The sequence below is a fragment of the Pseudomonas sp. ADAK21 genome, assembly GCF_012935735.1.
GTDB lineage: Bacteria > Pseudomonadota > Gammaproteobacteria > Pseudomonadales > Pseudomonadaceae > Aquipseudomonas > Aquipseudomonas proteolytica.
The window spans coordinates 1,933,862-2,047,058 of the sequence record NZ_CP052857.1 but is presented as its reverse complement, the minus strand read 5'-3'; the positions used below and the strand labels follow the sequence as shown (position 1 = coordinate 2,047,058).

The following is a 113,197-nucleotide window of genomic DNA, read 5'->3' as shown; positions in this document are numbered from 1 at the left end:
CGCCTGGTCGAGCGTGCTGGCGTCGAAGTAGATATGGGCGTGATAACCCTTGATACGTTGCATGACTGGCTCCGGACTCGTTGATCGGCCGATCCTAGACCGCAATCGACGGCAGGCCAAGCCTGGGAGGCTCAGCGATGAGGCAACGCTGTGGCAAGGGGACAAGCCCCCTCAATCGGGCGGCATCAGGCTGCTGGCCTGTTCGGCCGCCAGCCAGTCGACAAACCGCTCGATCAACTGCCCACGCCGTTTGCGCTGGGGCAATACCACGTAATACCCAAAGCGCGAGATCACCGTGTCGCTAATCGGCCGGCACAGCCAGTTCTGCTCGAGCAGGTTATCCACCAGGTGGCGCCAGCCAATGGCCACGCCCTGGCCGGCAATCGCCGCCTGGATCAGCAGCGTGTAATTGTCGAAACGTAGCGGGCCCGGGGTCGGTGCGGCGCTGATCCCCAGTTCGCGAAAGACCCCGTTCCAGTCGAACCATTGGTTATTGTTTTCCTGGCGCAGGTGCAGCAACGGCAATTGCTGCAGGCTCTGCAGCGACAGCGACGTGGTACGGCCCTTGAGCAGTTGCGGGCTGCACACCGGGAACACTTCTTCGCTGAACAACCACTGGCTGTGCCCCTGGCGAAAACGCCCATCGCCAAACAACACGGCTACGTCGATATCGCTGCGCAAGGTCGCGTGATTGCGCTCGCTGGTGACCAGGCTCACATCCACCTGCGGGTTGGCCTCATGAAAGCGATGCAGGCGCGGCATCAGCCAGTAGGCGGCGAAGGCGAAGTCGGTCGCCACTTGCAACACTTCGTGCTGGTCCTGCTGGGTGATCAACCCCAGGCCCGCATCCATGCTCTGCAACCCAGCCTGCACGTGCTCGAACAACAGCCTGCCCGCATCCGTCAATTCGATGCCCCGGTAGATACGGTCAAACAGCCGCACCGCCAGTTGTTCTTCCAGGCGCTTGATTTGCTGGCTGACTGCCGGCTGGGTGGTGCCCAGCTCCATCGCCGCCGCCGTGAAGCTGCGGTGACGGGCGGCGGTTTCGAAGGCCCGCAGCAGGTCCAGCGACAGGTTACCCAGGGCTTTATACATAAGCGGTATTTATCCTAGACATTGCTCTGTATGGGCTTTACCACGTATTCCATGGCCCCCATGCTCAATCGCATAAATATTGACTATGGAATGCCGCGAAACCATGAAGCGCAAGAACATTCTTTTCATCATGGCCGATCAAATGGCCGCGCCGTTGCTTCCGTTCTACGGTCCTTCGCCAATCAAACTGCCCAACCTCAGCCGCCTGGCCGCCCAAGGCGTGGTGTTCGACGCCGCGTACTGCAACAGCCCGCTGTGTGCGCCGTCGCGTTTTACCCTGGTCAGCGGCCAGTTGCCGAGCAAGATAGGCGCCTACGACAACGCGGCGGATTTCCCCGCCGATGTACCGACCTACGCCCACTACCTGCGTCGCCTCGGCTATCGCACGGCGCTGTCGGGCAAGATGCATTTCTGCGGGCCGGACCAGTTGCACGGCTACGAAGAGCGCCTCACCAGCGATATCTACCCCGCCGACTACGGTTGGGCGGTGAACTGGGATGAGCCCGACGTGCGCCCCACCTGGTATCACAATATGTCGTCGGTGCTGCAAGCCGGCCCATGTGTGCGCACCAACCAACTGGATTTCGACGAAGAGGTGGTGTTCAAGGCCCAGCAATACCTGTTCGACCATATTCGCGAGGACGGCGACCAGCCGTTCTGCCTGACGGTCTCCATGACCCACCCCCACGACCCGTACACCATTCCCAAGCCGTTCTGGGATATGTACGACGATAACGACATCCCGATGCCTACAACGCCGGCCCAGGCCGACCAGGATCCGCACTCCCAGCGTCTGCTCAAGGTCTACGACCTGTGGGACAAGCCGCTGCCAGTGGATAAGATCCGCGATGCACGGCGGGCTTACTTCGGCGCGTGCAGCTACATCGACAGCAATGTCGGCAAACTCCTGCAAACCTTGCAAGACACTGGCCTGGCCGAAGACACGATCATCGTGTTCTCCGGCGACCACGGCGACATGCTCGGCGAGCGTGGGCTCTGGTACAAAATGCACTGGTTTGAAATGGCCGCCCGCGTGCCGCTGCTGGTCAGTGCGCCAGGGCAATTCCAGGCCGGGCGGGTGAGCACGGCGGTGTCCACCGCCGACCTGTTACCGACCCTGGTGGAGTTGGCCGGCGGTGAACTGGAGGCCGACCTGCCTCTGGACGGCCGCTCACTGGTCCCGCACTTGCAAGGGCAGGGCGGGCATGACGAAGTGTTCGGCGAGTACATGGCCGAAGGCACCATCGGCCCGCTGATGATGATTCGCCGCGGCGCCTACAAATTCATCTATAGCGAGGACGATCCCTGCTTGTTGTTCGATGTTCACCGCGACCCTCGTGAGCAGGAAGAACTCAGTCAGTCGCCAGCCCATCGCCCGCTGTTCGAAGCCTTCCTGGCCGAGGCGCGGGCCAAATGGGACATGCCCGCAATCCACCAGCAAGTGCTCGCCAGCCAGCGCCGCCGGCGTCTGGTATGCGAAGCCTTGGCGGTGGGCAAACTCAAGAGCTGGGATCACCAGCCGCTGGTCGACGCCAGCCAGCAGTACATGCGCAACCATATCGACCTCGACGATCTGGAGCGCAAGGCTCGTTATCCACAACCCTGCCAAAACCAATAAATCCAGTAAGGGGAAGGCCATGCAAAAGTTATCCACAGTCGTCAGTACCGCATTGTTGCTCAGTGCCACCCACGTGTATGCCGACGCCCGTTGCGAGACGGTGAAGATGGCCGACCCCGGCTGGAGCGACATTGCCGCCACCAACGCCATCGCCGGCTTTTTACTCAGCGGCATGGGTTACAAGGCCAAGGTCGATACCCTGGCGGTGCCGATCACTTACGGCGGGCTCAAGGACGGCCAGGTGGATGTGTTTTTGGGCAACTGGATGCCAGCGCATCAGGGCTTCTACGACAAGTTCGTGGCCAACGGCGATGTGGTGCAACTGGCCAAGAACCTTGAAGGTACGGAGTTCACCCTCGCGGTGCCGGACTATGTGTGGGAGGCCGGCGTGCATGACTTTGCCGATCTGAATAAATTTGCCGACAAGTTCGACAAGAAGATCTATGGCATCGGGTCCGGCGCGCCGGCCAATCTTTCGCTGAAGGAAATCATCCAGAAGAACGACTTCGACCTCGGCCAATGGAAGCTGATCGAGTCCAGCGAGCAGGCGATGCTGGCCGAAGTGTCCAGGGCGGTGAAGCGCGAGCGTTTCGTCACCTTTCTCGGCTGGACACCGCACCCGATGAACGTGCAGTTGAAGATGCGCTACCTCAAGGGCGGGGAAAAATACTTCGGCGACACCGGCAGCGTGTACACCCTGACGCGCAAAGGTTATGCACAGGCCTGCCCGAATGTGGCCAAGCTGCTGACCAACCTTAAGTTCACCCAGGACATGGAGAACAGCATCATGGCCGAGGTGGTGAACAACAAGGTCAGCAATAGCGAAGCGGCCAAGGCGTGGATCAAGGCCAACCCGGCGGTTTTGGACAAGTGGCTGGAGGGGGTTGAAACCCTCGATGGCCAGGAGGCATTGGCCGCGGTCAAAGCCAAACTCTAAATATTGCCCTGGTTCCTACAGGTCTTCCTATCACCCTGTAGGAGCCGGCTTGCCGGCGAAGAATTCGAAAACGCCGCGTTTTTTCAGGCAACCCGCGTTATCGTTATCCATCTTCGCGAGCAAGCTCGCTCCTACAGTATTTCGAGCGATCCATGTCCCGGCCCCACACTCTGCTCCCATTCCTGCGCTGGCTACCGCGCCAGACCCGCGCCAGCGTTGGCCGGGATGCGATTGTCGGCCTCAGCGGCGCAGTGCTGGCCTTGCCGCAATCGATCGCCTATGCCCTGATCGCCGGCCTGCCTCCCGAATACGGCCTGTATGCGGCGATCGTCCCGGTGCTGATTGCCTGCCTGTGGGGCTCTTCGTGGCACTTGATCTGCGGCCCGACGGCGGCGATTTCCATTGTGCTCTACGCCAGCATCAGCCCGCTGGCGGTGCCCGGCTCGCAGGACTACATCACCTTGACCCTGTTGCTGACCTTGCTCGCCGGTGTATTCCAATGGCTGTTGGGCATGTTGCGCTTTGGCGCGCTGGTCAATTTCGTCTCCCATTCCGTAGTCCTCGGCTTCACCCTTGGCGCGGCAGCTGTCATTGCCCTGGGCCAATTGCCCAACCTGCTGGGGCTCGACCTGCCCAGCCAGGGCACGGCGTTCAACAGCCTGCTGGCACTGATCGACCACAGCGGCGAATGGGATCGCCCGTCCCTGGCCCTCGGGCTCGGCACCTTGCTGGTGGGCGTGCTGCTCAAATATTGCGTGCCGCGCTGGCCGAGCCTGTTGATTGCCCTGGTCCTCGGCAGCCTGGTGGCGTGGGCGTGGCCGGCGATGTTCGGGCATGTGGCGCGGGTCAGCTCATTTGTCGGCCAATTGCCGCCGTTCAGCCCGTTGCCGCTGGACTTGGATATGATCCTGCGCCTGCTGCCCAGCGCCGTGGCGGTCGGCATGTTGGGGCTGGTGACCAGCCTGTCGATTGCCCGCTCGCTGTCGGCGCGTTCGCAGCAGTTGCTCGACGCCAATCAGGAGGTCCGCGCCCAGGGTTTATCCAATATCGTCGGCGGATTTTTCTCCGGCTACCTGTCGGCCGGATCCTTCACCCGCTCGGGCCTGAGCTACGAGGCGGGCGCCTGCTCGCCACTGGCGGGGGTGTTCTCTGCGTTGTGGGTCGCGCTGTTTGCGCTGTTCGGTGCGGTACTGATCGCGCACATCCCGATCCCGAGCATGGCCGCCAGCATCCTGCTGATCTGCTGGGGCCTGGTGGATCATCGGGGCATTCGCGCACTGTGGCGGGTCAGCCGTGCGGAGTTTGTGGTGATGGGCCTGACATGCCTGGCCACCTTGCTGCTAGAGCTGCAAACGGCGATTTATGCAGGCGTGCTGGCGTCGCTGTTCTTCTACCTCAAGCGCACCTCGCAACCACGGGTGCAACAGTGGCGCGACGGTGACGATGATGTGCTGCGGGTCGGCGGCTCGATCTTCTTTGGCGCCAGCCACTACCTGCAAGTGCGCTTGCAGCGCCTGCAAGGCCAACGGGTGGTGATCGAGGCGCAACAGATCAACTTTATCGACTATTCAGGGGTGGAGATGCTGCACCAGGAGGCCCGCCGTTTGCGCGGGTTGGGGCGCAGCCTGACGTTGCGCCGGGCGCGGCCGCAGGTGGTCGAAGAGTTGAAGAAACTGGAAGGGGCCGACAAGTGCCCCATCCATTTCGAAGACTGAATACCGCTTTTCTGTAGGAGCCGGCTTGCCGGCGATGGCGGCCTTGAAATCGCCATCGCCGGCAAGCCGGCTCCTACAGAGGCGCGATTACAGGGCCAACTGGCGCCGCAGCTCGGCCAGCACCGGCGCCGAATCCGGGCGCACGCCGCGCCACAGGTAGAAGGCTTCCGCGGCCTGCTCCACCAACATGCCCAGGCCATCCATCGCCACTGCCGCGCCGTGTTCAGTGGCCCAGCGGCAGAATGCCGTCGGTTCCTTGGCATACATCATGTCGTAGCAAAAGGTCTTGCCCGGATCGATCAGGCTGCTGGCAATCGGCGGTACATCGCCTGACAGGCTTGCGGAGGTGGCGTTGATGATCAAGTCCACCGGCTCACTCAGCCAATCGAAGCCACTGGCAGACACCGGCCCCAGGTCATCGAACAGTTCGGCCAGCAACTCGGCTTTTTCCACGGTGCGGTTGGCGATGATCAGCGAGGCTGGCTGTTGCGCCAGCAGCGGCTCCAAGGCCCCACGCACCGCGCCACCGGCACCGAGCAGCAGGATGCGCTTGCCCGCCAGGCTCAAGCCCGCGTTGACGGTCAGGTCGCGCACCAGACCAGCACCATCGGTGTTATCACCCAACAGGCTGCCGTCGGCCAGCTTGCTCAGGGTGTTCACCGCGCCTGCGCGTTGCGCGCGCTCGGTCAGGGCGCTGGCCAGGCGATAGGCCTCTTCCTTGAACGGCACGGTGACGTTGGCGCCGCGCCCATGCAGGAAAAACTCCCGGGCACAGCCGGTGAAATCCTCAAGCGGCGCCAGCAACGTGCTGTAGTCCAGCGCCTCGCCCGTCTGCTCGGCAAACAAGCGATGGATCAACGGCGACTTGCTGTGGCCGATGGGGTTGCCGAACACCACATAACGATCCATCAGCTGGCCACCTGGGGCGCAGCAAGGCCGAGCCAGTCACGGTCTTGCAGGAAATAATCGGTCAAACGTGCTTCTTCGCTGCCGGCGGTAGCCTTCCAGTCATAGCTCCAGCGCACTTGCGGTGGCAACGACATCAGGATCGACTCGGTGCGCCCGCCCGATTGCAGGCCAAACAGCGTGCCACGGTCGTACACCAGGTTGAACTCCACGTAGCGCCCACGGCGCAACTCCTGGAACTGGCGTTGCTGCTCGGTATAGGCCAGCGCCTGGCGACGCTGGACGATGGGCAGGTAGGCGTCGATGTAGGCATCGCCAATGGCGCGCATAAAGGCGAAGCAGGTGTCGAAGTCCCACTCGTTCAAGTCATCGAAGAACAGGCCGCCGATCCCGCGGGGCTCGTTGCGATGCTTGATGTGGAAGTAGCTGTCGCACCAGGCCTTGTAGCGCGGGTAAACGTCTGCGCCAAACGGCGCGCAGGCCTGCTCGGCCACACGGTGCCAGTGGATGCAGTCTTCTTCGTTGCCGTAGTAGGGCGTCAGGTCGAAGCCGCCACCGAACCACCAGACAGCCTCTTCGCCTTCTTTCTCGGCGATGAAAAATCGCACATTGGCGTGGGAAGTCGGCACATGGGGGTTATGCGGGTGGATCACCAGTGACACGCCAAGGGCTTCAAAACCACGACCGGCGAGTTCCGGACGGTGGGCACTGGCGGACGGTGGCAGGCCGCTGCCGAAAACATGGGAAAAGTTGACGCCGCCTTTCTCGATCACTGCCCCGTTCTCAATCACCCGCGTGCGGCCACCGCCACCGGCTGGGCGGGTCCAGGCATCTTCGATAAAGCGCGTATCCGCCTCGAAGGTTTCCAGGGCACTGCAAATGCGGTCTTGCAGGTCGAGCAGGTAGGCTTTTACAGCCTCGGTGCGAGTAGTCATGGCATCACCTTGAATCGGGCAAAGCTACGCGAGGCCATTGGGCGTCGGCGGCAAAGGGGCGCACAGGATACCACCGCGCCGGGCGCTGCCACAGTTGACGAAGATCAAGCATAGGAGTCCGATAGGAGCCTTTCGCGAAACAGACTTGAGGACAGAGCAGATGGCCAAACGTATCCAGTTCAGCGCCCATGGCGGCCCCGAAGTACTTGAGTATGTGGACTACACGCCGGTAGAGCCGGGCCCGCAACAGGTACGTGTGCGTAACCAGGCCATTGGCCTGAATTTTATCGATACCTATTACCGCAGTGGCCTGTATGCACCGCCGGCCTTGCCCTCGGGCCTGGGCGCGGAAGGCGCTGGGGTGGTGGATGCGGTGGGCAGCGAAGTCAGCCAGTTCAAGGTCGGCGACCGCGTGGCCTACGGCAGCGGCCCGCTGGGTGCCTACAGCGAACTGCACGTGCTGCCGGCCGCCAACCTGGTGCATCTGCCGGATGGGATCAGCTTCGAACAGGCTGCTGGGGCCATGCTCAAAGGCCTGACCGTGCAGTACCTGTTGCGCCAGACCTATGAATTGAAAGGCGGTGAAACCATCCTGTTCCACGCCGCTGCCGGTGGCGTCGGCTCCCTGGCCTGCCAATGGGCCAAAGCCCTGGGTGTGAAGTTGATCGGTACGGTCAGTTCGCCGGAAAAAGCCGCCCTGGCCAAATCCCTCGGCGCCTGGGAAACCATCGACTACAGCAAGGAAAACGTCCCACAGCGCGTACTGGAACTGACCGACGGCAAGAAATGCCCGGTGGTGTACGACGGCGTCGGCAAGGACACCTGGCTCGCCTCGCTGGACAGCGTCGCGCCCCGGGGCCTGCTGGTGAGTTTCGGTAATGCGTCAGGTGCGGTGGACGGGGTGAACCTGGGGATTCTGGCGGCGAAAGGTTCGCTGTACGTGACCCGGCCGACACTGGCGACCTACGCCAACAATCCGCAGAACCTGCAGGCCATGGCCGACGATCTGTTTGCCATGATCGAAAGCGGCAAGGTGCGGATTGATATCAACCAGCGTTACTCGTTGGCGGAAGCGGCGAAGGCGCAGGAGGAGTTGTCGGGGCGGCGGACCACTGGGTCGACCATTTTGCTGCCGTAACATTTCGGCTGCTTGGAATGCTGCCATCGCGGGCAAGCCCGCGATGGCAGTACCACGGTCTCAAGACGGGCGCCGAACCTCACCCGTGGCCAGATCCCGAATCAAGCTCGGGTTCTTGCGCCCACCCAGGCTGCCACCCAGCACCCGGTCCACCTGACCACGGAAATACTGCTCCACCCGGATCCGCGAACGCGCGGCCGGCCGGCCTTGTGGGTTGGCAGAGGTGGAGATCAATGGCCCCACCAGTGAACACAAATCGCGCACCAGCGGATGATCGCTGACCCGCAATGCCACGGTGTCGTGCTTACCAGTAACCCATTCAGGCAGCAGGTCCTGATGGGGCACCAGCCAGGTATTGGGCCCCGGCCAGGTACTGGCCATGCGGTCGATCCAGGTGTCGGGGAAGTCTTCGAACAGAAAGTCGAATTGCCGGATATTGTCGGCGACCAGGATCAGCCCCTTATCCACCGACCGGCCCTTGATCGCCAGCAAGCGATCCACCGCTTCCTCGTTCCACGGGTCGCAGCCCAGGCCCCAGACGGCCTCGGTCGGATAGGCAATCACCGCGCCTGCGCGAATTTCTCGTGCGGCTTCTTGCACACGCCACCTGTTGACCATTACTCACTCTCCGGACTAAAGCTCTGCGCAGTTTACCGATGTTCGTTACAAAACCTAACTGCGTGCAAACCAGCGACCACTTTCACAGATCACCCGACCCTCCAGCTCCAGTTCGGTGAGGCTCGCCAGCACCTGGCACAGGCTCTGCCCGCTGGCGATGGCCAAGCCTTCACTGGTCTGGGGCGCCGCATGCAACAGCGCCACCAGTGGGTGGGTTACCGCCACCGGCGCGGGCCGCGATAACGCCTGCCAACCGCGCAACCCTTCAAGGATGTGTTCGATGGTTTCCACCAGCACCGCCCCGTCACGGATCAGTTGGTGACAGCCCCTGGCGCCAGGATGATGAATGGACCCCGGTATTGCATACACCTCGCGCCCCTGTTCGGCGGCCAGCCGCGCGGTGATCAGCGAGCCGCTGGCGACGCTGGCCTCCACCACCAGGACCCCCAGGGACAGGCCACTGATAATGCGGTTGCGCCGAGGGAAGTTGCCGGCCTGGGGACCGGCGTCCAGCGGGAACTCGGAAACCACCGCGCTGCCTTGGGCAATCATCGCCTCGGCGAGCTGGCGGTGGCGCTGTGGATAAAAATTTTCCAGGCCGGTGCCCAGCACGCCGATAGTCTGACCCCCGACATCTAATGCTGCCTGGTGGGCCGCCCCGTCGATACCCAGGGCCAAGCCGCTGGTAATGACAAAACCGGCGCTTGCCAGGCTGCGGGAAAAGGCCGCCGCCGTATCCATTCCGGGCCGGGAAGCGCGGCGACTACCGACCATGGCCAACTGCGGTTTTTCCAGGATAGCGGGGCTGCCGGCCACGAATAACAACGGTGGTGCATCATCCAGCTCGGCCAGCAAGGCTGGGTAATCGGGTTGGTCCCACATCAGCAAATGCTGGGCCGGACGCTCTAGCCAGGCCAATGCGACGCTGGCGCCATCGCGCACTTGCACGCTGCGCCGGGCTTCGGCACAGGCCGCCGGCAACCCCAGCGAACGCCAGGCACTGGCCGGGGCGCCGAGGGCTTTCGAGGCGCAGCCAAAGGCCTCGATCAATGTCTTGAAACGCCTGGGACCGAGCTCCGGCATGCGATGCAAACGCAGGCGGGCTTCCAGCTCGGCGGGGGAAATATCCGGGGTATGGATTACTGACATATGATCATCCTTGATCAGGAACAAGCTGTGGATAACTCTGTTGGTAACTTCTGTAGCAGGCTAATTATTGCAGCGGGTCATCGCCGCCCAACCGGCCACTGCATTTTGAAGACGAGTAGCGATTTCCTCATGGGCGCAATCTCCTTTATTATGTCGGTTCGCGTGAAATGCCTTGGCCTTCGCGGCCTGCGAGCGTTTCACACCGGTCGTGCGGGTTGTCCCGAGGCCGACTTGCCTTTACCTCACATGTGCAGCAATTACGCTTATGGCTATTTTGAACATCCTCGAATTCCCGGACTCGCGCCTGCGCACTATCGCCAAACCGGTGGCCGTAGTGGACGACAAGGTTCGTCAGTTGGTCGATGACATGTTTGAAACAATGTATGAAGCCCCGGGCATCGGCCTCGCCGCGACCCAGGTCAATGTGCACCTGCGCGTGGTGGTCATGGACCTGTCCGAAGACCGCAGCGAACCGATGGTGTACATCAACCCCGAGTTCGAGCCGCTGACCGACGAGATGGGCGAGTATCAGGAAGGCTGCCTGTCGGTGCCGGAGTTCTACGAGAATGTCGAGCGCCCGCTACGCGTCAAGATCAAGGCCCTGGACCGTGACGGCAAGCCCTTCGAGCTGATTGCCGAAGGCCTGCTGGCCGTGTGTATCCAGCACGAGTGCGACCACCTCAACGGCAAGCTGTTCGTCGATTACCTGTCCACGCTCAAACGCGACCGGATCAAGAAGAAACTGGAAAAGAAGCATCGCCAGCAAGCTTGATTCCCTTCTTCCAAAGGCTTGCTCCGGCAAGCCTTTTTCTTTTGTGAGACGTTTCCCATGACCGAGCCACTGCGCATCGTTTTTGCCGGCACCCCCGAATTTGCCGCCGAACACCTCAAGGCCCTGCTTGCCAGCCCTTATGAAATCGTCGCGGTGTACACCCAGCCGGATCGCCCGGCCGGCCGTGGGCAAAAACTGATGCCCAGCCCGGTCAAGCAACTGGCCCTGGAGCACGGCACCGTCGTGCTGCAACCGCCCACCCTGCGCAACGCCGAAGCCCAGGCTGAACTGGCCGCGCTGAAGCCGGACCTATTAGTGGTGGTGGCCTACGGCCTGATCCTCCCGCAAGCCGTGCTGGATATCCCGCGCCTGGGTTGCATCAACAGCCACGCCTCGCTGCTGCCACGCTGGCGCGGTGCCGCGCCGATCCAGCGCGCGGTGCAAGCCGGTGACGCCGAAAGCGGCGTGACGGTGATGCGCATGGAGGCCGGCCTCGACACCGGGCCGATGCTGCTCAAGGTCACCACGCCCATCACCGCGCAAGACACCGGCGGCAGCCTGCACGACCGCCTGGCCGAACTGGGCCCGCCTGCGGTGATCCAGGCCATTGCCGGCCTCGCGGCTGGCACCTTGGAAGGCGAAGTGCAGGACGACAGCCTCGCCACCTACGCCCACAAGCTGAACAAGGACGAAGCGCGCATCGACTGGAGCCGCCCGGCCGTGGAGCTGGAACGCCTGGTACGCGCGTTCAACCCATGGCCGATCTGCCACAGCACCCTCAATGGCGAAGCCTTGAAAGTCCTCGCCGCCAACCTGGCCGAAGGCAACGGTGCCCCCGGTGAAATCATCGGTGCCAGCAAGGAAGGTCTGTTGGTTGCGTGCGGGGAGCAGGCCTTGTGTCTGACCCGTCTGCAATTACCCGGTGGCAAGGCGCTGAACTTCAGCGATTTGTTCAATAGCCGTCGTGAGAAATTTGCCCCCGGCATCACCCTCGGAGTGGACGCTTGATGAACCCGCGTTTGGCCGCCGCCAAGGCCCTGGCCGCAGTGCTCAATGGCAAGGCTTCCCTGAACAGCTCGTTGCCGGTGCAACTGGATAAGGTCGAAGACCGTGATCGCGGCTTCACCCAGGACCTGGCATTTGGTACCGCGCGCTGGCAGCCGCGTCTATCGGCGCTGGCGGCCAAGTTGCTGCAAAAGCCGTTCAAGGCAGCCGATGCCGACGTCGAGGCGCTGCTGCTGGTGGGGCTTTACCAGTTGCTCTACAGCCGCGTGCCGGCCCACGCCGCCATCGGCGAAACCGTGGGCTGCGCCGACAAGCTGAAAAAACCCTGGGCCAAGGCCTTGCTCAACGCAGTGCTGCGCCGCGCCCAGCGCGAAAGCGAGGCATTGCTGGCCGAGCTGGAACACGACCCGGTAGTGCGCACCGCACACCCGCGCTGGCTGCAAAAATCCCTCAAGGCGTTCTGGCCCCAGCAGTGGGAAGCCATCTGCGCCGCCAACAATGCGCACCCGCCGATGATTCTGCGGGTCAATCGCCGCCACAACAGCCGCGATGCCTATCTCACGCTGCTGGCAGATGCCGGCATCAACGCCAGCGCCTGTGTGTACAGCCAGGACGGTATCGTCCTCGAAACGGCTGGCGATGTACGCAGCCTGCCAGGCTTTGCCGAAGGCTGGATCAGCGTGCAGGACGAAGCCGCGCAACTGGCCGCCGACCTGCTCGACCTGGCGCCCGGCCAACGGGTGCTGGACGCCTGCTGCGCGCCTGGTGGCAAGACCTGCCACATCATGGAAGTCCAGCCCAACCTGGCCGGCGTGGTGGCCGTGGATCTGGAAGCCAAGCGCCTGGTGCGGGTGCGCGAAAACCTCGCACGCCTGGGCCTGGAAGCTGAGTTGATTGCCGCCGACGGTCGCGACACCGCCATCTGGTGGGATGGCAAACCGTTCCAGCGCATCCTGCTCGACGCACCGTGCTCTGCCACCGGGGTGATCCGCCGCCACCCGGATATCAAACTGACCCGCCAACCCGACGACATCGCCGCCCTGGCTGTGCTGCAAGGCGAGCTATTGGACGCGCTGTGGCCGACACTGGAAGTCGGTGGCATCCTGCTCTACGCCACCTGCTCGACATTGCCCACCGAGAATACCGAAGTGATCCAAGCCTTCCTCGCCCGCACCAGCGGCGCGCGGGAGTTGGACATTGCCACCACGGCCGGCATCAAGCAGCCCCATGGCCGCCAGCTACTGGCGCAGGAAGGCGGGCACGACGGCTTCTATTACGCCAAGCTGATCAAGATTGCCGCTGCACGCGGTTGAATGGTTTTTAAGGGAGTGACCGGATGAAGATCATCATCCTTGGCGCAGGGCAGGTCGGCGGTACGCTGGCCGAGCATTTGGCCAGTGAAGCCAACGACATTACCGTGGTCGACACCGACGCCGAACGCCTGCGTGGCCTGGGGGATCGCCTGGATATCCGGACGGTCCAGGGCCGTGCCTCGTTCCCCACCGTGCTGCGCCAGGCCGGCGCCGACGACGCCGATATGCTGGTGGCGGTGACCAATAGCGACGAGACCAATATGGTCGCCTGCCAGGTCGCCCACACCCTGTTCCACACCCCGACCAAGATCGCCCGAGTGCGTGAAGCGGCCTACCTGACCCGCGCCGGGCTGTTCGACAACGACGCGATTCCGGTGGACGTGCTGATCAGCCCGGAGCAGGTGGTCACCCACTACATCAAGCGCCTGATCGAAATCCCCGGTGCACTGCAGGTGATCGACTTCGCCGAAGGCAAGGCGCAACTGGTGGCGGTCAAGGCCTACTACGGCGGGCCTCTGGTGGGCCAGCAACTGCGTCAGCTGCGCGAACACATGCCGAATGTGGAAACCCGCGTGGCCGCGATTTTCCGCCGCGACCGGCCGATCCTGCCCCAGGGCGACACAGTGATCGAAGCCGACGACGAAGTGTTCTTCATCGCCGCCAAGGCCAACATTCGTGCAGTGATGAGCGAAATGCGCCGGCTCGATGAGAGCTACAAACGCATCGTCATCGCCGGCGGCGGGCAGATCGGCGAGCGCCTGGCCGAGGCTATCGAAAGCCGCTACCAGGTGAAGATCATCGAGATGAGCCCGGCACGCTGCCGGCATTTGTCCGACACCCTCGACAGCACCGTGGTACTGCAAGGCAGCGCTTCGGATCGTGACCTGCTGATGGAAGAGAACATCGCCGACGCCGATATCTTCCTGGCCCTGACCAACGACGACGAGGCCAATATCATGTCGTCGCTGCTGGCCAAGCGGCTGGGGGCGAAGAAGGTCATGACGATCATCAATAACCCGGCCTATGTGGACCTGATCCAGGGCGGCGACATCGATATCGCCATCAGCCCGCAATTGGCGACCATCGGCACGTTGCTGGCCCACGTGCGGCGCGGCGATATCGTCAGCGTGCACTCACTGCGCCGGGGCGCGGCGGAAGCCATCGAGGCGATTGCCCACGGTGACTCCAAGTCGAGCAAGGTGATCGGCCGGGCGATCCGCGATATTGGCTTGCCACCGGGCACTACCATTGGCGCGATCATTCGGGATGAAGAAGTGATCATCGCCCACGACGACACGGTGATCGCCACGGGGGACCATGTGATTCTGTTCCTGGTGGATAAAAAACATATCCGCGATGTGGAGAAACTGTTCCACGTGGGGTTGAGCTTTTTTTGATGTGGATTGTGTTGTCAGTGATGACGCCATCGCCGGCAAGCCGGCTCCTACAAGGATCTTCGTATGCTTGAGTCGCTGGAAAAGATGCTCGCCAAGGGTGTGGATAACTCGCTGCTGCGCTTTGGTTTGGGCAAGGGTTATCTGGACTTGAAAGACAACGCCAAGGCGGCGGCGCATTTGCAAAAATGCGTCGAGTTCGATCCTAAGTATTCAGCGGCGTGGAAGCTGTTGGGCAAGGCGCATGCTGCGCTGGGCGATAAAGACGCGGCACGGCAGGCGTGGGAGCAGGGGATTGCAGCGGCCCAGGCCCATGGCGACAAGCAGGCCGAAAAAGAGATGACGGTGTTCCTGAAAAAACTCGACCGTCTGGCTTGAGGTGACCCCTGTGGGAGCTGGCTTGCCTGCGATGCAGGCAACTCGGTCTTCCAGTCAAACCGAGGTGATGCCATCGCAGGCAAGCCAGCTCCCACATGTGATCTTCATGAGGGGGGGTATCAGTACCACCGCGCCTCGCCCGGCGGGCGTTTCTTGAAGCGCTTCATGCTCCACATGTACTGGCTAGGGTAAGCGCCCACATAACGCTCCACCACCTTGCTCATCGCCGCGCAGGACGTGGCCGTGTCGGTGCTGTACATATCTTCCGGCGCCGCTTCCAAAATCACTTTGTAGCCCGAGCCATCCGGCAGCCGCAGGGCATGCAGGAATACCCCGACCGCCTTGTGACCGGCGAGCATGTTCGGCACGAACTTGCTGGTCAGCGCCTGGGTGGCGAAGAACGGCACGAAGATCCCGGCCGACTCTGCCGGCTCCGGGTCAGCGGGAATCCCCACCTGGCCGCCCTTGCGCACTTCCTTGATGACACTGAGGATGCCTTCTTTGGTGGAGGCCGCCACCCGGTTGCCCAACTGCACGCGTTGCTTGCGCAGCAGGTCATCCACCGCCTTGAGCTTGGGCGGGCGGTAGAAAATGATCGGTTTGCACTGGCTGCAATAGAAGTGGTTCAACACTTCCCAGTTGCCCAGGTGGCTGGTGATGCCTACCACGCCTTTGCCTGAGGCCAGGGCTTGCTGCAGCACTTCCAGGCCTTCGACTTCGCGCACCAGGTCGATGGAACGCTGGGCCGGCCAGATCCAGGCGCAGGCGCTTTCGGTCAGGGACTTGCCGATGTCCATCAGGCTTTGGCCGACCAGGCGCTCACGCTCGATCGGGTCCATGTCCGGGAAGCACTTGGAGAGGTTGATCCGCACCGTATCGCGGGAGCGGTTGGGGGTTTTCCACATGATCCAGCCAATGGCCGTACCCACCGCCTGGACGGCGCGCCAGGGCAGCAGGGCAAACAATCGCAGAGCGCCTACCAGCAAGGCGCCTTTTAACTTTTCCACAGGTCACTCCTGATGTTGTGCGGTGCGCTAAGTGCGCTATTCTACCCGGCGTTGACCAAGTCCGCGTAACGGTCGCAATCCTGAGTGTGGTCCATGACCATGCCCGAGGCCTGCATGAACGCATAGCAGATGGTCGGCCCGACGAACGTGAAGCCGGCTTTCTTGAGCGCTTTGCTCATGGCTTCGGCCTCTGGCGTAATCGCCGGAACCTGGCTGCGATCCTTGAAATGATTGACCTTGGGCACGCCGCCGACAAACGCCCAGAGCAACCCCACCGGGTCTTCCAGCGCCAGCCAGGCGGCGGCATTGCGCCGGGTGGCATTGAGTTTCAAGCGGTTGCGCACGATGCCTGGGTCGAGCATCAACTGCTCGATCTCGGCATCACTCAACTGCGCCAGACGCTGGGGATCAAAACCGAACAAGACCTTTCGATAATGCTCGCGTTTGCGTAAAACGGTGATCCAGGACAGGCCCGCCTGGAACCCTTCGAGCAAAAGCAACTCGAACAAACCCTGCGCATCGCGCAGCGGCGTTCCCCACTCCTGATCGTGATAAGCCATGTACAGCGGATCTTCAGAACACCAAAAGCAGCGTGGCATAAGGCTCCAGGGAGTGGTGGCAAGGCCGAATCGGGTATACTGCCGCCCTTTAAATCGCAGCCCAAGTAACAGGTGAATTTTGTGAGCCAGCCTACGCCAGCCGTGCGTACCTTCCAAGACTTGATCCTCGCCCTCCAGCAATACTGGGCCGAGCAAGGTTGTGTGGTACTTCAGCCCTACGATATGGAAGTAGGCGCCGGCACTTTCCACACCGCAACATTCCTGCGGGCCATCGGCCCGGAAACCTGGAACGCCGCTTATGTGCAGCCCAGTCGTCGCCCGACTGACGGCCGCTACGGCGAAAACCCCAACCGCCTGCAGCACTACTATCAGTTCCAGGTCGTCCTCAAGCCAAACCCGGACAACTTCCAGGAGCTGTACCTGGGCTCGCTGAAACATGTCGGCCTGGACCCGCTGGTCCACGATATCCGTTTCGTCGAAGACAACTGGGAGTCGCCAACCCTGGGCGCCTGGGGCCTGGGCTGGGAAGTCTGGCTCAACGGCATGGAAGTGACGCAGTTCACTTACTTCCAGCAAGCGGGCGGCATCGAGTGCTACCCGGTGACCGGCGAGATCACCTACGGCCTGGAACGCCTGGCCATGTACCTGCAGGGCGTGGACTCGGTCTACGACCTGGTATGGGCTGACGGCCCGTTCGGCAAAGTGACTTATGGCGATGTGTTCCACCAGAACGAAGTGGAGCAGTCGACCTACAACTTCGAACACGCCAACGTCGAGAAGCTGTTCGAACTGTTCGACTTCTATGAAAGCGAAGCCAAGCGCCTGATCGAACTGGATCAGCCGCTGCCGTTGCCAAGCTATGAAATGGTCCTGAAGGCATCCCATACCTTCAACCTGCTGGACGCTCGCCGTGCCATCTCGGTAACCGCGCGCCAGCAATACATCCTGCGTGTACGCACCCTGGCGCGTTCCGTCGCCCAAGCCTACCTGCTGGCTCGCGCCAAGCTGGGCTTCCCGATGGCCACCCCGGATTTGCGTGATGAAGTGTTGGCTAAGCTGGAGGCTGCACAATGAGTGCTCAAGATTTCCTGGTTGAACTGGGCACCGAAGAGCTGCCACCCAAGGCCCTCAACACCCTGGCCGACGCATTTTTGGCCGGTATCGAAAAAGGCCTGCAGACTGCCGGCCTGAAGTTTGAAGCCAAGAAGGTCTACGCCGCGCCACGTCGCCTGGCGGTGTTGCTGACCGCGCTGCAAACCCAGCAGCCGGACCGCAACATCAACCTCGACGGCCCGCCACGCCAGGCCGCTTTCGATGCCGAAGGCAACCCGACCCAGGCCGCCCTGGGTTTTGCCAAGAAGTGCGGCGTCGAGCTGAGCGAGATCGACCAAAGTGGCCCGAAACTGCGTTTCAGCCAGGTCATCACCGGCAAGCCGACCGCCAGCCTGCTGCCGACCATCGTTGAAGATTCGCTGAACGACCTGCCGATCCCCAAGCGCATGCGCTGGGGCGCACGCAAGGAAGAGTTCGTTCGTCCGACCCAATGGTTGGTAATGCTGCTCGGTGATCAAGTCATCGATTGCACCATCCTCGCCCAGAAGGCCGGCCGCGACTCCCGTGGCCATCGCTTCCACCACCCGCAAAACGTGCGCATCGGTTCGCCGGCCAGCTACCTCGAAGACCTGCGTGCAGCCTATGTGCTGGCGGATGCCGACGAGCGTCGCGAGCTGATCAGCAAGCGCACCGAAGAGCTGGCTCGTTTGCAGGAAGGCACCGCCATCGTGCCGCCAAGCCTGCTCGACGAAGTAACCGCGCTGGTCGAGTGGCCGGTGCCGCTGGTGTGCTCGTTCGAAGAGCGCTTCCTCGATGTGCCACAAGAAGCCTTGATCACCACCATGCAGGACAACCAGAAGTACTTCTGCCTGCTGGATGTGGACGGCAAATTGCTGCCGCGCTTTATCACCGTGGCCAACATCGAAAGCAAGGACCCGCAGCAGATCATCGCCGGTAACGAAAAAGTCGTACGCCCGCGCCTGACCGATGCCGAGTTCTTCTTCAAGCAAGACAAGAAGCAGAAGCTCGAAGACTTCAACCTGCGCCTGCAGAACGTGGTGTTCCAAGAAAAACTTGGCAGCGTCTACGACAAGGCTGTGCGGGTTTCCAAGCTGGCGGCCTACATCGCACCACGCATTGGCGGCGATGCGGCCTTGGCCGCCCGCGCTGGCCTGTTGTGCAAATGCGACCTGGCCACCGAGATGGTCGGCGAGTTCCCGGAAATGCAAGGTGTTGCCGGTTACTACTACGCGCTCAATGACGGCGAGCCTGAAGACGTCGCCCTGGCCTTGAACGAGCAGTACATGCCACGCGGTGCTGGCGCCGAACTGCCGACCACCCTGACCGGCGCGGCCGTAGCCATCGCTGACAAGCTGGACACCCTGGTGGGGATCTTCGGTATCGGCATGTTGCCCACCGGCAGCAAAGACCCGTATGCCCTGCGCCGTGCGGCCCTGGGCGTGCTGCGCATCCTGATCGACAAGAAGCTGGACCTGGACCTGACCCAGGCCGTGGTGTTTGCAGTTGGTCAGTTCGGCGCCAAGGTCAAGCAAGCCGGTTTGGCCGAGCAAGTGCTGGAGTTCGTGTTCGACCGCCTGCGTGCGCGCTACGAAGACGAAGGCGTGGACGTTTCCGTCTACCTGTCGGTGCGTGCCCTGCAACCGGGTTCGGCACTGGACTTCGACCAACGTGTGCAAGCCGTACAAGCCTTCCGCAAGCTGCCGGAAGCCGATGCCCTGGCCGCCGTGAACAAACGTGTGTCGAACCTGCTGAGCAAGGCCGAAGGCCTGGGCACCGGCGACGTCGATCCTGGCCTGTTTGCCGATGCCAAGGAGTTCTCGCTGAACTCGGCTATCGCCAAGGCAGAAAACGCAGTGAAACCGCTGATCGCCGAGCGCAACTACGCCGAAGCACTGGCGCGCCTGGCCACCTTGCGTGAGCCGGTGGATGCGTTCTTCGAAGCGGTGATGATCAATGCCGAAGATGCTGGCGTGCGGAAAAACCGCTACGCCATGCTGGCGCGTCTGCGCGGTTTGTTCGTCAACATCGCTGACATTTCGACGCTGAGCTGATCATGTTGAAACTGCTGATTCTCGATCGGGACGGGGTGATCAACTATGACTCCGACGCTTACATCAAGTCGGTAGAGGAGTGGATCCCGCTGCCCGGCTCGATCGAGGCCATCGCGCAGTTGAGCAAGGCCGGCTGGACGGTAGCCATTGCTACCAACCAGTCCGGCATCGCCCGCGGCTACTACGACATCGCCACCCTGGACGCCATGCACGCGCGCTTGCGCACGTTGGTGGCAGAGCAGGGCGGTGAGGTGGGGCTGGTAGTGTATTGCCCCCACGGGCCGGACGAGGGCTGCGATTGCCGCAAACCCAAGCCTGGCATGTTGAAAATCATTTCAGAACATTACAAGGTGCCCCTGGCTGGGATATGGTTCGTCGGGGACAGTCTCGGTGACCTGGAGGCGGCCAAAGCCGTCGACTCTCAGCCAGTTTTGGTAAAGACCGGAAAAGGCGAAAAGACCCAGGCGAAAAACCTGCCGGTAGGCACCTTGATTTTTGACGATCTGGCGGCGGTTGCCGCAGAACTTATCAACAACTAGTCGCCCTCGACTTCCTGACCAAGGATTGTTCGGGAGTGCACTTTTAACAGGCGGGCGTTGTCCCGCAACGGTAAATGCTGCCATGTCGATTTTGCAGGCCATCAGAACCTTCTTCTTTTACCTGCTGCTGGGCACCAGTTCGTTTCTCTGGTGCACCCTGAGCTTTTTTATTGCGCCCTTTTTGCCATTCAAGGCGCGCTATCGCTTTATCAACGTCTATTGGTGCCGCTGCGCGTTGTGGCTGACCAAGGTGTTCCTGGGCATCCGTTTCGAGGTCAAGGGCGCCGAGAATGTCCCGGACCAGCCGTGCGTGATCCTGTCGAACCACCAGAGCACCTGGGAGACGTTTTTTCTTTCTGCCTACTTCTCGCCCCTGAGCCAGGTGCTCAAGCGTGAGTTGCTGTTCGTACCGTTCTTTGGTTGGGCCATGGCCATGCTGCGCCCGATTGCCATCGACCGCGACAACCCCAAGGCCGCGCTCAAGCATGTGGCCAAGAAAGGTGACGAACTGCTCAAGGACGGCGTTTGGGTCCTGATCTTCCCTGAGGGCACCCGCGTTCCCTTTGGCACGGTCGGCAAGTTCTCCCGGGGCGGTACGGCACTGGCGGTCAACGCCAATCTGCCGGTGCTGCCGATTGCCCACAATGCCGGCAAGTTCTGGCCCAAGGAAGGCTGGGCCAAGCGCAAGGGCACCATCACTGTGGTGATCGGCGAGCCGATGTATGCCGAAGGGGAAGGACCGCGTGCAATTGCCGCGCTCAATGACCGCGCTGCAGCCTGGAATGAAGCGCAGCAACGGGCCATGGGTTCGCTGCCGCCACTGCCGGTTGCCGAAGACCGCGCGGTGATCTGACGTTCTGTGGATAACCTGTGTACGGTTTGTTGGCGAAAAGCAGTTTTTGGCTTATAGGCTTATGATTTGATTACATATTTCTTAAGCTAATAAAACACCGAAAAACGTGCATAAGTTTTTTCGACCGTTGAAGACCGGCCCTTGCGGCCGGTTTTTTATGCACAGCTGTTTACTCTTCCCACAACGGCAACTGCAGGCTGAAAACCGTGCCTTGCCCGACCTCACTCGCACACTCGATCCGGCCCCCATGGCGGTCCATGACCGCCTTGACCATGGTCAGGCCCAACCCAAGGCCTTCGCTGCCCTGGGACGAAGCAAAACGTCGGTATTGGCTGAACAGTTCGGGAAGCTCCTGGGCCGCGATGCCGGGCCCCTGGTCCTGGATATGACAGGCCAACCATTGGCCTTTGCGTTCGAGTCGCACCGTCACTGTGGTGCCGGATGGGCTGTACTTGATCGCATTCTCCATCAGGTTGAACAAGGCTCGGGTCAGTAGGGATTGATCCGCCAGGACCATGTCCTCACCCGCCTCGTCCAGGTCGTGGACCAATTGGATCTTTTTCAGTTGGGCCAGCAGCGCTACCTGGTCAAACGCATCGAGCACCAGCATGGCAAACAGGCTGGGCTCAAACTGGTAGCCGTCGGACTCGGCCTTGGCCAACTGAACGAACGACTCGGTCAAACTCAGTGCCCGCCGCACTTGCTGTTCGATCTGGGTAAATACCTGCCAGACGTCAGAGGCCTCATGTCGCTGCACATCCAACAACGCCAGAATGGCCGAGTGGGGCGCCCGCAGATCATGGGAGAGGAAGCGCAGCAGGGTTTCACGTTGCTGTTGGGCGTCACGTTCGATACTCAGGTCAGTCAGGCTCAGCAGCCAACCCAACGCCACATCACCGTCGACCGGTAACAACGGTGCCAACTCCAGGCGCAGGCTGCGTTGCTGGGTGTCGCGGAACTCGACGATTTCCAGGGCTGACAGCGGCGTGCTCACCCCGCCTTGCAAGGGCGGGTAGCCCAATGCCTTGAGTTGCTGTAGCAGGTTCTCGGTAATCAGTTCGTTGCCAAATACATCCCGGGCGATGCGATTGGCCAGCAGGATTTCGCCCGTGGGATCGGTAATCAGCGTAGCGACCGGCAGGCACTCCAGGCCGTCGGCCATAAAACGCCGGGTGTCGCGGGTACGGCTGACCGCTTGCTCCAGGGCCACGATACGGCCCTGCAATACGTCGCCCTTGCTGACGGCGGCACGACGGCGTTCCGGCAGCACCTTGGGCTCACTGTCGAGGCGCGCCAACTCCCAGCCGAAATAGGCCAGGATTACGCTCAGGCGACGCCAGTTCCAGATCAGGTAGCCGAGCAACATGCCGACCAACGTGGCTGCTGGCGACCACCAGAGCCCCAGGCGCAACAAGCCCCAGGAAGCGAGGAGGGCACCCACCATACAACCCAGGCTCAGCCACAGGGCATAACGCGGGCGCAACAGCAGCAGGCCCAGCAGCAATGCCACCAGCGAGGTAGACAGCAGCGTGGCCAGCCAGCCAGGCAACACGGTAATGCTGCGCCCTTGCAGCAGGCCGTTGAGAATGTTGGCCTGGATCTCGACACCTGGGGTCGTGCCAACGCTGGCCGACAGCGGTGTCACGTAGCGATCGCCCATGCCTGGCGCGGTGGCTCCCACCAGGATGATCCGATCGCGTAACAGTTGGGCCGGGACTTCACCGCGCAGCACGCTGACATAGGGCACGCTGGGAAAGCCGTTATCGGCGGCGATAAATGGAATGCGGATGGCATTGTCCCGTTGCCAATCACTGGGTTCAGAAGACGCTGGCAGCCCCGGCATGTCGGCCTGTTGGCCGGTCAGTTCGAAGGCCAGCCACGCCAACTGCGGGACCAGTTGCCCCGGCGGCCCTTCACGCAAATAGAGGCTGCGCACAATACCGTCGCTGTCCGCCTCCACGTTGATATGACCCACCGCCCTGGCACAGTCGCGCAGTGGCAGCACGGGGAGGATTTGCGTGAGGGGTTGCCCCAAGCGCGGCGTGCCTTCGCGAATCAACGGCAGCAGCACATTGCCGGCCTTGCAGATCGCCTGGGCCAGGCGCTGATCATTGGCCGGCTCGCGCGCCGGTTCGCTGAAGATCACATCGAGCAGGATCCCGGCAGGTTTTGCGGCACTCAATTGGTCGATCAGGTCGGCATGCAGACGCCGCGACCAAGGCCATTGGCCAAGCTCCCTGAGGCTCATGTCATCAATGCTCACCAACAGGATGCGCGGGTCCACCTGCAACGGCGCCATGCGCCGCAAGCTGTCGTACAACAGGTTATTCAGGGACAGGCCAGGGCTCAGGGACAGCAAGGCCGTCATCGGTAGCAGGAACAGGCTGATCCACAGCCATTCCCTGACCAGCCCATTGAACAGGCGCTGGGCCTGGCTCGGCTGACGTTGTTCAGCCCGGCGCCACCACTTCACCGTCCCATCACCGCGGTGCTACTGCACACGGGTGGCAGGTGGGTAATAGAAGATGTCATAAACACCTGTTTCTCCTTCCAGTCCCTGGTCATCAAAGGCCGACACGCGCACGTGATAGAACGAGGCCTTGAGTCCAGTGAAGCTCAAGCGCGGTTCACTGGAGAAGTTTTCCTGCTTGATGTTCATGAAGGTTTTATCGGTAGCCACCTGCGCACGGTAGCGCTGGGCCCCCGGTTGCGGGTGCAGGATCAATGTCCAGACCGGCGCATCGCCTTTCTGGCCGTCCTGGCCCATCAGGCGCGGAGCAGGCAATAAGTCGACCGTCTTCAACTCGCCCTGGGTCTTGAGCAACAACCCTTGTCGAGCGCCAACCTTCAGCTCACCGTCCACCGGTCCCGTCTGCGGTTTTTTCTTGAGCTGTTTACCCAGCGGTTGCGACTCGCTGCGGCTGGCGGCCACCTGGCCGTTGAGCACTTCGACAACCGATTGCTGATCGTCGTTACGCACACGGAAGTGCGTCCCGCGCACGCCAAGTACGCCCACCGGGGTCACGATCTGAAAACGGTCATAGTCACTGGCGCGCTTGAGTACGTAGGCTTCCACTTGCCCTTGTTGCAGGATCACCTGGGGAATCGCCTGTTCTTCCACCAAGTGCAGACGCACCTCGGAGCTGGAGGGCAGGACAACCCGCGAGCCGTCACCCAGCAACAAGCTGACAAACGCCGAGGGCGAGGTTTTTACGCTTTCCTGCTCATCAATCAGCATGCCTTCTTCCAACACGCTGGGGCGTCCCTTGGCATCGAGCTTCCAGGCTTCACCGGTCAGGTGCTGCACGACTGCCGGCAGCGGCTGTGCCCGGCACATCAGGTTGTCATCTATGTAGGGCGCACGCACAGGGGCAGGCTTGGCTAGAACGTGTGGGCTGTTGATCACAAGCGCCAGGGCCAGGCTTGAACCGAATAGAGAGGAAAGGGAATAGCGGCGAGGAAAGAGGGTCATGGCGCTCATCAAGGTTCTAGTTCTAAAGGTCCGTCAGACTGTACGTTCAGAAAGCGTCTTGCCGCGGCAGGACCTTGAATCTCGCCTACGATACCCGATGACGCATCGAACTCGATAGCCGTAGTGGCAGGGATGAGGTGCTCGGAAAGGTGACACATCCCTGTGTCTGCCGGATCGACGAGGCCGAACCGGATGTACATCGAAGAAATACTGTCCCTCACATCCCTCCGACAGCAGTCCGTAGCGAACCGCGGACTACAGATGATACGTCCGTGTATCGAGAGCGCTTCCCGCGCACGCCCTCCATGTGTCACTCAGCGAAAGAGAATTTACCTACAAGAGTGGTGCACAGGGGCGCAGCGCAACATTTGTTCAGATTTAGAAGATCCACCGTTGCTCCTGGTCAAGCACGCTACCGTGTTGAAAGGCATTGGGTGCATCAACTTCCCTGAGTCCGGCGTAACCAAGGCCGTCTACCGATTCGGCATACACCGACATTTCTTTAAGGGGGGCAGACGGCGCCGGGCTACACGCATCCACCATTTCCGTGCCAAAACCTGTTGCCGCAACCAGCACTAACATCTTTCCCCACACTCTGACCTTCTGCACAAGACTCACCTGTCCCGACAGCGCATAAAACCTGATTGCCATTGATCCTTTTCCTGAGGGGCTTGAGCCGGTATCTTTCCAGCTGGGTACGCGATGTTTAACGGCCTTAGGGCTATTTGATATCAGCGTACCGAGAGATGCAGGGAGCTTGAGAAACTGGCCATAATTGTTCAGATTCAACGGCGAACCAATGTTCTCTTCAACCGCTGCAACACTCTTCAAAAAGAAAGGACCCTGCCATGCGTGTCGCGATACTGGATGACGAACCTGCCGAATTGCGGCGGGTGGAACAGACTCTGCGACAAATCCCAAGTGCCTCGGAGCAGCCATGGACGCTGCATTGCTTCGAGCGTGGCGAAGACTTGCTGCGCCAACTGCGCCGAGAAACCTTCGACTTGCTGGTACTCGACTGGCAATTGCCGGACCTGAGCGGTATCGCGATCCTGCGCTGGACCCGTGAGCACATGGAGGCGCCACCTCCGGTGATCATGCTTACCAGCCGCGACGCCGAGAGCGATATCGTCCAGGCCCTGAACAGCGGTGCAGATGACTATGTCAGCAAGCCGTTTCGTCCCAACGAGCTGAAGGCACGGGTCAGTGCCGTCCTGCGCCGTCACGGCCTGCAGAAATCGGCTGCCTCGGAAGTGCTGGTTTTCAACGACCTGACTTTCGACGATGCCGAGCTGACCGTCAGCCGCGCCGGTGATCCGATCAACCTGACCGAAAGGGAGTACCGCCTGGCGCGCTGCCTGTTCGCCAACCTGGCGCGGCCGCTGTCACGTGAATATCTCTATGAGCGGTTCTGGACCCATGAAGAAATGGTGTCTTCACGGCCCTTGGATACCCATATTTATCGGCTGCGAAACAAGCTTGGACTAACGCCGGAACGAGGCTGGCAGCTGCTGACCATCTACGGCTACGGCTATCGTTTGGAAAGCGTGACAGCCGCTACGGCATAACAGATGTTCCACGTGGAGCATTTAAAAATGCGCAATAAAAAAGGCCAACGTTAAACGTTGGCCTTTTTTGTTTCGCAAATGCGTTATCAGAAGTCCAGGTTGGACACTGCCAGGGCATTGCTCTCGATGAAGTCACGACGTGGCTCGACCGCGTCACCCATCAGGGTGTTGAAGATCTGGTCCGCGCCAATGGCGTCTTCGATGGTCACACGCAGCATGCGACGCTGCGCTGGGTCCATGGTGGTTTCCCACAGTTGATCCGGGTTCATTTCGCCCAGACCTTTGTATCGCTGGATGGTATGGCGCTTGGTGCTTTCCGCCATCAACCAGTCCAGTGCTTCCTTGAACTCCTTGACCTGCTTCTTGCGTTCGCCACGCTGAATATAAGCGCCGTCGTCCAGCAGGGTGCTCAGTTGCGCGCCCAGGGTAACCACGGTCTTGTAGTCGTTGCTGCCGAAGAAGTCACGGTTGAAGGTGACGTAGTTCGACAGGCCGTGGGAGATCAGTTCGACCTCTGGCAGCCAAACGTTACGTTCACGGTCTTCACGCAGGCTGGCTTTGTAAACCAGGCCAGACTTCTCAACGGTGCGCAGGCGAACTTCGTACTGGGCCAGCCAATCTTGCATCGCTGCGTGATCGCCCAACTGTTCCAGGCTGACGGCTGGCAGGTAGATGAAGTGTTCGGTCAGCTCCTGAGGGTACAGGCGCGACAAACGCTTGAGGGTCTTCATCACCATCCGGAAGTCGTTTACCAGACGCTCCAGCGCCTCACCGGAGATCCCAGGGGCTTCATCGTTCAAGTGCAGGCTGGCATCTTCCAGGGCCGACTGCGTCATGTACTCTTCCATGGCGTCGTCGTCTTTGATGTATTGCTCTTGCTTGCCCTTTTTCACTTTGTACAACGGTGGCTGGGCGATATAGATGTAGCCACGCTCGATCAGCTCCGGCAACTGACGGAAGAAGAAGGTCAGCAGCAGGGTACGGATGTGCGAACCGTCGACGTCAGCATCGGTCATGATGATGATGTTGTGATAGCGCAACTTGTCGATGTTGTACTCGTCGCGACCAATGCCACAGCCCAGGGCGGTGATCAAGGTGCCGACTTCCTGGGAGGAAATCATCTTGTCGAAACGGGCTTTCTCGACGTTGAGGATCTTGCCTTTCAACGGCAGGATTGCCTGGGTGCGGCGGTTACGACCCTGCTTGGCGGAACCGCCAGCAGAGTCACCTTCCACCAGGTACAGTTCGGAGAGGGCAGGGTCCTTCTCCTGGCAGTCCGCCAGTTTGCCCGGCAAGCCAGCGATATCCAGCGCACCTTTACGACGCGTCATTTCACGGGCTTTACGCGCCGCTTCACGAGCCCGTGCCGCATCGATCATCTTGCCGACGACCAACTTGGCTTCGTTAGGGTTTTCCAACAGGAAGTCGGAGAAATACTTGCCCATTTCCTGTTCAACAGCGGTCTTCACTTCAGAAGAAACCAGCTTGTCTTTGGTCTGGGAGCTGAACTTCGGATCCGGAACCTTGACCGAAATAATCGCAGTCAGGCCTTCACGGGCATCGTCACCGGTGGTGGCGACCTTGTGCTTCTTGGCCAGGCCTTCGGCTTCGATATAGGTGTTCAGGTTGCGCGTCAGTGCAGAACGGAAACCCACCAAGTGAGTACCGCCGTCGCGCTGGGGAATGTTGTTGGTGAAGCACAACAGGTTCTCGTTGAAGCTGTCGTTCCATTGCAGGGCGATTTCCACGCCGATGCCGTCTTCACGCTGGATGTTGAAGTGGAACACCTGGTTGACCGCAGTCTTGTTGGTGTTCAGGTATTCAACGAATGCACGCAGACCACCTTCGTACTTGAACAGCTCTTCCTTGCCGCTGCGTTCGTCCTTGAGGACGATACCCACACCGGAGTTGAGGAACGACAGTTCACGAATCCGCTTGGCCAGGATGTCCCAGCTGAAATGGATATTCTTGAAAGTCTCGGCCGAAGGCTTGAAGTGAATCTGGGTGCCGGTGGTTTCGCTGTCACCGACGATCGCCATGGGTGCCTGAGGTACGCCATGCACGTAAGTCTGTTCCCAGATCTTGCCGCTACGGCGAACGGTCAGGATCAACTCTTCTGACAGGGCGTTTACTACCGACACGCCTACACCGTGCAAACCGCCGGATACTTTATAAGAGTTGTCGTCGAACTTACCGCCGGCGTGGAGCACAGTCATGATGACCTCTGCCGCCGATACGCCTTCTTCTTTATGCACATCTACCGGAATGCCGCGACCGTTGTCACGCACGGTGATGGATTCGTCCGGGTGGATGATGATGCTGATGTCGTCACAATGGCCGGCGAGAGCTTCGTCGATGGAGTTGTCGACCACCTCGAACACCATGTGGTGCAGACCGCTACCATCATCGGTGTCGCCAATGTACATACCGGGACGTTTGCGTACGGCATCCAAACCTTTCAGCACTTTAATGCTGGTCGAGTCGTACGTGTTTTCTTCGCTCATGCCTTCACTCCCGATGGTCGTGGGTCTGGGTGATACGGCCTTGTTCCACGTGGAACAAAGCGACTGGCGTTTCCGTCTGCCAGCCTTCCCTCAATAATTCGTGGTCTACACAGGTAATAAATACCTGGCAGCGTAAGTCTTCCAACAAGCGGCATAGCGCGCGGCGGTGTTGCTCGTCCAGTTCGGACGGCAAATCATCCACCAGATAAATACATTGACCGCGTCGGGCCTGGCTAACCAAGTGCCCCTGGGCGATACGCAGCGCGCAGACCACTAACTTCTGCTGACCACGGGACAAGATATCCGCGGCGTTATGAGCACCTAATCTAAGGCGCAAATCAGCGCGTTGCGGTCCTGCCTGGGTGTGGCCAATTTGCTGGTCCCGTTGCAAAGAGGTGGCGAGTACTGCACTCAAGTCACGCTCTTTGTCCCAACCACGGTAGTAGCTCAGCGTCAGCCCCTCGAGTTCCAGCAACTCACTCAAGGTCTGTTCAAAGACTGGTTTCAAGGCTTTGATATAGGTGCGGCGGTATTCATCTATTTCGTCGCTGGCCAGGCACAGTTCACGGTCCCAGGCCGCTTGCGAAGCGGCGTCAAGTGTACCATGCCGCAGCCATGAGTTCCGCTGCCGCAGGGCCTTCTGCAGGCGCTGCCAAGTGGCCATGAACCTCGGTTCCACGTGGAACACTCCCCAATCGAGGAACTGCCGGCGAATTTTGGGTGCGCCTTCCAACAAGCGGAAGCTGTCGGGGTTGATCAATTGCAGTGGCAGGATTTCCGCCAGTTGCGCCGCACTGCGCGCATTCTGCCCATCGATACGGATCTGGAACTCCCCCTGGCGATCACGGGAGATCCCCAGGCTGCTATGCCCGCCTTGCGCCAGTTCAACCTGGCCAAATACGGTGCACGCCAATTGCTCGTACTGAATCACCGGTAACAGGCGGGCGCTGCGAAAGGAACGAGCAAGGCCCAACAAGTGAATGGCTTCCAGCACGCTGGTTTTGCCACTGCCGTTGGCGCCGTGGAGGATATTGATGCGGGGGGAGGGGGAGAAGGTCACCGGGTGCAGATTGCGCACCGCGGTGACCGAGACGCGACTGAGGGACATCTAGCTTCTGCTGAACATGATTACAGGCGCATCGGCATAACAACATAAGCCGAGTCGTCGTTATCGGATTCTTGCACCAGGGCGCTGCTGTTGGAGTCGGACAGGATCAGACGCACTTGCTCAGTGGTCATCACACCCAGCACATCAAGCAGGTAGCTCACGTTGAAACCAATCTCCAGCGAGCCGCCGTTGTAATCAACGCTGATTTCTTCTTCAGCTTCTTCCTGCTCCGGGTTGTTGGCCTGGATTTTCAGCTGACCGTTGGCCAATTGCAGGCGAATACCCCGGTACTTTTCGTTGGACAGGATCGCGGTACGGCTGAACGCTTCACGCAGCGCCTGACGATCACCGATCACCAACTTGTCGCCACCTTTGGGTAGCACACGCTCGTAATCCGGGAACTTGCCGTCTACCAGCTTGGAGGTGAAGGTGAACTCGCCAGTGGTCGCACGGATGTGATGCTGGCCGAGGACGATGCTGACGTTACCGTCCGGCTCGGTGAGCAGACGCGCGAGCTCCAGGATACCTTTGCGCGGCACGATCACCTGATGGCGATCCGGCTGGCCGATATCAGCCTTCATCGAGCACATGGCCAGGCGGTGACCGTCTGTGGCCACGGCACGGATGATGCCTTCAGATACTTCCAGCAGCATACCGTTGAGGTAGTAACGCACGTCCTGCTGGGCCATGGCGAAGCTGGTGCGCTCGATCAAACGACGCAGACGGCTTTGTTCCAGGCTGCAGGTCAGCGAACCCGGGCCTTCTTCCACAGTCGGGAAGTCGTTGGCCGGCAAGGTCGACAGGGTGAAACGACTGCGCCCGGCCTTGACCACCAACTTCTGCTCATCGACCTTGATGTCGATCAGCGCGTCGTTGGGCAGGCTTTTGCAGATGTCCATCAGCTTGCGCGCAGGCACGGTGATCTCACCGGGCTCAGCGGGTTCTTCCAGCTGTACACGACCAACCAGTTCGACTTCCAGGTCGGTACCGGTCAACGACAACTGCTGGCCTTCGACAACCAACAGTACGTTGGAAAGTACCGGCAAGGTCTGTCGGCGCTCGACGACGCCTGCGACCAGTTGCAGGGGTTTCAACAGGGCTTCGCGTTGAATGGTGAAATGCATGGTCTAGTCCCTTGCCTTAATAAGCTGCGCTGGTGTTCATCAAGTTGTCAGTGTACGCAGCAGGTTCTTGTAGTCCTCGCGAATATCCGCGTCGGATTCCTTAAGCTCGTTGATCTTGCGGCACGCGTGCAAGACCGTGGTGTGGTCGCGGCCACCAAATACATCGCCGATTTCCGGCAGGCTGTGGTTGGTCAACTCCTTGGAGAGCGCCATGGCCACCTGACGCGGACGCGCTACCGAGCGCGAGCGGCGCTTGGACAGCAGGTCGGAAATCTTGATCTTGTAGTACTCGGCCACAGTGCGCTGAATGTTATCCACACTCACCAGTTTGTCTTGCAACGCCAGCAGGTCTTTGAGGGATTCGCGAATCAGCTCGATGGTGATATCGCGGCCCATGAAGTGCGAGTGAGCGATGACGCGCTTGAGCGCGCCTTCGAGCTCACGCACGTTGGAGCGGATGCGCTGGGCGATGAAGAATGCCGCGTCGTGAGGCAGATCGACTTTCGCCTGGTCGGCCTTTTTCATCAGGATCGCGACCCGGGTTTCCAGTTCCGGCGGCTCTACCGCAACGGTCAGGCCCCAACCGAAGCGCGATTTGAGACGCTCTTCCAGGCCCTCGATTTCCTTGGGGTAGCGATCGCTGGTGAGGATGACCTGCTGGCCACCTTCAAGCAGGGCGTTGAACGTGTGGAAAAACTCTTCCTGGGAACGTTCCTTGCGCGCGAAGAATTGAATGTCATCGATCAGCAGCGCATCGACGGAGCGATAGAAGCGTTTGAATTCGTTGATCGCATTGAGTTGCAACGCCTTGACCATGTCGGCCACGAAGCGCTCCGAGTGCAGGTACACGACCTTGGCATTCGGGTTCTTCTTTAATAGGTGGTTACCCACAGCGTGCATCAAGTGCGTCTTACCCAAGCCAACGCCGCCGTAAAGGAAGAGTGGGTTGTAACCATGCTTGGGGTTGTCAGCTACCTGCCAGGCCGCAGCGCGGGCCAGCTGGTTGGATTTACCTTCGACGAAGTTTTCAAAGGTAAAGGTGCGGTTCAGGTAACTGGTGTGCTTGAGCGCACCCTCGACCTGGACCGTGCGCTGTTCGGCACGTACCGGCGCCTGCTGGGAGCTGGCTCCTGCCATCGGGTCGAAACTGTCGCGGGAGGGCTCTTCGCTGACTGGCGCGTTTTTCTGCGCGGCGGATTTCGTCGGCATAGACGCAGCGGGCGCCGGCGCATGATTGACCGGGGCAGAGGCAGCCTGGGCTTGCGACGCAGCGGCGGCAAGCGGCGCGTTGGGGGCGGCGCGAGGTACGGAGCTGCGTTTGCTGCCTATTAATAAGGAGAGCGCAGGAGCCATCCCATTGCCATGTTCGTCGAACAATTCGAGAACGCGGCTCAGGTACTTCTCGTTGACCCAGTCGAGAACAAAACGATTGGGTGCGTAGACACGCAACTCGTCGCCTTCGGCTTCGACCTGTAGTGGACGGATCCAGGTGTTGAATTGCTGGGCAGGCAGCTCATCGCGCAAAAGCTCCACGCACTGCTGCCAAAGTTCCACTGACACGGATATCCCCTAAGTTGAAAGCCGGTGAGGCAAAAACAGCCGCCATTGTAGCGGCGAGCGGGCCACTTATCCACATGTAGGTTGCTCACAGGCCGCCAAGAATCAATGCCTTAACCGTAAAAAAGGCGACAAATGGTCTGTGCATAAGCTCTGTGGATAAGCGCCCCTAAGCTCGTTGTACAAGTGGGGTCGAAAGTCTGTGGGTAACTGGCCTGTGGATAAGTAGCCATTCCACACACAGCTTATCCGACAGCGCAGCACAGGCAGAGCACTGCTTCTCCCCCGTGTTGTCATCCTCTGTACAGCACGTGGAATATGGTCTCAAGCCAGTTATCCACAGATGATCGGCTCCCTAGCTTTTATAAGCTTTACAGAAAAGCTTTAAATAACTTCCTTCTTTATTTTTATATCTATGGCATTGCTCGTGAAAGCCGAACCTCATGGAATCGGTCCCAGGGCCTGCAGATATCTAATTGAAGGAATAGCTGGTTGGAAATTGACCTAGAGGCTTGCTTTCTCTAGAATCCCCGGTCTCTTAAAACGGGGGCCATTCCGGCCCGTTGTGGACGAACCAGGTAACACGCCATGAAACGTACTTTCCAACCAAGCACCATCAAACGCGCCCGTACTCACGGTTTCCGTGCTCGCATGGCTACCAAGAACGGCCGTGCTGTCCTGTCGCGTCGCCGCGCCAAAGGTCGTGCGCGTCTGGCAGTTTGATAATCCGGTACTGGTGGTGAGTCAGGACTTCAGTCGGGAAAAGCGTCTGCTAACCCCCCGGCACTTCAAGGCAGTCTTTGACTCCCCCACCGGCAAGGTTCCGGGGAAAAATCTCCTGCTCCTTGCGCGTAACAACGATCTGGATCACCCCCGTCTCGGGTTGGTGATCGGCAAGAAGAGCGTAAAGCTCTCCGTTGAGCGCAATCGCCTCAAGCGTCTGATGCGCGAATCGTTTCGCCTCCACCAGGACACTCTGGTTGGTTGGGATATTGTTATCGTCGCGCGCAAAGGCTTGGGGGACGTAGAAAACCCCGAATTGATTCAGCATTTCGGCAAGCTCTGGAAACGTTTGGCTCGCACCAGCAAGCCGACCCCAGCAGTCAGCCCCGAAACTGTAGGGGTAGACAGCACTGATGCGTAAACTGGCCCTCGTTCCGATCCAGTTTTACCGTTATGCCATCAGTCCGCTGATGGCCAGCCACTGTCGTTTCTACCCCAGTTGTTCCTGCTACGCGTATGAAGCCATAGAAAATCATGGCCTTCTGCGCGGTGGCTGGCTGACCTTTCGTCGTTTAGGTCGCTGTCATCCGTGGAATCCCGGTGGTTATGACCCGGTTCCGCCTATCCCTACCTCCCGTTCTTCTTCGATGGCCGAGTAATCATGGATATTAAACGCACGATCCTGATCGTCGCCCTGGCAATCGTGTCCTACGTTATGGTTCTGAAATGGAACCAGGACTATGGCCAGGCTGCCCTGCCGACTCAGAATGTTGCTACCAATCAGTCTGCTCCTGCTATTGCAGATGCACCGTTGGGTAACAATGCTTCCGCCAGTGCCGATGTACCCAGCGCGAATGCCGATACCAGCACCCCTGTAGACAACGCGGTCATCACCAATAAAGACCTCATCCACGTCAAAACGGATGTACTGGACCTGGCGATCGATCCACAGGGCGGCGATATTGCCCAGCTGAAATTGCCACTGTATCCACGTCGCCAAGACCACCCGGATGTTCCATTCCAGTTGTTCGATAACGGTGGCGAGCGTGTTTATCTGGCGCAAAGCGGCCTGACTGGCACTGATGGTCCTGATGCTCGTGCTACCGGTCGTCCGGTTTATTCGACCGAACAGAAGACTTATCAACTGGCTGATGGCCAAAACCAGTTGAACGTCGACCTGAAATTCAGTCACGACGGCGTCAATTACATCAAGCGTTTCAGCTTCACTCGCGGTTTGTACGATCTGAAAGTCACCTACCTGATCGACAACACCAGCGAAAAAGCCTGGACTGGCAACCTGTTTGCCCAGCTCAAGCGTGACGGCAGCTCCGATCCGTCTTCCAGCACTGCCACTGGCACCGCGACTTATCTGGGCGCTGCCCTGTGGACAAGTAACGAGCCGTACAAAAAAGTGTCGATGAAAGATATCGACAAGGCCGCGCTGAAAGAAACGGTGCAAGGTGGTTGGGTAGCCTGGCTGCAACACTACTTTGTAACCGCGTGGATCCCGAACAAGGGTGAAGCCAATCTGGTTCAGACCCGCAAGGACAACCAGGGCAACTACATCATTGGTTTCACTGGCCCGGCGTTGACCGTTGCACCAGGCGCCAAGGCTGAAACCAGTGCCACCTTGTATGCCGGCCCGAAAAGCCAGGCGGTACTCAAGGAGTTATCCCCAGGTCTGGAACTGACTGTGGATTACGGCATCCTGTGGTTCATTGCCCAGCCAATCTTCTGGTTGCTGCAACATATCCACAGCATCGTCGGTAACTGGGGCTGGTCGATCATCTTCCTGACCATGCTGATCAAAGGGATTTTCTTCCCGCTGTCGGCTGCCAGCTACAAATCGATGGCCCGTATGCGTGCGGTTGCACCGAAACTGGCTGCACTGAAAGAGCAACATGGCGATGACCGGCAGAAGATGTCGCAAGCCATGATGGAGCTGTACAAGAAAGAGAAGATCAACCCGTTGGGTGGATGCTTGCCGATTCTTGTACAGATGCCGGTGTTCCTGTCGCTGTACTGGGTGCTCCTGGAAAGCGTGGAAATGCGCCAGGCGCCGTTCATGCTGTGGATAACTGACTTGTCGATCAAAGACCCGTTCTTTATCCTGCCGATCATCATGGGCGCTACCATGTTCATCCAGCAGCGTCTGAACCCGACTCCTCCGGATCCGATGCAGGCCAAGGTGATGAAAATGATGCCAATCATCTTCACCTTCTTCTTCCTGTGGTTCCCGGCTGGTCTGGTCCTGTACTGGGTGGTCAACAACGTGTTGTCGATCTCTCAACAGTGGTACATCACACGTAAGATCGAAGCGGCTGCCAAAAAAGCCGAGGCGTAACTTACTCTGTGGATAACCACTCAAGACGCCCCCTCGTGGGGCGTTTTGCATTCTGTCACTTTTGTCTGGGAAACCGCTGATGAGCGCTCCTCGTGAAACCATCGCTGCCGTCGCCACCGCCCAGGGCCGGGGCGGTGTCGGTATCGTTCGAATTTCCGGACCGCTGGCCGGCATTGCCGCCAAGGCTATCAGCGGGCGCGAGCTGAAGCCCCGGTATGCGCATTACGGGCCCTTTTTTGCTGAAGACCTCGAGGTGCTGGATGAAGGCCTGGCCCTGTATTTTCCCGGGCCTAACTCGTTCACCGGCGAAGATGTGCTGGAACTGCAGGGCCATGGCGGTCCTGTGGTGCTGGACATGCTGCTGCAGCGCTGTCTGCAATTGGGCTGCCGCCTGGCCCGGCCGGGTGAATTCAGCGAGCGTGCGTTCCTCAATGACAAGCTCGACCTGGCCCAGGCCGAGGCCATCGCCGACCTGATCGAGGCCAGTTCTGCACAGGCCGCACGCAATGCCTTGCGCTCGTTGCAGGGGGCGTTTTCCCTGCGCGTGCATAACCTCACCGAGCAACTGATCAGTTTGCGCATCTATGTCGAGGCAGCCATTGATTTCCCGGAAGAAGAAATCGACTTTCTCGCCGATGGTCATGTCCTGGCCATGCTCGATAAGGTCCGCGATGAGTTATCCACAGTACTGAAGGAAGCCGGACAGGGCGCATTGCTGCGCGACGGTATGACAGTGGTGATTGCTGGCCGGCCCAACGCCGGCAAGTCGAGTTTGCTCAACGCTCTTGCGGGTCGTGAAGCGGCCATCGTCACCGAGATTGCTGGTACCACCCGGGATATCCTGCGCGAACACATTCATATCGATGGCATGCCGCTGCACGTGGTCGATACCGCCGGTTTGCGTGATACCGATGACCAGGTGGAAAAAATCGGTGTGGAACGGGCGCTCAAGGCCATCGGTGAAGCAGATCGGGTGCTGTTGGTGGTGGATGCCACAGCACCTGAGGCTGTGGATCCTTTTGCCCTGTGGCCCGAATTCCTTGAACAACGGCCGGACCCGGCCAAAGTCACGCTGATTCGCAACAAAGCCGACCTGACGGGGGAAGCCATTGCCCTGGAAGTCAGCGACGATGGCCATGTCACGATCAGCCTCAGCGCCAAGTCTGCCGGCGATGGCCTGGAACTGCTACGCGATCATCTCAAGGCGTGCATGGGTTATGAACAGACCTCGGAGAGCAGCTTCAGTGCTCGTCGCAGGCACCTTGAGGCCCTACGCCATGCCAGCGCCGCCCTTGAGCACGGCAGAGCACAGCTGACGCTGGCGGGCGCGGGAGAGCTGCTGGCCGAAGACTTACGGCAGGCCCAGCAACTGCTGGGGGAAATTACCGGGGCGTTCAGCTCTGATGATCTGCTCGGCAGGATCTTTTCCAGCTTCTGCATCGGTAAATAACCCTTCGCTGTTCACAGACAGGCAATTGGTGCCTGTCTGTTTCGTCCGTTTCAGGGCACACCTTCGCATTTCCTCAAATTTACCTCCCCCGAGGCTGCCTTGCTGTGGGTGAAATTTGCCGTGTGTGACACATTTCTGTGGATTAAGCCCTGTGAATAACCGCCCTTGTGCCCAGTTGATAACAGGGCTCGAAACCTGAGTAAAAACCATCCTGTGGATAAGCACCTGTTTAATCCACAGGCTTAAAGCACTTATCCAAGGGCCTCATTGGCACCTAACCACAGACTTTTGAATCTCTGTACAGTACGTAAATAAAGGCCTATAGAGATCTATCCACAGAAAGTAGGCTCAGTAGAAATAAACATAAAAACAAAGATTTAATAAATTTCTCTCTTTTAATTTCTATTACCTCTGATTCATCCACAGCTGGTTAAATTTTGTGCAAAGGGTTCTTTAGGAAGGGCTAAGTCCCTATACTTGCCGCCATAGCTCCAAAACTCTTTCAACAGACAATTCCTGATTACCTACATAAGCAGGCACGAGGTGCGTGGTGGATTTCCCTTCCCGTTTTGAAGTGATCGTCATCGGCGGCGGTCATGCCGGTACCGAGGCAGCACTGGCGTCAGCCCGCATGGGGGTCAAAACCCTGTTGCTGACGCACAACGTGGAAACCCTTGGTGCCATGAGTTGCAACCCCGCCATTGGTGGCATCGGCAAAAGCCACCTGGTCAAGGAAATCGACGCCCTTGGCGGCGTGATGGCCATGGCTACCGACAAGGGTGGTATTCAATTTCGTGTGCTCAACAGCCGCAAAGGCCCGGCCGTGCGTGCTACTCGAGCACAAGCCGACCGCATTCTGTACAAGGCGGCAGTACGCGAAACCCTGGAAAACCAGGCCAACCTGTGGATATTTCAGCAAGCTGCTGACGACCTGATCGTCGAACAGGACCAGGTTCGCGGCGTTGTCACGCAAATGGGCCTGCGTTTCTTTGCAGAATCCGTGGTGCTGACCACCGGTACCTTCCTCGGTGGACTTATCCACATCGGGATGCAGAACTATTCGGGTGGCCGTGCCGGTGATCCGCCGTCCATTGCCCTGGCTCATCGCCTGCGCGAACTGCCACTGCGTGTCGGTCGCCTGAAAACCGGGACCCCGCCGCGTATCGACGGGCGTTCTGTGGATTTCTTGGTAATGACCGAGCAAGCCGGGGATACGCCGATCCCGGTGATGTCGTTCATGGGGTCCAAGGAGCAGCACCCGAAACAGGTGAGTTGCTGGATTACCCACACCAATGCGCGTACCCACGAAATCATCGCGGCCAACCTTGATCGTTCGCCGATGTATTCCGGGGTGATTGAGGGCATCGGCCCGCGCTATTGCCCGTCGATCGAAGACAAGATCCACCGCTTTGCCGACAAGGAAAGCCACCAGGTCTTTATCGAGCCGGAAGGTTTGACTACCCACGAGTTGTACCCGAACGGGATTTCCACTTCCCTGCCGTTCGACGTGCAAATCCAGATCGTGCAGTCGATTCGCGGCATGGAAAACGCGCACATCGTGCGACCTGGCTACGCCATCGAGTACGACTACTTCGATCCACGGGACTTGAAATACAGCCTGGAAACCAAAGTGATCGGCGGCCTGTTCTTCGCCGGGCAAATCAACGGCACCACCGGTTACGAAGAAGCCGGCGCCCAGGGTTTGCTGGCCGGGACCAATGCGGCATTGCGCGCCCAGGGCAAAGACAGCTGGTGCCCGCGTCGCGATGAAGCGTACATCGGGGTGTTGGTTGACGACCTGATTACCCTGGGTACCCAGGAACCGTATCGGATGTTCACTTCCCGGGCCGAATATCGCCTGATCCTGCGCGAAGACAACGCCGACCTGCGCCTGACCGAAAAAGGTCGCGAGCTGGGCCTGGTCGATGACGCGCGTTGGGCTGCGTTCTGCAAAAAACGCGAAAGCATCGAACTGGAAGAGCAGCGCCTGAAAAGTACTTGGGTGCGTCCGGGTACTGAGCAAGGCGATGCCATTGCCGAAAAATTTGGCACGCCGCTGACCCACGAGTACAACCTGTTGAACCTGCTGTCCCGTCCGGAAATCGACTACGCTGGTCTGGTCGAAGTCACTGGCGGCGGCGCAGAAGATCCACAGGTGGCCGAGCAGGTCGAAATCAAGACCAAATATGCCGGTTACATTGACCGTCAGCAGGACGAGATCGCTCGACTGCGCGCCAGTGAAGATACCAAGCTGCCTGTGGATATCGATTACACCGGGATTTCCGGCCTGTCGAAAGAGATTCAAAGCAAGCTGGGGATAACTCGTCCCGAGACCCTGGGCCAGGCTTCCCGTATCCCGGGCGTCACCCCGGCAGCCATTTCGCTGTTGATGATTCATTTGAAAAAACGCGGCGCGGGCCGTCAGTTGGAGCAAAGCGCTTGAGTTCGTTGGTCACCTCGCAACACGCCGAAGAGTTATCCACAGGTGCGCGCCAATTGGGCGTGGAACTGACCGAAGCCCAGCATGAGTTGCTGTTGGGCTATCTGGCCCTGTTGATCAAATGGAACAAGGCCTACAACCTGACTGCGGTGCGCGATCCGGACGAAATGGTCTCGCGGCATTTGCTCGACAGCTTGAGCGTGATGCCATTCATCGAAAACGGGCGCTGGCTGGACGTCGGCAGTGGCGGAGGCATGCCTGGCATCCCGCTGGCCATCCTGTTTCCCGAGTCGCAAGTGACATGTCTGGACAGCAACGGTAAGAAAACCCGCTTCCTGACCCAGGTCAAACTCGAACTCAAGCTGGACAACCTGCAAGTTATCCACAGCCGCGTAGAAGCCTTCACGCCTGAGCAGCCCTTCAATGGAATTGTTTCCAGGGCCTTCAGCAGCATGGAGAACTTCAGCAACTGGACGCGCCACCTGGGCGACCTGAACACCCGTTGGCTGGCAATGAAGGGCGTTCATCCAAGCGACGAGCTGTTAGCATTGCCGGCAGACTTCCACCTCGATAGCGAACACGCCTTGGCCGTACCCGGTTGCCAAGGCCAACGCCATCTGCTGATACTGCGCCGCACGGCATGATTGGGAACACAAGCAAGAATGGCTAAGGTATTCGCGATAGCGAACCAGAAAGGTGGCGTGGGCAAAACCACCACCTGCATCAACCTCGCAGCATCCCTGGTCGCTACCAAGCGTCGGGTGCTGTTGATCGATCTCGATCCACAGGGCAACGCCACCATGGGTAGCGGTGTGGATAAACACGGCCTGGAAAACTCGGTCTACGACTTGCTGATTGGCGAGTGCGACCTGGCCCAGGCCATGCACTATTCCGAGCACGGCGGTTATCAACTGCTGCCGGCCAACCGCGATCTAACCGCGGCGGAAGTGGTGCTGCTGGAAATGCAGATGAAAGAAAGCCGTCTGCGCAGCGCCCTGGCGCCGATCCGCGAGAATTACGATTACATTTTGATCGACTGCCCGCCGTCGCTGTCGATGCTGACGCTCAACGCGTTGGTCGCCGCCGATGGGGTGATAATCCCCATGCAGTGCGAGTACTTCGCCCTCGAAGGCTTGAGCGACCTTGTGGATAACATCAAGCGCATCGCTGAGTTGCTCAACCCGAACCTGAAAGTCGAAGGCCTGCTGCGGACCATGTATGACCCGCGCCTGAGCCTGATGAACGATGTGTCGGCGCAGCTCAAGGAGCACTTTGGCGACCAGCTCTACGACACAGTGATCCCACGGAACATCCGCCTGGCCGAAGCGCCAAGCTATGGCATGCCCGCGCTGGCGTACGACAAGTCATCCCGTGGTGCCATTGCCTACCTGGCGCTGGCCGGCGAGATGGTTCGTCGCCAACGCCGCACCTCACGCACCGCTGCAGCCCAGCCAACTTAAGGAATCCCCATGGCCGTCAAGAAACGAGGTCTCGGACGTGGACTGGATGCACTGCTGAGTGGTCCGACTGTCACTTCGCTGGAAGAACAGGCGGTGCAGGCCGACTCCCGTGAGCTGCAACACTTGCCGTTGGACCTGATCCAGCGTGGCAAGTACCAGCCGCGCCGGGACATGGACCCGCAGGCGCTGGAAGAGCTGGCCAATTCGATCAAGGCCCAGGGCGTGATGCAGCCGATTGTGGTGCGCCCCATTGGTGGCGGTCGGTTTGAGATCATCGCCGGCGAACGCCGCTGGCGCGCCAGTCAGCAGGCCGGCCAGGAAACCATCCCGGCGATGGTGCGCGATGTGCCGGATGAAACTGCCATTGCCATGGCATTGATCGAGAATATCCAGCGCGAAGACCTCAATCCCATCGAGGAAGCCATTGCCCTGCAGCGCTTGCAGCAGGAATTCAAGCTGACCCAGCAGGAAGTGGCCGATGCGGTGGGCAAATCCCGTGTCACGGTTTCCAACCTGTTGCGTCTGATCGCGCTTCCAGAAGTGATCAAGACCATGTTGTCCCACGGTGACCTGGAAATGGGTCATGCCCGTGCTTTGCTCGGTTTACCGGAAAATCAACAGGTTGAAGGGGCGCGACACGTTGTCGCACGAGGTCTCACCGTTCGTCAGACCGAGGCCCTGGTTCGCCAGTGGCTCAGTGGCAAACCTGCACCGGTTGAAACCACCAAAACTGATCCGGATATTGCGCGCCTTGAGCAGCGCCTGGCCGAGCGGCTGGGCTCTGCGGTGCAAATTCGCCACGGTAAGAAGGGTAAAGGGCAATTGGTTATCGGATATAACTCCCTCGATGAGCTTCAGGGCGTTCTTTCCCACATCCGCTGAAACATTTGCTTATGTAGCGTGCAGTCGGAAATCACTACCCGGCAGTTGAATAGGGGCAGAACCGCCCCTATACTCTGCGCGCATTTTGTCGGCACAAATTATGCCAAGTTATTGATTTCCGGCCGCCGACCATTGAGGAGCAAGAGTGATGGAAACCCGCACGCCAAACACGTTGCCGTTCCATCGCTTGGCCGTTTTCCCGGTTTTATTGGCCCAATTTGTCATTCTGCTGATCGCCGCATTGGCGCTTTGGTATTGGCATGGGGTCGTAGCCGGGTATTCAGGACTCTGCGGAGGCCTGATAGCCTTGCTGCCCAATATGTATTTTGCTCACAGGGCCTTTCGGTTTTCCGGCGCCCGAGCAGCCCAGGCTATCGTCCGGTCTTTTTATGCCGGCGAAGCAGGGAAACTGATTTTGACGGCAGTGCTGTTTGCACTGACCTTTGCAGGTGTGAAGCCATTGGCGCCGCTAGCTGTATTCGGCGTCTTCGTGTTGACCCAACTGGTCAGCTGGTTCGCTCCCCTGCTAATGAAAACAAGACTTTCGAAACCTTAGGGCGTTTGAGGCAACCATGGCAGAAACAACCGCTTCGGGCTATATCCAGCACCACTTGCAGAACCTGACCTTCGGTCAGCTTCCCAACGGCGGCTGGGGCTTTGCCCACTCCGCAGCAGAGGCCAAAGAAATGGGCTTCTGGGCTTTCCACCTGGATACTCTGGGCTGGTCGGTCGCATTGGGTCTGATCTTCGTCCTGATTTTCCGCATGGCGGCAAAGAAGGCGACTTCCGGTCAGCCAGGTGCTTTGCAGAACTTCGTTGAAGTATTGGTCGAATTCGTCGATGGCAGCGTGAAAGACAGCTTCCATGGCCGTAGCCCGGTGATTGCACCGCTGGCACTGACCATCTTCGTCTGGGTGTTCCTGATGAACGCCGTCGACCTGATCCCGGTGGACTGGATCCCGCAAGTGGCCATGTGGATCAGCGGCGACCCGCACATCCCATTCCGTGCGGTATCGACCACTGACCCGAACGCTACCCTGGGCATGGCCCTGTCGGTGTTCGCGTTGATCATCTTCTACAGCATCAAGATCAAGGGCATCGGCGGCTTCATCGGCGAACTGACCCTGCACCCGTTCGGCAGCAAGAACATCTTCGTTCAAGCCCTGCTGATCCCGGTGAACTTCCTGCTGGAATTCGTCACCCTGATCGCCAAGCCGATTTCCCTGGCTCTGCGACTGTTCGGCAACATGTATGCCGGCGAGCTGGTGTTCATTCTGATCGCTGTGATGTTCGGCAGCGGCCTGCTCTGGCTTAGCGGCCTGGGCATTGTTCTGCAGTGGGCGTGGGCTGTGTTCCACATCCTGATCATTACCCTGCAGGCGTTTATCTTCATGATGCTGACCATCGTCTACCTGTCGATGGCGCACGAAGAGAACCATTAAGACCAGTCTCGACTAGTCTGATGTCCTTCCCGGTGAAACGGGAAGGTGGCCCCCAAGGGCTATGAAACGATTTGTTTTACCGCTTTAAAATCTAAAAAACCTAAACCATACGACGTAAAAGTCGGGAGGAAAGATGGAAACTGTAGTTGGTCTAACCGCTATCGCTGTTGCACTGTTGATCGGCCTGGGCGCCCTGGGTACTGCCATTGGTTTCGGCCTGTTGGGCGGCAAGTTCCTGGAAGGCGCAGCGCGTCAGCCAGAAATGGTTCCAATGCTGCAAGTTAAAATGTTCATCGTTGCCGGCCTGCTCGACGCCGTGACCATGATCGGTGTTGGTATCGCTCTGTTCTTCACCTTCGCGAACCCCTTCGTTGGTCAACTCGCCGGTTAATCACTCGTTTTTTCGAGTGATTGGTGTGTTGTGCAACGAACGAGCGAGGTATTGGCGTGAACATTAATGCAACCATTATTGGTCAGTCCTTAGCGTTCTTGATTTTTGTTGTTTTCTGCATGAAGTTCGTATGGCCTCCGGTCATCGCGGCTTTGCACGAACGTCAGAAGAAGATCGCGGATGGACTGGACGCTGCCGCACGAGCAGCTCGCGACCTGGAGTTGGCCCAAGATAAAGCGGGTCAGCAACTGCGCGAAGCGAAGGCTCAGGCAGCTGAAATCATTGAGCAAGCCAAGAAACGCGGTAACCAGATTGTTGAAGAGGCTGTTGAAAAAGCCCGTATCGACGCTGACCGTGTGAAGGTTCAGGCTCAGGCCGAGATCGAACAGGAATTGAACGGTGTCAAAGATGCGCTGCGTGCCCAACTGGGTGCTCTGGCCGTCGGCGGTGCTGAGAAGATCCTGGGTGCCACAATCGATCAAAACGCGCACGCGGAGCTGGTAAACAAACTGGCTGCTGAAATTTAAGCGAGGGCGATCATGGCAGAATTGACCACGTTGGCCCGACCTTACGCTAAGGCAGCCTTCGAGCACGCCCAGGCCCACCAGCAGCTGGCCTCTTGGTCAGCCATGCTCGGCCTGGCTGCAGCAGTGTCGCAAGACGACACCATGCAGCGCGTGCTCAAGGCCCCGCGACTGACGAGCGCAGACAAGGCCGCCACGTTTATTGACGTGTGCGGCGACAAGTTTGATGTGAAAGTGCAGAACTTCATCCACATCATTGCCGAAAACGACCGTCTCCTGCTTTTGCCGGAGATTGCCGCTCTGTTCGACCTGTACAAGGCCGAGCAAGAGAAGTCGGTAGACGTTGAAGTGACCAGTGCTTTTGCATTGAACCAAGAACAGCAAGACAAACTCGCCAAGGTTCTCAGTGCACGACTCGACCGGGAAGTGCGCCTGCAAGTTGCGGAAGACCCATCCCTCATTGGGGGTGTTGTCATTCGCGCCGGCGACCTGGTTATCGATGGCTCGATTCGCGGCAAACTCGCGAATCTTGCCGAAGCATTGAAATCTTGAGTTTGAAGGGGCAGCAGAGCAATGCAGCAACTCAATCCTTCCGAAATAAGTGAAATTATCAAGGGCCGCATCGACAAGCTCGATGTGACCTCCCAAGCCCGTAACGAAGGCACTGTCGTCAGCGTATCTGACGGCATCGTGCGGATTCACGGTCTGGCCGACGTAATGTACGGCGAGATGATCGAGTTTCCGGGCGGCGTCTACGGTATGGCCCTCAACCTGGAGCAAGACTCCGTAGGTGCCGTTGTATTGGGCGCATACACCAGTCTGGCTGAAGGCATGAGCGCCAAGTGCACAGGCCGCATCCTCGAAGTTCCGGTTGGTAAGGAACTGCTGGGTCGCGTTGTCGACGCACTGGGTAACCCTGTTGACGGTAAAGGTCCACTGGGCAACACCGAGACCGACGCGGTCGAGAAAGTTGCTCCAGGCGTGATCTGGCGTAAGTCGGTAGACCAGCCTGTACAGACTGGCTACAAAGCTGTCGATGCCATGATCCCAGTCGGCCGTGGCCAGCGTGAGCTGATCATCGGTGACCGTCAGATCGGTAAGACCGCTCTGGCGATCGACGCGATCATCAACCAGAAAGACAGCGGCATTTTCTGCGTCTACGTAGCAATCGGTCAGAAACAATCGACCATCGCCAACGTGGTTCGCAAGCTGGAAGAAAACGGCGCCCTGGCCAACACGATCATCGTGGCTGCCAGTGCTTCGGAATCTCCTGCGCTGCAATTCCTGGCACCGTACTCCGGTTGCACCATGGGTGAATTCTTCCGCGACCGCGGTGAAGACGCGCTGATCGTTTATGACGATCTGTCCAAGCAAGCAGTGGCTTACCGCCAGATTTCCCTGCTGCTGCGCCGTCCACCAGGCCGTGAAGCCTACCCAGGCGACGTGTTCTATCTCCACTCCCGTCTGCTGGAGCGCGCATCGCGCGTATCCGAAGAGTACGTAGAGAAGTTCACCAACGGCGCAGTGACCGGCAAAACCGGTTCCCTGACCGCACTGCCGATCATCGAAACCCAGGCTGGCGACGTTTCCGCGTTCGTTCCGACCAACGTGATTTCCATCACCGACGGTCAGATCTTCCTGGAATCGGCCATGTTCAACTCGGGCATCCGTCCTGCAGTGAACGCCGGTGTTTCGGTATCCCGTGTGGGTGGTGCTGCTCAGACCAAGATCATCAAGAAGCTCTCCGGTGGTATCCGTACCGCTCTGGCTCAGTACCGTGAACTGGCGGCATTCGCCCAGTTCGCTTCTGACCTGGACGAAGCGACCCGTAAGCAACTTGAGCATGGTCAGCGCGTTACCGAGCTGATGAAGCAGAAGCAATACGCCCCAATGTCGATCGCTGACATGGCGTTGTCGCTGTATGCCGCTGAGCGTGGGTTCCTGACTGACGTCGAAATCGCCAAGGTCGGCAGCTTTGAACAAGCGCTGATTGCTTACTTCAACCGCGATCACGCCGAATTGATGGCGAAGATCAACGTGAAGGGTGACTTCAATGACGATATCGACGCTGGCATGAAAGCCGGTATCGAGAAGTTCAAGGCCACCCAAACCTGGTAAGCCGCAGCGGGAGCCGTGAGGCTCCCGCTTGCTAACCTGATAGGTGTTACATGGCAGGCGCAAAAGAGATTCGCAGTAAGATTGCGAGCATCAAAAGCACGCAAAAAATTACCAGCGCCATGGAAAAAGTGGCGGTCAGCAAAATGCGCAAGGCACAAATGCGCATGTCTGCTAGCCGTCCTTATGCGGAGCGTATCCGCCAGGTAATTGGGCATCTGGCCAACGCCAACCCGGAATACCGCCACCCATTCATGATCGAACGCGCCGTCAAGCGTGTGGGTTATGTGGTAGTGAGCAGTGACCGTGGTTTGTGCGGTGGTTTGAATACCAACCTGTTCAAGGCCCTGGTCAAGGACATGGCGGTAAACCGCGAAAACGGCGTCGAGATTGATCTGTGTGTTGTTGGTAGCAAGGGTGCGGCCTTTTTCCGCAACTTCGGCGGTAACGTCGTTGCAGCTATCAGCCACCTGGGTGAAGAGCCGTCGATCAATGACTTGATCGGCAGTGTGAAGGTGATGCTGGATGCGTACCTGGAAGGCCGGATCGACCGCCTGTCCGTGGTATCCAACAAGTTCATCAACACCATGACCCAGCAGCCAACCGTGGAGCAATTGATTCCACTGGTGGCGACCCCGGATCAGGAACTCAAGCACCACTGGGACTACCTCTACGAACCAGACGCCAAAGAGCTGCTTGACGGCTTGATGGTGCGCTACGTGGAGTCGCAGGTGTACCAGGCGGTGGTCGAGAACAACGCAGCTGAACAAGCGGCGCGGATGATCGCGATGAAAAACGCTACCGACAACGCCGGTGATCTGATCAGCGATTTGCAGCTGATCTACAACAAGGCGCGTCAGGCTGCGATCACCCAAGAGATCTCGGAAATCGTCGGCGGCGCTGCCGCGGTTTAACGGTTCAAATATTCAGAGGATCCAGCTATGAGTAGCGGACGTATCGTTCAAATCATCGGCGCCGTTATCGACGTGGAATTCCCACGCGACAGCGTACCGAGCATCTACAACGCGCTGAAAGTACAAGGCGCGCAAACGACTCTCGAAGTTCAGCAGCAGCTGGGCGACGGCGTAGTTCGTACCATTGCGATGGGTTCCACCGAAGGCTTGAAGCGCGGTCTGGACGTTGTCGACACTGGCGCTGCCATCTCCGTACCGGTCGGTAAAGCGACCCTGGGCCGGATCATGGACGTACTGGGCAACCCGATTGACGAAGCTGGCCCGATCGATACTGAAGAGCGCTGGGGCATTCACCGTCCAGCACCTTCGTTCGCCGAGCAAGCGGGCGGCAACGACCTGCTGGAAACCGGCATCAAGGTTATCGACCTGGTTTGCCCGTTCGCCAAAGGCGGTAAAGTCGGTCTGTTCGGTGGTGCCGGTGTAGGCAAAACCGTAAACATGATGGAACTGATCCGTAACATCGCCATCGAGCACAGCGGTTATTCCGTGTTCGCCGGTGTGGGTGAGCGTACTCGTGAGGGTAACGACTTCTACCACGAGATGAAGGACTCCAACGTTCTGGACAAAGTGGCACTGGTCTACGGTCAGATGAACGAGCCGCCGGGTAACCGTCTGCGCGTAGCACTGACTGGCCTGACCATGGCCGAGAAGTTCCGTGACGAAGGTAACGACGTTCTGCTGTTCGTCGACAACATCTACCGTTACACCCTGGCCGGTACTGAAGTATCCGCACTGCTGGGCCGTATGCCTTCTGCAGTAGGTTACCAGCCGACCCTGGCTGAAGAGATGGGCGTTCTGCAAGAACGTATCACTTCGACCAAGGAAGGTTCGATCACTTCGATCCAAGCGGTATACGTACCTGCGGATGACTTGACCGACCCGTCGCCAGCGACCACCTTCGCCCACTTGGACGCCACCGTCGTACTGTCCCGTGACATCGCTTCCCTGGGTATCTACCCAGCGGTCGATCCACTCGACTCGACTTCGCGCCAGCTGGACCCGAACGTGATCGGCCAGGAGCACTACGACACCGCTCGCGGCGTTCAGTACGTGCTGCAGCGCTACAAAGAGCTGAAGGACATCATTGCGATCCTGGGTATGGACGAGCTGTCGGAAACCGACAAGCAGTTGGTATCCCGCGCTCGTAAGATCCAGCGCTTCTTGTCGCAGCCGTTCTTCGTGGCTGAAGTCTTCACCGGTGCTTCGGGTAAATACGTTTCCCTGAAAGACACCATCGCTGGCTTCAAAGGCATCCTCAACGGTGACTACGACCACCTGCCAGAACAAGCGTTCTACATGGTCGGCGGCATCGAAGAAGCGATCGAGAAAGCCAAGAAACTGTAATCCAGGCGCCCGGCAACGGGCGCTCATCAGGTTGAGGCAATCAGATGGCTATGACAGTCCATTGCGATATCGTCAGCGCGGAAGGGGAAATCTTCTCCGGTCTGGTAGAAATGGTGATTGCACACGGCGAACTGGGTGACCTGGGTGTTGCCATGGGCCACACGCCGTTGATCACCAGCTTGAAGCCAGGTCCGATCACTCTGACCAAGCAGGGCGGGGAGAGGGAGGTGTTCTACATCTCCGGTGGTTTCCTCGAAGTTCAGCCGAACATGGTCAAGGTACTTGCCGACACCGTGCAACGTGCTGGCGACCTGGATGAAGCCTCCGCTCAGGAAGCCGTCAAGGCTGCCGAGAAGGCCCTGAATGAAAAGGGTGCGGACTTCGACTACAGCGCTGCTGCTGTACGTCTGGCCGAGGCTGCAGCCCAGCTGCGCACGCTCCAGCAGATCCGCAAGAAGTAAGCGGCCAAGCCGTCATGCTTCATGCGCGATTGATTAAAAAGGGTAGCCTCGGCTACCCTTTTTCTTTTTTTGCAAAACACTTCTTTGGTCTGAAGCCGGACCGCCCAGGATTGGTAGCCATTCATGTCTCTTGAAATCGTCATTCTCGCCGCAGGCCAGGGCACTCGCATGCGTTCAGCCCTGCCCAAGGTACTGCACCCGGTTGCTGGCAACTCCATGCTTGGCCATGTTATCCACAGCGCCCGGCAATTGGAGCCACAGCGTATCCACGTGGTGATTGGCCACGGCGCCGACGTGGTGCGTGAGCGTCTGGCCGCCGACGACTTGAATTTCGTATTGCAGGACAAGCAATTGGGGACCGGTCATGCCACGGCGCAAGCCGTACCGTTCATCAAGGCTGACACTGTGCTGATCCTTTACGGTGACGTGCCGCTGATCGAAGTTGAAACCCTGCAGCGCCTGCTCAAACACGTGGTGCCTGGCCAGATGGGGTTGCTCACCGTCGAGCTGGACGACCCGACCGGTTACGGCCGTATCGTGCGCAATGCCGACGGCAAGGTCACAGCCATCGTCGAGCACAAGGACGCCACTGAGGCCCAGCGGGCAATTACCGAAGGCAACACCGGGATTCTCGCGGTGCCGGCAGCGCATTTGGCGGACTGGATGAGTCGTCTGTCGAACAACAACGCCCAGGGCGAGTACTACCTCACCGACGTCATCGAGATGGCCGTCAGCGATGGCCTGGTGGTCGCCACCGAGCAGCCCCACGACCCAATGGAAGTGCAGGGCGCCAACGACCGCAAGCAACTGGCGGAGCTGGAGCGGCACTACCAACTGCGCGAAGGCCGCCGCTTGATGGCCCAGGGCGTGACACTGCGTGATCCGGCGCGTTTCGATGTGCGCGGTGAGGTTACCGTGGGCTGTGACGTGCTGATCGATATCAACGTGATCCTTGAAGGTCGCGTGGTCATTGAAGACGACGTGGTGATTGGCCCCAACTGCGTGATCAAGGACAGCACCCTGCGCAAAGGCGTGGTGATCAAGGCTAACAGCCATATCGACGGTGCGGTGATGGGCGAGGGCAGCGATGCTGGGCCATTTGCGCGGTTGCGGCCGGGCAGCGTGCTGGGCGCCAGGGCCCATGTGGGTAACTTTGTTGAGCTGAAAAACGCACGGATGGGCGACGATGCGAAGGCAGGGCACCTGGCCTACCTTGGCGATGCAGTGATCGGGGCCCGCAGCAACATTGGCGCCGGCGCCATTACCTGCAATTACGATGGTGCCAACAAGTACCAGACGACGATTGGTGAAGACGTCTTTATCGGCTCCAATAATTCACTGATTGCGCCCGTCACCATTGGCGATGGTTCAAACACCGCGGCTGGCTCAACCATCAACCAGGATGTGGATAAGTCGCAATTGGCAGTAGCCCGCGCCCGCCAACGCAATATCGACGGCTGGAAACGCCCGGTCAAAATCAAAAAGACCTGAGTTATCCACAACCTTCAGGCACCACCCATCAATGTGGGAGCTGGCTTGCCTGCGATAGCGATATTTCAGTCACGTTTTCATCGACTGATACACCGCTATCGCAGGCAAGCCAGCTCCCACACTTTTGATCTGGGGCCTCAATAAAATTTCATTCTTCTGCTTGACGATCTTTCGCCAATAGGTTTTGATTGCCTTCGTTATCTTTCGAATCGAAACTTATCATCACCATGTCGAAACGAAATACACCGCAAAGACGCCACAACATCCTCACCTTGCTCAACGAGCAGGGTGAAGTGAGCGTGGACGAATTGGCCAAGCGTTTCGAAACCTCCGAAGTGACCATCCGCAAGGACCTCGCCGCGCTGGAAAGCAACGGCTTGCTGCTGCGTCGCTACGGTGGCGCAATTACCATGCCCCAGGAACTGGTGGGCGATCCTGCCCAGCCCATTTCTGTGCACAAGCGCGCGATCGCCCGGGCGGCGGTCAAACGGCTGCGTGAACATGCACGGATCATCATCGACAGCGGCAGCACCACCGCCGCGATGATCCCCGAGCTGGGTCATCAACCGGGCCTGGTGGTGATGACCAACTCCCTGCATGTGGCCAGTGCCCTGAGTGAGTTGGAGCATGAGCCGGTGCTGTTGATGACCGGCGGCACCTGGGACCCGCACTCGGACTCGTTCCAGGGTCAGGTCGCTGAACAAGTGCTGCGTTCCTATGACTTCGACCAACTGTTTATCGGCGCTGACGGCATCGACCTGCAGCGCGGCACCACCACCTTCAATGAATTGCTGGGCCTGAGCCGAGTGATGGCCGAAGTCGCCCGTGAAGTGGTGGTGATGGTCGAATCCGACAAGATCGGCCGCAAGATCCCCAACCTGGAACTGCCCTGGAGCAGCGTCCATACCCTTATTACCGATGATCGCCTGCCGCTTGAGGCCCGCGACCAGATTCAAGCCCGCGGCATTACGCTGATTTGCGCGGCAGTCATCTAGGAGAAAAACCATGTGTGGAATTGTAGGCGCAGTCGCTGAACGAAACGTTACCGCCATTTTGCTCGAAGGCCTCAAGCGCCTCGAATACCGTGGCTACGACAGTGCCGGCGTGGCGGTTTTCAGCAACGCAGGCAAGCTTGAGCGCATGCGTCGCCCGGGCAAGGTCAGCGAACTGGAGCAGGCGTTGGCCGGTGAGCCCCTGGCTGGCCGCCTGGGCATCGCCCACACCCGCTGGGCAACCCACGGTGCGCCGTGCGAACGCAATGCACACCCACACTTCTCCGGTGATATTGCGGTGGTGCACAACGGCATCATCGAGAACCACGAAGTGCTGCGCGAACAACTCAAGGGCCTGGGCTATGTGTTTACCTCGGACACCGACACCGAAGTCATCGCCCACCTGCTCAACCATAAGCTCAAGGACCACAGCGACCTGACCACCGCCCTCAAGGCCACGGTCAAGGAACTGCATGGCGCCTACGGCCTCGCCGTGATCAGCGCCAGCCAGCCGGATCGTGTGGTTGCCGCCCGCAGTGGCAGCCCGCTGGTGATCGGCCTGGGCCTGGGGGAGAACTTCCTGGCGTCCGACCAACTGGCCCTGCGCCAGGTCACCGACCGCTTCATGTACCTGGAAGAAGGTGATATCGCCGACATCCGCCGTGAAAGCGTGGCGATCTGGGACGTCAACGGCAACTCTGTCGAGCGCGAAGCCGTGCAATACCGCGACGGTGCCGAAGCTGCCGACAAGGGCGAGTTCCGCCATTTCATGCTCAAGGAAATCCACGAGCAACCAGCCGTGGTGCAACGCACCCTGGAAGGACGCCTTGGCGACAAGCAAGTGCTGGTCAACGCGTTCGGCCCACAAGCCGCCGAGCTGTTCGCCAAAGTGCGCAATGTACAGATCGTCGCCTGTGGTACCAGCTACCACGCCGGCATGGTCGCCCGTTACTGGCTCGAAGAACTGGCCGGCATCCCGTGCCAGGTCGAAGTCGCCAGTGAGTTCCGCTACCGCAAGGTCGTGGTGCAGCCCGACACACTGTTTGTGACCATCTCCCAGTCCGGCGAGACCGCCGACACCCTGGCGGCCCTGCGCAATGCCAAAGAGCTGGGCTACCTAGCGAGCCTGGCGATCTGCAACGTCAGCATCAGCTCCCTGGTGCGTGAGTCCGACCTGACTCTACTGACCCAGGCCGGCCGCGAAATCGGCGTAGCCTCCACCAAAGCCTTCACCACCCAGTTGGTGGGCCTGCTGCTGCTGACCCTGTCCCTGGGCCAGGTGCGCGGCACATTGGCCGCAGGCGTCGAAGCTACCCTGGTAGAAGAACTGCGCCGCCTGCCGACTCGCCTGGGCGAAGCCCTGGCTATGGACAGCACGGTAGAGAAAGTCGCGGAGCTGTTTGCCGACAAGAACCACACCCTGTTCCTGGGCCGTGGTGCGCAATACCCCGTGGCAATGGAAGGCTCCCTGAAACTCAAGGAAATCTCCTATATCCACGCCGAAGCCTACCCGGCCGGTGAACTCAAGCACGGCCCATTGGCCCTGGTGGACGACGACATGCCCGTGGTCACCGTTGCGCCGAACAATGAACTGCTGGAGAAGCTCAAGTCCAACCTGCAGGAAGTGCGCGCCCGTGGCGGCCAACTGATCGTGTTCGCCGATGAGAAGGCCGGCATGACCAACGGTGAAGGCACCCACGTCATCAACATGCCGCACATCCACGACACCCTGTCGCCGATCCTCTACACCATCCCGCTGCAGTTGCTGTCGTACTACGTGGCCGTGCTCAAGGGCACCGACGTTGACCAGCCGCGTAACCTGGCCAAGTCGGTGACGGTTGAGTAACGTCTATCGGGTGGTTTTAGAGAATCAAATCTGACGCAGGTAGTTGACCGTTCTGATCAGCGCCTGCTATAGATGCGCCACCGTCCTCAATGGCTGCACGAAGTACCCTGGGCCCGATCTCTATAGGTGGAAGTCGCCCGCAGCCTCCGGCTGGTAAAGCACTTTCCTGATCTCAATCCGGCGGGTCCGGTCAGAAATCCGCCAGTCGATGGCGTCTCCCTCCTGATAGCCGAGGATGGCGGCGCCGATGTCGGAATACACGGAATGCTTCCCTGCGTTGCTGTCCGCGTCTTCGGGGTAGACCAGGGCCACTTCGATCTCTTCGTCGTCCAGCTGCAGCAAGGCCCTGGAGTTCATCGTGACGACATTGCGCGCCACCTGCTGTGGCTTGACGACAATGGCTCGCTCAAGCTCGTGTTCGAGTTCAACAACGGCCGGGCCAGGCTCGAGCACGATCAGGCTCTCGAGCCTGGCCTTGTCGATTTCAGTGATGTAGATCCTAGTGGCGTCGCCAACGGCACCTTCGCGCAAGGACTGGAGATAGCGCCCCACCGTCATCGAAAACGACTTCAATGTCGGTGTTTCGCTCTCAAGCACAAAGCCGCTGCGCAGAAAGGCTTTCAGCGAGCGCGCGTTGTCCGGGTGGATCTTGGCGATGAGCTTCTTGGCCCGCATGTCGAGGAAGGCCAGTTTCATGCCCTCGCGGATCGTGCGGGCGCCAAGGTTCCTGCCCCATTTGTCGCTGTCTCCGATGACCAGGACGATCTCGCAATCTGAGCCGGTCTTGATGAGACGGACAAAGCCCACCGGGGCGTCATGCCGGTCATAGGCCATGAAGAATCGCCCGCCCCGGTTGAATAGATGGGTCAGGATCGGCAATTGAGTCCGATCGATGGCGTGCTCGATGGAGCGGGAGACATCACGCGAATCGCTCAGGTAGCAGGTGACGCGCTCATCCTCCAACCAGTCCATCAGCGTCAGCGCATGCGCCCGAGTAATTTCAGGGCACAGCGAAATGAAAGGCTTGTTCATCTTCAGCACACTTATTTGTAGTCGAAAAGGGCGGAAGCCCTCCATGGTCACGGCCATGACGGTTCTTTCGGCAACCGGCTATGTTAAGACATAACGCGAGGAATGCCGAACAGCCTGGAGACTCGGCCAAACAGGTGGCGCCTGACATTACGTTTTCGCGTGCAAGCCCGCTCTCACATTCGATCGTCGCGAGCCTTCGGATAGGTGTGACTCAGGTCCACCAATACCGCACCAGATGAAAGAAAATCGGCGCGGCGAAACACACCGAATCCAGCCGATCCAGCATCCCGCCGTGTCCTTCGATCATATGCCCCCAATCCTTCACGCCTCGGTCGCGCTTGATCGCCGACATCACAATCCCGCCGGCAAAGCCCAGTAGGTTGATCAGCAGTGCAATCAGGAAAGACTGCCAGGGGTTGAACGGTGTGATCCACCACAGTGCCGCGCCGATCAGGGATGACAGCAGGATTCCGCCAACAAAGCCTTCGACGGTTTTTGACGGTGACAGGTTGGGCGCGATCTTGTGTTTGCCGAACAGTTTGCCGCACACGTACTGCAGCACATCCGAGAGTTGCACCACGATCACCAGGTAGGCGATCAGCAGGAGGTTGCGGCCCTCGTAGCCGACGATGTCGAGGGTCAGCAGCGCGGGGACGAAGGATACGCAGAACACTGCGATCATCAGGCCCCACTGTACTTTCGAGGCTCGCTCCAGGAAGTGCGTGCTGTCGCCGCCCAGGGAGGCCAGGATGGGCAGCAGCAGGAACACGTAGACCGGGATAAAGATCGAGAACAGGCCGTACCAGTCAAAGTAGATCAGCAGGTATTGCAGGGGCAGGGCCAGGTAGAACGCGGCGACCAGCGCTGGGTAGTCGCTGCGGCGGGTGGGGGTGAGGGTGAGGAATTCGCGCAGGGCGTAGAACGAGACGGCGTAGAACAACAGGATCACCGCGCCAGTACCGAGCCAGAAGGCGATGCCGATCACCACCACCATCACCCACCAGGCATTGATGCGGGCGTTGAGGTTGTCGATTACCGCATTGGGTGCGCCGCGGGTGCGCAGCTTGAGGATCAGGCCGATCAGCGAGGCGAGCACCAGGATCATGCCGATGCCGCCGAACAACATCAGGGTTTGGCTATCCATGTCAGGAATGCTCCGGGGCGAGGGCGAGCAGGGCGTCGCGGCTGCGGGCGAGGAACAGGGCTTTGTCTTCGTCGTCCTGCAGTTGCAGCGGTGCGCCGAAGCTGGTGGTGCACAACAGTGGCAGCGGCAGCACGCGACCCTTGGGCATCACGCGGTTGAGGTTGGCGATCCACACCGGGACCAGTTGCGCCTGTGGATAACTCTTTGCCAGGTGATACAGGCCACTTTTGAACGGCAACAGGCCATCCTCCAGGTTGCGCGTGCCTTCGGGAAAGATGATCAGTGAGTCGCCATGTTCCAGGGCTTCGAGCATCGGTTGCAGCGGGTTATCCACAGGGTCTTTGCGCTCGCGGTCGATCAGCACCCCATTGAAGACCCGGTTGATGATGTAGCGGCGCAAGGCGCTCTTGTTCCAGTAGTCGGTGCCCGCCACCGGGCGCGTGGCTTTGCGCAGGTTCTGCGGCAAGGATGCCCAGAGCAGCACAAAGTCGCCGTGGCTGCTGTGGTTGGCAAAGTAGATGCGCTGCACCGGTTCTGGCGCACAACCCAGCCACAGGCTGCGAGCGCCGGTCACTGTGCGGGCCATGGAGGTAATCAGGGTTGCGACCACAGGTTCGAACATGGGAATTCCTTATCCGGCGAAGGGCAGCCACGGGCTGGCCAGGATGACGGCCAATGTCAGTAATACTTGCGCGCCCAGCAGGTAAGCCTGTTTGCGCAGCAATTTGAGGGCGCCACGCTGGCGCTCGGTCCAGGGTCGGCTGGCGCGCTTGGCCGGTTGCAGGCCAAGGGTTTGCAGGCTCTGGTCCAGTTCGCCGGTGCGCTCTATGTCCTTGGCCATCAGCGCAAATAGATCGGCATCGAACGCCACCCGCAGCGCCCAATACTTTTGCAGCAGCCCAAGGATAATCATCCACAGGCTGAGCAGCAGGCAGATCGGCGTGATACTGACCATCAACAGTTGCGCCAGGCCAAACAGCACCCCGAGCAAGGTCAGGCCTGTGGATAACTGATCCAGCGAGCGGCCACGCCGCAGCAGGCTGGCGACCACCTGGAGTTGCATATCAGCGGGCATACGGCAGATCTCCCAAGGCTTGACGGTGATTGGCATGCAGGACCACATCCGGTCGTGCTGTACGAATAATAGCCACTGCCTCATCCACGGTGCTGGCGCGCCCGCTGTGCAGCAGCCATGCCGCCACGGCACTGGCGCTGCGGGAGTAGCCGAGGGCGCAGCACACCAGCAAGGGCCCGTGTTCGCGCAAGCGTTCAATGGCTTGGGCGGCTTCCAGGCACTGCGCAGGTGTGGGGGCGGTGAGGTCGAGGACGGGCAGGGCATGGTAAGCGCGACCTTGTGGATAAACCGGCAGTTCGGCACACAGATCGACCACGGCGTTGAATGAACCCAACTGGGCTGTCGTCGGAATTCGCCCCAGCCATACGTTATCCACAATCGGATCGGGCTGTGGGTGTTTACGTGTCCATAGCCGCGAGTTGAGCCACGCGGCCGCGAGATAAGGCGCGTACAGCCAGCGGGCCGCCGGGCTGAGCCGGCCATCGGCGCGTTTCTGAAAGCCTGCGGCACCCAGCAGCCAATAATTGAGCGCCACTAGTAACACCGCGACGGCCGGCCACCACAGCCATAGCCAGGCGCCGCCCCCCGTAAAGGCCGCTGTCGCCAGCAGCAGGGCGCCCACGGCGTAGCGCAAACCCAGGCGCCAACGTTTCGGATCTTTGGCCAGGCGCGCATTCAACAGCGGGCTTGGATGATCTACCGGCCATAGCCACACGCACAGCCAGCCGGCCAGGACGCCTGTGGGTAAGTCGATAAAGTGATGTTGGTAAGTGGTCAACACCGAAATGCCGATCAGCGCGAACCAGCCATGCACCAGCCAGCGCCATAGGCCTTGGCTATGCCGCTGGTACATCACCCACAGGATCACCAGCAGGGCGATATGCAGCGAAGGCGCCTGGTTGAACGGTTTATCAAACCCCGCCAGCACGGCGAACAGCCAACCGAACACGCCGTCCATTTCCGGGCGCTCAAAGGTGAAGCGCAACGGCCAGAGCAGGAAGCAGCTCACCGCAATCACCTGGGCACTGAGCAGGCGCAGGGCATGTTGCTTGAGCTCATGGCGACTGTTGGGCAGCAGCAGGGAGAAACCATAGAGCAGGTCGATCGACCAGTAGGGCACGATGGTCCAGGCCCAGAATGGAATAAGGGTTTCCCAGGCGAATACCAGTGTGCCGACGTCGCTGCGCTGGCTGGTCACCCAGGTAGCAAAGCCGTAGGTGCTGAAAAACAGCGGTGCCAACAGCAGCAGCCACAGCAGCGCTGGTTTGAAGAGACCGGGTTCGCGCATGCTCAGATCTTCTGCGCCAGCGAGACGCTGAAGATGCCCCATTCATCCACGCGCTGGGTGATCTTGCGAAAGCCCGCCGCCTCCACCAGTTGATCCATTTCCGCCTGGCTGCGGCGGCGCATCACCCAGGCCTGCCCCTGGCGATGGCTGGTGAGGGCGCGGGCGATCAGCTCCAGTTGCGGGTGCCACGGTTGGCCGGTGTACACCAGGTAGCCACCGGGCTCCACGGCCTCGGCCAGGCCGGCGAGCGAGCCACCGACCATGGCGTTATCGGCAAACAGCTCGTACAGCCCGGACACCACCGCCAGTGTCGGCTTGGGTGCCAGCGCCGCCAGGTCGGCCCGGTCGAAGGCATCACCTTTGACGAACTGCGCAATATCTCCCAGGCCTTTCTCGCGGATCAGCGCGCCACCGTCGCGCACATTGATATCGCTGTAGTCGCGCAACAGGATCGATTCCGGTAGTGGAGAAACGCCCTGCAAGGCTTCCAGAATGTACCGACCATGCCCCGCGGCGATGTCGACGATGCGCACTTCGCGCTCGTCATCCCGCAGCTTGACCATGGCCAGGCGCAGCAATTCTTCGACATGCAGTTTGCGCTGGCGAATCCCGCGCCAGCCGATGGAGTTCAGGTAGTTGGTGTCGATCATCCGCCCCAGCGCACCTTTGCCGGTGGGCTTGTTGCGATAGACATAATCCAGGGTACTGCCGGAATCGAAACCGGTGTCGAAGCCAAGCTTCACGCCCTCGGACAACTGGCGGCCCAGGCCCATGCTGGCGCGGGTCACGCGCCAGTACAGGTCACGTAGCGAGTTGCGCGGCAGCGGCGCGGCAAGGGATTCGGATTCGGCGCAGGTCGCGCCGATCTTGTCGGCATCCAGCAGGCTGGCGCGGTCCAGCGGGTGTTCGAAGTTTTGCAGGATAAAACGCCTGGCGCTGGCCAGTGCCACGGCGCGGTCACGCTCGCCGAGGGTGTCGTGGAAAAAACCGGGCAGGATATGCAGTTCTTTTTTCAGGCTGCCCAGGCGCTCGAAGAACTGCTGCTGGGGTTTGCGATGCACCACGAAGTCCGACCCAGAGATCAGCAGTTGGGTCGGCACTTGGATCGCCTGGGCATCGGCGACTACGCGGTCGGCTGCTTCGTACAGGCCCAGCAGCACATTCACCGAGATCGCCTTGGTGATCAGCGGGTCTGTGTCGTAGGACGCGACGCGCTCGGGGTCATGGCTGAGGAACTTGGCCTTGACGTAGCTGTTGACGAAAAAGTTGCCGCGAAAGCGTCGCATCAACGCCAGGCCTGGCCGGGCGAAGGGCACGTAGAGCTTGACCTTGAATGCCGGGGAGGCAAGCACCAGGGCGCGGATGTTGGGGGCGTAGTCATGGACCCAGGTGGCGGCGATCACCGCGCCGACGCTTTGGGCAATGACGGCGAGGTTGGCGGGCTCAATGCCATAGGTTGCGCCGATATGGTCGCAAAAGGTTTGCACGTCCCGTGCGCTGGTGGCAAAGCTGGGGCTGTCGCCACGTTCGCCGGGGGATTGGCCGTGGCCACGGGCGTCCCAGGCGAAGAAATCAAAGTGCGGCAGGTCCAGCTCATCCACCAGGTGCGCGATGCGCCCGGAATGCTCGTGGCCCCGATGGAACAGCAGGATCGCCTGGCGTGGCTCAGGCCCGGTCGCGGTGGTCGCGGGCCAGTGCCGATAGAAAAGCTCTACGCCGTCATGGGTGCTGAAGGTGTGCTGTTGCTGTTCGCGCATCGCAAGATCCTTATGCCGTCGGAGGGGTTTCTTGTTGTTCTTTGAGGCCCTGGCGTACTCGATTGACCAGGGTGTAGGCGAGCAATGCAGCCACCAGCCACATCACGCCATCCACCCAGCCGGCGCCGAGCCAACCCAGGGCTACGCCAGTGGCCAGTACGCCGAGGACGAACGCCCGATCACTCTTGCCCATCGGCCCGTCATAACGCCGCGATGCGCCGACCATCGGCCCAAGTACGCCAGCGTATTCACTGAACACCGCCAGCAGTGTCACCAGTAGCACCGGCGCCAGGCCGACCCCGGGGATCAGCGCGAACGGCAGGATCAATGCGCTGTCGGCGATCACATCGCACAGTTCGTTGAGGTAGGCGCCCAGGCGCGACTGTTGACCGTACTCCCGGGCGAGCATGCCGTCGATGGCATTGAGGGCCATGCGCAGGATCATCCACAGCGGGATCAACACGAACACCCACGCATGCTCGGCGAAACCCGCCACCAGCAGGCTCACCAGCAGCGACACGATTCCCGCCAGCACGGTGATCTGGTTGGCGGTGGTGCCGTTGTCGTACAGGCGCTGGACCAGGGGCCGCAGCAGGTTCTGAAAACGCGGTTTGAGCTGATAGATCGAAATCATGAGAGTGACGCTTCCTTGTCCGTGATCCCGCGAAAAAGCTGGTGCGAGTGTGACGATAAATCGCCGTGGGCACTAGTGCCCGCCGGCAGCACATAAAAATGTCGATCACGCTGTAACGCCCATCAGGCACCTCACTCTAGTGCTGTGTCGGGACTGGACAAACCGTTCAGCCGACGCCCTACAGACCTATGAGGAATACCACAATGAACTTCAAGAACGCCGTTTCCGGTGCTGCCCTGGCCATTGCTGCCGCCACGATGTTTGCCGGTGTCGCGACCCAGGTCCAGGCGGCCGATGAAGCGAACGTGCATTGCTATGGCGTGACCTCCTGCAAAGGCATGAACGACTGCAAGACTGCTGAAAACGCGTGTAAAGGCCAGGCCGTGTGCAAGGGGCACGGTTTCAAGGCGATGACCCAGGCTGCTTGTGATGCGGCTGGCGGCAAAGTCGGCGAATAACCGCGAGTACGTGATCCTGCAGCGGTGTGCACGTCGCTGCGGACACTTTCCAGGAGTTCGTCATGTCGGTACCGGTTCCTTGCCTGGGCTACGGCCTGGGGCTACGCAGCGTTTACTATCAGCAGATCATCGAGCAGTCGCCGCAGGTGGACTGGTTCGAGATCGTCTCCGAGAATTATCTGGTCCAGGGCGGCAAGGCCTTGTACTACCTGGACGCCATCGCCGAGCGCTATCCGCTGGTGATGCATGGCGTCTCCCTGTCCATCGGCGGGCCCCATGCCCTCGATATGGACTACCTCAAGCAACTCAAGCAATTGGCCGACCGGGTCAAGCCGGCGTGGGTCTCCGATCACCTGTGCTGGAGCCGTGGCAACGCCCATCAACTGCATGATTTGTTGCCGCTGCCCTACACCGAGGAAAGCCTCTACCACGTCGCCGCCCGCGTGCGGCAGGTGCAGGATGTGCTGCAGCGTCCGCTGGTGCTGGAGAATGTCTCCAGCTATGTACGCTCAAAGGCCGATGACTTTACCGAATGGGAATTCCTCAACGCCTTGAGCCACCTCAGTGGTTGCGAACTGCTGCTGGACATCAACAACGTGTATGTCAGCTCGCGCAATCACGGTTTCGATGCCTGGACCTTTATTCGCAACCTGCCGCCGCAGAGTATCCGCCAGCTGCATTTGGCCGGGCATATGGACTATGGCGACTATGTGGTCGATACCCATGACCATCCGGTTTGCGATCCGGTGTGGCAGTTGTTTCAACAGACCCTGGAACACTTGGGCCCGGTAGCGACGCTACTGGAGCGCGATGACCATTTCCCGCCGTTTGCCGAGCTACTCGATGAATTGGCCAAGGCCCGTGAGTTGGGGGCTGGCGCCTTGGCCCGGAGGTCGCTATGCGCCTGATCGATTGGCAACTGGCATTTGAACGTCATCTATTGGCAGACGCCGACGAGGGCGGTTTTGCCAGCACCTTGATCGGTGGCCCGACCCTGGACGTGGACACTGGCCTTGCGATCTACCACAACGCTTATCGGGCCCGTTTGCTGGAAGTGATGCAGGGGGATTTTCCGACCGTGTGGCATTGGCTGGGGGATGATGAATTTGCCGGGCTGGTGGCCGCTTATGTACAGCGTTATCCCTCGGCGCATTTCAGCTTGCGCTGGCTGGGGCAGCGGTTTGAAGGTTTTATCGGCGAGTACCTGGTTGCCGCACAAAGTGCACCGTTGGCCGAGCTGGCACGCCTGGAATGGGCGTTTACCCTGGCGTTTGATGCGCCTGCGGGCCAGCCGCTGGCCCTGGAAGACATGGCTCGGCTGGCACCCGAGGCCTGGCCATTGTTGCAGGTCGAGTGGGGGCCGTCGGTGCAGCAGGTGTTGTGCCGCTTCAACAGCCTGCAGATCTGGCGTGCGGTCAAGGCGCAGGCAGCGTTTCCCGGCAGCGTTGCGTTGCAGCAGGCCGAGGTATGCCTGATCTGGCGTGACCAGCAAGTGTGTCGCTACCGCAGCCTGGAGCCTACCGAGGCGTACGCCTTGGCCGGGATGGCCGATCAGGGTTGGACTTTTTCAGAACTGTGCGCCGAATTGGCAGTCACTTATCAAGAGGGCGCGCCGCTGCAAGCTGTCACGTGGTTGAAACAGTGGGTTGAGGACGGTTTGCTGCAACGTCGAGCACCATAGAAGGCGGCTATTGAATCGATAGCCAGCTACTTTTTTATGGATGGTCTACCCTCATTTCAGACGTCTGAAACAAGGGGGGACTACTCATGCTCGCGCAACTTCCACCGGCCTTACAGAATCTTCAGCTACCGCTGCGTCTGCGACTCTGGGATGGCCATGAGTTCAACCTGGGCCCGGAGCCCAGCGTCACGATTGTGGTCAAGGACCCGGTGATGGTGACGCAACTGACCCATCCCACGCTCGACTCCCTGGGCGCTGCCTTCGTCGAAGGCAAACTGGAGCTCGAAGGCTCCATCAGCGATGTAATCCGGGTATGTGACGAATTGAGCCACGCGCTGATCGACGACGATGAGCAGGCCGGACCGGTGCGCTCGATCCACGACAAGGCCACGGATGCCGCCGCGATTTCCTATCACTACGACCTGTCGAACGAGTTTTACCAGCTGTGGCTGGACCGTGACATGGCCTATTCCTGCGGTTATTTCGAGACCGGCAGCGAGTCCCTCGACCAGGCCCAACAAGACAAATTCCGCCACCTGTGCCGCAAGCTGCGCCTGCAGCCTGGGGAGTATCTGCTGGATGTCGGTTGTGGCTGGGGCGGGCTGGCGCGTTATGCGGCGCGTGAGTTCGGGGTCAAGGTGTTCGGTATCACCCTGAGCAAGGAACAACTGGCACTGGCCAGGGAGCGAGTGGTCGCCGAGGGCTTGGAGGACCTCGTGGAGTTGGCGTTGCTCGACTACCGCGACCTGCCCCAGGACGGGCGGTTCGACAAAGTGGTCAGCGTCGGCATGTTCGAACACGTCGGCCACGCCAACCTGGCGCAGTACTGCCAGACCTTGTTCGGCGCCGTGCGCGAAGGTGGCCTGGTGCTCAACCATGGCATCACCGCCAAACATACCGATGGCCGCCCGGTGGGGCGTGGTGCGGGGGATTTTATCGAGCGTTACGTGTTCCCCAATGGCGAACTGCCGCACCTGGTGATGATCAGCGCCGAAATCAGCGAAGTCGGCCTGGAAGTGGTCGACGTGGAAAGCCTGCGCTTGCATTACGCGCGCACCCTGGATCACTGGAGCGAGCGCCTGGAAGACAACCTGGAAGCGGCGGCGAAAATGGTGCCGGCCCAGGCATTGCGCATCTGGCGCCTGTACCTGGCGGGTTGCGCGTATGCGTTTGCCCGAGGCTGGATCAACCTGCACCAGATCCTGGCGGTCAAACCCCATGCGGATGGCAGCCATGAGTTGCCGTGGACGCGGGAAGATCTCTACCGCTGAGACTGTTGCCCCCTCTGAAAGACTGAATGCGGGAGCTGAGCTTGTGTGGGAGCTGGCTTGCCTGCGATTGCATCACCGCGCGGTAGCTGAAAGAACGCGGAGTCTGCATCGCAGGCAAGCCAGCTCCTACATTTGGTTTGGTGCTGGCTAAAGGATCGGGGAAATCAGGCGCGCCACGCGCATGCCCAATTGCTGCAGGCGGCGCGTCTGTTGGCTTTCTTCCTGGCTGGTTTCGTGGGCCTGGGCAAAGTCGTCCAGCAGCATATGTTCCACTTCGCTGGCGAAGGCTGCATCGACCGTGAGCAACATCACTTCAAAGTTGAGGCGGAACGAACGGTTGTCCAGGTTCGCACTGCCGATGGCAGTGATTTCGCGGTCTACCAGCACCACTTTCTGATGCAAAAAGCCCGGCTTGTAGCGGAACACCCGGACCCCGGCACGTACTGCTTCAATCGCGTACAGGCTGGATGCGGCGTAGACAATACGGTGGTCGGGGCGTGACGGCAGCAGCAGGCGCACGTCCACGCCACGCAACACCGCCAGGCGCAGCGCGGCGAATACCGCTTCGTCGGGGATGAAGTACGGGCTGGTGATCCACACCCGCTCAGTCGCTGCATGAATCGCTTCAACGAAAAACAGCGAGCAGGTTTCATACGGGTCCGCCGGGCCGCTCGCCAGCAATTGGCAGAGCACGCCGTCATCGGCATAGGTGTCGGGCAGGATCAGTGGTGGCAGCTCGCGCGCGGCCCAGAACCAGTCTTCGGCAAACGACTCCTGCAGGCAGGCCACCACCGGGCCGCTGACTTGCACATGGGTGTCGCGCCAGGGGGCGAGCGGGGGTTTCTTACCCAAGTATTCATCGCCGACGTTATGCCCGCCGACAAAACCGGTCAGGCCATCGACCACGACAATTTTTCGATGGTTGCGGAAATTCACCTGGAAGCGATTGAACCAGCCGCTGCGGGTGGCAAACGCCTTGATCTGCACCCCGGCGTCGCGCAGCGATTGCACATAGTGGTGGGGCAGGGAGTGGCTGCCGATACGGTCATACAGCACGTAGATGGCCACGCCTTCGGCGGCCTTGGCCTTGAGCAGGTCATGCAACCGGCGCCCGAGTTCATCGTCATGAATGATGAAGAACTGCACCAGTACGGCCGTCTTGGCGGCGCGGATGGCGTCGAAGATGGCGTTGAAGGTTGCATCGCCATTGACCAGTAAATGCACTTGGTTGTTGGCCAGGCACGGCATGCGTCCCAGCTTGGGCATGGCGCGCAGGGAGGCATAGGCATGGGAGTTGCGCGCAGCCAGGGCTTCTTCGACCCAGGGGCGCCAGTTGAGCTCGGTGATTGCCTTGTGCATTTCCTGGTTGGCCTGGCGACGGGCCTGGATGTAGGCATCGAAGCTGCTGCGGCCAAAGATCAGGTATGGGATCAGCGTCAGGTAAGGCATGAACATCAGCGACAGCGCCCAGGCAATCGAGCCTTGGGCGGTGCGCACGGTCAGCACCGCGTGCAGGGCGGCGAGGGAACCGAGAAAATGCAGGGTGGCGATGAAGTAGCCGAGCAAGTGCGGGCCGAAGAAATCCATGGACAACATTACTCCTGACAATCCAATGCGTAACAGACCATGTTCGGCAGCGATTGTCGCTATTTTATTGAGCGTGCAACGCCGACCGCTTTGCGACGTCTAACGCCGACAATTACCCAGGAGTTACCCGATGAATGCTCGTCTGCTTGGTTTGGCCATGGTTGTTGGTTTGACGCTGCCGGTGGCGGCGCAGGCGCAGATGTTGGCGCCGGGCTTGTGGGAACTGACCACCAGCAACATGAAAGTCGATAACCAGAACCTGCCGGATTTGTCGTTGATCCTCGGTCAACTGAAGCAACAGATGACCCCGGAACAGCGCGCCATGCTGGAAAAACAAGGCATTACCATGGCCGGCAAAGGCGTGCAGGTGTGCCTGACGCCGGCCCAGGTGGCCTCCGACGCCATCCCGCTGACCGACCCGCAATCGGGTTGCAAGCAAGAGGTGACCGATAAGACTGGCAACCAGTGGAAATTCCGTTTCAGTTGCCCGAAAGCCCAAGGCTCTGGCGTGGCCACATTCCAGAGCCAGAAGGCATTCACCACCTCAGTCAACGGCACCTTCAACGCTACCGGTATCCAGCAGAACGGCAGCCTCGATACTCAGGCCCAATGGTTGGGCAGCGACTGCGGCACGGTAAAACCTCGCGCCTGAAGCCCCCTGTGGGAGCCGGCAAGCCGGCTCCCACACATTTGGTCAGCGCAAAAAGTGCAGGGGCAACCCCTGGCAACTGTTGATCACTTGACCGTCATGCCAAGCCAAATGCCCTGACACCAACGTGGTACTCACACTGTGGCGAAAGCTGCGCTCGGCAAACGGTGTCCAGCCGCAACGGGCGAGGATCGTGCTTACCGGCATGCCTTCGGGTTCGGGTCTGATCAGTACCAGGTCGGCCCAGTAGCCCTCGCGTAGATAACCACGGTCAGGAATGGCGAACAGGTCGGCCACGCGATGGCTGGTTTTCGCCACGAGCACAGTCAATGGCAACAGCCCGTCAGCCACCAACTCCAGCAAGGCTGGCAGCGCATGCTGCACCAGGGGCAACCCCGCCGGCGCCTCACGGTACGGCCGCTGTTTTTGCTCCCAGGTATGCGGTGCGTGGTCGGTGCCGATCACATCCAGCCGATTACTCAGCAGTGCCAGGCGCAGGGCATCCCGGTCGGCGCGGGTCTTGATCGCCGGGTTGCATTTGATCTGATGGCCCAGGCGCGCGTAGTCACGGTCATCGAACAGCAGGTGATGCAGGCACACTTCGGCGGTGATGCGTTTTTCTGCCAGCGGCTTGTCTTCGAACAACGACAGCTCTCGGGCACTGGTCAGGTGCAGCACGTGTAGACGGGTGTTGTGGCGGCGCGCCAGTTCCACGGCCAGGGATGAGGAGCGATAACACGCTTGGGCGTCGCGGATCAGCGGGTGGGCCACCGCGGGGATCTGCTCGCCGAAGCGATCGCGCAGCCGCTGTTCGTTGGCCTGGATGCTGGGCGTGTGCTCGCAGTGTGCCAGGAGAATCGTCGGTACCTCGGCAAACAGGCGCTCCAGAACCCTTGGGTCATCCACCAGCATATTGCCGGTGGAGGCACCCATGAACACCTTGACCCCGGCGACCTGCCGGGGATCGAGGGCAGCCACGGTGTCGAGGTTGTCGTTGCTGACGCCAAAGTGAAACCCATAGTTGGCCACCGAGTGCAGCGCCGCGCGGCGCTTCTTGTCTGCCAGTGCTTCCAGGGTCAGGGTTGCGGGCTGGGTGTTGGGCATGTCCATGAAACTGGTGATGCCGCCGGCCACCGCCGCGCGCGATTCGCTGTAGAAACTGCCTTTGTCCGGGGCGCCGGGTTCGCGAAAGTGCACTTGGTCGTCGATCATGCCCGGCAGCAGCCATTGGCCTTGGGCATCAATCTCGATGTCGGCGGTTTGCCCCTGGAGACTGCTGGCGATTTTTTCGATACGGCCGTTGGCGACCAGCAAGTCGGCGTCGAATTCTCGCCCTTCGTTTACCAGGCGGGCATTGCGGATCAGCAGGCGGCTCATGTTCAGAACTCGTTTTGCAGGGCTTTGTAGCCGCGCACCAGGTCGACATTGGTGCGCGCCACGTCTTCGGAAAACTCCGAGGCGCTGACGCTCACTGGCGGGAACTGCGACAAGTCGGTGTTGGGGCCAATTCGCGTGGTGGATGGCACATAGAACGCAGCGGGCAAATCACGGCCATCGACCACCGAGTTGTGCCGCACCACACAGCCATCGCCCACCACACAGTTGAACAGCACGCTGTTGAAGCCGATAAACACCCGGTCGCCGACGGTGCAGGGGCCGTGGACAATCGAGCGGTGGGCGATGGAAGTGAACTCGCCGATGGTTACCGCCGCGCCGGATTTGGAGTGGATCACCACGCCGTCCTGGATATTGGAGTTGGCGCCGATGGTGATCGGGTCCATGTCGCCGGTGGCGTCGACTTCATCGGCGCGGATCACCGCATAGGGGCCGACAAATACGTTTTCGCCGATGATTACTTTGCCGCAGATGATTGCGGTTTTATCGACGTAGGCCGACTCGGCGATGACCGGCAGATCGCCGGAAGGGTTCTTGCGGATCATGCTGCGGGTTCCTTGAGGGGCGCGGTGAGGATATGCACCTGGTCGTGTTCAATCGCGTTGTAGAAACAGGTCGGGCGCCCGGTGTGGCAGGCCGGGCCTTGTTGATCGACGATCAGGAGTACGGCATCGCCATCGCAATCCAGGCGCGCTTCGATCAACTGTTGGATGTGCCCTGAGCTTTCGCCCTTGCGCCACAATCGCTGGCGCGAGCGTGACCAGTAGCAGACGCGGCCGCTGGCGAGGGTTTCATCGAGGGCCTGGCGGTTCATCCAGGCCAGCATCAATACCTCACCGCTGCGCTGTTGCTGGGCGATGGCCGCGATCAGGCCGTCGCGGTTCCACGGTAAGGCATCCAGTACGCGGGCCAGGGGGAAGCGGCTGCCGATGGGCGCGGCTTCCAACTCGAGCATCGACAGTGTCATGGGGTGCCCAAGGCGTTGTACAAAGTGTTGAGGTTGTATTCAAACAACCCGGTAAAAGTACTGGCCGGGCCTTTGGCAGCCAGTGCATCGGAGTACAACGTGCCGCCGATATGGGCGCCGCTTTCCTCGGCAATCTGCTTGAGCAGGCGCGCGTCCTTGATGTTTTCCATGAACACCGCTTTAACGTGGGCCTGGCGGATCTGCGTGATCAACGCGGCGACTTCGGCCGCCGAGGGTTCGCGCTCGGTGGACAAACCCTGGGGCGCCATGAAGTCGATACCGTAGGCCTGGCCCAGGTAGCCGAAGGCGTCGTGGGAGGTGACGATGCGTCGATTGCCCGCAGGCAGCGCGGCAAACTTGGCCTTGGCTTCGGCCAGCAGGCGGTAGATTTTCTGCAGGTATGCCTGGCTGTTGTGTTGATAGTCGGCCTTGTTGGCCGGGTCGGCAGTGATCAACGCCTGGGTGATGTTGCTGACGTAGATTTCGGCGTTGGCCAGGTTATGCCAGGCATGGGGATCGGGGATCTTCTCGCCGTCTTCCTCCAGCGTGCGAGCGATCACGCCTTTGCTGGCGTTGACCACTGTCGCCTGGGTCTCGGTACTGGTAATCAGGCGATCCAGCCACGGCTCGAAGCCCAGGCCGTTCTTGATGATGACACGGGCCTTGAGCAGCGCCTTGGCATCGTCCGGGGACGGCTCGTAGGTATGGGCATCGGCGTCGGGGCCGACCATATTGCTGAGCTGGATATGCTCCCCGCCGACCTGCTGGGTTATGTCGGCGAGAATGCTGAAGCTGGTGACCACCTGGAGCTTGTCCTGGGCGGTCGCGAACGACAGCGGGAGCAGGACGCTGAACAGCACGAGTAGAGCGCGCATCGGAAAACACCTCATTGGGATGTAAGCAAGGGCGGGCAGCGCAGCAAGCCATGTACCGGCCCCAGCACCACGGACAGCAGGTACAAGCCGCCAGCGACCAGGACAATCGCCGGGCCGCTGGGCAGCGAGTAGTAGAACGACAGCAACAGCCCGAGCCATACCGACAGGCATCCCAGCACAGCCGAGACTGCAATCAACATCGGCAGCCGCCGGCTCCAGAAGCGGGACGCCGCCGCAGGCAACATCATCAGGCCGACCACCATCAAGGCGCCGATGGCCTGGAAACCAATCACCAGGTTCAGCACGACCAGGGTCAGGAACACCCCATGGGCCAAAGGCCCGAGGCGGCTGACGGTTTGCAGGAATAGCGGGTCGAGGGTGTCCAGCACCAGCAACCGGTAGATCAGTGCCATGGCGATCAGGCTGAAACCGGACACCCACACCATGCCGGTCAATGTCGGGCCGTCTACCGCCAGCGCCGAGCCGAACAGCAGGTGCAGTAGGTCCAGGCGCTTGCCGGCCAGGCCGAGGATCAGCACACCGGCCGCCAGGGAAATCGGGTAGATCGCAGCCAGGCTGGCGTCTTCGCGCAGGCCGGTGCGGCGGGTGATCCACGCGGCGAGGCCGGCCATGCCCAAGCCGGCGCCGAGGCCGCCGAGGGTCAGTGCCGGCAGGCTCAGGCCGGCAAACCAGAAGCCCAGTGCGGCGCCGGGCAGGATGCCGTGGGCCACGGCATCGCCGATCAGACTCATACGCCGCAGGATCAGGAACACCCCTAGCGGCGCCGTGCTACACGCCAGCAGCAGGCCACCGAGCAGGGCGCGACGCATAAACACGAAGTCGTTGAAGGGCATCCACAGTTGGGCGGCGAGGTGCATCAGGCGACCTGCATCTGCGGCTGCTGAAGGATCAACTGTGTGCTGGGTGCGAGCACGCAGCCGCTGCTTTTGATATGCAGTGCTTGCGGCAGGTGTTGGCGTACGGCGGCCAGGTCATGGCAGACAACCACCAAGGTGCGGCCTTCGGCATGCCAGGCGTGGATATGTTTCCACAGCAGTGCCTGGCCTTGTTCATCGAGTGCGGCGTGGGGCTCATCCAGCAACAACACAGGCGCTTGAGCCAGGCTGAGACGGGCGAGCAGGGCGCGTTGCAACTCACCGCCGGACAGGGCCATCAAGGGGCGCAGTTCAAGACCGTTGAGGCACCAGTCTTGCAGTACCGTTTGCAAGCGCTGGCTGCGTTGCTGCTGGGAGTGTTGGGTGCCCCATAGACCGGCGGCTACCAGCTCTTGCAGGCTGATGGGGAATTGTCGGTCCAGGTGTTGCTGCTGCGCCAGGTATGACAGGCCGCCGCGCCGCGGAACATCCAGGGTGACTTTGCCGGCCAGGGGCTTTTGCAGGCCGGCGATGACTTTCAACAAACTGCTTTTACCCGACCCGTTAGCGCCGATAACAGCGGTCAGGCTGCCTTTGCCCAGTTCGATATCGATGGCCGGCGTCAGCGGTTGGCCTGGTGCGCCCCAGCGCAGGGCATCGCAGCGGATCACGTGGTAGCCCTCGTCCAACGGGTTTCGGCCACGGCGTCGTGGGCGTGCAGGCTTTCGGCGTGGATGACTTTGACGTGAAAGGCTTGCACCGCGATCGAGCGTTGCAGCGCCAGGTTCAAGCGGCGGGCGGCGTCTTCGCAGAACATCAGGTTCTGGCCGTTGGCCAAGGCGAAGGCTTGCTCATCGGCACGTTTGACGGCGGTCTGCACGGCGGTGCCGAGGGCGGCTTCGGCGTGGTCGATCAACTCAGTCAGTGGCAGCGTGGGTTGCCCAGCTTGCAGAGCCACCAGCAATTGCGCAGTGCTGCGCTGGCTGTGCGGCGTGGCGATGATCCCTTTGGCGCTTCCAAGCCAGGCCAGCACGTCTTCGTGTTGCAGCGTTGTGTTGGCAAAGTCATCGATAAATTGCTGCTGAATCAACTGCCTGGCGAGGGCAGCCGAGCAAGGGCAGGTTGAGGAATAAGTAACGTCAATTTTTAGTTCCACGTGGAACATCTGCTTTTCCAGGCGCGCTTCGATGCTCACTGGATAGCTCTTCCAGCCGGTGAGCGGGCTGACCAGCGCAGGACGTTTGAGCAACAAGTCGGTATGAATCCGCAGGTACGCGCTGCTCGACAGGCCTTCATGGCTATCGAGAAAACGCTGGAGCACCTGACGCAGCAACGCTGGTTGCAGGTCTTGTGACTCAAGCATTTCCAGCGCCAGGTATAAGCGCGACATATGAATGCCGCGCGCTTCGCCATCGTCCAGGCTTACTCCTGCATCGGCCTTGGCGCTCAAACGTTGGCCGTCGATCAGGATTGGCAGGGCAATGCCACACATGCCCACCCAGTCGAGTGGCAAGGCTTGGCGAGAAGCCTGCGCGGCGATATCCGGCAGAGTCAGCGCATTCATAAGCAGGTCCATCGTTGGATATAAAGCGACATGTTATAGTATAACAATTAGATCGACGATTATTTTTCTGCGGTGAGTGTCATGCACAGACGTCAACTCCTAAGCCTGCTGCTGGCCAGCTCCGTGTTTACTTTGCCTTTTGCGGTGCATGCGACGCAGATTCGCAATGCGCGCCTGTGGCGCTCCAACGACAAGCTGCGACTGGTGTTCGACCTCAGTGGTGCGGTGAGCTACAGCACCTTTTCCCTGAACGCGCCCGAGCGGCTGATCATCGACTTGAGCGGCGCAGGCCTGAGCGGGGATTTCAGCCAATTGGCATTGGCCAACACTGGCATTACTGCGATTCGCTCAGGGCGTCTGAATGCGGGCGGGACACGGATCGTTCTCGATCTGGCTCAACCGATGCAGCTCAACAGTTTTGTCCTGCCGCCGCAGGATGGGCAGGGGCATCGCCTGGTATTGGACCTGAGCAGCGGCGCCCGCCAAGCACCGGTGGAGAAGGCGCATCCCAAGCGCGACATTATCGTCGTGGTCGACCCTGGTCACGGTGGCAAGGACCCCGGCGCGGTTGGGGCAAAGGGTGAGCGGGAAAAAGACGTGGTGCTGGCTATCTCGCAGTTGCTGGCCAAGCGGCTCAAACGCGAGAAGGGCTTTACCGTGAAGCTGGTCCGCAACGATGACTTCTTCGTGCCGCTGCGCAAACGGGTGGAGATCGCCCGGCGCTACAAGGCCGATATGTTTATTTCGGTCCACGCAGATGCGGCGCCGCGACTGACCGCGTCAGGGGCTTCGGTGTATGCCTTGTCCGAAGGCGGCGCCACCTCGGCGACCGCGCGCTTCATGGCGCAGCGGGAAAATGGCGCAGATCTATTGGGCGCCACCAGCCTGCTCAACCTCAAGGACAAGGACCCGATGCTCGCTGGGGTCATTCTTGATATGTCGATGAGCGCCACCCTGGCCGCCAGCCTGCAACTAGGCAATGCCGTGCTGGGCAGCCTGGCGGGTATCACCACGCTGCATCAAAAGCGGGTGGAGCAGGCGGGGTTTGCGGTGCTCAAGTCGCCGGACGTGCCGTCGATCCTGGTGGAGACGGGCTTTATCTCCAACGTCCGCGACAGCCAGCGGCTGGTTACTGCGCGCCATCAACAGGCAATCGCGGATGGCCTGTTTGAGGGATTGCAGCGTTACTTCCAGAAGAATCCACCGATCAACAGCTATATGGCCTGGGCTCAGGAGCAGCAAAAAGGCCAGGCCTAGCAACCGCTGATCCGGCTACAAGTGAACTTGGCGCTGGAACCGCCGGAGCTGGAAAACCGGTTGATCGTGGTCCAGCCCACGCGCCGCGTATAGCCGACCCACGCCTCGCCATCGGAGGCCAGCCCGGTGAAGAACGTCAACTGGCCATAGCGGCTGTTGGTCTGCGCCCAGTAGCGTTTGCCGTCTACCTCGAACCCGCGCAAATACGTGGTGTTGCCTACGGTCGCGGCGCTGTAGGCATTGCCCTGGGCATCAATGCAGGCCAACAGGGTGGCGCTGCGCGTGCAGGTGGCCAGGGCGTTGGACACTTGGGCACTGGCCTGGCTCGCAACCAGCAGCAACACGCCGCACAACACATATCTCATAAGGTTTCTCGGGGAATGGACGGGCTCAAGGATTGCGCCCTTCGTCGTGGCGGGCAAGAGGGGATTGGCTTATTTGTATTGTTATACTATAACATCAAAAAACAGCCTGACCCGTGAATCGCCCCCATGACTGAACAAGACCTGCTCGCCCAGCCGCCCGCCGATTATATGAATGAGGCCCAGCAAACCTTCTTCCGTGAGCTGTTGTTGGCCCAGCGCTCTGACCTGCAAACGCGCATCGATGCCGAGTTCATGGTGCTGCGCGAGCAGGAGCCCAATAGCGACCCCGCCGATGTCGGCAGCGCCGAAGAACAACGCCACTGGCAACTACGCCTGCTGGAGCGGGAAAAGAAGCTGCTGGACAAGATTGATGAAGCCCTCGAGCACCTCGCTCGCGGTGAATACGGCTGGTGCCGCGAGACGGGCGAGGCGATTGGCCTCAAGCGCCTGTTGCTGCGGCCCACGGCCACCCTGTGTATCGAAGCCAAAGAACGTGAAGAGCTGCGCGAACGCCATCAACGGGCGATTTGACCGGCCAACCTGATGAGGAACACCTGATGACCGACCGACTACCCGTTACTGTGCTGTCCGGATTTCTCGGCGCCGGTAAAAGCACGCTGCTCAATTACGTCCTGCGCAACCGCGAAAACCTGCGGGTGGCGGTGATCGTCAACGATATGAGCGAAATCAACATCGATGGGGCCGCTGTCCAGCGTGACGTCAGCCTCAATCGCGCCGAAGAAAAGCTGGTGGAGATGAGCAACGGCTGCATCTGCTGCACGTTGCGCGAAGACTTGCTGATCGAAGTAGGAAAGCTCGCCAAGGAAGGGCGATTCGATTACCTGCTGATCGAATCCACCGGCATTTCCGAGCCGCTGCCGGTGGCGGAAACCTTCACCTTTCGCGATGAGAACGGCCAGAGCCTGGCGGATATCGCACGGCTCGACACCATGGTCACTGTGGTCGACGGCATGAACTTCCTGCTCGATTACCAGGCCGCTGAAAGCCTGGCGTCCCGGGGCGAAACCCTGGGTGAGGACGATGAGCGCTCCATCACCGACCTGCTGATCGAACAGATCGAGTTTGCCGACGTCATCCTTGTCAGCAAAATCGACCTGATCAGCAGCCACGAACGTGAAGAACTGGTGGCCATCCTCGAGCGCCTGAATGCCCAGGCACGCATCATTCCCATGGTGATGGGCGAGGTGCCGCTGGCCGAGATCCTCAATACCGGGCGTTTTGACTTCGAGCGCGCGGCCCAGGCGCCGGGCTGGTTGCAGGAGTTGCGCGGCGAGCATGTGCCGGAGACCGAGGAATATGGCATTGCCTCCACGGCCTATCGGGCGCGTCGGCCATTCCATCCCCAGCGCTTTTTCGACTTTATCGACCGCCCGTGGAGCAACGGCAAGTTGCTGCGCTCCAAGGGTTTTTTCTGGCTGGCCAGCAAGCATCGCGATGCCGGCAGTTGGTCCCAGGCCGGTGGCCTGATGCGCCATGGTTTTGCCGGTCGGTGGTGGCGCTTTGTGCCCAAGAGCCAGTGGCCCGAAGACCAGGAAAGCGTCGCGGCGATCATGGGCAACTGGCAACTGAGCACCGGCGACTGCCGCCAGGAACTGGTGTTTATCGGGCAGAACATCGATTTTGCGCAACTGCGCGCTGAACTGGATGGGTGCCTGCTGACCGACGATGAAATGGCCCTGGGCGTCGATGGTTGGCGCCTGCTGGTCGATCCTTTTGGCCCTTGGTACGAGGAGGCAGCCGCCTGATGCTGGCACCTGTGATTCAACTGCGTCCGGTCATTCGCCAGACCCGTGGGGAAACCCCGCTGGCGCTGGCCGACATCCTGGATAACGGCGTCAACCTGGCGCTGTGGCAGCGCCAGTTGCCGCTGCATATCGCCGAGTTTGGCGCCTTGCTGGTCTCGCTGAACGAGCCGCTTGCCGAGTCGCTGGTGGTGGAGTTGGACAGCGAAGAAGCTGAGCCCAACTTACTGGGCCTGGCGGCAGGTTGTCGTGACCTTGAAGGTTACGACGGGTTTATCGCCGATGTGGCATGGCTGGTCAGCGCCTTTGCCTGCCTGTTGGGGGCCAAGCGCATCGGTGTGCGGCTGAGGCTGCTGGACAAGGCCATGTGCCCGCGTTTTCATGTCGATCACGTACCCGTGCGCCTGATCACCACCTATGCCGGCATCGGTAGTCAGTGGCTGCGCGAAGGGGTGATGGACCGCCGCCAGTTGAGCCAGGCAGACGCGGAACCCAGCGAGCGCATCGAGCAGATCCACTGTGGTGAAGTCGCCCTGCTCAAGGGCGAAAAGTGGCGCGGCAATGAAGGCTACGGCTTGGTTCATCGCTCGCCGGCGTTGGCCGCCAACGAACGGCGGTTGATTCTGACGCTGGATTGGTTGGCATAACCGGGTAGGATCAAGCGTCTCTACACGGCCTGAATAATGTCCACGATGCTGCAGAACATTCCCACCCATGTGATTGCCGGCCCTTTGGGGGCAGGCAAGACCAGCCTGATCAAGCACCTGCTCGCCCAGCGCCCATCCAATGAGCGTTGGGCGGTGTTGATCAATGAGTTCGGGCAGATTGGCCTGGATGCCGCACTGCTGACCCAGGATGACGACGGCATTGCCCTCGGTGAGGTGGCCGGCGGCTGCTTGTGTTGTGTGAATGGCGCGCCGTTCCAGGTAGGCCTGGGTCGATTGTTGCGTAAGGCCAAGCCTGACCGGCTGTTTATCGAGCCCTCGGGGCTTGGCCATCCGGCGCAATTGCTTGAGCAGTTGCGCCAGGCGCCTTGGCAAACCGTGCTGGCCGTCCAGCCTTGTGTGCTGGTACTCGACGCCCAGGCTTTGGCGGCAGGCAGGCCGTTGCCCGAGTCCCAGCGTGAAGCTCTGGCCAGTGCCGGGCTGCTGGTGCTGAACAAGGATGAAGGGTTGGATGCCGTACAGCGCGGTGAGATTGAAAGTTCGCTGCCGGCTTGCGAGGTTTTCTGGACCCGACAGGCGCAACTGCCATTGGCCCGGCTGCCGGGGCTTGATGCTCAGGCGCGGGCGGCTGTGGATAACTTCGAGACACCCAAGGGGCTGGGGCAGATTCCGGCCGTCTGGAGCGATCCCTGCGTACCGATTTGCCTGCACCAGGCCCAGGCGGGTGCGTGGAGCATTGGTTGGCGCTGGCATCCGAGCCAGCAATTCGACACCTGCAAAGTCCGGCAATGGCTGGAGAGCCTGGACTGGCAGCGCGCCAAATTGGTTATCCACAGCGCCGATGGTTGGGTCTCGGCCAACGCTGTGGATAACTCCACACTCACCTGGCAGCCCAGCGAATGGCGCCGGGACTCACGTATCGAGCTGATTTTCAGTGAGCAACAGGACGCGGCGATGCTGCAAACAGCCTTGGCCAATTGCCGTCAGTGACGGGTCTTGCTGTGCTCCTGGCGCCACTGGCTCAGTTCAATCACTTCGGCACTGGGCGGTGGCGTCTTTATTTCAAACGGGTAGGGTGCCAGTTCGATCTGCGCACTGTGGGCACCAAACTGGGTGATGGTCCCGGGATGGCGGGCTTCGCCGGTCACGGTGAACTCGAAGTTGTAGACCCGCGCCAAACGCCGACGGCCGTTGGCGTCCTTGACGAAACCGATGCGTTTCAAAGCCACGGCGCCGTCGAGCAGTTCGATATCGAGCTTGGCGCAATGCTGTTTGACCCTCTCCAACGCCCGCTCGCGCAGGCCGTGGTTGTGCCACACCCAGGCGGCAGCCGCCGCCAGCAACATCAGCACAAAGATATTTCCCAGGGTCAGCATGCGATTTGCTCCAACAAAGTAAGGCCAGCTTAACTGTGTCTCCGGTCTGTCGTACAGGCTGCTTTTAGTCGCATACTGCGCGGCCAGAATTTAACGGTTTTACGGAAGTCCCCGCATGAAACGTACGCCTCATCTGCTTGCGATCCAGTCCCACGTGGTCTTTGGCCATGCCGGCAACAGCGCCGCCGTGTTTCCCATGCAGCGGGTCGGGGTGAACGTCTGGCCGCTCAACACCGTGCAGTTCTCCAACCATACCCAGTATGGCCAGTGGGCGGGAGAAGTGTTGGCGCCGCAGCAAATTCCTGCGCTGGTAGAGGGGATCGCGGCGATTGGCGAACTGGGCAACTGTGATGCAGTGCTGTCCGGCTACCTGGGCAGCGCCGCCCAGGGCCGGGCGATCCTGACCGGCGTGGCACGTATCAAGGCGATCAACCCCAAGGCGCTGTATCTGTGTGACCCGGTGATGGGCCATCCGGAAAAAGGCTGCATCGTGCCCCAGGAAGTCAGTGATTTTCTGCTGGACGAAGCGGTGGCCATGGCCGACTTCCTGTGCCCCAACCAATTGGAGCTGGACAGTTTTTCCGGGCGTAAACCGCAGTCGCTGTTCGATTGCCTGGGGATGGCGCGGGCCCTGCTGGCGCGAGGGCCCAAAGCGGTTTTGGTCAAGCACCTGGACTACCCGGGCAAGCTGGCGGACGGTTTCGAGATGCTGCTGGTGACTGCCGAAGGCAGCTGGCACCTGCGTCGGCCGCTGCTGGCATTCCCGCGCCAGCCGGTGGGAGTGGGCGACTTGACCTCAGGGTTGTTCCTGGCGCGGGTGCTGCTGGGCGACAGCCTGCTGGCGGCCTTTGAGTTCACCGCGGCGGCTGTTCACGAAGTCCTGCTGGAAACCCAGGCGTGTGCCAGTTACGAGTTGGAGTTGGTGCGAGCCCAGGATCGCATTGCCCACCCGCGCGTACGTTTCGAAGCCACGCCGATCAGCCTCTGACACCACCCACCCAATGTGGGAGCGGGCTTGCTCGCGAAGACGCTGTACCAGTCAGCACATGTATTGACTGATCCACCGTCTTCGCGAGCAAGCCCGCTCCCACATTTTGATTGGGTTTACACGTCAGCCTTGATCTCCTGGTAGCGCTTCTCCAGCTCCTGGCGGATCTGCCGGCGCTGTTTGCCCTGGATAAACCGGCGCTTGTCTTCGCTGTTCTGTGGCTGCAACGCCGGCACGGCGGCCGGTTTGCGGTCGTCGTCGACCGCGACCATGGTGAAGAAGCAGCTGTTGGTATGACGTACCGAGCGCTCGCGGATGTTCTCGGTGACCACCTTGATCCCCACTTCCATCGAAGTGTTGCCGGTGTAGTTGACCGACGCCAGGAACGTCACCAACTCGCCGACATGGATCGGCTCGCGAAAAATCACCTGGTCCACCGACAGCGTGACTACATAGCGCCCGGCATAACGGCTGGCGCAGGCGTAGGCCACTTCGTCGAGGTACTTGAGCAGGGTGCCTCCGTGGACATTGCCTGAGAAGTTGGCCATGTCAGGGGTCATCAATACCGTCATCGACAGCTGGGCGTTTCCGGGTTCCATAGCACACTCACGGTTGTAGGCATTGGTTGGGGGGCACCTCTGCGGATGCTGGAATCATTACAGCGCCATCCCTTACGGGACGCCGGGACGGGGTTTGCCGTCACGCCCAAGGCGATCTGTTTCCATATATTGCACCGGCTTTCTGCCGGAAGTCGCGGTGTTACCCTTGAAAAGCCCATTTCAAGGGCATTTCTTACGATTAAGGCAGACTTTTCCTTCCGCACATTTCGCGCCGTTGTAGCGGCCGCGTGGAAATCGGGACAGTGCCAGTACCCTCAAGGAGCCCCTCGCCATGCACGCCATCAGCTTTATCCAGGACTTGGCCGTGATCATGCTCGTGGCGGGGGTGGTGACTATCCTGTTCCATCGTCTCAAGCAGCCGGTCGTCCTGGGGTACATCGTCGCCGGCTTCATCATTGGCCCGCACACGCCGCCCTTCGGCCTGATCCACGATGAAGACACCATCAAGACCCTGGCCGAGCTGGGGGTGATCTTCCTGATGTTCTGCCTGGGCCTGGAGTTCAGCCTGCGCAAGCTGTTCAAAGTGGGTGCCACGGCGTTTATCGCGGCCTTCATGGAAATCATCCTGATGATCTGGATTGGCTACGAAATTGGCCAATGGTTCGACTGGAACACCATGGACTCGCTGTTCCTCGGCGCGATCCTGGCGATTTCCTCGACCACTATCATCGTCAAGGCGCTCAACGACCTGAAGATGAAAAACCAGCGCTTTGCCCAACTGATCTTTGGCGTGCTGATCGTCGAAGACATCCTCGGTATCGGCATCATCGCCTTGTTGTCGAGCATCGCCGTCAGCGGCACGGTCAGCTCCGGCGAGGTGTTTTCCACGGTGGGCAAGCTCTCGCTGTTCATGATCGTGGCCCTGGTGATCGGCATTCTGCTGGTGCCTCGGCTGCTGGCCTACGTGGCCAAATTCGAAAGCAACGAGATGCTGCTGATCACCGTTTTGGGCCTGTGTTTCGGTTTTTGCCTGCTGGTGGTCAAGCTCGAATACAGCATGGTGCTGGGCGCCTTCCTGATCGGCGCGATCATGGCCGAATCCCGGCAGCTGCTGAAAATCGAGCGTCTGATCGAGCCGGTTCGCGACATGTTCAGCGCGATTTTCTTCGTGGCGATCGGCTTGATGATCGACCCGCAGATCCTGCTGCAATACGCCTGGCCGATTGCGGTCATTACCGTAGCCGTGGTGCTGGGCAAGATGCTGTCCTGTGGCCTTGGCGCGTTTATCGCCGGTAATGACGGCCGGACTTCGTTGCGGGTCGGGATGGGCCTGTCACAAATTGGCGAATTTTCTTTCATCATTGCGGCGCTTGGGATGACCTTGCAGGTCACCAGCGACTTTCTTTACCCGGTGGCGGTGGCGGTTTCCGCGATTACCACGCTGCTGACGCCGTACCTGATCCGTGGCGCCGACCCGTTGTCATTGAAGATCGCAGCGGTGATGCCGCAGCGCCTGAGCCGGGTGTTTGGCATGTATGGCGAATGGCTGCGCAGTATTTCGCCCCAAGGCGAGGGCGCGATGCTGGCGTCGATGATCCGCAAGATCATCCTGCAGGTAGGGGTGAACCTGGCACTGGTGGTGGCGATTTTCTTTACCGGTAGTTTCTTCGCGGCACGAATTGGCGGGTATCTGGAAGGCTGGATCAGTGATCCGAGTTGGCAGAAGGCATTGATCTGGGGCGGTGCATTGTTGCTGTCGCTGCCATTTTTGATCGCCGCGTATCGCAAGCTCAAGGCGCTGTCGATGTTGCTGGCGGAGATGAGCGTGAAGCCGGAAATGGCCGGGCGTCATACCCAGCGCGTGCGACGGGTGATTGCCGAACTGATCCCGATCCTCTCGCTGCTAGTGATCTTCCTGCTATTGGCGGCCTTGTCGGCCAGTATCCTGCCGACCAACAAGCTGCTGGTGTTGATTGCCGTGGTCACGGCTGCGGTGGCCGCAGTGCTCTGGCGCTGGTTCATCCGCATACATACGCGCATGCAAGTGGCCTTGCTGGAGACCCTGGATAACCACAAGGACACCCCGGAGCACTGAGCACCCCCCTCTGGCGAACGACTCACCGTAGGAGCCGTACGCAGGGTTTGTGAGATCAGCTTTCTAGCCAGACGTCCCGCGCCCAGTGCCACACCGATTCCCAGGACTCTTCGGTGACCAGCTCTTCTTCGCCGGACCACAGCACTACCGTGCCGTCTTCTTCGACGCAGTAGTAATCGTCACCGTCCTGGCAGATCGGGATCAGCTCGCGAGGCACGCCGATATCCCAGGCATTGGCCGCGACTTCCGGCAGATAGGTGTGGGACTGTGGGTCGGTGATGGTCACCGGCTCCAGGCTGCCGTACACCACATCGCTGACGGTCAGCAGGAATTCCTTGAACACAAACGGGATGTTGATAAACAGCTGTTCTTCGACTTCCACCAACTGATCTTCGTCGGGCAGTTCCAGAGGAACCGGTACCGGTTCGTTGGCTTCACGCAATTGTTCGATAACTTCTTCCACGGCCGGGATCCTCATGCTAGATGGCGCGGTTTATAGGGGCGTTTTATACAGTAGCTCGCTATAAGTGCAACCGCGAAATAGAAAACCCGGTGAAGACGGTTAAAACTGCTTTTCCAGCTTTAGGCTGATGCTGTTTTTGTCGTAGGAATAAAGCCAGTCGACATTGCTTACGACCTTGTTGTATTTGACCGTCAGACTGGGCACCACATCCATCACCGCCAGGCGTGGGGCGCGCAGGATAAAGGTGTAGCCCTGTTCATCGTCGCTGCGTCGGTCATCGACGAGGGCGCTGTAGGCATCGTATTGGCGTTTGCGGTATGACGCGAACAGCACAGCGCTGACTCCCACCTCGAAATCCTTGGCGACGCCCAGCCGCACACCTTTTTGCAGGTAAGCCTGGGTGCGATCCCGTGCGTTGCGCTGGCTCAGGTCGACGCCGCCGAACAACGTCCAGCGCTGGGGCAGGGCCTGCCACAGAGTGGCGTAGACCGAGCTAATGCCGCCGTCGAGGTTGCTGTTGAGGTCGTGCTTGTAGGCCATGTCCTTGTATTCGCCCTCCAGCTTGAACATGCGCGTAGCCGATAACGTGTGAATCCATTCGCCCCGCAACCCCCAGGCGCTGTACATGGCGTTGTCGGCGATGGTGTTGAACTCATACGATGGCCCGAGGGAGTACTGGTTTTTCGCATCGTGATAGCTGTAGCCGGCGTTGTTGATAAGGGTGCTTTCGTTGTACTTGCTCTCCTTTTCATACGCCTGGCCGTACAACAGCGAGCGCATGAACACCCCGTGATGACCGCTGAGGGCGATGCGTTTGTTGAGCGTGGCCTCGTAATCCGCGCCGTGGGCAGACACAGCCTTGGGCAGCGAGCGTTGGACCAGAATGGTTTCTTCGGCAGTGACGTAGCGATACGTCACTGTGCTTTCGGGGGACTGATTGAGGTTTTTGCCCCAGGTCGGGCCAATGGCGAAGGAGCCTTGCCAGTCTTCGCGGTGATCCAGGGCCTGCTTGAAACTGTCGACGGTCTTGCCCAGGCCCATGGCCTGCGCGTCGGAGGGGCTGAGGCCACTGCTGATCTGTTGGAATACGGCGTTGGACTCGCCATCCTTGCGGTTCTCGAACAGCACCCGCGCCAGCTCCAGGCGGCCCGGCAGGAAGTCGGACTGTATCGCCAGCAATTGGCGGTAATAATCTTCGGCTTGCTCCAGGTCGCCATCGGCGCGGGCCAGGCCACCCTTGGCATAGGCGGTGAGCATCGGATCATGGCCGGGCAGGGCGGTGTAGCGTTTGAGATAGTCCCTGGCCTGTGGCCAGTTCTGGCGTGAGAGGGACACGTACACCGCGCGGCCCAATTCATCCAGGTTGTTGCCGACGGTGTAGTCCTGGCCGTCGATGTTCAAGAGTGGCGCGGCGCCGTCGCTGGGCAATTCATCCTTGAGCAACTCGCGCTCTTGCTGATTGGCGCGGTACTCGATGGTCTGGTTCAGGCGCAAGCTGGTGTCCTGGTCGGCAGCAAATAGCGCAGGGGCCATGAACAGCAGCAGGGAAAAGGGTAAAGCGTGGAGCGTGAGGGATCGCTTGCAGTAGGGCTGGGGCATTACCGGGCTCTCGGGATCGCTTCAAAACGCCAAAAGCAAGTGCCTGGGGGCAGGCACTTGCTTGGGTGGTGCTACAACAGGTTCAACCGGCGATTACTTGGCTACGCCACCGAAGGAGGTGTCGTAGTCGCGATTGGAGAACGTGGTGATACCGGCCAGCGACGCGGTGGAGCCTGCGCCGAAGAAGCTGCCTTGGGTGGTGCCGGTTGAGAGGCTTGCATTAGTGACTGCATCGCGCGCTGCAGCGTTGCCGGCAAAGCTGGCGTCGGCGGTGTTGATGTTGGCCGCCAACTGGACCTTCAGCGTGCTGTTGCTCAGCGAACCGACCAGAGTCGGGGCCGCTGTGCCGAAGGATGCGGTCAGGTCGCCAGACAGCATGTTAGCCCCGGAGTAGTTGTTGATGCCCTGTACCGCGTAGGTCACGCTGGCCGTTGGCAGTACGCGGCCAGCGGTATCGCCGGAGTAGTACACGACACGGCTTGGGTCATTGTTGGCACCAGTCTGCGACCACTCGCCGTAGTACACCTGCTGGCTGGCGACTTGTTTGAAGTCGAAGTTGCCCAGTGTGGAGTGAGAGGGTGGCATCATCGCGGTGGTGATAGTGGAGACACCATTGGCATCGGTGGCAGCCATACCTTTCAAACCGCTGAAAGCGACTTTAGTGCCGTTGTAAAAAGCCTTGACGCCAATGGCCGGTTGGCCAGCGGAGCCTGGGTGGTTGGTGGAGCCTGAGCCACTGGAACCGTCAACGACGATCGTGCCATCGTAACTTTGACCAGAAGAAGTGGCTGCTTGAGCAACGCCAGCCAGACCCAGAAGTGCCATTGCCAATACTGTGTAGTTGAAAGATTTCATTTCATCATCCATTGAGTGATTTAAATTAAGTCAACACGTCAAGCGTTTGCCAATTTCTTCTTAGCCTCCCATGCAATACCTCCAGGATTAAAAAGTAGCGGTGAAACCGAGCTTCAAAGTTCGACCCGGCGCAGGCATGGCCGAACGCGTCAGTGGGTCGATGTAATAAAGGTTGCTCAAGTTGGTGCCGGTTAACTCGATGGATGCGTCATCGGTCAACTTGTAGTTCACGTAGGCGTCATAAGTGACGATCTTGTCCCATGACATAGGCGTATTCAGGTAATAACTGACCATGGCGCTGTTGGGGTAGTTGTCATAAAACTTGTTTTCATGTTGGCGGTAATAAATAGCCCGTCCGCCCACTTCCAGCTTTCGATCAAGGAATCGCGCACCCAGACCAAGGTTGGCAGTCCACTCCGGCATTGCCATGCTCACCAGGTATCCGCCTACAAATCCGTCATCCACGCAGTTGGGGGTACTGCCGTCGGTGCTGACGGAGACAGCCGAGTTTTCATCGCAGACTCTGTTTTTCAGGACATGACCAATGCTCATGTCGGTGAAAAACCGTCCATTATCGTAGCGCCCTTGGAACTCCACACCCGAAGTGACCTGCTTTTCCAAGTTGCTGAAGCGCAGTTGTGGGTCGCGTTCGATCACGTTTTTGGTGGTGTTGTAGTAATAGCTCAGCTTGATGTCGGCGGTTTCGCTGCCCCCCCAGCCGGCCAGGTTATGGATGTAGGCGGCTTCGTAGTTATGGGCATGCTCAGGCTTGAGGCCCCAGGGATTGACCGAGGAGGAGAAGCCAATGGTGCTTTCAAACATACTCGGGTAACGGATGGCCTCGCTGTAGCGAAGATAGACCCGGCCATTTTCCGAGGTGTAAAACGTGCCAGACAATGAGGGCGTCCAACCGCTGTCTTTCTGATGCTTGGCCGTTATATCTTTCTCGTAGCCTTCACCATTACCGCCTGCGCTGCAGGAAATAATATTTTCGCCTGCATTCAATCCGTTAATGCATGGATTGTTATCGCGTGAATAACCACCTTTGCCATCGCTCGCCCAATCTGCCCGGTGCTGAGTGTCCTGCACACGGGGCGTTTGTTGTTTGATTACGTCAATTATCTCTTGGCGCTCTGATTCCGGAGTATCAAACATATCCCAGAAAACTTTGTTGCTTGCAATTTGTCGATCGATGTCGGCTTGTAACTCGGCGTCGGTCAGTGTCTTTCGCGTGGTGTAATATACGCGACGTCCGGTTTCTTCAAACTGCGTTGTTATTCCGCTCTTATCCTGAGCACTTTTCAAATAATCATCAAATGCCCAATAAGACGAATAACGCATCCCCGCCTCAAACTTGGCGAAGCTCACGGGACGCCAGTCGAACTTGAAGTTGTACTCCTGCTCTTCACGGCGGCCGGCGCGAGGGTACATGCGCAACGTGTCACTGATGATGGGGTCGTAATAGTTGTCGTTCGAGCCCAACTTTTCATGCTGGTAACTACCACCCAGCGTCAGATCGAGGCTGTCGAGCAACTTGAACTTGTTGCTTGCGGTCAGGCCGATACGATCATGCTTGGAGTTGGCCAGGGCGGTATTACGGTACACCGGGTCGGCGAGGGTGGTTTGATTGGGGACGCCGCCGCTGCTGTAGGTATCGCTGCGGGTGTTGGTCATCCACAGGTTGGAATAGAAATCCACCCACGGGTTTCCCTCGGGCTTGAGGTTGTATTCCAGGTTGTAGGCTTTGCTTTGCACATGGCTCAACGGCCACTGCGGCACGCCGTTGGTGGCGGCGTCGTAAGTTGTGCCGGGTTTAAAGAACGAGATCCGTGATGGCAGGATCTCGCCATACAGCGCATCGGTGTCGCGGTAGCCGAACTCCAGGGACTGGTTTTCATCGATCTTGAATTTGGCCTTGCCCAGCCAGGACTCCATCTTGCTGGAGGTGTTGGGGACTTCATCGCCCGGTTTGTAGATGGTCGCGAGGTTGGGAATGTAATCAAACTGTCCGTTGACTTGCTTTCCACTGGAGTAGAAGTCGCTCTTGTTCTTGCCCGCGTAGTGGTTACCTTTTTCGCGAAAGGCGTAGGCGGCCAGCAGTTCGAATTTTTCCTGGCGGGTGGCCAGTGCCAGGCGGTAGGCGGAGTCATCGCTGGACAGCAGCTTGTTACTGCTGCTGGTGCGTGGGTGTTTGTACAAAGAGTGATCGTAATAGCCCCTGATAGGCGAGTATTCATAGCCGGGGCTGGGCATTTGTCCGGTCATCAGCGTCGGCAGTTTGGGCGACACCGAGTTGTTGCTGCCTTCTACTTTAAGTTCGCCACCATATTCCTGGTCCTGCTTGAGCACGTCGTCGACGTTCAGGGTGCTGGCCACCACCGCGCCGCCGATGCCGCTATAGACGTTGCGCTCCAGGTTCGGGCCCTTTAACACCTTGATGCTACCGATCAGGTTGGGGTCGATGTAGTTGCGGTTGTTGGCGCCCATATAGCCGCGATAAGCGGTGATTGCCTGCTCGGTGCCGTCGATGGTCAGCGGCACGCGCCCCGGGCCCTGGATGCCGCGGATGTTCGGGTCCAGCGCGCCGCTGTTACGCGAATCGCCGCTGTACACGTTCAGCATGCCCTTGAACATATCGGCGGGGGCCGCGCCTTTGTAACGTTCGATCTGCTCTTTGCCGGCGTAGACCGTGGAGATGTCCTGGTCGTAGACGTCGTTGTAGCCCTTTTCGTCGCGCGACTGTTTGCCTTCCATGCCCAGCACATAGGTGGGGTGCAGGTCGCCAGGCAGGATGCCGGCCGAGTTCGGCCCGGGTTGTACCTGGATGATCGGGCGGTCGGACGGGCCGCCGAGGCTGTAGGTGACACCTTGATTGGCCAGCAATGTTTGCAACGCTGCGTCCAGGGACAGGCGACCCTTGACCGGGTTGCCGTAGCTGTTGGTGAAGTCGTTGCTGCCCAGGTAAAGCTCGACACCGGCCTGGCGCGCCAGCAGCACCAAGGCCTGATCCAGGGCCAGGGTAGGCACGTCGAAATTATGTACAGCAGTGGCCGGGGCGTGCGCTGCACTGGCGGCTGGGGCTGCCCGCACCGGGCTGATGGTCGCGGCATCGGCGACCAGCGCAATGGCGGCCAACCGAATTCCCAGGCTCAACCGGGTGCGTTTTGTTGCCCTGCACTTTTTGTTGTTCTCTTGCGTCTGCAAAACCGGCCTCACTAAAGTAAATAAGATTTATTCACATGTAGTAGAAACGGCCCAGCTGCAAAAACGCGATAGATCGTTATGATCTATGTATAGAGTTTTTTATCTTATTTCTTAAGGTTTATCAGTAGATCAGTGTCAATCCAGGTAACTCGACAATCCGCCCATGGGCTTGCGCCACCAGGTGCTTGAGCGCTTCGTCCAGGTTATCCAGGCGCATCACTGCACTGATTTTGACGTTGCGCAGCGCCTCACCTTTGACCAGCACCAATCCAGGTCGATAGCGATTGATGCGGGCAGTGGCGTCGGCCAGGGACTCACGCTGGAACACCAGTCGTCCTTCCTGCCAACTGGCCAATTCCTCGGGGCTGGTGCTCAGCGGTACAAGGCCCGATTTCGGGCTGAAACGCAGGCTGTTGCCCTGCTCAAGCAATGCCGAGCCGGCTGCCTCATCGCGGCCGTGATCGGTCAGGTTGACCTCGACCCGGTGCTGCAATACGCCCACCCAGCCTTCGCGATCCTTGCCAATGCCCACCAGATAACGGGTGCCGCGTGCCGTGATATCGGCGCCGGGTGCCTGGACGGTGAAGGGGCGACGCTCCTGTTCATTCATCGGCGCAGGTGTGAATACGGCTTCGCCCTGGCTCAAGCGCACGCGCCGGGTCTGGTCGTCGTAGGCCAGGTTGAGAATGCTGTGGCTGCCCAACTGCACCTGGCTGCCATCGGCCAGGGTGATCTGGCGTACTTCGCCAAAGCCGGTGTGATAGTCGCTGTTCAGGGCTTGCACCCAGAAAGGTGGCGCCAACAGCATCCAACAGCCGATTGTCAGTGCGGCCAAGGCGCTGCCGCCGACAACCGGTATGCGCAGCCAGGCGGACCGCGGCGGGCGCTGGGGTTTTACATAACCGGGACGCTGCTTGAGCTGTGCGGTGGCCTGCCACGCACGATTGGCGCGCTCGGCGGCGGCGGCGTGCAATGGATCGGCAGCCAGCCAGTGCTCAAAGGCCTCGAGTTCACGTGCCGAAAGCTGTCCTTGGCGATGGCGCATCACCCAGTCGGCAGCTTTGCGCTCTACCGGGTCGATAGTCTGTGGGGAGGCGTTCACGGTTGGGTCTATTTACCTTTTGGCTCTTTGTCGTACACAAGGCTCAGCCCTCTTGGCCAGGTTCCAGCGCCCGACCAATCCTGGCCAGGGCCATTGCCATGTGTTTTTGTACAGAGCTTGTGGATATCCGTAAATAGCGCGCGGTCTCTTTGTGCGTCATGCCCTCGACACGGCAGAGCATAAATACGTCGCGGGTACGGGCAGGCATGCGCTCAAGCAGGCTTTCCAGGTGTTCCAGTTCGAGTGCGCCGAGTGCCTGTTCTTCAGGGCAACTGGTCTCATCGACCAACGTGGCGAAAAAGGCCGTGGGGTCGTTGTCATAGCGCTTTTCACCAAAGCGGCGGTGATGGTCGATCATCAGGTTGTGCGCCACCCGAAACAGATAGGACGGTGCGCACAGCACGCGTTCCAGGCTCTCCAGCTGGGCGATGCGCAAAAATGTGTCCTGCACCAGGTCGGAGGCCAGGCTGGGGGAGCACTTCTTGCGCAACAGGTAACGATGCAACGCAGGGGCGTGTTGAGTGAACAGTTTTTCCAGCACGGCGGCACTTTCCTATGCTCGGGCAGAACCGGGGAGGGCGAGTATAATGAGAGTCGTTCTCATTAATCCAGTAAAACTCCGCACTGAGTTTTCCGCAGGCAAAAAAACACCCCGGCGGTGCAGGCGCTTTGGAGCGCTGCACCCGACCGGGGTGTTTGTTACAGCAGGCTATGCGCCTTTGCGGATCAGCCGTTCTGGCGGATACCGGCTACCAGCCAAGGCTGGTTTTCGCCTTGCGGACGTTCCATGTTCCAGCTTTCGCTGAACACTTCGCCCTGGTCGAAGCGCGAAGTCTTCGACACACCGCTGAAGGTCAGGGTGGCGATGGTCTTGTCGGCGCGGTCATCCACACCTTCCAGTTGCACACGCAGGTCGTCGATGTAGGTCGACTGGAATGCGTCGCCCAGTTCGGCACGTTCGCGCTTGAGGAACTCCAGCAATTGCGGGGTCACGAACTCGGCGATCTTGTCCATTTCGTTGGCGTCCCAGTGTTGCTGCAGGGACTGGAAGTGGTTGCGGGCCGCTTCGACGAAACGCTCTTCATTGAACCAGGCTGGCGCGTTGATCACCGGACGAGCGGCAGCAGCAGGTGCCGCCGAGCCGCCGAAGATCGAACCCATGGCAGGCTTTTGCTCGAACACTTCACGCTGCATCGGCGCGCCGGCTGGAGCCAGGTGCTCCTGCTGCTTGCGGCGACGGGCGGCGATAAAGCGGAAGATCACAAAGGCGATGACCGCCATGATCAGGATGTCGAAGATCTGCATGCCCTGGAAGCCGCCGCCCATGAACATGGAAGCGAGCAGGCCACCGGCAGCGATACCGGCCAGAGGGCCCAACCAGCGCGAAGCACCGCCGGCCTTGGCAGCAGCGCCTGCGGCACCGGCTGCACCTGCGGTGGCAGCCGCTCCGCCCATGCCGCCAGCGGCTGGGGCCATTTGGCTGGTCTGATGGCTCGGCGCTGCGCCGGAGCTTTTGCCGCCACCAAAGCGTTTGGCGTTGGCGTCGAGGCTCATCGTCAGGCCGATGCACAACGCCATGGCGATGCTAAGAAAACGTTTCATAAAGGGAATTCCCATTTGTGGATTGCACGCGCGCCATGTTGCACAGGTGTACTGACAGTGGCTAGCGACATAATGTTTCGGGCTTTTGCGTAAGGCCTAATCCGAATGCTCCGTAGGAGGTATTCGGACACGGTGTAGGAGCGAGCTTGCTCGCGAAAAACCCTAAGACACTACGTTCATTCAGGATGCCCGCGTTATCGTTGACGATCTTCGCGAGCAAGCTCGTTTAGACCGCTTCAAGCTTGGCGTAACCCATCATCAGCCACTTGCTGCCTTCAGCGAAGTTCACCTGCACGCGGGCCTGGGCCCCGGCACCTTCGAAGTTGAGGATCACCCCTTCGCCAAAGATCGCATGCCTGACCTGCTGGCCAAGGCTGAACGGGGTTTCGGGAATTTCCGAACCGGCAAACATACTGCTGGAATTCTGTTGCTGGCCCCCGCCGAACGGCCGGCTGACGCTGTTGGACAAGCGTACTTCCTGAATCAGCCCCTTCGGCACTTCCCGTACGAAACGCGACACCTTGTTGTAGGTCTCGCTGCCATACAGGCGACGCGTCTCTGCGTAGGTCATCACCAGGTTCTGCATCGCCCGGGTAATCCCAACGTAGGCCAGGCGGCGTTCTTCCTCAAGGCGGCCGGGCTCTTCCAGGCTCATCTTGTGCGGGAACAGCCCTTCTTCCATGCCCACCAGGAACACGTAGGGAAACTCCAGGCCCTTGGCACTGTGCAGCGTCATCAACTGCACGCTGTCTTCGTGTTCGTCGGCCTGGGTATCGCCGGCTTCCAGCGATGCATGGCCGAGGAACGCCGCCAATGGCGACAGGTCGGCATCTTCCTCGCTGTTCTCGAAGGCGCGGGCGGCGCTGACCAGTTCCTCAAGGTTTTCTACCCGAGCCTGGCCTTTCTCGCCTTTTTCCGCTTCGTGATAAGCGATCAGGCCCGACTGCTCGATCACCGTCTGGGTCATCAGGTGCAGCGGCATTTCCAGGCACTTGGCGGCAAGGTTGTCGATCAACTCGACAAACCCGCCCAACGCCCCGGCAGCGCGACCTGTCAGGCCTTTATTGACGATCAGCAGACGCATGGCCTCCCACATCGACACATCGCTGTGCCGTGCGTGTTCGCGGATCGCCTCGACGGTTTTCTCGCCAATGCCCCGGGCCGGTACGTTGATCACCCGCTCCAGCGCCGCATCGTTGCCGCGACCTTCCAGCAGGCGCAGGTAGGCCATGGCGTTCTTGATTTCCGCACGTTCGAAGAAGCGCTGGCCGCCATAGATGCGGTACGGGATGCGCTCGCGCAGCAAAGCCTCCTCGAGTACCCGCGACTGGGCGTTGGAGCGGTACAGAATGGCGATATCGCTACGGGCCAGCCCGGTTTTCAGGGCGCTTTCAATGGTTTCCACCACGTAGCGCGCTTCGTCGTGTTCGTTGAAGGCCGCGTAAAGGTTGATCGCCTCGCCTTCGCCGCCGTCGGTCCACAGCTCCTTGCCCAGGCGCCCGGTGTTATTGGCAATCAAGGCGTTGGCGGCCTTGAGGATCCCGGCGGTGGAGCGGTAGTTCTGCTCCAGGCGAATGGTCTCGGCATCCGGGAAGTCGTCGGAATACTGGTAGATGTTCTCGATTTTCGCGCCGCGCCAGCCGTAGATCGACTGATCGTCGTCGCCCACCACCATCAGGCTGTCGCCGCCTTTGGCCAGCAGGCGCAACCAGGCGTACTGCACGGCGTTGGTGTCCTGGAACTCATCCACCAGAATGTGCCGGAAGCGCTTCTGGTAATGGGCCAGCAAACCGGGGTTATCGCGCCACAGGTCGAGGGCCCGCAGCAGCAGCTCGGAGAAGTCGATGACCCCGGCACGCTGGCAGGCCACTTCATAGGCTTCATAGATGCTGCGCATGGTGGCCAGGAACAGGTCGCCACTGGCCTGTATATGTTGCGGGCGCAGGCCTTCGTCTTTCTGGCCGTTGATAAACCATTGGGCCTGGCGCACCGGCCAGCGTTGCTCATCCAGGCCCAGCTCGCGGATCACCCGCTTGACCAGGCGTTGCTGGTCATCGCTGTCGAGAATCTGGAAGGTCTGGGCCAGGCCCGCTTCCTGCCAGTGGGCCCGCAACAAGCGGTGCGCCAGGCCGTGGAAGGTGCCGACCCACATCCCGGCCGGGCTGATGCCCATCAACTGCTCGATGCGGTGGCGCATCTCGGCAGCGGCCTTGTTGGTGAAGGTCACCGACAGGATGGAATGCGGGGACGCGTTCTCGACCTGGATCAACCAGGCGATACGGTGCACCAGCACTCGGGTTTTACCGGAGCCAGCACCGGCCAGGACCAACTGACGGCCAACGGGGGCTGCTACGGCCTGGCGTTGGGCATCGTTGAGGGAGTTCAGCAAAAGGGAGAGATCATCGCGCATCGGCGCATTCTAGGGTGCCGGGGGAAGGGGGGCAAATCCCATTGCCGGATGGTCGGCACAAAAAAACAGCGGCGATCTACAATCGGCAAATAATCGATCCACAGGGATGACCGGTAAGTCATCGCCTGCAGCCCGCGCCCTGTCTTGTTCAGCCCCTCTGGGCCAAAGGTTTGCGCGGGTTTATTCGCGGATTTTTATGATCCAGAGCAGTTTGGTCTGCACGCCTGCTTGTGTATGCTCCGTCGACGTTTCGGGCTCACCATTATAAGAACACTGCCTATGACCCTCAGCACTGACCTGCCTGGACCTTCTCTCGCGCCGGCGCAGGTTGTCCGCAAGCACTACGCCATGGAGATGGCGGTCGAGCGCACGCGTCTGTTGTACCAAGGTTCGTTGCTGCCCACCTTATTGATGCTGGTTAACGGCCTGGTCTGCGCCTGGTTGCTCTGGAGCCCGCAGCGCTACGTGCAAGTCGGCAGTTGGCTGGTGTGGTTGCTGGCCCTGGTGGCGTTGCGCGTGATCCAGGTGGCGGCCTTCGATAGCGCCCTGCCCAGCCGGCAGGCGCAGCCGATCTGGCGACGGATGTTCATGCTGGGCTCGGCAGCCAGTGGCCTGACCCTGGCAAGCGCGGCCATTGCCCTGGTACCACTGGACAGCTTCGTGCAGCAGGCCTGGGTGTTTGGCCTGATTGGCGCGGCCACTTTATCGGCCAGCGTGGCCTACGCAGTGAGCCTGCCGGCGTTTTTGTCGTTTGCCTTGCCCTGCCTGGTCCCCACCATCCTCTATCTCTTCTGCAGCGGCGAACCGCAATTGCAGGGTTGGAGTTACCTGGGCCTGATCCTGCTGGCGTCCTTGAGCCTGGTGGCATGGCAGGTCAATCGCCTGATCCAGCGCGGCTTGCTGCGGCGCTTCCAGAACCAGGCCCTGATCGAGCACCTGCAGCAGGCCCGCCAACGCAGCGAGCAGTTGAATCAGGACCTGGTGCGCGAGGTCGAGCAGCGGCGCCAGGTCGAGCAGGAGTTGCGCGAGGCCCAAATCGGCCTGCAACACCGTGTCGAACAGCGCGGCCAGCAACTGGACGCCGCCAGCCTCGCCCTGAGCAAGAGCGAGGCGCGCCTGGCCATGGCATTGCAGGCCAGTGAACTGGGATTGTGGGACTGGAACCTGCAAACCGATGAAGTCCATCACACCCAGCTCAAGGAACTGTTCGGCCTGGAGCCTGAATACGTCACGGCGATGCTGCGCGACCTCAAGCCTCGCCTGCACCCGGACGACCTGCCACTGCTCAAGCGCGCATTGGTGGAGCACCTGAAAGGTCGCAGCGAGGACTATCAGGTGGAGTACCGCGTGCGCCACGGCGACGGGCGCTGGGTGTGGATCGAAGATCGCGGGCGGGCCGTGGAGCGTACCGCCAGCGGACGCGTGACACGCATGCTCGGTACCCGGCGCGACATCAGCGCCGGCAAGGCGGTGGAGGAGCAGTTGCGGCTGGCGTCCACGGTGTTCGAGGCGGCCAGCGAAGGCATTGTGATCCTGGATCCGGAATATGTGCTGATTGCGGTCAACCAGGCCTTCAGCCGCGTCACCGGCTTTGATATCGACGACATGCTCGGGCGCAACGTCGTGGAATTGCCGTGCAGCCGCGATGCGCGCCGACACTTCCCGGTGATTCGCCAGGCCCTGTTGAGCCACGGCAGTTGGCAGGGTGAACTGGTAGAGGCACGCAAGAACGGCGAGCTGTACCCGCAATGGCTACAACTGAGCGTAGTGCGTGATGTTCGGGGAAATGTGAGCCATATCGTGGGCTTCTTCGCTGATTTGTCGGCGCGCCGCGAGTCCGAGGAGCGCATGCGCTACCTCACCCATTACGACGAACTGACGGGGCTGGCCAACCGCTCGCTGTTCCGCGAACGCCTGCGCGAAGCCCATCAACGGGTACGCCAGGGCGGTCGTAGCCTGGCGTTGCTGCATATCAACCTGGACCGCTTCAAGCTGCTCAATGACAGCCTGGGCCATGAAATCGCCGACCAATTGCTGCAGAAAATGGCCCGGCGCCTGATCAACGCCTTACCGGAAGCCGACACCATCGCGCGCTTGTCCGGCGACGAGTTCGCGGTGTTGTTCGACGCTTATGGCAGCTTGTCGAGCCTGGCGCGCGTGGCTACCCGGCTGCTGGCCAAGCTGCGGGTGCCGGTGGCAGTGGAGGGCCACGAATTGGTGGTCAGCGCCTCAATCGGTGTCAGCCTGTTACCGGATAACGCCCGGGAAATTTCCGCGCTGGTCAGCCAATCGAACATGGCCATGCAGCACGCCAAGCATTTGGGCGGCAATAACTTCCAGTTCTACACCGACAGCCTGCAGGCCAGCACCCTGGAGCGTCTGCAGTTGGAAAACCAACTGCGCAAGGCTATCGATGAGCGCCAGTTGAAGGTGTTCTACCAACCCAAGCTGTGCCTGGCCACCGGCAAGATGAACGCCGCCGAGGCGCTGGTGCGTTGGGACCACCCGCAATGGGGCAGTGTGCCGCCCGGTGATTTCATCGGGTTGGCAGAAGAAACCGGGTTGATCGTGCCATTGGGCGAGTTCGTGCTGCGCCAGGCCTGCTGGCAGGCGTGTGAATGGCAGCGCCAGGGCCTGGCGCCGATTCGCGTGTCGGTCAACCTGTCGGTGCACCAGTTGCGCCAGGGCAAATTAGTCAGCCTGGTGCGCCAGGTGCTGGACGAAACCGGGCTGGCCCCCCAGTACCTGGAGCTGGAACTCACCGAAAGCCAATTGCTCGACAGCGTCGAGCACATCATCGCCACCTTCCAGCAATTGCGCGACCTGGGGGTGAAACTGGCCATTGACGACTTTGGCACCGGCTATTCGTCCCTCAGTTACCTCAAGCGCATCCCGGTGGATTACGTGAAGATCGACCAGACCTTTATTCGGGGCCTGGGCCAGGGGCGCGAAGACTTGGCGATTACCCGGGCGATCATCGCCATGGCCCACGGCCTGGCACTCAAGGTGGTCGCTGAGGGCGTGGAGGACCAGCAGCAGTTGGATTTCCTGCGCGCCGAAAATTGCGATGAAGTGCAGGGCTATTTGATCAGTCGGCCGATCGAGGCCGAAGGGTTGGCGGATTTGTTACGAAAAAATGCAGATTTTCCTGACTGCCAGTGAGGCGCCATCGGGTGCTACATGGCATATGCCCGCTGATTCAGGGGGCAGTAGGGCGATTTAGTGATGCATCGAACGGGCAAATCAACAATTCTTGTAGTATAACTACAAGCTTGCTACATCCCTGGCGTCTGCCAATAACAAGAGTCCTGCCCTTTGAACCTGTTGCAACATATCGCCCAGTCGCGCCACCTGTTACGCAAATCGGAACTCAAGGTTGCCGATCACGTGCTGCTTGACCCTGCGGCCGTGATGCACAGTTCCATGGCTGACCTGGCCCACAGCGTAGGCATCAGCGAGCCGACCATCGTGCGCTTCTGCCGCGCCATTGGTTGCTCGGGGTTCCAGGACTTGAAGCTGAAACTGGCCCAGAGCCTGGCGGCCGGTGCCAGCTTCGGCCAGTTCGCGATTCACGAAGACGACTCCGTCGCCGACTACAGCCTGAAAATTTTCGACACCACCCTGCACACCCTGATGGAAGTGCGGGAGAAGCTCGACCCGATCGAGCTGCAAAAAGCCGTGACCGCCATGTCCCAGGCCCAGCGTGTGGAGTTCTACGGCTTTGGTGCGTCCGGCGCGGTGGCGGCGGATGCCCAGCACAAATTCTTCCGTTTGCTACTGACGGCGGCGGCCTACAGCGACCCGCATATGCAGGCAATGTCGGCGGTGACGTTGAAGCCCACCGACGTGGCGATCTGTATTTCCCAGTCGGGTCGTTCCAAGGACTTGCTGATCACCGCCAACCTGGTGCGTGAAAGCGGCGCTTCGTTGATCACCCTGTGCCCGAGCCAGACGCCCTTGGCGGAACTGTCCACGGTCAACCTGGCGATCGATGTACACGAAGACACCGAAATCTACACCCCGCTGACCTCGCGTATCGCCCACCTGGTGGTGATCGACGTGCTGGCGATGGGCGTGGCAATGGCGCGTGGCCCGAGTCTGGTCAACCACCTCAAGAGCGTCAAGCGCAGCTTGCGCAGCCTGCGGTTGTCACCCAAGTCCGTCAAAGCCCTCGACGACTGACTCGATCCCCTGGCAAGCGGGCTTACTGTGGCAAGCCCGCTCACCACAGGTCAGTATTCATCGTCCTGTAACCCCCGCGCCGCCAAACCGTCATCCCCCGTGTCCATCCTGAACTCCCCGTACTCGCATTGGGAGACTCGAAATGGCCCGGCACTACGAAGACAGCACCAGCACCGTCAAGACCCGTCGTCAGCAGGAAGACCAGCGCCGCATGGCGTTCCGGCGTGCAATTGAAGATCGCTGCGAGCAGCGTCAACTGCTGCAGAGCATCAGTGACTACCCGGAGTTGCACTGGCAGGCACCCGCGGCTGCCCAGCGAAGCGTTCAGCCAGCGCGCTGATCTGTACCCGCTCGCTGCGGATAAAGCCCAGGAACGCATGGGCCACCGGTGACAGGCGTTTGGCCTTGGCCTGCACCAGGCACCAACTGCGGTACAGCGGCAGCTCTTCCACCGGCAGCTCCTTGAGCCCGCCGGTGGCCAGTTCCAGGTTCAGGGCGTGGCGTGTCAAAAGCGCCACGCCCAACCCCGCCACCACGCACTCGCGCTGTGCCTCGGCCGAGGCCACTTCCACCGTCTGGGTGAAGTGCACGCGCTTTTCCTTGAAGTATTCCTCGCAGGCCAAACGCGTCCCGGAGCCTGGTTCGCGCAGCAACAGGGTGTAAGGCTCCAGGTCTTGCAGGCGCAGCGGCCCTTGCAGGCTCAGCGGATGGTCCGGTGGGGCCACCGCCACAATCGGGTTATTGAGAAACGGCAGGAATTCCAGGCCCATGTCCTGAGGCACCATGGACATGATCACCAGGTCGTCACGGTTGTCCGACAGCCGGCGGATCACCTGGGCGCGGTTGACCACTGTCAGGTGCAACTGCACCTCCGGGTGCTGGCGCTTGAAGGCGGCGAACAAGTGCGGCACGAAGTATTTGGCGCTGGACTCCACCGCCAGCTTCAATTGCCCCTGCAGCGAGCCCTGCATGTCCGAGAGCTGCATATCGAGGTTTTCCAGGCGCCCGAAAATGTCCCGGCTGGCCCGTTGCAGGGCTTCGGCCGCTTCGGTCATGTAGAGCTTTTTGCCCACGTAGTCGAACAGCGGCTGGCCGACCAGCTCTTCGAGCTGGCGAATTTGCAGGCTGACCGCCGGTTGCGTGAGGGACATTTCTTCAGCTGCGCGGCTGTAGGAACGCAAATCGCAGACCTCATTAAAGATCTGCAATTGACGTAATGTCATACGCATCAATGACTTACGCATAATTAAAAAGGGCTCGCCGGGGTCTGTGCGCTCAACTATAAGTCTTTACTTATACACAACCCAATAATTATTGATTTTTGTTAATCCCTAAGTGCGCATAGTGTGTATCTCGCGACTGGCTTGAAACATTTGGTCACGCGCCGACCTGGTCTAGCAGGTCGATGAATGCAGCAATCGGCTCAAGGGAAATTCCAAGTGATAACAAAGATCCTGATCGCCAACCGTGGTGAGATTGCCGTCCGCATCGTGCGGGCCTGTGCCGAAATGGGTATCCGTTCGGTGGCGGTCTATTCCGACGCAGACCGGCATGCCTTGCACGTCAAGCGCGCCGACGAGGCCCACAGCATTGGCGCCGAGCCCCTGGCCGGCTACCTGAACCCGCGCAAGCTGGTGAACCTGGCGGTGGAAACCGGCTGCGACGCATTGCACCCCGGCTACGGCTTCCTGTCGGAAAACGCCGAACTGGCGGATATCTGCGCCGAACGCGGTATCAAATTCATTGGTCCATCGGCCGAAGTGATTCGCCGCATGGGCGACAAGACCGAAGCGCGCCGCAGCATGATCAAGGCGGGTGTGCCGGTCACCCCCGGCACCGAAGGCAACGTTGCCGACATCGCCGAAGCACTGACCGAAGGTGACCGCATCGGCTACCCGGTGATGCTCAAGGCCACCTCCGGTGGTGGCGGGCGCGGCATTCGTCGCTGCAACAGCCGTGAAGAACTCGAACAAGCCTTCCCCCGCGTGATCTCCGAGGCCACCAAGGCCTTCGGCTCGGCGGAAGTGTTCCTGGAAAAATGCATCGTCAATCCCAAGCACATCGAGGCGCAGATCCTCGGCGACAGTTTTGGCAACGTGGTGCATCTGTTCGAGCGCGACTGCTCGATCCAGCGCCGTAACCAGAAGCTCATCGAAATTGCCCCAAGCCCGCAACTGACCCCCGAGCAGCGCGCCTATATCGGCGACCTGTCGGTGCGCGCGGCCAAGGCCGTGGGCTACGAAAATGCCGGCACCGTGGAGTTCCTGCTCGCCGAGGGCGAGGTGTACTTCATGGAGATGAACACCCGGGTGCAGGTGGAACACACCATCACCGAAGAAATCACCGGGATCGACATCGTCCGCGAGCAGATCCGCATCGCGTCCGGCCTGCCGCTGTCGGTAAAACAGGAAGATATCCAGCACCGTGGCTTTGCGTTGCAGTTCCGCATCAACGCCGAAGACCCTAAGAACAACTTTTTGCCCAGCTTCGGCAAGATCACCCGTTACTACGCCCCCGGCGGCCCGGGTGTGCGGACCGATACGGCGATCTACACCGGCTATACCATCCCACCGTTCTACGACTCCATGTGCCTGAAACTGGTGGTGTGGGCGCTGACCTGGGAAGAAGCCATGGACCGCGGCCTGCGTGCCCTGGACGACATGCGCTTGCAAGGCGTGAAGACCACCGCCGCCTACTACCAGGAAATCCTGCGCAATCCGGAATTCCGCAGCGGCCAGTTCAACACCAGTTTTGTGGAAAGCCACCCTGAGCTGACCAACTACTCGATCAAGCGCAAACCCGAAGAGCTGGCCCTGGCCATCGCCGCCGCCATCGCCGCCCACGCAGGCCTGTGAGGAACATTCCAATGTCTAAGAAAATCTTCGTAACCGACACCATCCTGCGCGACGCCCACCAATCGTTGCTGGCGACCCGCATGCGCACTGACGACATGCTGCCGATCTGCGACAAGCTCGACAAAGTCGGCTACTGGTCCCTGGAAGTCTGGGGCGGCGCGACCTTCGACGCCTGCGTACGTTTCTTGAAAGAAGACCCGTGGGAGCGCCTGCGCAAACTGCGCGCCGCGTTGCCTAACACGCGCCTGCAAATGCTTCTGCGTGGCCAGAACCTGCTGGGCTACCGCCACTACAGCGACGATGTGGTCAAGGCCTTCGTCGCCAAGGCCGCCGTGAATGGCATCGACGTGTTCCGCATCTTCGATGCCATGAACGACGTGCGTAACCTGCGCGTGGCCATCGAAGCGGTGAAAGCGGCGGGCAAGCACGCCCAGGGCACCATCGCCTACACCACCAGCCCGGTGCACACCATCGAGGCATTCGTGGCCCAGGCCAAGCAAATGGAAGCCATGGGTTGCGACTCGGTGGCAATCAAGGACATGGCCGGCCTGCTGACCCCGTACGCCACCGGCGAGCTGGTCAAGGCGCTGAAGGCCGAGCAGAGCCTGCCGATCTTTATCCACTCCCACGACACCGCTGGCCTGGCCGCGATGTGCCAACTCAAGGCCATCGAAAACGGTGCCGACCATATCGACACCGCCATCTCCAGCTTCGCCTGGGGCACCAGCCACCCGGGCACCGAGTCGATGGTCGCCGCCCTTAAAGGCAGCGAATTCGACACCGGCCTGGATCTGGAACTGCTGCAGGAAATCGGCCTGTACTTCTACGCCGTGCGCAAGAAGTACCACCAGTTCGAAAGCGAATTCACCGCCGTCGACACCCGCGTGCAAGTCAACCAGGTACCGGGCGGGATGATTTCCAACCTGGCCAACCAGTTGAAAGAGCAGGGCGCCCTCAACCGCATGAGCGAAGTGCTGGCCGAAATCCCGCGGGTGCGCGAAGACCTCGGCTTCCCGCCGCTGGTGACGCCAACCTCGCAGATCGTCGGCACCCAGGCGTTCTTCAACGTGCTGGCCGGCGAGCGCTACAAGACCATCACCAACGAAGTGAAGCTCTACCTGCAGGGCGGCTACGGCAAGGCGCCGGGCACCGTGGACGAGAAACTGCGGCGCCAGGCCATCGGCAGCGAAGACGTGATCGACGTGCGCCCGGCCGACCTGCTCAAGCCGGAAATGACCAAGCTGCGTGGCGAAATCGGCGCGCTGGCCAAGTCTGAAGAAGACGTTCTGACCTACGCCATGTTCCCCGATATCGGACGCAAGTTCCTCGAAGAGCGTGAAGCCGGGACCCTGAGCCCTGAAGTGCTGTTGCCAATCCCTGAAGCCGGCGGCGTGGCCCGTGCCGGCGGCGAAGGCGTGCCGACCGAGTTCGTCATCGACGTACACGGCGAAAGCTACCGCGTCGATATCACCGGTGTCGGCGTCAAGGCCGAAGGCAAGCGTCACTTCTACCTGTCCATCGACGGCATGCCGGAAGAAGTGGTGTTCGAACCGCTCAACGAATTCGTCGGCGGCGGCACTAGCAAACGCAAGCAAGCCAGCGAGCCGGGCCATGTGAGTACGGCCATGCCGGGCAATATCGTGGATGTGCTGGTCAAGGAAGGCGACGTGGTCAAGGCCGGCCAGGCCGTGCTGATCACCGAAGCGATGAAGATGGAGACCGAAGTGCAGGCGGCCATCGCCGGCAAGGTCAGCGCCGTTCATGTGGCCAAGGGCGACCGGGTCAACCCGGGCGAAATCCTGATCGAAATCGAAGGCTGATACACAGCCTTCGACACTACCGCTTAATCCTCGGGGGGCATGTGCCCCCTTTTTTTTGCGCAAAATTCAGAAGGTCAGGGTCCATTGGCCCATGACTGCCTGGCTGGTGCTGCGCGCGCCAACGTCACCGGTGTAAGTCAGGCCGACGCTCTGCGTGGCCGACACTGCCAGCCCCAGCCCGGCCTGCAAGGCCAGGCTGTCGCGGTTCAGCGCGGTGCCCTGGATGGTGAAATCGCTGTTGAACGCGTCCTTGTCCACCCATGCGGAGGACTGGCGCACGCTGCTACCTACATCGCCGTACAGATGCTTCCAGCTCGCGCTGACGTGAGGTTTGAGGCTCATCTGGTTGTCCAGCGTGTAGAGGCTGCTCATGCGCAGACCGAGGGTGGTGCTCAGATTCTGCTGGGTTTGCTCGCCGACGTTGAGGGCGCTCATGCCGCCTTTTTCTTTGAAGCGTTCGCGGTGGTAGCGCTGATAGCCTACGCCGGCGAACGGTTCGACGGTGAAACTGCCGTGGTCCACGCGATAGCCCAGCTCGCTGAGAAGCGTCTGGCTTTGCGCGGTGTACTTGCCCTTGAGCTGCTCCCGATAGTCGATGAAATCAAAGTCGACACTGCGTTTGTTCTGGCCGGCGTGGCTGCTATGGATCGCTCCCAGGCGCAGCGCCAGTGGCCCGTCCTCGCGCACTGCGTAAGCCCCCAGGTGCCAGCTGTCCAGCCCGGCCTTGAAGCGTTTGGCGCTCAGGTCGCTGGTGGATTTGGCGCCCAAGACACCCACGCGCCAGGCAGGGTCCACCGCCCAATCAGCCCCCAGCACCAGGCCTCGGGTACGTTGCTGCAGGCCGGCGCTGCCGTGCTGCCCGCCCAGGCTGGCGCCGCTGCCCAGGCCCTGGAACCAGAAACGCCCGGGGGCATCGCCGTTCCCCTCGCGCATCACTGACAGCAGGCTGGCGTTCAGCGGGGCTAGGCTGTTCTGGGTGGCGCTGCCCAGGTTGGCGTTCTGGCTGCCGGCCAGTTGTTCAAGCACCGCGCCGAGCCTGTTGGGCGCCAGGTTGCTGAAGTAGTGGTAGTCATGGGTAATCCGCTCCAGATCGTAATCGCTCAGAACGCCTGGCTCCCACAATGCGTCTATGGCGTTGTCCAGTACCTGGGCGACGCTGCGGCCGTTGTGGGTGGTGGCGTAGTCGGCGAAATAAAAAGCGCTGGCAGGTACGGGATGTGCCTGCTCGCTGTCGCTGGGTGGCTCCATATCCCCGCGTGCGGCAACCATTGAAATACTGGCAGCGTTCAGCGCGAAGGTCATGACTATGGCAAGTCGCTTGGATGTGTAGGGCATACGGTCCCAACCTCTGATATGTGAGGCAGGGAATTTAGCGAGGTGGCCGGCGTACCACTGTCAGCGGCGGCGTGCGTAGTGCGCGGGAGATGTCTTTAGTCCGGAGCGAATGTACGCGTGCTCAATGTAGGTGAGCTGGTTTGCATTTTATTGCGTTTTTTAACCCGCTTAAGCGCAATAAATGCATTTTATTGCGTAAATAAAGCGGGCTTGGCAATCGCGCATGCACTATATTGCGTAATCAAGCCTGCTTCATTCGCCGAAGGTGCATTAAATTGCCAACGGAAGCCATTCACTCCCTGATGTTGCAAATCTTTAATGCCGGCCATTGGCACGACGCAATGCGGCTGGAGTTTTCCGAGCCTCAAAATGGTTTTGATGGACCCTGTCGGTTTCATTATCGGCAGGACTATCTCGTGGAGCACCTGGACGATATTGAACAAGGTTTTTGTTCTGCTGTGAGTGGGCGGTTTCCTCTGGAGTGGGATGTCACCTTCCTCAAGACGGCTCCTGCCTTCTTGCATGACATTGCACCGGCGGGTGCGGCGAAACGCTTCCTGCTGCAGCGAATGGGCGCCGACAAGCCGGACGATGTCAGCGTCGACTTGTTTCTGCTGGGCCGCTGCACACCGTCGCCTATTGGCAACCTGCGCATCAAGGAGTCCGTCGAGGCATTGGGTGTCAGGCCCGCCGTGGGCTTCAGCCGTCACGATGTGGTCAGTCGCGACAATGGCTTTCTGGAATACGCCTATGAGCAAGGCGCGGCCATTGGCGGCGCGACCGGGGCGGGCGGCGAAGCGCCGAAGTTGTTGATGGCCGAGCATCGCGACGGCCTGCTGTATCCGGACGCTGTTCTTCCCGACGCCGAGGTCGCCCAACACTGGTTTATCAAGTTTGCCCGCAATGGCGCGACCCTCAACGACCAAGCGATCCTCAGGAGCGAATTTCACTACTACAAGGCGCTGCAGGCGCTGGGTATCGAAACCGTCGCCGCCCAAGGGCTGGCGTTGGAAGAGGCGCACAAACCCAGCCTGTGGATGCAGCGTTTTGACCGTAACGTCACGTCGGCGGGCGTCGAGCGGCTGGCCGTCGAGTCGATCTATTCACTGGCGGGGGTCGTTACGCCGGGCAGCTATTTGGATCATCTGCACGTCGTGCAGATGCTCGCCGAACACTGGCGACAGATCGGGCAGGGTGACGGCGTTGCCGACTTGGTCGCCGAGTATTTGCGGCGAGACTTGCTCAATAAAATCCTCGGCAACTCGGATAACCACGGGCGTAACACCTCGATTATCCGCGAGCGCAACTCCATGCGTCTGGCGCCGATTTATGACTTGGCCCCCATGGTCATGGATGCCGAAGGCATCACCCGCACCACCAAGTGGCCCAAGGGCCTGGAAGTGGCCGGTGAAATTGACTGGCAAGGGGTTTGCGGCGCACTCGAGGGCCTGGTTGATCCGCAGCAAGCCTTTGAACGACTGCGCGCCGACGCCGAACACTTGCGGGCGTTGCCGGACATTCTGGTGAACAGTGGTTTGCCCCAGGAAACCTGGAAGCACCCCGCGATCGCGCTCGGCAAACTGGATCAACGTCTACAGCAATGGGGGCTGCGATGACTGTCAGCATGGATACACGCGCCCTGCTGATCCAGGGCATCGAGCAGGGCCTGGCCCAAGGCACCCTGCAAATCGGCGAAGCGGTACGCCGGCTTCGCGTTGAGGTTACGGGCCTGCACCAGAGCCAATTTGCCAGGATGTGCAAGATTTCCGTGCGCACGCTGGTGCATATCGAGCATGGCGAGGGCAATCAGACGCTCAAGTCGTTGAACGCTGTGTTCCGTCCGTTCGGCTTGCAGATGGGGGTGGTCAGGGTGCGCCGTTCGCTGGGCTGAAGCTTAGCCGCGTCGTACATAACCCTTGCCGTAGTGGCGCTCCATACGGGCCTGGATCAGTTCCAGGCCGATGGACAACACCCAGTAAATGATCGCCGCAGTGGTCAGCATCTCGATGTAGCGATAACTGGAGCGGCCATAGGATTGCGCCAGAAACATCACTTCCCAGACACCCATCACCGAAATCAGCGACGAGTCCTTGAGCATCGAGATGAACTGGTTAGTGGTGGGTGGAATGATCGTACGCATGGCTTGTGGCAGGGTGACATGCCAGAAGATCAGGCTGTCACGCATGCCCAGGGCCAGGGCGGCCTCACGTTGGCCATGGGGCACGCCGAGAATACCGGCACGGAAGATCTCGCTCAGGTAAGCCCCGTAGTTGAGCGACAAGGCGATGATCCCGGCGGCGATGGCGCCCGGGACCAGGCCCAGTTGCGGCAGGCCCAGGTAGATCAACAGGATCTGGATCAGCAACGGTGTGCCGCGAAAGAACGACGCATAGAAGCTGGCAATGCCAAAGGCCACGGCGCTTTTCGACAGGCGTCCCAGCGCGGTGACAAACCCCAGCACTGACGAGGCCGCGATCGAACACAGGCACAGAAACAACGTCAGCGCTGCGCCTTGCAGGAAGCCGCTGGGCGCCAGGCTCAGGCCCAGCAGGTTGGGCAGCTTGTCGAGGATGATCGAGAACTTCAGGTCAAAGCTCAGGAAAAAACTCGCGAACAGGGCGAACAGCACCGCCCAGGTCAGGTACAGGCGGGTGCGGAAACCGAAGAGGCGTTGTAGCCGCGATTCGCTAGCCACCGGCTTGGGAGGTGGGGGAAAGGCGGTCATTGGCTGATATCGGCGCCGATCCATTTCTGCGACAGCTTGCTCAAGGTGCCGTCCTGTTTCAGCTGGGCGAAGACTTCACGCACTTTGCTGTCCCACTGCGGGTCGCCTTTCTCGATCGCCACTGAATTGGGTTCTGAGTACAGCGCTTGGCCGGCGAGCTTGAAGCGTTTGTCCTCGGTCAAGCGCGGCTGGGCGGTGACCAGGTTGGTGAGGATCGCATCCAGGCGTACCCCTGCACCCAGGCCGAGGTCCTGGAAGGCTACGTTATCGGTGTCGTAGGGCGCGATCTGCACGTCCTCGAAGGGGTACTGCAATTGCGTGTCTTCGGCGCCTTCGATCACCAGGTTTTTGTTCAGGTAGCTTTCATAGCTGGAGGCGCTGGTAAGCCCGACCTTCTTGCCGCTCAAGTCCTTGGCGCCATGAATGCGATTGTCTTGGGCATTGACCACGATCACCGCCGGTGAGGCGTAGTACTGCACCGGGAAGTCAAATACCTCGGCGCGGGCTTTGCTCGGGGTCATCGAACAGATGCATATATCGTAACGGCCGCTCCAGCGACCGGCTGCGATCACATCCCAGGAGGGCGTTTCCAGACGCAGCTTCACGCCCAGTTTTTGCGCGACCGCCTTGGCCACATCGACGTCGAAGCCATCGAGTTGGTTTTGCTCATTGAGAAATGAGAACGGCGGGTAGCTTTCCATCAGCACGCCGACCAGTTCCTGCTTTTTCTCGATGCGCTCCAGAGTGGCACCGCCAAAGGCTTGGGTAGAGGCGGCCAGAATCGTCAGGCCGAGGGCCAGCAGCGGTGGAAATTTCACGATGAATACCTGAATAAAAAAGAGGTTGTTAATAACCAGAAGGTGCGTATTAAATAGTTATAAGAACGACTCTGATAGTGAGTTATTTTCATAAGCATATGAGTAAAAGGCATATGGGCTCAGTACACACAGTGATTCTCGACGGTGGCATGGGCCGCGAACTGCAGCGCCGTGGCGCGCCGTTTCGCCAGCCAGAGTGGTCTGCGCTGGCCTTGAGCGAAGCCCCGCAAGCGGTGGAAGCGGTGCACGCGGCGTATATCGAGAGCGGCGCCAATGTCATCACCAGCAACAGCTATGCGGTGGTGCCGTTCCATATCGGCGAGGCGCGGTTTGCCGCCGAAGGCCAGGCCCTGGCGGCCTTGGCGGGCGAACTCGCGCGCCGGGCGGTGGATGCCTCGGGCAAGGCGGTACGTGTGGCGGGCTCCTTGCCGCCGTTGTTTGGCTCCTATCGCCCTGACCTGTTTGAAGCCGATCGCGCCCTTGAGCTGCTGGCGCCGCTGGTAGCGGGCCTGGGGCCTCATGTTGATCTGTGGCTGGCGGAAACCCAAAGCTCCATCGTCGAAGCCCGGGCCATTCACGCCGGCCTGCCCGATGACGGCAAACCGTTTTGGCTGTCGTTTACCTTGCGCGACGAAGACACCGATGAGGTGCCGCGCCTGCGTTCGGGCGAACCCGTGGCAGACGCAGCCGAAGCGGCGGCGCAGTTGGGTGTGCAGGTGTTGTTGTTCAACTGCAGCCAGCCGGAGGTGATTGGCGCCGCGATTGACGCTGCGCGGCAGACCTTTGAGCGCCTGGGGCGCGATATCCATATCGGCGCCTACGCCAACGCCTTCCCGCCGCAACCCAAGCAAGCCACGGCCAACGATGGCCTGGACCCGCTGCGCGAAGACCTCGACCCGCCCGGTTACCTGCATTGGGCGGCTGACTGGCAGGCGCGCGGTGCCAGCCATTTGGGCGGTTGCTGCGGGATTGGCCCGGAACACATCGCGGTGTTGGCGCAAAAGCTGGCCTGACCCCAGCGCCATCCAACGAAACCCTTGTGGGTGCCTGACCCACCGCCATAGCAGCCTCGTCGAAGCTCGACAGCTTTGATCTGTACTGCCTTGAGGTGGGATCAGGCCCGGCACTCTGCCAGGCTTCTCACCTGCCCATCTGTCGTCTGGTTGGCATCGGCAAGCCACGCTTCAAACCCGGCACCCACTGTCGGCCACTCCCCATCCAAAATCGAATACCACGCCGTATCGCGGTTCTGTCCCTTGACCACCATGTGCTGGCGGAACACCCCTTCAAAACTGAAGCCCAGGCGTTCGGCTGCGTATTTGGAGCGGGCATTGGCGTTGTTGCACTTCCATTCCAGGCGGCGGTAGCCCAGTTCAAAGGAATGCCTGGCCAGCAGGTACACCGCTTCGGTGCTTTTCGGTGAACGCTGCATCGGGGCGCCAAAGGTGACGTGGCCGATTTCGATGCGGCCCTGGGCCGGGACGATGGACATCAGGCTCAGAATCCCTTGTACCTCACCGCTGGCACGGTCGATCACGCTGAAAAAGTACGGGTCACTGTTGAGCGCGTGATTGTTCAGCCAGGCATCGAAGGCCGCGCGCTCGAGAAATGGGCCGTAGGGCAAATAGTCCCACAGCTTGGGGTCGGCGCCCGGGCCTTGCAGGGCGTGCCACAAGCCATCGGCGTGCCGAGACGGATCGAGTTTTTCCAGGCGAATGAAACGCCCCTCGATCAGTTGAACGCTGGGCGCCGCGACGCCTTTCCAGTCTGCAAGTGAAGTCGACATGCTGTTCTCCAGGGGAGTTGTATTGAGGCCTTGGCTTCAGAGGCCTTTGCGAAACTGGATAAAACCAGGGCGCTCAGCAATACGTTCGTATAACGCAATCGCCGTGGCATTGCTCTCATGGGTCAACCAGTGGACCTTGCAGCAACCATCGGCCTTGGCGGTGGTGTAGACGTATTCGATCAGTTTGCGGCCGATCCCACTGCCGCGTTGCGCCGGTTCTACCAGCAAATCCTGCAGGTAGCAGGAGTTCTCGATGCTCCAGTTGGAGCGATGGTAGATGAAATTGACCATGCCCAGCGCCTTGCCATCCTGCCAGGCCAGGGCCGAGTGCGTCGGCTCGTTGGGGTCGATCAGGCGTTGCCAGGTGCTGGCGCTGACCGTGTCTGGCAGCTCGCTGTTGTAGAAACGCAGGTACGCCTGCCACAGCGGCAACCAGGCGGCATGATCGGCTGCGCTGACCGGGCGGATTTCAATCGGGTGCATGGGGGGCTCCTTGGGGAATGAAGCGGGCGAGGGTCTGGTCGCGTACATCGGGGCTGGCGGCCAGACCGTCACGCACGCCGGCAATGTCTGCTGCGCTGCGGTTCTGGCTGAGTTTGCGCTTGCCCAGCAAACGCTCGATGGGCAGGGCGAAACCGACGATGGCCTTGAGCATGCCTTGAATGTAGTCGTCCGGCGCGTCGCTGACTTTCCAGGGCTGCGCGCGCGCCGATTCATGGCGGTCGGTCAGGGCGCTGACCAGTGCCAGCAGGCGCTCGGCGTCGGTGAACACATCGGCCTGGCCGTAAGCATGCACCGCGAGGTAATTCCAGGTCGGCACCACTTTGCCGTGTTCCGCCTTGGCCGGGTAAAAGCTCGGGCTGACATAGGCCTCGGCACTGGCAAAAATCACCAGGGCCTGGCTGCCGCTCTGCAGGTCCTGCCATTGCCGGTTGGCCTTGGCCAGGTGCCCGTAGAGGGTGCCATGGGGGCCCTCGTCGGGCTTGAGCAGCAGCGGTAGGTGGCTGGCTTGCAGGCCTTGTTCGCCAACGGTCACCAACTGGGCCAAGCGCGTGTGTTGGATCAGTTGGTGCAGTTCAGGCAAATCGTCGAGGGCAAAGGCGCGGGGTGTGTACATGGAGATTTTCCTTGGCGAATGCCAGCATCCTAGGCAGGCTAATGGTTCGTTGTAAGAGCCATCTTGTGCTCATTTCATAGGACCAATGCCGGAGCTGCCACATGCCGCCCATCGAGCCCCCGCTGTCTTTCAACCCGGCAGGCATTGAGCTGGACCGCCGGCAGGGCCTGACGCGCCAGCTTTACCTGGCCTTGCGCCAGCGCATCCTCGATGCACGCCTGGTCAGCGGTACGCGGCTGCCAGCCAGCCGTGATCTGGCGGCGGCGCTGGGGATTTCCCGCAACAGCGTGGTGCGGGCCTACGATCAGCTGTATGCCGAAGGTTTTATCGAGGGCCGGGTAGGGGATGGGACGTATGTGGCGCAGTTGCCGGAAAAATTATCCACAAAACTGTCCACAGGGTTTTCAACAGGCTTATCCCCAGCTTTATCCACAATTGATGCCGATCCGGCGGCAAATTCTCGCAAAAAAGTTATCCACAGCCCGGCTTTGGATCGTTTGCAAACCCATCATTTACCCCTGCCTCCCAGTGGGCCGCCCCGGGCTTTTCGGGTGGGCGTGCCGGCATTTGACCTGTTCCCTTTTGACGTGTGGGCCAAGCTGAATGCGGCTTTCTGGCGCAAGCCGGACTTGCAGCAACTGTGCTATGGCGACCCGGCCGGCGATGAGCGGCTGCGGGGCTTGATTGCCGCCTATTTGCGCAACGCCCGGGGCCTGCAGTGCAACGCTGCGCAAATAGTGATCACCAGTGGCGCGCAACAGGCAATCAGCCTTTGTGCACAGTTGCTGGTGCGGCCGGGAGATGGCGTAGCGATTGAAAATCCCGGCTACCGCGCTGCCGGGCACGCCTTCGCCATTGCTGGCGCACAGATGCAGGGTGTGACGGTGGATGCAGAAGGTATCGACTGCACCGCGCTGGGGGACAATCGTGTGGTCTACGTCACGCCCTCCCATCAATACCCGCTGGGGGTGGTCATGAGTCTGGCGCGGCGCCTGGAGTTGCTGGCCTGGTCCGAGCGCAGCGACGGTTGGATCGTCGAGGATGATTACGACGGCGAATACCGCTACAGCGGCGCCCCCCTGGCACCCTTGGCCGCGCTGGATCGCAGTGGTCGGGTGCTGTACGTCGGCACCTTTGGCAAGGTTGCGTTTCCGGCGTTGCGCCTGGGCTATCTGGTATTGCCGCCGGGGCTGGTGGACGCGTTCGCCCGGCGCCGTGCGGTGGACGTGCGCCATTCGGAAGTCAGCACCCAGGCAGTCATGGCTGAATTTATGGCCAGCGGGCATTTCCAGCGACATATCCGGCGCATGCGCCGTGCTGCGTTGAGTCGGCGCAATGCCCTGTTGGCGGGCTGGCCGCAGGGTGTGCCCGGCATGGGCAGCCTGCCTGTTGTCACGGCGGGGCTGCACCTGACCGTGCGGGTGGACAGCCTGGCGCGGGAGCGGGAATTGCTGGACCTGGCCGCCAAAGCCGATGTCGAAATCAACGGCTTGAGCAGCTATTGGCTGCCCGACTCCCTTGAGCCGCAGGACCAGCGTGCCGGCCTGGTGCTGGGTTTTGCCGCCGTGCCTGAAGAGGCCATCACCCAGGCCCTGGCGCGGCTGCGCAAGGCCTGGCGGGCCGACTGAGGGTCAGGTGTTGAAAAACAGCTTGTTGGCCAATGGCAGGCGGATTTCGCTGCGATAAATCGCGATCTGGTCACGGTCATTGCTGCTCGTGGCCTGGAAGGCGCCGCCGAGTTTCTGCTGCTCACGGGTCTTCAGATGCCCGGCGGTGTAGTCAGGCAGCGCCGCTTGTGGTGACCCGTAGTGAAAGTGCGCGTACCACAGCACCTCGTGGGTTTGATGGTCACGTACCTCGTATTCGTCCAGGTAGTTCTTGCCCGGTCCTTTGAGCCGCCGGCGGTTGACGACCTTGGCAATTTCCACCAGCCCCTTGTCGTACAGCCATTCGACTCGGGCGGCCGTGGGCGGTTGTTGCTTGGTCATGCTGATGCGCGTCTGTGTGCCCTTTTCGTAAAGGCGCTCGGCCGTGTCGTTGAGCTGTTTGTTGAGGGTGGCAGCGGAAGGGCGGTCACTTTCGGTCAGATTGAGTTCGGTGAGCGCCTGTTCAATCGTGCTGACCGCACGCTCCAGGCGGGCGGCATACTGGTGGAACATCTCTTCGATTTCCACCGGGATCCGCCCGGCTTTTTTTGAGTGGGAGATGATGCGCTGGGTCGCCTCGGGCTCGCCTTCGAGCACGCTTTTGCCCGCGTTGATGCTGACGCCCAGGTCCACCGCCGGAGGCGGCCGCGAGGTGCTGGCCTGCTGCTCGCGCTCGACCCAGACCCCTGGGGTTTTTTCGTGGAAGGTGGCAATCACCTTGCCCGTCATGGGTTCCTTCACGTCCACCAGATCGCTTTGGATTTCCCGAGGCTCGCCCACCACCACGCCGTCGAAGCGGGTCTTGATGATTTTCTTTTTCGGCGTTTGCACAACCTTGGCGGTCTCGGGCTTGGGTTCCAGGGCTTTTCTTTCGCGCAAGCATTGCGCCAGATTCTGCTCCGCGCGGCGGGCGAACTCGTCGATGTGCTGGCGCAGGCTCTCCAGCGGCTCGCGCAGCACCTGCTCCGGGTGCTCGGCGTGCAGGTCCAGCAAGCGCTGGTCGTTGATCGCAAACTGGTCGAGCAGGCTGTTGAGCGCTTCGATGCGCTCATCCAGGGAGCTTTCACTGATGGTGCTGACCATTTCGATCAGGCTCTGGATGTGAACGTCCGCCGCCTCGCTGATGTCATGCAGGCGCGCGCGCGCATCGACAAAGGCCTCGCCCTTGCCTTCCTTGATGCACAGGTAGCGCTGCAGGGTGATGTTGTAAGCCTTCAGGTCCGGCAGGGCGAGGTTGGGCAGCGCCTGCATCGTGGCCTGGATCACCCTGGCGCCTTCGATCCCGAGGTTTTCCAGTTGGCGAAAACGGGTGTCGATGTATTCCAGGCGCTGGATCATATCCACGGTCAAGGTCGACATGGCCTGTGCCTGCGCGGCTTGCTCCCTGGGGTTGGGCGCTCCCTCGGTCTCTATCGCGGCCAAGGTCGAGGACAGCAGGGCGCGAAACGGCTCCAGGCGTTCGGCGATGACGGAGCGGGTCAGCAGCACCTGCTTGTTCAGGTAATCGATCATGTAGCCCTGATAATTGGGCACGGTGTCGATAATGTTCAGCGACCGCAGTTGACGGATCGGGACCTCGTATTCGGCCCTGCGCTCGTCGGCTTTTTCGATGAAGGACTCGCGGCGCTCCCCGGTGGAAGGGCCCGCGCCGGTGCCGATCTCGGCGTAGGCAGCAGAGATCTGCGATTGGCGGAGATTTTCAGTGGCGTCAAAGCGATTGAGTTTGTCCTTCAGGTCGCTGATGCGCGAAGGTTTTTCGGCCTGGGCGGCGCGTCGGCGGTTCCGGAAGCCACCCCCGCGCAGGCGCAGGCGGGTATCGATAAACCACTGGCCGGCCAGGTTGGACTGCAGCAAGGGGCCGGTGCGCGAAGGCGTGTTGGGGTCGATGATCACCACGTTGGAATGGCTGTCGACGTTGACTTCGAACCAGCGCTCTGCCACCGGCGCATACCACTTTTCCCCCTGCGGATAGAGGTGCAGGTGCAGGCCCGGCGTCTTGTTCTGGGCGCCCAGCCCTGTGGGCCTGCTGACTTTGAAACCGTCGAGCGTCGCGGCCAGCCTTGTGGGAAGGCTGTTCAGGGCACCGCTGGTGTACAGCGTGTCTTGATGCCGCGCCTGCAGCTCGGGTTCGCTGAGATTGGGCTGTTTCACCACTACCACCTTGCGAACCGGTGTGGCGGGTTCTTCGACCGGTACCGGTGGCGTTGCCGGTAGACGTTTGAGGGCTTCGACCTGCTTGGGCGGATGGCGCAGGGCGACGTGCAGGATCAGCGCCATACCCAGGTTCAGCAACAGGTCGGCCTCGGCAGCCCAGGAGGCCTGCGGGTCGTCGAGCTCCTGAGCCTGCTCGATGGTCTGCAAGTCGTCCATGATTTGCCAGATCCACGCGGCGATTCCCAGCGTGCGCCCGAAAAAAGGCAACACCGCGCTGAAAATCTGCCAGGCCGCCTGGCGGTAAGACGCCCAGCGTTTCTGCACATTGGACACCGATTGCCGGGTCGCCAGTTCGACCAGCGCGTTGGCATTGGCGGTGAATAGCGTGTGCAGGGTGTCATTGCCCAGCACCTCATCGCTCAAGGCGATGGGGCCACTCATATACAACAGGGTCTGCGACTCGATCAGCCCCCTCACCACCGTCCAGGGCGAGGGCAATTTATAGGGGAACACGTATTGGGCGTAGTTGAAGCGTGCGCCCTCCGGTAGCCAGGCCAGTACCGATTCGCGCAGGTCGTGGTCATGTTTGATGGCGTAAAGCAGGTTTTGCCGGGACGGGAATTGAATGAGCGACGGGTTCAGCAACGGCCGGTACAGCAGGCAGGGGCCACGCGTGTGATCACGGGGGCCGATCACAAACATGTTGGCGACGACATCCTGTTCGCGGGTGGGGCGCAGTGTCGGCACAAAGCCCAGCGCCCGGATGACGATCTCTTGCCCTTCGACCTTGCGCTCATGTGGCTCCACCTGCATGGCAGCGGCAACGTAGCGAAAGCCCTGGCCGTCGATGCCATGCTTGTGCTGAACCTTCCATTGCAGGGCCTGCAGGGGCAATTGCACCCGCAGGTGCATGGCGTACAGGGTCTGCCGGCGC

At 60.3% G+C, this 113,197-nt stretch carries 106 protein-coding genes (2 of these 106 cut by a window edge); 56 read left to right on the top strand and 50 right to left on the bottom strand.

The window, feature by feature from the left end:
- Nucleotides 1-63 carry the 5' portion of a DOPA 4,5-dioxygenase family protein gene (locus HKK57_RS09435; RefSeq protein ID WP_029290249.1) on the bottom strand. Its footprint begins 264 nt before the window's first position, so only the first 63 of its 327 coding nucleotides appear in the window; it begins with the start codon at nt 61-63; the stop codon falls past the left edge of the window.
- A 108-nt stretch (nt 64-171) separates the two neighbouring features.
- Nucleotides 172-1,095: a choline sulfate utilization transcriptional regulator gene (locus tag HKK57_RS09430; RefSeq protein WP_169390067.1), complete on the bottom strand. Its 924-nt coding sequence runs from the start codon at nt 1,093-1,095 to the stop codon at nt 172-174.
- Nucleotides 1,096-1,198: 103 nt separating this feature from the next.
- On the opposite strand from HKK57_RS09430, the gene betC reads away from it, so the two are divergent.
- From betC to HKK57_RS09415, 3 genes are all read left to right on the top strand, one after another.
- On the top strand, nt 1,199-2,713 hold the full coding sequence (gene betC, locus HKK57_RS09425) for a choline-sulfatase (RefSeq protein ID WP_169390066.1): 1,515 nt from the start codon (nt 1,199-1,201) through the stop codon (nt 2,711-2,713).
- A gap of 19 nt (nt 2,714-2,732) precedes the next feature.
- A complete protein-coding gene (gene choX, locus HKK57_RS09420; protein WP_029290243.1) occupies nt 2,733-3,650 on the top strand; it encodes a choline ABC transporter substrate-binding protein in 918 nt (305 codons plus the stop codon).
- 152 nt (nt 3,651-3,802) lie between these two features.
- Complete coding sequence (locus HKK57_RS09415) at nt 3,803-5,365, top strand: SulP family inorganic anion transporter (RefSeq protein WP_169390065.1); 1,563 nt, start codon at nt 3,803-3,805, stop codon at nt 5,363-5,365.
- Between the two features lie 87 nt (nt 5,366-5,452).
- Here the strand turns inward: HKK57_RS09415 and aroE are convergent, their stop codons facing one another.
- Together aroE and hemF are read right to left on the bottom strand one after the other, a co-directional pair.
- Nucleotides 5,453-6,274, bottom strand: coding sequence for a shikimate dehydrogenase (gene aroE, locus HKK57_RS09410; RefSeq protein WP_070996592.1), 822 nt, complete (start codon nt 6,272-6,274; stop codon nt 5,453-5,455).
- Nucleotides 6,274-7,206: an oxygen-dependent coproporphyrinogen oxidase gene (gene hemF, locus HKK57_RS09405; protein ID WP_029290237.1), complete on the bottom strand. Its 933-nt coding sequence runs from the start codon at nt 7,204-7,206 to the stop codon at nt 6,274-6,276. Before hemF ends, aroE begins: the two co-directional genes overlap by 1 nt.
- A 160-nt stretch (nt 7,207-7,366) precedes the next feature.
- Between hemF and HKK57_RS09400 the strand changes: the two genes are divergently transcribed.
- A complete protein-coding gene (locus tag HKK57_RS09400; RefSeq protein ID WP_169390064.1) occupies nt 7,367-8,344 on the top strand; it encodes a quinone oxidoreductase family protein in 978 nt (325 codons plus the stop codon).
- A gap of 60 nt (nt 8,345-8,404) precedes the next feature.
- Here the strand turns inward: HKK57_RS09400 and HKK57_RS09395 are convergent, their stop codons facing one another.
- Nucleotides 8,405-8,962 (bottom strand): L-threonylcarbamoyladenylate synthase, encoded by a 558-nt coding sequence (locus tag HKK57_RS09395; RefSeq protein ID WP_029290233.1) that lies wholly within the window; start codon nt 8,960-8,962, stop codon nt 8,405-8,407.
- A 54-nt stretch (nt 8,963-9,016) separates the two neighbouring features.
- Nucleotides 9,017-10,111, bottom strand: a complete 1,095-nt coding sequence (dprA, locus tag HKK57_RS09390) for a DNA-processing protein DprA (RefSeq protein WP_029290231.1) — start codon at nt 10,109-10,111, stop codon at nt 9,017-9,019.
- 265 nt (nt 10,112-10,376) lie between these two features.
- On the opposite strand from dprA, the gene def reads away from it, so the two are divergent.
- The 5 genes from def to HKK57_RS09365 all read left to right on the top strand — a co-directional run bounded on the left by def (nt 10,377) and on the right by HKK57_RS09365 (nt 14,973).
- The gene (def, locus tag HKK57_RS09385) at nt 10,377-10,883 is read left to right on the top strand and encodes a peptide deformylase (RefSeq protein WP_029290229.1); all 507 of its coding nucleotides are present in this window, start codon (nt 10,377-10,379) and stop codon (nt 10,881-10,883) included.
- 57 nt (nt 10,884-10,940) lie between these two features.
- Nucleotides 10,941-11,891, top strand: coding sequence for a methionyl-tRNA formyltransferase (gene fmt / locus HKK57_RS09380; protein WP_169390063.1), 951 nt, complete (start codon nt 10,941-10,943; stop codon nt 11,889-11,891).
- Nucleotides 11,891-13,201: a 16S rRNA (cytosine(967)-C(5))-methyltransferase RsmB gene (gene rsmB, locus HKK57_RS09375; RefSeq protein ID WP_169390062.1), complete on the top strand. Its 1,311-nt coding sequence runs from the start codon at nt 11,891-11,893 to the stop codon at nt 13,199-13,201. Before fmt ends, rsmB begins: the two co-directional genes overlap by 1 nt.
- Nucleotides 13,202-13,224: 23 nt before the next feature.
- Entirely contained in the window at nt 13,225-14,598 is a 1,374-nt protein-coding gene (trkA, locus tag HKK57_RS09370; protein ID WP_029290222.1) for a Trk system potassium transporter TrkA, read from the top strand.
- Between the two features lie 63 nt (nt 14,599-14,661).
- Nucleotides 14,662-14,973, top strand: coding sequence for a tetratricopeptide repeat protein (locus HKK57_RS09365; protein ID WP_154908017.1), 312 nt, complete (start codon nt 14,662-14,664; stop codon nt 14,971-14,973).
- A gap of 119 nt (nt 14,974-15,092) precedes the next feature.
- Here the strand turns inward: HKK57_RS09365 and HKK57_RS09360 are convergent, their stop codons facing one another.
- Complete coding sequence (locus tag HKK57_RS09360; RefSeq protein WP_070996605.1) at nt 15,093-15,980, bottom strand: lysophospholipid acyltransferase; 888 nt, start codon at nt 15,978-15,980, stop codon at nt 15,093-15,095.
- Nucleotides 15,981-16,021: 41 nt separating this feature from the next.
- A complete protein-coding gene (locus HKK57_RS09355) occupies nt 16,022-16,579 on the bottom strand; it encodes a DNA-3-methyladenine glycosylase I (RefSeq protein WP_159906001.1) in 558 nt (185 codons plus the stop codon).
- A gap of 81 nt (nt 16,580-16,660) precedes the next feature.
- Between HKK57_RS09355 and glyQ the strand changes: the two genes are divergently transcribed.
- The 4 genes from glyQ (at nt 16,661) to HKK57_RS09335 (ending at nt 21,057) form a co-directional block, all read left to right on the top strand.
- The gene (gene glyQ / locus HKK57_RS09350; RefSeq protein ID WP_003213601.1) at nt 16,661-17,614 is read left to right on the top strand and encodes a glycine--tRNA ligase subunit alpha; all 954 of its coding nucleotides are present in this window, start codon (nt 16,661-16,663) and stop codon (nt 17,612-17,614) included.
- Nucleotides 17,611-19,665 (top strand): glycine--tRNA ligase subunit beta, encoded by a 2,055-nt coding sequence (gene glyS, locus HKK57_RS09345; protein ID WP_169390061.1) that lies wholly within the window; start codon nt 17,611-17,613, stop codon nt 19,663-19,665. Before glyQ ends, glyS begins: the two co-directional genes overlap by 4 nt.
- Nucleotides 19,665-20,204 (top strand): D-glycero-beta-D-manno-heptose 1,7-bisphosphate 7-phosphatase, encoded by a 540-nt coding sequence (gene gmhB / locus HKK57_RS09340; protein WP_169870889.1) that lies wholly within the window; start codon nt 19,665-19,667, stop codon nt 20,202-20,204. The genes glyS and gmhB overlap by 1 nt, the downstream gene beginning before the upstream one ends.
- A gap of 82 nt (nt 20,205-20,286) precedes the next feature.
- On the top strand, nt 20,287-21,057 hold the full coding sequence (locus HKK57_RS09335) for a lysophospholipid acyltransferase family protein (RefSeq protein WP_029290207.1): 771 nt from the start codon (nt 20,287-20,289) through the stop codon (nt 21,055-21,057).
- 169 nt (nt 21,058-21,226) lie between these two features.
- On the opposite strand, the gene HKK57_RS09330 is transcribed toward HKK57_RS09335, so the two are convergent.
- The 3 genes from HKK57_RS09330 to HKK57_RS09320 all read right to left on the bottom strand — a co-directional run bounded on the left by HKK57_RS09330 (nt 21,227) and on the right by HKK57_RS09320 (nt 25,360).
- Entirely contained in the window at nt 21,227-23,530 is a 2,304-nt protein-coding gene (locus HKK57_RS09330; protein ID WP_169390060.1) for a CHASE2 domain-containing protein, read from the bottom strand.
- Between the two features lie 18 nt (nt 23,531-23,548).
- Nucleotides 23,549-24,538, bottom strand: a complete 990-nt coding sequence (locus HKK57_RS09325) for a FecR family protein (RefSeq protein WP_029290203.1) — start codon at nt 24,536-24,538, stop codon at nt 23,549-23,551.
- A gap of 369 nt (nt 24,539-24,907) precedes the next feature.
- Entirely contained in the window at nt 24,908-25,360 is a 453-nt protein-coding gene (locus HKK57_RS09320; protein ID WP_143007600.1) for a hypothetical protein, read from the bottom strand.
- A gap of 17 nt (nt 25,361-25,377) precedes the next feature.
- Here HKK57_RS09320 and HKK57_RS09315 point away from each other — a divergent pair, with 17 nt between their 5' ends.
- Nucleotides 25,378-26,097, top strand: coding sequence for a response regulator transcription factor (locus HKK57_RS09315; protein ID WP_029290199.1), 720 nt, complete (start codon nt 25,378-25,380; stop codon nt 26,095-26,097).
- 86 nt (nt 26,098-26,183) lie between these two features.
- Here the strand turns inward: HKK57_RS09315 and gyrB are convergent, their stop codons facing one another.
- The 4 genes from gyrB to dnaA are packed head-to-tail and all read right to left on the bottom strand — an operon-like array spanning nt 26,184 to nt 32,393.
- On the bottom strand, nt 26,184-28,601 hold the full coding sequence (gene gyrB / locus HKK57_RS09310) for a DNA topoisomerase (ATP-hydrolyzing) subunit B (protein ID WP_029290197.1): 2,418 nt from the start codon (nt 28,599-28,601) through the stop codon (nt 26,184-26,186).
- Nucleotides 28,602-28,605: 4 nt separating this feature from the next.
- Nucleotides 28,606-29,709 (bottom strand): DNA replication/repair protein RecF, encoded by a 1,104-nt coding sequence (gene recF / locus HKK57_RS09305; RefSeq protein ID WP_029290195.1) that lies wholly within the window; start codon nt 29,707-29,709, stop codon nt 28,606-28,608.
- Nucleotides 29,710-29,729: 20 nt separating this feature from the next.
- Nucleotides 29,730-30,833, bottom strand: coding sequence for a DNA polymerase III subunit beta (dnaN, locus tag HKK57_RS09300; RefSeq protein WP_029290193.1), 1,104 nt, complete (start codon nt 30,831-30,833; stop codon nt 29,730-29,732).
- 39 nt (nt 30,834-30,872) lie between these two features.
- Nucleotides 30,873-32,393 (bottom strand): chromosomal replication initiator protein DnaA, encoded by a 1,521-nt coding sequence (gene dnaA / locus HKK57_RS09295; protein ID WP_029290191.1) that lies wholly within the window; start codon nt 32,391-32,393, stop codon nt 30,873-30,875.
- 585 nt (nt 32,394-32,978) lie between these two features.
- Between dnaA and rpmH the strand changes: the two genes are divergently transcribed.
- From rpmH to glmS, 21 genes are all read left to right on the top strand, one after another.
- Nucleotides 32,979-33,113 carry a 50S ribosomal protein L34 gene (gene rpmH / locus HKK57_RS09290; RefSeq protein WP_003213577.1) on the top strand — a complete coding sequence of 45 codons (135 nt, stop codon included), beginning with the start codon at nt 32,979-32,981 and terminating at the stop codon, nt 33,111-33,113.
- A 16-nt stretch (nt 33,114-33,129) separates the two neighbouring features.
- Nucleotides 33,130-33,534 carry a ribonuclease P protein component gene (gene rnpA, locus HKK57_RS09285; RefSeq protein WP_029290189.1) on the top strand — a complete coding sequence of 135 codons (405 nt, stop codon included), beginning with the start codon at nt 33,130-33,132 and terminating at the stop codon, nt 33,532-33,534.
- Nucleotides 33,527-33,772: a membrane protein insertion efficiency factor YidD gene (gene yidD / locus HKK57_RS09280; RefSeq protein ID WP_010465488.1), complete on the top strand. Its 246-nt coding sequence runs from the start codon at nt 33,527-33,529 to the stop codon at nt 33,770-33,772. The genes rnpA and yidD overlap by 8 nt, the downstream gene beginning before the upstream one ends.
- Nucleotides 33,773-33,774: 2 nt before the next feature.
- Nucleotides 33,775-35,457, top strand: a complete 1,683-nt coding sequence (gene yidC / locus HKK57_RS09275) for a membrane protein insertase YidC (protein WP_029290187.1) — start codon at nt 33,775-33,777, stop codon at nt 35,455-35,457.
- A 79-nt stretch (nt 35,458-35,536) separates the two neighbouring features.
- Complete coding sequence (gene mnmE, locus HKK57_RS09270) at nt 35,537-36,907, top strand: tRNA uridine-5-carboxymethylaminomethyl(34) synthesis GTPase MnmE (RefSeq protein ID WP_070996612.1); 1,371 nt, start codon at nt 35,537-35,539, stop codon at nt 36,905-36,907.
- A 550-nt stretch (nt 36,908-37,457) separates the two neighbouring features.
- The gene (mnmG, locus tag HKK57_RS09265) at nt 37,458-39,350 is read left to right on the top strand and encodes a tRNA uridine-5-carboxymethylaminomethyl(34) synthesis enzyme MnmG (protein ID WP_169390059.1); all 1,893 of its coding nucleotides are present in this window, start codon (nt 37,458-37,460) and stop codon (nt 39,348-39,350) included.
- On the top strand, nt 39,347-39,991 hold the full coding sequence (gene rsmG, locus HKK57_RS09260; protein ID WP_029290181.1) for a 16S rRNA (guanine(527)-N(7))-methyltransferase RsmG: 645 nt from the start codon (nt 39,347-39,349) through the stop codon (nt 39,989-39,991). Before mnmG ends, rsmG begins: the two co-directional genes overlap by 4 nt.
- Nucleotides 39,992-40,009: 18 nt before the next feature.
- Nucleotides 40,010-40,807: a ParA family protein gene (locus tag HKK57_RS09255; protein ID WP_169390058.1), complete on the top strand. Its 798-nt coding sequence runs from the start codon at nt 40,010-40,012 to the stop codon at nt 40,805-40,807.
- A 9-nt stretch (nt 40,808-40,816) separates the two neighbouring features.
- Complete coding sequence (locus HKK57_RS09250; RefSeq protein WP_169390057.1) at nt 40,817-41,689, top strand: ParB/RepB/Spo0J family partition protein; 873 nt, start codon at nt 40,817-40,819, stop codon at nt 41,687-41,689.
- A 148-nt stretch (nt 41,690-41,837) separates the two neighbouring features.
- Nucleotides 41,838-42,245 (top strand): F0F1 ATP synthase subunit I, encoded by a 408-nt coding sequence (locus tag HKK57_RS09245; protein ID WP_010565865.1) that lies wholly within the window; start codon nt 41,838-41,840, stop codon nt 42,243-42,245.
- Nucleotides 42,246-42,261: 16 nt separating this feature from the next.
- On the top strand, nt 42,262-43,131 hold the full coding sequence (gene atpB / locus HKK57_RS09240; RefSeq protein WP_029290172.1) for a F0F1 ATP synthase subunit A: 870 nt from the start codon (nt 42,262-42,264) through the stop codon (nt 43,129-43,131).
- Nucleotides 43,132-43,264: 133 nt separating this feature from the next.
- Complete coding sequence (gene atpE / locus HKK57_RS09235) at nt 43,265-43,522, top strand: F0F1 ATP synthase subunit C (protein ID WP_002555987.1); 258 nt, start codon at nt 43,265-43,267, stop codon at nt 43,520-43,522.
- A 56-nt stretch (nt 43,523-43,578) separates the two neighbouring features.
- Nucleotides 43,579-44,049 carry a F0F1 ATP synthase subunit B gene (locus tag HKK57_RS09230; RefSeq protein WP_008439543.1) on the top strand — a complete coding sequence of 157 codons (471 nt, stop codon included), beginning with the start codon at nt 43,579-43,581 and terminating at the stop codon, nt 44,047-44,049.
- Nucleotides 44,050-44,061: 12 nt separating this feature from the next.
- On the top strand, nt 44,062-44,598 hold the full coding sequence (locus HKK57_RS09225; protein ID WP_029290139.1) for a F0F1 ATP synthase subunit delta: 537 nt from the start codon (nt 44,062-44,064) through the stop codon (nt 44,596-44,598).
- 21 nt (nt 44,599-44,619) lie between these two features.
- A complete protein-coding gene (gene atpA, locus HKK57_RS09220; protein ID WP_003195831.1) occupies nt 44,620-46,164 on the top strand; it encodes a F0F1 ATP synthase subunit alpha in 1,545 nt (514 codons plus the stop codon).
- Nucleotides 46,165-46,214: 50 nt separating this feature from the next.
- A complete protein-coding gene (gene atpG, locus HKK57_RS09215; RefSeq protein WP_029290134.1) occupies nt 46,215-47,075 on the top strand; it encodes a F0F1 ATP synthase subunit gamma in 861 nt (286 codons plus the stop codon).
- Nucleotides 47,076-47,102: 27 nt separating this feature from the next.
- Nucleotides 47,103-48,479 (top strand): F0F1 ATP synthase subunit beta, encoded by a 1,377-nt coding sequence (gene atpD, locus HKK57_RS09210; protein WP_029290131.1) that lies wholly within the window; start codon nt 47,103-47,105, stop codon nt 48,477-48,479.
- A 44-nt stretch (nt 48,480-48,523) separates the two neighbouring features.
- The gene (locus HKK57_RS09205; protein WP_169390056.1) at nt 48,524-48,940 is read left to right on the top strand and encodes a F0F1 ATP synthase subunit epsilon; all 417 of its coding nucleotides are present in this window, start codon (nt 48,524-48,526) and stop codon (nt 48,938-48,940) included.
- 123 nt (nt 48,941-49,063) lie between these two features.
- Entirely contained in the window at nt 49,064-50,431 is a 1,368-nt protein-coding gene (glmU, locus tag HKK57_RS09200; protein ID WP_169390055.1) for a bifunctional UDP-N-acetylglucosamine diphosphorylase/glucosamine-1-phosphate N-acetyltransferase GlmU, read from the top strand.
- A gap of 227 nt (nt 50,432-50,658) precedes the next feature.
- Nucleotides 50,659-51,426 carry a DeoR/GlpR family DNA-binding transcription regulator gene (locus HKK57_RS09195; RefSeq protein WP_029290123.1) on the top strand — a complete coding sequence of 256 codons (768 nt, stop codon included), beginning with the start codon at nt 50,659-50,661 and terminating at the stop codon, nt 51,424-51,426.
- Between the two features lie 10 nt (nt 51,427-51,436).
- Complete coding sequence (gene glmS, locus HKK57_RS09190) at nt 51,437-53,269, top strand: glutamine--fructose-6-phosphate transaminase (isomerizing) (protein WP_029290121.1); 1,833 nt, start codon at nt 51,437-51,439, stop codon at nt 53,267-53,269.
- 120 nt (nt 53,270-53,389) lie between these two features.
- On the opposite strand, the gene HKK57_RS09185 is transcribed toward glmS, so the two are convergent.
- From HKK57_RS09185 to HKK57_RS09155, 7 genes are all read right to left on the bottom strand, one after another.
- Entirely contained in the window at nt 53,390-54,358 is a 969-nt protein-coding gene (locus HKK57_RS09185) for a bifunctional GNAT family N-acetyltransferase/nucleoside diphosphate kinase regulator (protein WP_178121980.1), read from the bottom strand.
- A 154-nt stretch (nt 54,359-54,512) separates the two neighbouring features.
- Nucleotides 54,513-55,445: a phosphatidate cytidylyltransferase gene (locus HKK57_RS09180; protein WP_029290116.1), complete on the bottom strand. Its 933-nt coding sequence runs from the start codon at nt 55,443-55,445 to the stop codon at nt 54,513-54,515.
- Nucleotide 55,446: 1 nt separating this feature from the next.
- Nucleotides 55,447-56,067, bottom strand: coding sequence for a lysophospholipid acyltransferase family protein (locus HKK57_RS09175; RefSeq protein ID WP_029290113.1), 621 nt, complete (start codon nt 56,065-56,067; stop codon nt 55,447-55,449).
- A 9-nt stretch (nt 56,068-56,076) separates the two neighbouring features.
- Nucleotides 56,077-56,520, bottom strand: a complete 444-nt coding sequence (locus tag HKK57_RS09170; RefSeq protein WP_169390054.1) for a hypothetical protein — start codon at nt 56,518-56,520, stop codon at nt 56,077-56,079.
- Nucleotides 56,510-57,808, bottom strand: coding sequence for a phosphatase PAP2/dual specificity phosphatase family protein (locus HKK57_RS09165; protein WP_169390053.1), 1,299 nt, complete (start codon nt 57,806-57,808; stop codon nt 56,510-56,512). The genes HKK57_RS09170 and HKK57_RS09165 overlap by 11 nt, the downstream gene beginning before the upstream one ends.
- Before the next feature lie 2 nt (nt 57,809-57,810).
- Nucleotides 57,811-59,565 (bottom strand): bifunctional alpha/beta hydrolase/class I SAM-dependent methyltransferase, encoded by a 1,755-nt coding sequence (locus HKK57_RS09160; RefSeq protein ID WP_169390052.1) that lies wholly within the window; start codon nt 59,563-59,565, stop codon nt 57,811-57,813.
- A gap of 10 nt (nt 59,566-59,575) precedes the next feature.
- The gene (locus HKK57_RS09155) at nt 59,576-60,199 is read right to left on the bottom strand and encodes a CDP-alcohol phosphatidyltransferase family protein (RefSeq protein ID WP_169390051.1); all 624 of its coding nucleotides are present in this window, start codon (nt 60,197-60,199) and stop codon (nt 59,576-59,578) included.
- A gap of 203 nt (nt 60,200-60,402) precedes the next feature.
- Between HKK57_RS09155 and bufA2 the strand changes: the two genes are divergently transcribed.
- The 4 genes from bufA2 (at nt 60,403) to cfaB (ending at nt 63,609) form a co-directional block, all read left to right on the top strand.
- Nucleotides 60,403-60,657, top strand: a complete 255-nt coding sequence (gene bufA2 / locus HKK57_RS09150) for a BufA2 family periplasmic bufferin-type metallophore (protein WP_029290101.1) — start codon at nt 60,403-60,405, stop codon at nt 60,655-60,657.
- A 62-nt stretch (nt 60,658-60,719) separates the two neighbouring features.
- Nucleotides 60,720-61,565 (top strand): MNIO family bufferin maturase, encoded by an 846-nt coding sequence (gene bufB / locus HKK57_RS09145; RefSeq protein WP_169390050.1) that lies wholly within the window; start codon nt 60,720-60,722, stop codon nt 61,563-61,565.
- A complete protein-coding gene (locus tag HKK57_RS09140) occupies nt 61,556-62,338 on the top strand; it encodes an HvfC/BufC N-terminal domain-containing protein (RefSeq protein ID WP_169390049.1) in 783 nt (260 codons plus the stop codon). Before bufB ends, HKK57_RS09140 begins: the two co-directional genes overlap by 10 nt.
- Nucleotides 62,339-62,424: 86 nt before the next feature.
- Nucleotides 62,425-63,609 carry a C17 cyclopropane fatty acid synthase CfaB gene (gene cfaB, locus HKK57_RS09135; protein ID WP_169390048.1) on the top strand — a complete coding sequence of 395 codons (1,185 nt, stop codon included), beginning with the start codon at nt 62,425-62,427 and terminating at the stop codon, nt 63,607-63,609.
- Between the two features lie 147 nt (nt 63,610-63,756).
- Here cfaB and cls read toward each other — a convergent pair whose 3' ends face one another.
- Nucleotides 63,757-65,196, bottom strand: coding sequence for a cardiolipin synthase (gene cls, locus HKK57_RS09130; protein ID WP_169390047.1), 1,440 nt, complete (start codon nt 65,194-65,196; stop codon nt 63,757-63,759).
- A gap of 130 nt (nt 65,197-65,326) precedes the next feature.
- On the opposite strand from cls, the gene HKK57_RS09125 reads away from it, so the two are divergent.
- Entirely contained in the window at nt 65,327-65,848 is a 522-nt protein-coding gene (locus tag HKK57_RS09125; protein ID WP_070996636.1) for a DUF3617 domain-containing protein, read from the top strand.
- A gap of 42 nt (nt 65,849-65,890) precedes the next feature.
- On the opposite strand, the gene HKK57_RS09120 is transcribed toward HKK57_RS09125, so the two are convergent.
- The 7 genes from HKK57_RS09120 to folE2 are packed head-to-tail and all read right to left on the bottom strand — an operon-like array spanning nt 65,891 to nt 71,521.
- On the bottom strand, nt 65,891-67,222 hold the full coding sequence (locus HKK57_RS09120) for a dihydroorotase (protein WP_169390046.1): 1,332 nt from the start codon (nt 67,220-67,222) through the stop codon (nt 65,891-65,893).
- Between the two features lie 2 nt (nt 67,223-67,224).
- Nucleotides 67,225-67,785: a gamma carbonic anhydrase family protein gene (locus HKK57_RS09115; RefSeq protein ID WP_029290088.1), complete on the bottom strand. Its 561-nt coding sequence runs from the start codon at nt 67,783-67,785 to the stop codon at nt 67,225-67,227.
- Entirely contained in the window at nt 67,782-68,207 is a 426-nt protein-coding gene (hisI, locus tag HKK57_RS09110; protein ID WP_154907146.1) for a phosphoribosyl-AMP cyclohydrolase, read from the bottom strand. The genes HKK57_RS09115 and hisI overlap by 4 nt, the downstream gene beginning before the upstream one ends.
- Nucleotides 68,204-69,082, bottom strand: a complete 879-nt coding sequence (locus HKK57_RS09105) for a metal ABC transporter substrate-binding protein (protein ID WP_154907145.1) — start codon at nt 69,080-69,082, stop codon at nt 68,204-68,206. Before HKK57_RS09105 ends, hisI begins: the two co-directional genes overlap by 4 nt.
- Nucleotides 69,083-69,093: 11 nt before the next feature.
- On the bottom strand, nt 69,094-69,960 hold the full coding sequence (locus HKK57_RS09100) for a metal ABC transporter permease (RefSeq protein WP_169390045.1): 867 nt from the start codon (nt 69,958-69,960) through the stop codon (nt 69,094-69,096).
- Nucleotides 69,960-70,628 carry a metal ABC transporter ATP-binding protein gene (locus HKK57_RS09095; RefSeq protein WP_029290080.1) on the bottom strand — a complete coding sequence of 223 codons (669 nt, stop codon included), beginning with the start codon at nt 70,626-70,628 and terminating at the stop codon, nt 69,960-69,962. Before HKK57_RS09095 ends, HKK57_RS09100 begins: the two co-directional genes overlap by 1 nt.
- Nucleotides 70,625-71,521 carry a GTP cyclohydrolase FolE2 gene (folE2, locus tag HKK57_RS09090; protein WP_154907144.1) on the bottom strand — a complete coding sequence of 299 codons (897 nt, stop codon included), beginning with the start codon at nt 71,519-71,521 and terminating at the stop codon, nt 70,625-70,627. The genes HKK57_RS09095 and folE2 overlap by 4 nt, the downstream gene beginning before the upstream one ends.
- A gap of 81 nt (nt 71,522-71,602) precedes the next feature.
- Here folE2 and HKK57_RS09085 point away from each other — a divergent pair, with 81 nt between their 5' ends.
- On the top strand, nt 71,603-72,778 hold the full coding sequence (locus HKK57_RS09085; protein ID WP_154907143.1) for an N-acetylmuramoyl-L-alanine amidase: 1,176 nt from the start codon (nt 71,603-71,605) through the stop codon (nt 72,776-72,778).
- Here HKK57_RS09085 and HKK57_RS09080 read toward each other — a convergent pair.
- Complete coding sequence (locus tag HKK57_RS09080; protein WP_070996647.1) at nt 72,775-73,143, bottom strand: glutamine synthetase; 369 nt, start codon at nt 73,141-73,143, stop codon at nt 72,775-72,777. The genes HKK57_RS09085 and HKK57_RS09080 overlap by 4 nt on opposite strands.
- A gap of 126 nt (nt 73,144-73,269) precedes the next feature.
- Here HKK57_RS09080 and dksA point away from each other — a divergent pair, with 126 nt between their 5' ends.
- The 4 genes from dksA to HKK57_RS09060 are packed head-to-tail and all read left to right on the top strand — an operon-like array spanning nt 73,270 to nt 76,561.
- A complete protein-coding gene (gene dksA, locus HKK57_RS09075; protein WP_029290072.1) occupies nt 73,270-73,674 on the top strand; it encodes an RNA polymerase-binding protein DksA in 405 nt (134 codons plus the stop codon).
- Nucleotides 73,675-73,700: 26 nt separating this feature from the next.
- On the top strand, nt 73,701-74,909 hold the full coding sequence (zigA, locus tag HKK57_RS09070) for a zinc metallochaperone GTPase ZigA (protein WP_070996650.1): 1,209 nt from the start codon (nt 73,701-73,703) through the stop codon (nt 74,907-74,909).
- A complete protein-coding gene (locus HKK57_RS09065; protein WP_169390044.1) occupies nt 74,909-75,553 on the top strand; it encodes a DUF1826 domain-containing protein in 645 nt (214 codons plus the stop codon). Before zigA ends, HKK57_RS09065 begins: the two co-directional genes overlap by 1 nt.
- 45 nt (nt 75,554-75,598) lie before the next feature.
- The gene (locus HKK57_RS09060) at nt 75,599-76,561 is read left to right on the top strand and encodes a CobW family GTP-binding protein (RefSeq protein ID WP_169391187.1); all 963 of its coding nucleotides are present in this window, start codon (nt 75,599-75,601) and stop codon (nt 76,559-76,561) included.
- On the opposite strand, the gene HKK57_RS09055 is transcribed toward HKK57_RS09060, so the two are convergent.
- Nucleotides 76,555-76,947 carry a DUF3301 domain-containing protein gene (locus HKK57_RS09055; protein ID WP_029290064.1) on the bottom strand — a complete coding sequence of 131 codons (393 nt, stop codon included), beginning with the start codon at nt 76,945-76,947 and terminating at the stop codon, nt 76,555-76,557. The two genes, HKK57_RS09060 and HKK57_RS09055, sit on opposite strands and share 7 nt — an antisense overlap.
- A gap of 115 nt (nt 76,948-77,062) precedes the next feature.
- Between HKK57_RS09055 and pdxY the strand changes: the two genes are divergently transcribed.
- Nucleotides 77,063-77,935, top strand: a complete 873-nt coding sequence (gene pdxY, locus HKK57_RS09050) for a pyridoxal kinase PdxY (RefSeq protein ID WP_032856675.1) — start codon at nt 77,063-77,065, stop codon at nt 77,933-77,935.
- A gap of 116 nt (nt 77,936-78,051) precedes the next feature.
- Here pdxY and HKK57_RS09045 read toward each other — a convergent pair whose 3' ends face one another.
- Entirely contained in the window at nt 78,052-78,534 is a 483-nt protein-coding gene (locus HKK57_RS09045; protein ID WP_029290061.1) for an acyl-CoA thioesterase, read from the bottom strand.
- A gap of 292 nt (nt 78,535-78,826) precedes the next feature.
- Here HKK57_RS09045 and HKK57_RS09040 point away from each other — a divergent pair, with 292 nt between their 5' ends.
- The gene (locus HKK57_RS09040; RefSeq protein ID WP_029290060.1) at nt 78,827-80,590 is read left to right on the top strand and encodes a cation:proton antiporter; all 1,764 of its coding nucleotides are present in this window, start codon (nt 78,827-78,829) and stop codon (nt 80,588-80,590) included.
- 55 nt (nt 80,591-80,645) lie between these two features.
- Here the strand turns inward: HKK57_RS09040 and HKK57_RS09035 are convergent, their stop codons facing one another.
- The 8 genes from HKK57_RS09035 to uvrD form a co-directional block, all read right to left on the bottom strand.
- Nucleotides 80,646-81,053 carry an SMI1/KNR4 family protein gene (locus HKK57_RS09035; RefSeq protein WP_029290059.1) on the bottom strand — a complete coding sequence of 136 codons (408 nt, stop codon included), beginning with the start codon at nt 81,051-81,053 and terminating at the stop codon, nt 80,646-80,648.
- 99 nt (nt 81,054-81,152) lie between these two features.
- Nucleotides 81,153-82,652: a surface lipoprotein assembly modifier gene (locus HKK57_RS09030; protein WP_154907142.1), complete on the bottom strand. Its 1,500-nt coding sequence runs from the start codon at nt 82,650-82,652 to the stop codon at nt 81,153-81,155.
- Nucleotides 82,653-82,745: 93 nt separating this feature from the next.
- A complete protein-coding gene (locus HKK57_RS09025) occupies nt 82,746-83,507 on the bottom strand; it encodes a Slam-dependent surface lipoprotein (RefSeq protein WP_169390043.1) in 762 nt (253 codons plus the stop codon).
- A gap of 87 nt (nt 83,508-83,594) precedes the next feature.
- Nucleotides 83,595-86,642 carry a TonB-dependent receptor domain-containing protein gene (locus tag HKK57_RS09020; RefSeq protein WP_237150400.1) on the bottom strand — a complete coding sequence of 1,016 codons (3,048 nt, stop codon included), beginning with the start codon at nt 86,640-86,642 and terminating at the stop codon, nt 83,595-83,597.
- 190 nt (nt 86,643-86,832) lie between these two features.
- Nucleotides 86,833-87,813, bottom strand: coding sequence for a FecR family protein (locus HKK57_RS09015; RefSeq protein WP_237150401.1), 981 nt, complete (start codon nt 87,811-87,813; stop codon nt 86,833-86,835).
- A 43-nt stretch (nt 87,814-87,856) separates the two neighbouring features.
- Complete coding sequence (locus HKK57_RS09010) at nt 87,857-88,354, bottom strand: RNA polymerase sigma factor (protein ID WP_029290050.1); 498 nt, start codon at nt 88,352-88,354, stop codon at nt 87,857-87,859.
- A gap of 185 nt (nt 88,355-88,539) precedes the next feature.
- Nucleotides 88,540-89,415 carry a Tim44 domain-containing protein gene (locus HKK57_RS09005; protein WP_029290048.1) on the bottom strand — a complete coding sequence of 292 codons (876 nt, stop codon included), beginning with the start codon at nt 89,413-89,415 and terminating at the stop codon, nt 88,540-88,542.
- A gap of 226 nt (nt 89,416-89,641) precedes the next feature.
- A complete protein-coding gene (gene uvrD, locus HKK57_RS09000; RefSeq protein ID WP_029290045.1) occupies nt 89,642-91,825 on the bottom strand; it encodes a DNA helicase II in 2,184 nt (727 codons plus the stop codon).
- 279 nt (nt 91,826-92,104) lie between these two features.
- Between uvrD and HKK57_RS08995 the strand changes: the two genes are divergently transcribed.
- From HKK57_RS08995 to HKK57_RS26945, 3 genes are all read left to right on the top strand, one after another.
- Nucleotides 92,105-94,987: an EAL domain-containing protein gene (locus HKK57_RS08995; RefSeq protein WP_070996656.1), complete on the top strand. Its 2,883-nt coding sequence runs from the start codon at nt 92,105-92,107 to the stop codon at nt 94,985-94,987.
- A gap of 153 nt (nt 94,988-95,140) precedes the next feature.
- Nucleotides 95,141-96,007, top strand: coding sequence for a transcriptional regulator HexR (hexR, locus tag HKK57_RS08990; RefSeq protein ID WP_029290040.1), 867 nt, complete (start codon nt 95,141-95,143; stop codon nt 96,005-96,007).
- Between the two features lie 142 nt (nt 96,008-96,149).
- Nucleotides 96,150-96,347, top strand: a complete 198-nt coding sequence (locus HKK57_RS26945; RefSeq protein WP_071610068.1) for a PA3496 family putative envelope integrity protein — start codon at nt 96,150-96,152, stop codon at nt 96,345-96,347.
- On the opposite strand, the gene HKK57_RS08980 is transcribed toward HKK57_RS26945, so the two are convergent.
- Nucleotides 96,277-97,251 carry a LysR family transcriptional regulator gene (locus HKK57_RS08980; RefSeq protein ID WP_029290038.1) on the bottom strand — a complete coding sequence of 325 codons (975 nt, stop codon included), beginning with the start codon at nt 97,249-97,251 and terminating at the stop codon, nt 96,277-96,279. The genes HKK57_RS26945 and HKK57_RS08980 overlap by 71 nt on opposite strands.
- Nucleotides 97,252-97,446: 195 nt before the next feature.
- Between HKK57_RS08980 and HKK57_RS08975 the strand changes: the two genes are divergently transcribed.
- A complete protein-coding gene (locus HKK57_RS08975) occupies nt 97,447-98,862 on the top strand; it encodes an acetyl-CoA carboxylase biotin carboxylase subunit (RefSeq protein WP_029290035.1) in 1,416 nt (471 codons plus the stop codon).
- A gap of 11 nt (nt 98,863-98,873) precedes the next feature.
- The gene (oadA, locus tag HKK57_RS08970; RefSeq protein ID WP_029290033.1) at nt 98,874-100,682 is read left to right on the top strand and encodes a sodium-extruding oxaloacetate decarboxylase subunit alpha; all 1,809 of its coding nucleotides are present in this window, start codon (nt 98,874-98,876) and stop codon (nt 100,680-100,682) included.
- Between the two features lie 66 nt (nt 100,683-100,748).
- On the opposite strand, the gene HKK57_RS08965 is transcribed toward oadA, so the two are convergent.
- Together HKK57_RS08965 and HKK57_RS08960 are read right to left on the bottom strand one after the other, a co-directional pair.
- Nucleotides 100,749-102,017: an autotransporter outer membrane beta-barrel domain-containing protein gene (locus tag HKK57_RS08965; protein WP_169390041.1), complete on the bottom strand. Its 1,269-nt coding sequence runs from the start codon at nt 102,015-102,017 to the stop codon at nt 100,749-100,751.
- Between the two features lie 188 nt (nt 102,018-102,205).
- The gene (locus HKK57_RS08960) at nt 102,206-102,460 is read right to left on the bottom strand and encodes a hypothetical protein (protein ID WP_169389581.1); all 255 of its coding nucleotides are present in this window, start codon (nt 102,458-102,460) and stop codon (nt 102,206-102,208) included.
- Between HKK57_RS08960 and HKK57_RS08955 the strand changes: the two genes are divergently transcribed.
- Complete coding sequence (locus HKK57_RS08955; protein ID WP_169391185.1) at nt 102,359-103,633, top strand: type II toxin-antitoxin system HipA family toxin; 1,275 nt, start codon at nt 102,359-102,361, stop codon at nt 103,631-103,633. The genes HKK57_RS08960 and HKK57_RS08955 overlap by 102 nt on opposite strands.
- A gap of 8 nt (nt 103,634-103,641) precedes the next feature.
- Nucleotides 103,642-103,908 (top strand): helix-turn-helix domain-containing protein, encoded by a 267-nt coding sequence (locus HKK57_RS08950; protein ID WP_371128935.1) that lies wholly within the window; start codon nt 103,642-103,644, stop codon nt 103,906-103,908.
- A 3-nt stretch (nt 103,909-103,911) separates the two neighbouring features.
- Here HKK57_RS08950 and HKK57_RS08945 read toward each other — a convergent pair whose 3' ends face one another.
- Both HKK57_RS08945 and HKK57_RS08940 read right to left on the bottom strand, forming a co-directional pair.
- Nucleotides 103,912-104,742, bottom strand: coding sequence for an amino acid ABC transporter permease (locus HKK57_RS08945; protein WP_029290023.1), 831 nt, complete (start codon nt 104,740-104,742; stop codon nt 103,912-103,914).
- On the bottom strand, nt 104,739-105,560 hold the full coding sequence (locus HKK57_RS08940) for an ABC transporter substrate-binding protein (protein WP_154907136.1): 822 nt from the start codon (nt 105,558-105,560) through the stop codon (nt 104,739-104,741). The genes HKK57_RS08945 and HKK57_RS08940 overlap by 4 nt, the downstream gene beginning before the upstream one ends.
- A gap of 113 nt (nt 105,561-105,673) precedes the next feature.
- Here HKK57_RS08940 and HKK57_RS08935 point away from each other — a divergent pair, with 113 nt between their 5' ends.
- The gene (locus tag HKK57_RS08935) at nt 105,674-106,573 is read left to right on the top strand and encodes a homocysteine S-methyltransferase family protein (RefSeq protein WP_169390040.1); all 900 of its coding nucleotides are present in this window, start codon (nt 105,674-105,676) and stop codon (nt 106,571-106,573) included.
- A gap of 101 nt (nt 106,574-106,674) precedes the next feature.
- On the opposite strand, the gene HKK57_RS08930 is transcribed toward HKK57_RS08935, so the two are convergent.
- Genes HKK57_RS08930 through HKK57_RS08920 form a run of 3 tightly spaced genes read right to left on the bottom strand, consistent with a single transcriptional unit; the run spans nt 106,675 to nt 108,463 of the window.
- The gene (locus HKK57_RS08930) at nt 106,675-107,346 is read right to left on the bottom strand and encodes a GNAT family N-acetyltransferase (RefSeq protein WP_070996666.1); all 672 of its coding nucleotides are present in this window, start codon (nt 107,344-107,346) and stop codon (nt 106,675-106,677) included.
- Nucleotides 107,347-107,382: 36 nt separating this feature from the next.
- Complete coding sequence (locus HKK57_RS08925; RefSeq protein ID WP_070996668.1) at nt 107,383-107,829, bottom strand: GNAT family N-acetyltransferase; 447 nt, start codon at nt 107,827-107,829, stop codon at nt 107,383-107,385.
- A complete protein-coding gene (locus HKK57_RS08920) occupies nt 107,816-108,463 on the bottom strand; it encodes an FMN-binding negative transcriptional regulator (protein WP_029290014.1) in 648 nt (215 codons plus the stop codon). The genes HKK57_RS08925 and HKK57_RS08920 overlap by 14 nt, the downstream gene beginning before the upstream one ends.
- A 101-nt stretch (nt 108,464-108,564) precedes the next feature.
- On the opposite strand from HKK57_RS08920, the gene pdxR reads away from it, so the two are divergent.
- Complete coding sequence (gene pdxR, locus HKK57_RS08915) at nt 108,565-110,091, top strand: MocR-like pyridoxine biosynthesis transcription factor PdxR (RefSeq protein ID WP_070996672.1); 1,527 nt, start codon at nt 108,565-108,567, stop codon at nt 110,089-110,091.
- Between the two features lie 3 nt (nt 110,092-110,094).
- Here the strand turns inward: pdxR and HKK57_RS08910 are convergent, their stop codons facing one another.
- Nucleotides 110,095-113,197: the 3' portion of a dermonecrotic toxin domain-containing protein gene (locus HKK57_RS08910; protein WP_237150402.1), read on the bottom strand. 1,397 nt of this gene lie beyond the right edge of the window; 3,103 of the gene's 4,500 nt are visible here — the last part of the coding sequence; its start codon lies beyond the right edge, outside the window; it ends in the stop codon at nt 110,095-110,097.

What these genes read in the sequence shown, in the direction of transcription:
- HKK57_RS09170 (WP_169390054.1), bottom strand. Translation starts at nt 56,520, where the DNA reads ATGCCCGCTGATATGCAACTCCAGGTGGTCGCCAGCCTGCTGCGGCGT.
- HKK57_RS09140 (WP_169390049.1), top strand. Translation starts at nt 61,556, where the DNA reads ATGCGCCTGATCGATTGGCAACTGGCATTTGAACGTCATCTATTGGCA.
- HKK57_RS09255 (WP_169390058.1), top strand. Translation starts at nt 40,010, where the DNA reads ATGGCTAAGGTATTCGCGATAGCGAACCAGAAAGGTGGCGTGGGCAAA.
- atpG (WP_029290134.1), top strand. Translation starts at nt 46,215, where the DNA reads ATGGCAGGCGCAAAAGAGATTCGCAGTAAGATTGCGAGCATCAAAAGC.
- def (WP_029290229.1), top strand. Translation starts at nt 10,377, where the DNA reads ATGGCTATTTTGAACATCCTCGAATTCCCGGACTCGCGCCTGCGCACT.
- HKK57_RS08920 (WP_029290014.1), bottom strand. Translation starts at nt 108,463, where the DNA reads ATGTACACACCCCGCGCCTTTGCCCTCGACGATTTGCCTGAACTGCAC.
- zigA (WP_070996650.1), top strand. Translation starts at nt 73,701, where the DNA reads ATGACCGACCGACTACCCGTTACTGTGCTGTCCGGATTTCTCGGCGCC.
- HKK57_RS09365 (WP_154908017.1), top strand. Translation starts at nt 14,662, where the DNA reads ATGCTTGAGTCGCTGGAAAAGATGCTCGCCAAGGGTGTGGATAACTCG.
- HKK57_RS09160 (WP_169390052.1), bottom strand. Translation starts at nt 59,565, where the DNA reads ATGCGCGAACAGCAACAGCACACCTTCAGCACCCATGACGGCGTAGAG.
- bufA2 (WP_029290101.1), top strand. Translation starts at nt 60,403, where the DNA reads ATGAACTTCAAGAACGCCGTTTCCGGTGCTGCCCTGGCCATTGCTGCC.
- mnmE (WP_070996612.1), top strand. Translation starts at nt 35,537, where the DNA reads ATGAGCGCTCCTCGTGAAACCATCGCTGCCGTCGCCACCGCCCAGGGC.
- HKK57_RS09245 (WP_010565865.1), top strand. Translation starts at nt 41,838, where the DNA reads ATGGAAACCCGCACGCCAAACACGTTGCCGTTCCATCGCTTGGCCGTT.
- hisI (WP_154907146.1), bottom strand. Translation starts at nt 68,207, where the DNA reads ATGACACTGTCGATGCTCGAGTTGGAAGCCGCGCCCATCGGCAGCCGC.
- uvrD (WP_029290045.1), bottom strand. Translation starts at nt 91,825, where the DNA reads ATGCGCGATGATCTCTCCCTTTTGCTGAACTCCCTCAACGATGCCCAA.
- cls (WP_169390047.1), bottom strand. Translation starts at nt 65,196, where the DNA reads ATGGATTTCTTCGGCCCGCACTTGCTCGGCTACTTCATCGCCACCCTG.
- HKK57_RS09185 (WP_178121980.1), bottom strand. Translation starts at nt 54,358, where the DNA reads ATGGCCGTGACCATGGAGGGCTTCCGCCCTTTTCGACTACAAATAAGT.
- atpA (WP_003195831.1), top strand. Translation starts at nt 44,620, where the DNA reads ATGCAGCAACTCAATCCTTCCGAAATAAGTGAAATTATCAAGGGCCGC.
- glmU (WP_169390055.1), top strand. Translation starts at nt 49,064, where the DNA reads ATGTCTCTTGAAATCGTCATTCTCGCCGCAGGCCAGGGCACTCGCATG.
- cfaB (WP_169390048.1), top strand. Translation starts at nt 62,425, where the DNA reads ATGCTCGCGCAACTTCCACCGGCCTTACAGAATCTTCAGCTACCGCTG.
- HKK57_RS26945 (WP_071610068.1), top strand. Translation starts at nt 96,150, where the DNA reads ATGGCCCGGCACTACGAAGACAGCACCAGCACCGTCAAGACCCGTCGT.
- pdxR (WP_070996672.1), top strand. Translation starts at nt 108,565, where the DNA reads ATGCCGCCCATCGAGCCCCCGCTGTCTTTCAACCCGGCAGGCATTGAG.
- fmt (WP_169390063.1), top strand. Translation starts at nt 10,941, where the DNA reads ATGACCGAGCCACTGCGCATCGTTTTTGCCGGCACCCCCGAATTTGCC.
- HKK57_RS09335 (WP_029290207.1), top strand. Translation starts at nt 20,287, where the DNA reads ATGTCGATTTTGCAGGCCATCAGAACCTTCTTCTTTTACCTGCTGCTG.
- atpB (WP_029290172.1), top strand. Translation starts at nt 42,262, where the DNA reads ATGGCAGAAACAACCGCTTCGGGCTATATCCAGCACCACTTGCAGAAC.
- HKK57_RS09125 (WP_070996636.1), top strand. Translation starts at nt 65,327, where the DNA reads ATGAATGCTCGTCTGCTTGGTTTGGCCATGGTTGTTGGTTTGACGCTG.
- oadA (WP_029290033.1), top strand. Translation starts at nt 98,874, where the DNA reads ATGTCTAAGAAAATCTTCGTAACCGACACCATCCTGCGCGACGCCCAC.
- folE2 (WP_154907144.1), bottom strand. Translation starts at nt 71,521, where the DNA reads ATGAATGCGCTGACTCTGCCGGATATCGCCGCGCAGGCTTCTCGCCAA.
- HKK57_RS09100 (WP_169390045.1), bottom strand. Translation starts at nt 69,960, where the DNA reads ATGCACCTCGCCGCCCAACTGTGGATGCCCTTCAACGACTTCGTGTTT.
- hemF (WP_029290237.1), bottom strand. Translation starts at nt 7,206, where the DNA reads ATGACTACTCGCACCGAGGCTGTAAAAGCCTACCTGCTCGACCTGCAA.
- gyrB (WP_029290197.1), bottom strand. Translation starts at nt 28,601, where the DNA reads ATGAGCGAAGAAAACACGTACGACTCGACCAGCATTAAAGTGCTGAAA.
- recF (WP_029290195.1), bottom strand. Translation starts at nt 29,709, where the DNA reads ATGTCCCTCAGTCGCGTCTCGGTCACCGCGGTGCGCAATCTGCACCCG.
- yidD (WP_010465488.1), top strand. Translation starts at nt 33,527, where the DNA reads ATGCGTAAACTGGCCCTCGTTCCGATCCAGTTTTACCGTTATGCCATC.
- HKK57_RS08935 (WP_169390040.1), top strand. Translation starts at nt 105,674, where the DNA reads ATGGGCTCAGTACACACAGTGATTCTCGACGGTGGCATGGGCCGCGAA.
- HKK57_RS09120 (WP_169390046.1), bottom strand. Translation starts at nt 67,222, where the DNA reads ATGAGCCGCCTGCTGATCCGCAATGCCCGCCTGGTAAACGAAGGGCGA.
- HKK57_RS08945 (WP_029290023.1), bottom strand. Translation starts at nt 104,742, where the DNA reads ATGACCGCCTTTCCCCCACCTCCCAAGCCGGTGGCTAGCGAATCGCGG.
- rpmH (WP_003213577.1), top strand. Translation starts at nt 32,979, where the DNA reads ATGAAACGTACTTTCCAACCAAGCACCATCAAACGCGCCCGTACTCAC.
- HKK57_RS08995 (WP_070996656.1), top strand. Translation starts at nt 92,105, where the DNA reads ATGACCCTCAGCACTGACCTGCCTGGACCTTCTCTCGCGCCGGCGCAG.
- HKK57_RS09065 (WP_169390044.1), top strand. Translation starts at nt 74,909, where the DNA reads ATGCTGGCACCTGTGATTCAACTGCGTCCGGTCATTCGCCAGACCCGT.
- HKK57_RS09205 (WP_169390056.1), top strand. Translation starts at nt 48,524, where the DNA reads ATGGCTATGACAGTCCATTGCGATATCGTCAGCGCGGAAGGGGAAATC.
- HKK57_RS09115 (WP_029290088.1), bottom strand. Translation starts at nt 67,785, where the DNA reads ATGATCCGCAAGAACCCTTCCGGCGATCTGCCGGTCATCGCCGAGTCG.
- HKK57_RS09040 (WP_029290060.1), top strand. Translation starts at nt 78,827, where the DNA reads ATGCACGCCATCAGCTTTATCCAGGACTTGGCCGTGATCATGCTCGTG.
- HKK57_RS09415 (WP_169390065.1), top strand. Translation starts at nt 3,803, where the DNA reads ATGTCCCGGCCCCACACTCTGCTCCCATTCCTGCGCTGGCTACCGCGC.
- HKK57_RS09045 (WP_029290061.1), bottom strand. Translation starts at nt 78,534, where the DNA reads ATGGAACCCGGAAACGCCCAGCTGTCGATGACGGTATTGATGACCCCT.
- HKK57_RS08955 (WP_169391185.1), top strand. Translation starts at nt 102,359, where the DNA reads ATGCGGCTGGAGTTTTCCGAGCCTCAAAATGGTTTTGATGGACCCTGT.
- trkA (WP_029290222.1), top strand. Translation starts at nt 13,225, where the DNA reads ATGAAGATCATCATCCTTGGCGCAGGGCAGGTCGGCGGTACGCTGGCC.
- HKK57_RS09430 (WP_169390067.1), bottom strand. Translation starts at nt 1,095, where the DNA reads ATGTATAAAGCCCTGGGTAACCTGTCGCTGGACCTGCTGCGGGCCTTC.
- HKK57_RS09225 (WP_029290139.1), top strand. Translation starts at nt 44,062, where the DNA reads ATGGCAGAATTGACCACGTTGGCCCGACCTTACGCTAAGGCAGCCTTC.
- HKK57_RS09355 (WP_159906001.1), bottom strand. Translation starts at nt 16,579, where the DNA reads ATGCCACGCTGCTTTTGGTGTTCTGAAGATCCGCTGTACATGGCTTAT.
- HKK57_RS09155 (WP_169390051.1), bottom strand. Translation starts at nt 60,199, where the DNA reads ATGATTTCGATCTATCAGCTCAAACCGCGTTTTCAGAACCTGCTGCGG.
- HKK57_RS09400 (WP_169390064.1), top strand. Translation starts at nt 7,367, where the DNA reads ATGGCCAAACGTATCCAGTTCAGCGCCCATGGCGGCCCCGAAGTACTT.
- HKK57_RS09175 (WP_029290113.1), bottom strand. Translation starts at nt 56,067, where the DNA reads ATGTTCGAACCTGTGGTCGCAACCCTGATTACCTCCATGGCCCGCACA.
- HKK57_RS09085 (WP_154907143.1), top strand. Translation starts at nt 71,603, where the DNA reads ATGCACAGACGTCAACTCCTAAGCCTGCTGCTGGCCAGCTCCGTGTTT.
- pdxY (WP_032856675.1), top strand. Translation starts at nt 77,063, where the DNA reads ATGAAACGTACGCCTCATCTGCTTGCGATCCAGTCCCACGTGGTCTTT.
- HKK57_RS09315 (WP_029290199.1), top strand. Translation starts at nt 25,378, where the DNA reads ATGCGTGTCGCGATACTGGATGACGAACCTGCCGAATTGCGGCGGGTG.
- HKK57_RS09325 (WP_029290203.1), bottom strand. Translation starts at nt 24,538, where the DNA reads ATGAGCGCCATGACCCTCTTTCCTCGCCGCTATTCCCTTTCCTCTCTA.
- HKK57_RS09395 (WP_029290233.1), bottom strand. Translation starts at nt 8,962, where the DNA reads ATGGTCAACAGGTGGCGTGTGCAAGAAGCCGCACGAGAAATTCGCGCA.
- HKK57_RS09105 (WP_154907145.1), bottom strand. Translation starts at nt 69,082, where the DNA reads ATGCGCGCTCTACTCGTGCTGTTCAGCGTCCTGCTCCCGCTGTCGTTC.
- glyS (WP_169390061.1), top strand. Translation starts at nt 17,611, where the DNA reads ATGAGTGCTCAAGATTTCCTGGTTGAACTGGGCACCGAAGAGCTGCCA.
- HKK57_RS08950 (WP_371128935.1), top strand. Translation starts at nt 103,642, where the DNA reads ATGGATACACGCGCCCTGCTGATCCAGGGCATCGAGCAGGGCCTGGCC.
- choX (WP_029290243.1), top strand. Translation starts at nt 2,733, where the DNA reads ATGCAAAAGTTATCCACAGTCGTCAGTACCGCATTGTTGCTCAGTGCC.
- HKK57_RS09025 (WP_169390043.1), bottom strand. Translation starts at nt 83,507, where the DNA reads ATGAAATCTTTCAACTACACAGTATTGGCAATGGCACTTCTGGGTCTG.
- HKK57_RS09005 (WP_029290048.1), bottom strand. Translation starts at nt 89,415, where the DNA reads ATGAAACGTTTTCTTAGCATCGCCATGGCGTTGTGCATCGGCCTGACG.
- glmS (WP_029290121.1), top strand. Translation starts at nt 51,437, where the DNA reads ATGTGTGGAATTGTAGGCGCAGTCGCTGAACGAAACGTTACCGCCATT.
- HKK57_RS09165 (WP_169390053.1), bottom strand. Translation starts at nt 57,808, where the DNA reads ATGCGCGAACCCGGTCTCTTCAAACCAGCGCTGCTGTGGCTGCTGCTG.
- HKK57_RS09060 (WP_169391187.1), top strand. Translation starts at nt 75,599, where the DNA reads ATGCTGCAGAACATTCCCACCCATGTGATTGCCGGCCCTTTGGGGGCA.
- atpD (WP_029290131.1), top strand. Translation starts at nt 47,103, where the DNA reads ATGAGTAGCGGACGTATCGTTCAAATCATCGGCGCCGTTATCGACGTG.
- HKK57_RS08925 (WP_070996668.1), bottom strand. Translation starts at nt 107,829, where the DNA reads ATGCACCCGATTGAAATCCGCCCGGTCAGCGCAGCCGATCATGCCGCC.
- HKK57_RS09080 (WP_070996647.1), bottom strand. Translation starts at nt 73,143, where the DNA reads ATGAGATATGTGTTGTGCGGCGTGTTGCTGCTGGTTGCGAGCCAGGCC.
- dnaN (WP_029290193.1), bottom strand. Translation starts at nt 30,833, where the DNA reads ATGCATTTCACCATTCAACGCGAAGCCCTGTTGAAACCCCTGCAACTG.
- HKK57_RS08980 (WP_029290038.1), bottom strand. Translation starts at nt 97,251, where the DNA reads ATGCGTAAGTCATTGATGCGTATGACATTACGTCAATTGCAGATCTTT.
- dksA (WP_029290072.1), top strand. Translation starts at nt 73,270, where the DNA reads ATGACTGAACAAGACCTGCTCGCCCAGCCGCCCGCCGATTATATGAAT.
- yidC (WP_029290187.1), top strand. Translation starts at nt 33,775, where the DNA reads ATGGATATTAAACGCACGATCCTGATCGTCGCCCTGGCAATCGTGTCC.
- aroE (WP_070996592.1), bottom strand. Translation starts at nt 6,274, where the DNA reads ATGGATCGTTATGTGGTGTTCGGCAACCCCATCGGCCACAGCAAGTCG.
- HKK57_RS09030 (WP_154907142.1), bottom strand. Translation starts at nt 82,652, where the DNA reads ATGCCCCAGCCCTACTGCAAGCGATCCCTCACGCTCCACGCTTTACCC.
- atpE (WP_002555987.1), top strand. Translation starts at nt 43,265, where the DNA reads ATGGAAACTGTAGTTGGTCTAACCGCTATCGCTGTTGCACTGTTGATC.
- HKK57_RS09250 (WP_169390057.1), top strand. Translation starts at nt 40,817, where the DNA reads ATGGCCGTCAAGAAACGAGGTCTCGGACGTGGACTGGATGCACTGCTG.
- HKK57_RS09055 (WP_029290064.1), bottom strand. Translation starts at nt 76,947, where the DNA reads ATGCTGACCCTGGGAAATATCTTTGTGCTGATGTTGCTGGCGGCGGCT.
- betC (WP_169390066.1), top strand. Translation starts at nt 1,199, where the DNA reads ATGAAGCGCAAGAACATTCTTTTCATCATGGCCGATCAAATGGCCGCG.
- bufB (WP_169390050.1), top strand. Translation starts at nt 60,720, where the DNA reads ATGTCGGTACCGGTTCCTTGCCTGGGCTACGGCCTGGGGCTACGCAGC.
- rsmB (WP_169390062.1), top strand. Translation starts at nt 11,891, where the DNA reads ATGAACCCGCGTTTGGCCGCCGCCAAGGCCCTGGCCGCAGTGCTCAAT.
- HKK57_RS09180 (WP_029290116.1), bottom strand. Translation starts at nt 55,445, where the DNA reads ATGGATAGCCAAACCCTGATGTTGTTCGGCGGCATCGGCATGATCCTG.
- HKK57_RS08930 (WP_070996666.1), bottom strand. Translation starts at nt 107,346, where the DNA reads ATGTCGACTTCACTTGCAGACTGGAAAGGCGTCGCGGCGCCCAGCGTT.
- HKK57_RS09195 (WP_029290123.1), top strand. Translation starts at nt 50,659, where the DNA reads ATGTCGAAACGAAATACACCGCAAAGACGCCACAACATCCTCACCTTG.
- dprA (WP_029290231.1), bottom strand. Translation starts at nt 10,111, where the DNA reads ATGTCAGTAATCCATACCCCGGATATTTCCCCCGCCGAGCTGGAAGCC.
- HKK57_RS08965 (WP_169390041.1), bottom strand. Translation starts at nt 102,017, where the DNA reads ATGCCCTACACATCCAAGCGACTTGCCATAGTCATGACCTTCGCGCTG.